This window comes from Sorangium sp. So ce448 (assembly GCF_051520915.1).
Lineage (GTDB): Bacteria > Myxococcota_A > Polyangia > Polyangiales > Polyangiaceae > Sorangium > Sorangium cellulosum_B.
In genome coordinates, this window is the sequence record NZ_CP150343.1 from 286,340 (window position 1) to 401,682 (window position 115,343).

Here is a 115,343-nt window from a genome sequence, read left to right on the forward strand (position 1 = left end):
GCCCTCCTCCGCGGCCATCGCCTCGTAGCCGGTGCGCTGCGCGATGTCCTTCCAGAACTTGTGCGAGTGGCCGCAGCCCTCGGCGATCGTGATCTTCGTGTGTCCGCGCGCCTTGAGGCACTGGACGACGCCTCGCACGAACTCCGGCTGGGTGATCCGGCCGGTCACGCCGTCGTCGCCCTTCGACTTCGCAGGGTCCTTCACGCTGTCGAACCCGCAGATGTTGGGCTTGAGGAGCACGGGAGTCGCCGCGGGGCGCCTCGGCACCACCGCCTCGCAGATGCGCTTGCCGAGCTCCAGGGGACCCTGGCCGCGGAGCACGGTGACGGGCGAGTCGTCGGCCTTGATGCGCTCGACGTGCCGCTTCCTGAGGGCGGCGCCGTCGATGCTGTCCGACGCGATCACCGAGGGGCCGGACTCGTACCGCTGCGACGCGCCCGCGACCACGTCGCTCGACGCGCTCGGCACCGCGGTCGGGACGGCCGGGTGCGCGGAGGTGGCGGCGAACGAGGAGGCGGTCGGCGCCGGCGCGGGCGCGGACGCGGACGCGGACGTCGCCGCGTCGGGCGGCGGCTGCGGGGCGGCGGGGCCGCCGTCGCCGGGACCGCCGCCCGGCTGGGGTTGCCGGTCCCCGCAGCCCGAGAGGACGGCGAGCAGCGCCGGGAGCGCCGCGATCGCGAGGGAAGAACGCCGCGCCCGGCGGCCGTGCGTCGCCTGTGTCGTGTTCATGCTCGCGGAGCACGATGGGGCGAAACGACGGCGGCGAGAAGGAAGAATTTTGATGCAGCTCATGTATTACAGCGCAGGCGCAGAATGAACGGATGTATGGCCCTGCTGGCGTGGAATTTATTTCCAATAACGAATTTTTACGAATGGAGGGTGAGATGAAATCCGCTTCTCGTGTGCTCTCGGCCGTGGTCGCGACGTCCCTGCTGGCGCTGTCCGCGTGCGGCGATGACGGCGGAAACAGCGATGGCGGAGGCGCCTCCTGCGGAGAGGTCGCGGCGTGCGGCGGCGATCCGACAGGATCATGGTCCATCGATGACGCGTGCTTCGATGCCTCGATGTTCCAGGTCCCCATCGAGGGGTGTGACGCCGAGCTCGACTCCAGCGGCCTCGATGTGAGCGGACATGCCGAGTTCCGGGCCGACGGCACCTATGTCATGACAGCCACGTTGCAAGGGCAGATAAGGGTGAACCTTCCACCGGCGTGCCTCACGCAGGAGGGCACCACGAGCACCTGCGCGCAGCTGGACGAGCAGCTGGAGCAGGTCGCGGCTCAGGGCGACTCGCCCTTCGTAGCGGCGGAGTGCTCCTCTGCGGGCGCAGACTGCGCGTGCGCCATGACCATCGCGGGGATGGCCTCGACGGACAGGGGCACCTGGTCGGTCTCCGGTTCCACCTTGACGACCGAGGCCGAAGGCGAGGACCCCGAGGCGGCGCCGTTCTGCGCGCAGGGATCCTCGCTCACGATGGGCATATCGACGTCTGCGGGAGGGAATGCGTCGGGCCCCCTCAAGACGTACCTGAAGTTCACGAAGGAGTGAGCCGCGGCGAGCCCGGCTGTCCGGGCGCCGCTCAGCGCCGGTCGAGCCCCACGATGCGGTCGAGCAGCGCCCGGTCGAGGTTCGCCTCCACCGCCGTGGCGAGCCGGTCGTACTCCTCGTGTCGGCTCGGTATCGCCGGCTCCCCCGCGACCCTGGGGAGCCCCCGCCGCTCGCGCAGCGCCGCGAGGAGCGACCGCCTGAGCCCGTCGTTGTCGAGGATCCCGTGGATCATCGTGCCCACCACGGCGCCGTCCGCCGATACGGCCCCATCGAGCGCCGGCTCGGCCTTGCCACCCCGCGACCCGATCGCGAACGCCGCGGCCGCGCCGCCCACCCGCTCCACGCGGCCCATGTGGATCTCGTAGCCGGTCAGCTCTCCCGCGCCCTCGCTCTCGGCCTCTCCAGCGCTCGCCGCCCCCAGGAACGAGCGGCCCGCGAGCCGCGCCCGCACCTGCGCCACCGTCTTGGTCCGCTCGAACCGCGTCCACACATCGAGCAGCCCGAGGCCCCGCGCCGCCGGCTCGGCCGACTCGACGCCTTCCGGATCCTCGATCGCCCCGCCGAGCATCTGGCAGCCGCCGCAGATCCCGAGCGTCCAGCCGCCCTGCCGGGCGCGCGCCGCGACCGCCTCCGCGAGGCCGCTCGCGCGCAGCCACGCGAGATCGGCCATCGTGCTCTTCGTCCCGGGGAGCAGCACGAGGTCCGCATGGCCGATCTCGTCCGGCCGCTCGATGAACCGCACCACCACGCCGGGCTCGTGCTCCAGCGGCTCCACGTCGTCGTAATTCGATATCCGCGGCAGCCGGACCACCGCGATGTCGAGCTGCCCCGGGCCCGCGGGCCCCCGGCGCCGCCGGCCCTCCAGCGACACCGAGTCCTCGTCCGCGATGCGCAGCTGCTTCAGGTAAGGCACCACGCCGAGCACCGGGACGCCCGTCCGCGCCGTCAGCATGTCGAGCCCCGGCTCCAGCAGCTTGAGGTCGCCGCGGAACTTGTTGATCACAAACGCGGCCACGCGCGCGCGCTCGTCGGGCTCGAGCAGCGCCATCGTCCCGACCAGCGCGGCGAACACGCCGCCTCGGTCGATGTCGCCGGCGAGCAGCACCGGCGCGTCGGCGACGCGCGCGACGTGCATGTTCACGATGTCGCGGTCCTTCAGGTTGATCTCCGCGGGGCTGCCCGCCCCCTCGATCACCACGACGTCGTGCGCCTCGCGCAGCCGCCCGAGCGAGCGGGCGATGATGTCCTTCAGCTCTCCCCGGTACGCGAAGTAGTCGCGCGCGTGCAGGCTGCCGATCGGCTTGCCGAGCACGATCACCTGGGAGCGGGAGTCGCCCTCGGGCTTGAGCAGCACAGGGTTCATGTCGACCGTCGGCGCGACGCGCGCCGCCTCGGCCTGCACCGCCTGCGCCCTCCCGATCTCGCCGCCGTCCAGGGTCGCGAACGAGTTCAGCGCCATGTTCTGCGACTTGAACGGCGCGACCCGGAGGCCCCGCCGCTGGAAGATGCGGCAGAGCGCCGCGCAGAGCAGGCTCTTGCCGACCGAGGACGCCGTGCCCTGAACCATCACCGTGAGCGCCGTCATCGGAAGAGCTCCTGTCCAAAGGACGCCGCCGCCAGGAGGGCCGCCGCGAGCCCGGCGAAGAGCAGCGCCGCGAGCAGCACGATCCGGCAGGCCTCGTCGATGAGCCCCCGCCGGAGCGGCTCCACCGCGTCGCCGAGGCGGTAGTGGCCGCGCTTCTCGAGCTCGACCCGGAGCAGCCCGGCCATCGCGGCCATGGGACGGCCGGCGTTCGGGCTCTCGGTGAGGCCGCCGTCGCGCAGGAGCACGGCGAGGCCGCGGCGCGCGTCGGCGCCGCGGAGCCACCCGGCGGCGAGCAGGAGGAGCGCGGTGAGCCGCGCCGGAACGAAGTTCAGCGCGTCGTCGAGCCGCGCCGAGGCCTTGCCGAGGTACTCGTAGCGGCCGTGGTAGCCGACCATCGCGTCGAGCGTGTTCACCGCGCGGTAGAAGAGCGCGCCCGGGAGCCCGAAGAGGGCGAAATAGAAGAGCGGCGCGACGAAGCTGTCCGACGCGTTCTCCGCGACCGACTCGACCGACGCGGCGACCAGCGCGGGCTCGTCGAGCTCGGACGGGTCGCGGCTGCAGAGGCTCCGCAGCGCGCCGCGGGCCCCGGTGACGTCGCCCGCCGCGAGGGCGTCGCGCACGCCGAAGGCCGCGTCGCGGAGCGCGCGGAGCGCGAAGGTGGGCTTCAGCAAGAGACCTGACAAAGCGAGCGCGAGGACGGGGTGCGGGGCGAGCAGCGCCGCGACGCCGGCGCCGAGCGCGGCGAAGAGGCAGGGGACGGCGAGGGCCATGAGCGCGCCGAAGAGGAGCTCCGCAACGCGGCCGCCCGTGGGCGCGGCGCGCTTCAGGGCCTGGATCGCGGAGCCCATCCACACGACGGGGTGGATGGCGGAAGGGGGCTCGCCGCAGGCGAGGTCGAACGCGACAGCGACGAGCAGCGCGGCGGCGGCCGTCATTGCGCGTCCTCGCCGCCGCCGTCGACGAGCGCGACAGGGCCGGGGCGCAGGCGCAGGATCGCGCCCATCACGGCCACGTAGAGCTCGCTGGCCGAGCGGCCGAGCCGCTGGTGCGCGCGCCCCGCGAGGTCGCGGAACGCCCGGCCGAGCCGGCTCTCCGGGACCACGCCCATGCCGACCTCGTTCGAGACGAGGACGACGTGCGGCGCCGCCGACTCGACGGCGGCGGCGAGCGCCTCGATGCGCTCCTCGATGGGCCCGAGCGCGCGGCCCTCGGTCTCGTCGCGGAGCAGCAGGTTCGAGAGCCAGAGCGTGAGGCAGTCGACGACGACGACGTCGACGCCGGAGAGCGAGGCGATGCGCTCGGGGAGCGCGATCGGCTCCTCCACGGTGAGGAACGCGCCGCCTCGCTCGCGGACGTGCGCGTCGATGCGCGCCCTCATCTCGTCGTCGAACGGCTCGGCGGTCGCGATGAAGGCGCGGCGCTCGCCGAGCGAGCGCGCGAGGGAGAGCGCGAACGCGCTCTTGCCGGAGCGCACGCCGCCGCCGATGAGCGCGACCCGGCGCGGCGCCGTGCCCGGGCCGCTCATCGCGCGCGCTCCTTCCGGTGCGCGGCGGCGCTCGCGACGAGCCCCTCGGGGACGAGCGGGTTCGAGGCCCAGTGCGCGTGCACGTACGAGGCGAGGACGCTCGCTGTCCGGTACCCCTCGCGGCTGACCTGCCCGCCGCGCCGGCGCCGCACGGAGTAGGCGTGCTCGATCGGCAAGGGCGCCTGTGTGGACGGCGACGGCGGCTGCTCGGCCGGCGCCGGCGCCGCGGACGGCTCGACCGGCACAGCGCGCTGCGACGGGCGGAGCTCGGAGTAGCGGAACTGGTGCCCGCGGAAGCGGAGCCCCGCGCCGCCCAGGAGCGTGCGCGCCTGCGTCTCGACCTCCACGTACCCGAGCGCCTGCAGCTTCTCGCACATCGCGGCCTCCGCGGGCACGAGCCCGACCATGGGGTGCGCGCGCCCGTCCAGCGTGCGGATCGCCTCGGTCAGGTACATGAGCCCGCCGCACTCGGCGTAGATCGGGCCCCCACGGCCGGCGAACGCGCGGATCTCGCCGCGGAGCGCGGCGTTCGCGGCCAGGCGCTCCGCGTGCACCTCGGGGTAGCCGCCCCCGAGGTAGAGCGCGTCGACGTCGGGCAAGCGCGCATCGTGGATCGGCGAGAACCGCACGAGCTCGGCCCCGGCGGCTTCGAGGCGGCGCAGGTTGTCCGCGTAGTAGAAGTGGAAGGCCTCGTCGAACGCCAGGCCGATGCGCGCCCGGCCGCGCTGCGCGCCGGCGGTGGCGGCGCCGGGCGTCGCGGCCGCGCCGGCCGCCGGCAAGGGCGGCGCCGCGCGCGCGATCTCGAGCAGCGCGTCGAGCCCGATCCACGCCTCGGCCTGCGCGCCCCAGTGGTCGAGGCGCTCCTCGGGGAGCGCGGCCTCGTCGGCCGTGCGCAGGCCGAGGTGGCGCTCGGGGAAGCGCTGCGCCTCGTCCCGCGGCAGGCCGCCGAGGACCGGCAGCGACCGGTTCACCTGCGCCTGCGCCTGCCGGAGGATGTCGAGGTGGCCGCGGCTGCCGACCTGGTTGCACACGACAGCGGCGACGCGCAGCGCCGGATCGAAGCCCGCGAAGCCCTGGACGAGCGCCGCGACGCTGCGGGCCATCCCGGACGCGTCGACGACGAGCGCGACCGGCGCCTCGAGCCATTTCGCGATCTCGGCGGTCGAGCCCTCCTCCCCGGTCGGGCTCGCCCCGTCGAACAGGCCCATCACCCCCTCGATCAGCGCGACGTCGGCGCCGGCGGTCTCCGCCGCGAACGTCGACAGGACCGCTTCCCGGCCCATCATCCAGCCGTCGAGGTTGTGCGATGTCCCGGCCACGGCGCGCGCGTGGTACGTCGGATCCAGGTAGTCGGGACCGCACTTGAACAGCGCGACCTGGAGGCCGCGGGCGCGGAGCGCGCGCGCGATCGCCACCGTGGCGGTCGTCTTGCCGACGCCGCTCGCCGTGCCGGCGACGACGAGCCGGGGGATGGCCCGGGACATCAGAAATCGACTCCCATCTGGGCCTTTTGCCCCTGCTCGAACGGGTGCTTCACCGATCTCATCTCCGTCACCAGATCGGCGAGCGCGAGGAGCGCGTCGGGCGCGTTCCTGCCGGTGATCACGACGTGCACGTGCGCGGGCCTCGCGCGCAGCGCCGCGAGCAGCTCGTCCTCGGCGATGAAGCCGTAATGGAGCGCATACGTGATCTCGTCGAGCACCACGATGTCCTGCTCGCCGCCCGCGATGAGCGCCGCGGCCTCCTGGAAGGCCGCGCGCGCCGCCGCCTTGTCGCGCGAGAGATCGTCGCTCTCCCAGGTGAAGCCGCGCCCCATGACGAGGAACGTCAGGTTGGGGAGCGTCTCGGCGAACAGCCGCTCTCCCGTCTTCCACTTGCCCTTGATGAACTGCACCACAGCGACGCGCATGCCCCGGCCGAGCGCGCGGAACACCATGCCGAGCGCGGCCGTCGTCTTGCCCTTGCCGTGGCCCGTATAGACGATGACGAGCCCGTTTCGACCGGCGGTCGCCGCGGCGCCCGCCGCGCCCGACCCGGCGCTCTCCTCCGCGCTCACGACTCCTCCTCGGTCGTGCCAGGGACGAGGAGCTTCTTCTCGGCCTTGCGGAAGCGGTGGCTGAAATCCGGATCATAGAGCCGCGAGTCGGCGAAATCGGTGGACGTGAGCACCCGGCCGACCAGGATCATCGACTGGCTCTTGATGCCCTCGGCCCGCACCTTGTCCCGGATGTCGGCGAGCGTGCCTCTCACGATCTTCTGATCGGGGCAGCTCGCCTTGTGCACCACCGCGACCGGGCAATCCGCGCCGTAGGCCGGGATGAGCGCCGCGGCAACGTCCTTGAGCAGGGTGATGCTCAGGAACAGGCACAGGGTCGCCTGGTGGCGGGCGAGCTCCTCGAGCCGCTCGGCGGGCGGCACCGGCGTGCGCCCCTCGGCGCGCGTCAGGATGACGGTCTGCGAGAGCTCGGGCAGCGTGAGCTCGCGCCCGAGCGCAGCGGCCGCCGCGGTGAAGGACGAGACGCCGGGGATGATCTCGTACGGGATCCCGAGCGCATCCATCCGGCGCATCTGCTCGGCCGTCGACCCGAAGAGGACGGGATCGCCCGTGTGAACGCGCGCCACGTCGTGCCCCGCGTCCCTGGCCTCGACGAAGACGTCCACGATCTGGTCGAGGGTCATGCCGGAGGAGTCGATGACCCGGGCGTCCGGGCGCGCGGACGCCACGATCTCCCGGGGGACGAGCGAGCCCGTGTACATGACGACAGGGCAGCGAGCGACGAGCTCGGCGCCGCGGACCGTGATGAGCCCGGGATCGCCCGGGCCGGCGCCGATGATGTAGACGCGCATGGGGGTTCTTTCCTTGCTTCGTGCGCCGGCGATCCCGGAAGGGACCGCGGGCGCGCGAAGCTAGAGCGATCGCGAGGCGGGCGCTAGGGGGTGGGACAGAGCCGCCGAGGCGGAGCCTCGAGGAAACTGACCGGAGCCTGGTCGGCGCTTGCCAACTCCGCGAAAAATGGTGCTCTGGAGCGTGCAGGAAGGCTCCGCGGGCTGCCGAAAGCTCGTGGTGACGTCGGGCGGGCGAAGGCTTTCGGTAGCCGATGCGGCAGCCGCAGAGGCGTTGCGTACGCAGACAAAAAGCTTGCACTCATGAGTGCATCATTGCTGCCGATCGACCAGCAGCTTCATGAGCACGATACCTGGGACGAGGATGCGATCCAGAAGCGTGGCAAGGACCTCCCCAATAAAACGCTCGAGCTTTGATTCCGACCAAGCTTGTAAACCGCCACCGTGCCGCCCAACAAACGGCGGGTGCTGACGCTGCGCCGACCCTCGCTCCACGCGACGCCTCGCGGCGCCACGCGCCGCGTCCACCCCTTCCGCCGCCGCGCTTCAGCGGGGCCTCGGCCCACCGCCAGGTCCCGTGCATGCGTGGGCGCAGCCATCGAAGAGAAAGGCAGCGCCTGGCGGATTGTCAGATGGGCCGGACCGGGTACCATGAGCCGCATGGCGTCCTACATTTCAGCAGCTGAGGCCACGGAGACGTTTCCGGACGTACTCGAGCGCGTCCGTTCGCATGGGGACGTCTTTGTCGTCGAGTGCGAAGGTGAACCGATCTGCCGGATCGAACCCATCGTTCCCGCGCGGCGCACGGTCCGGGACCTCGTTCGACTGCTGGAAACCGCGCCGCGCCCGGACGATGGTTATTTCGACGCCGTCGAGGAGGTCGCACGGAACCAGCCGATGCTGCCGGAGACCCCGTGGGAGCGCTGATCGACTCCAGCGTGCTCATCGCGGCCGAGCGTGGGAAGCTGGACCTCGAGCGCGTGCTTCGTGATCACGGGGACGAACCGGTAGCCATCGCGACGATCACCGCATCGGAGCTCTTGCACGGGGTTCACCGAGCGGTGGAAGCTTCGCAACGCGCCCGGCGAGAGGCGTTCGTCGAGCGGTTGCTCGCCGACTTGTCGTTGATTCCGTTCGATCTCGTGGTCGCACGCGTGCACGCTCGCCTTTCTGCTGAACTCGCGGCGAAGGGCTCGCCTGTCGGTGCGCACGACCTCTTGATTGCGGCGACGGCGCTCGCAGTCGGGTATGATGTGGCAACCCGAGACGACCGCAGCTTCCCACGAATACCTGGACTGAGGGTACTCCACTGGTGAGCACCCGGCTCCCGCCAATGAATCCAGTGCTCTCGTCGCTTACGAGAGATCAATACTTCGGTGCGCTTCGTGCGCCGGCGAGCCCGGAAGGGACCGCGGGCGCGCGAAATTAGCACTACTGCGGAAAGTTGCCCCGGATCGGCAGAAAAACCGCCATGGCGCCAAGGTCGCCAAGGGCGAAGAAGGAGTGCCGTCCCGGCATTTTTCCCTCTCATGTCCCTGGTTTCTTGGCGCCCTTGGCGCCATGGCGGTTCGCTTCCCCCTCCGACTTCCCGCAGTAGTGTTAGAGCGGTCCCGAAGCGGACGCCAGCGTTCATGGTGGAGCCCGTGCGCCCGGCGCGAGGGGCCCGAGAGACACATCGCAGGCCCGAGGACACGAACCTGCGATGTGTGCCGGAAGGCTCCCGTCTTCTCGCCGGGGCGTGCTGGTCCGGGGCCTTGCTTCGGGGCATGCGCCTGTGATGCGATGGGAGATCGCACCCCTCTTCAAGGAAAAGCCATGGACGAGAAGAACACCGGGTCTCAGCCCTCGGCGCCCATCCTGTGCGCGGCAGCCCTCTTCGAGCCGACGCTCCCGGCCGCGTGGGGACCCACGCTCGATCTGCTCGCCGACATCGAGGAGCTGCAGGACGCGACGAGGGGCACCCGCGAGGAGCGGGAGGCGAGGGGGCGCGATCTTCGCGAGCGGCTGATGCGCGGCATCGACGCCCTGAGCGAGCCGACCCCGGACGAGTTCCACGCGGCGAGCGCGTCGTTCCGGGCCTGGTTCACCGAGGCGGTGCTGCTCTGGCTCCGGTTCGCCGGCAGCAGCTCCGCGCCGCTCATCGATACGGTCGCGTCGCGCCCGCTCCTCGATTTCCCGCTCGATCTACCGGCGGGCAGCGAGGGGATCCCGCGCGTCCGGCAGGCGCTGCGAGAGGCGCTCGCGTGGGACGAGGCGGAGCTCGCGCAGGTCGAGGCCGCGATGGATCATATGACTTCCAACCTCGCGGTGAAGCACGCGATCACGAAGGAGATCGCCTCGCAGCTCGCCGCGAAGGGGGGCGCGTCGCCCGCCGCGTGCGCCGAGCTCATGAGCGCGATCTACGGCCCGTTGCCGTGGCGCCCGGGCGACGTGGATCTGCTCATGACGTCGACGGCGATCTTCCTGTGCATCCGCGCGTCGGCGCCGGCGACCGGCTCGCCCGGCGCGGCGGGCTCCGGCGAGGCGCCGCGGCTCGAGGTGCCCGGCTGGGACGAGCGCCCGGAGGAGGAGCGGCGCGCCATCTCCGCCTTCATCGCCCGATGCGACGACACCAACACCGCGGCGACGGCGCGCTTTCCTGCGTTCGGCTACTTCGATCGCGCGGCCATCGATCCGGCGCTCGCGCGCTCCCTCGCGGACGCGGCCTCCGTCCCGACGGAGGTCGTCACACAGACGCTGGCCACCATGGTGATGGTCCTCCGGACGCCGGAGGTCGAGGACTACGTGGTCCATGACGCCTGGGGCCATGCGTGGCAGGAGGCGCTGGCCGAGTTCGAGTGGGAGTACGCGGTGCTGCCGCGGCTCGAGGAGCCCCTCGCGCTCGACACCGTGTTTCCCGGCGCGGTCGGCCCCGGCATCGCCTCGGCCTTCATCGAGCGCGGGGGCCGCACCGAGCTCGACGAGGCGGCGCTGCTCCGCTTCGCAGAAGCCGACATCAGGGCGCGACTCCAGGTGGCCGCGAGCAACGGTATCGCCGAGATGCTCGCCGATTTCATGGAGAGCAAGTACGCCTGGCACAGGCCCTCCCTGAAGCTGCCGGACGCGTCGCTCCTCCCCATCACGGGGCTCAAGCTCGATCTGACGGTGGGCGACGTTCGCCGCCAGGTCGCCCGCTGGTCGAAGCCGTACCGCGCGCTGGCCGAGGACGAGGGGGCGCGCGCCCGCCTCGTCGACGCGCTCTCGCCGCGCGTTCCGGCGGCAGGGCTCAAGGAGGCGGTGGATCAGGCGGGCGCGCTGCTGTGGCGCGAGTTCGCGACGGCGTTCGACGACACGCTGCGGCCGGTGGCTGCCAGGGGCGGAGGGATCCGCGCGAGCGCGTGCCGCCGGATGGTGCTGCAGCTCGCGCAGGTCGCCGCGGTGCTCGAGCGGACGCTCGCGGCGTCGTGCGCGGGCGGGCCGCGGAGCGGGTCGCGGAGCGGGCCGCGGACGGAGCTCGCCTGGCGCGACCCGGCGCTGTGCGTCGACCTGCTCCTGGTGACGATCGCCCGGTTCTACGAGCACGAGCGGCAGAGGAACTTCTGGCACCTCGACCAGATCCTCTCGACCGGGTTCGTCGAGGCCTGCGGCCGGCTCCGGGCCGCCATGGCGAAGCCCGAGTCGCCCTGAGTCTGTCCTCCGGAGATGGCGTATACTTCCGCCGATGTCCGGCGCCCAGCGCGACGTATTTCGGCTCTGCGGGACCACGATCGACGGCAAATACCGTGTCCTCTCCGCCGTGGGCGCCGGCGGGTTCGGCGTCGTCTATCGCGGCGTGCACGAGGGGTTCGACGCGCCCGTCGCGATCAAGTGCCTCAAGCTTCCCGACGAGCTATCGCCCGAGGCGCAGCAGGATTTCGTTCGACGGCTGCGCGACGAGGGGCGGCTTTTGCTCCAGCTCTCGCGCCTCTCGCCCGGCATCGTCCAGGCGCTCGACATCGGCGCCTTCACGACCCAGGAGGGCGGCCGCGTGCCCTATCTGGTGCTCGAGTGGCTGGACGGCGAGACGCTCGCCGGCCACCTCGAGCGCCTGCGCGCCGGAGGCGGCGGCGCCCTGTCCCGTCGCGAGGCGATCCTCCTGCTCGACCCCGCGGTGCGCGCCCTCGCGGTGGCGCACGAGCAGAACATCGCCCACCGCGACGTCAAGCCGGAGAACCTCTTCCTCGCCGAGGCGGGGGGCGCGAGGACGCTCAAGGTCCTCGATTTCGGCATCGCCAAGATCATCGGCGATCAGCGCTCGCGCACCGCGGCGCTCGCGAGCACCGCGGAGGGGCCGTCGGTGTTCACGCCCCGCTACGGCGCTCCGGAGCAGTTCGACAAGCAGCGGGGCGCGACGGGGCCATGGACCGATGTCTTCGCGCTCGCGCTCGTCTTCGTGGAGCTCGTGACGGGCGCTCGGGCCCTGGAGGGGGAGGGGATCGTCGAGCTCTATTCGGTGGTCGTCGATCCCGCGCTGCGCCCCACGCTGCGGGCGCGCGGCGTCTCGGCGCCGGACGCTGTCGAGCGCGTGCTCTCGCGGGCGCTCAGCGTCTCCCCGCGCGACCGGTACCCCGACGCCGGCGCGTTCTGGCGCGCGCTGATCGCCGCCGAGGGGCTCGAGGGCGAGCTGCCCAGCCTCCCGCCGCGCTCGTCGGCCGCGCCCGCGGCGCGAGAGGCCGAGACGCGAGTCGAGAGCGGGAACGCGCGGGGCGTCCCTGCGCCAGGCGCCGAGCACGCGGGCACGCCCGCGGGGATCGGCTTCGAGCCGACCGTGCCGCACCGGACCGACCCGGCGTCGCTGCGCCCCGATGGCGCGCCGTCCGCGGCCGCTGGTGCGGAGCCTGCGCCGCGGCCGGACCATGGGGCCGGGGCTTCGTCGGGCGAGGCCGTCGTTGTGCGGACCGCACGCGACGAGCGCGCGCGGCCGGGTCGGCGCGGGCTCGTCGCGCTCGCGCTCGCGGCCTCGGCGATCGCAGGCGCCACGGTCGCGGTGCTCCGGCGTCCCCCGGAGCCGTCGCCCCGGCCGAGCAGCGCGGCAGTCGCCGCCCCGGAGCCGCCGCGCCCCGCCTCGAGCAACCCGGAGGCCGCGGCGCTCTACCAGGAGGCGCTGCAGGCCTACCGTGACGGCGCGCCGGACGTGGCGGCGCGCTCGATGGAGCGCGCCGTGGCGCTGGATCGTGGCCTCGGCGCCGGCCACCTGCGCGTGGCGATCTGGACGTTTCGACAGAGGCCGGCCGTGGCGCGCGAGCACTTCCAGCTCGCGCTCCGGCACCGGGCCGCCCTCGGCGAGCGCGACATGGCGCTGCTCGACGCGGCCGAGCCGTACGTGCGCCAGCCCTCCGACGCCGTCGCATGGGAGCGGCGGCTCGAGGCCGCGGTCGCGAGGTTCCCGGCCGACTCGGAGCTCCTCGTGTACCTGGGCGCGGCGAGGTTCGCGCAGCTCCGGTTCGACGCCGCCATCGAGGCCTACGATCGGGCGCTCGCCCTGGACCGGAGCCACGTGCTCGCGTGGGGGTCCAAGGGAGAGTCGCTCGGGATGAAGGGGGATGTCGCGGCGGAGCTCGCCGCCTACCAGGCGTGCGCCGAGACGGCTCCCGGCGCGACGCTCTGCCTCGCGAACCGGGTTCGCCTTCTCCATCGCCAGGGCGATTGCCAGCAAGTCGAGGAGCACGCGCGCCGCTGGCTCTCGATCGATCCGAAGGCGGCGCCGGCGCACAGGCACCTGGCGCTGGCGCTCCACGCGCGGGGCGCGCCGCGCGAGAGCGTGCTCGTGGCGCTGGAGCAGGGGTGGGCGGCGGTCCCCGAGGGGGAGCGAAGGGCGAAGGAGCTGCTCGATCGGATCTCGCTCGCGGTCCTGGACGGCGATTTCGAGCTGGCGGTCGAGCACGCCCGCGCGTGGCAGCGGGAGGTCGCCGGCAGGAACGATCAGGACGCGCACGCGAGCCCGGCCCTCAGGCTGGCGGAGCTCTACCGTGAGATGGGTTTGCCGCGGGAGGCCGGGCGTGTGGCGGACGATTTCCTCCGCCGGATGAGCGCCTGGTCCGAGCCTGCGACCACGGCCGACTGGACCATCGCGTTCTTGCCATACAGCCTCCGGGCCGGGTCGATGACGCAGGAGGCGTACGACGCGGCGCGCTCGGCGTGGGTGGAGCGGGTCCAGTCGAAGTGGCGCGCCGCGGCGCAGGAGATCAAGCCGGAGCACCGCTGGCTGCTCTGGACCGAGGCCTACGCCGCCGGCGTGGAGACCGCGGCCGACGCGGCGGCGGCGTTCAAGACGATGCCGCTCGACCAGCCGCTCCCGTCGGAGAGCGGCCGGTGGCTCCTGCTCGATCTGCACATCGGCAAGGTGTACGCGCTCGCGGGGAAGGGGCAGGAGGCGATCGGGCCGCTGACGCGCGTGGCGCGCTCGTGCGCGGCCCTGGCCGACCCGTTCTCGACAACGGAGGCGCGGCTTTATCTGGGCATGGCGCTGGAGGCGACAGGCGATCTGCGCGGCGCCGCTGCGGCGTACGAGGCTGTCCTCGAGCGCTGGGGCAAGGCGCGCCCGCGATCCATCTCCGCGGAGCAGGCGCGGGCGCGGCTCGGCGCGCTGCGGGCGCGGCGTTAGTTCCGGCAGCCAGGGGAGCTGAAAGAGAATTTAACGCAAAGGCGCAAAGACGCAAAGACGCAAAAAAAGAATAGATTTGTGTGCCGTTGCGCCTTCGCGCCTTGGCGTCTTTGCGTTGAATTCTCTCTCCGCTCGCGATGCGGATCCCTGGTGGGCTTCGTGACGTGCGGAGTTCGCCGTCCACGGTCATGTCCAGAGCTCGCGCTCGTCAGCGCGCCAGCTTGACGGGGACCTCGCCGCCGACGAGCGCCGCAACGGTGTCGAGCATTCATCGTGTACATGGCCGCCTGACCGCCCCACCGGAGACCGCTACCAGGTAAGCACCGCGCAGACCGGCCTCCACGGGTCCACCCGCCACCTCAGATCGCGCCTATCTCGCTCACCACCCTCGTCAGACATCGTTGATGGTGATGCGCGCGCCCGATGTGACATCGTTGCGTGTCACCACGGAGCCGTCGGGGAACGTCACGCGGATATCGACCGACGCCGCGGCCCCCATCCCGATGATCAGCGGGAGCTGGCTCTGCTGCCGGTTGCCCCACTGGCCGGCGCCCACGAGGTAGGTCGCCACGCGATCGGCCCCTGTATAGCCGCCCGCGCGGAAGTCGCCGTCGCCGTCGAGGTCCACGTCGACGCGCGCGCCGATCGCGTCGCGATCTTCCCTCACGTTCGCGTCGGTCGCATTGCCGTCGCGATCGGTGAGCACGCGGACGACCGCGTAGCCCGGCGCGCGGCAAGGCATTCCGGTCACGTCGCGGCGGTAGAGCGCCGTTGCCCCGAAGCTCGTTGTGAGGAGGTCGAGGTCGCCGTCGCCGTCGACGTCCGCGAACGAGCCGACCTGCTGCGCGGTGATCCCGAGCGAGGCGCCGGCGGCCGCGAACCTGCCCGCGTCGTTGCGGTAGAGCGTGCCGCCCGCGTACGCGTCGAGGTCGCCGTCCTGATCCCAGTCGGCCCATACGCTCGCGCTCATGAACGCTCCGTCTCCGAGCCCGACGCTCTCCGCCATGGCGCGGGAGAACGGCGCGCCCGCGCCGGCATTGTAATAGAGCAGATCGTCCGCGTCCCCGTCGCGCACCGAGAGGAGATCGAGGTCGCCGTCGGCGTCGATATCGATCCAGGTCGCGCCGCCCCAGCGGGAGCTGGCCGTCGGCGCGTCCTCGAGCCCCGCCGATGTCGCGACGTCCGCCCAGCTCGGCGATGTGAAGCGGAAGAAGCGGTTACCGTCTCCGGTCGAGCCGGTGGCCATGTAGAGGTCGAGATCGCCGTCGGCGTCGGGATCGGCCCACGCCGCGCTGTCGGCCTGGAGGAAGGTGCTGAAGCGCGCGCTGTCATCCGCGAACGGCAGGGCCCCGTCGTTCCGGAACATGCCGGACGTGCCGAACTCCGAGCCGAAGAACAGATCGAGATCGTTGTCGCGATCGTGATCGACCCACACCGCCGGGCCGGGCGTCGTCGCCGTGAGCTCGAGGTTGGCCGAGAGCGCGACGTTCATGAACGTGCCGCTGCCGTCGTTGCGATAGAGCCGGTTCGGGATCGTGCCGTAGCGGGTGTCGTTGGCGACGAAGATGTCCATGTCGCCGTCGTTGTCGAAGTCGGCGGCGATCACCGGGTAGTGCTCGGAGGTGGTGCCGATATCCCTGATGCCGCGCGCGGCGGCGCCCTCCGTGAACACGCCGGCGCCGTTGTTGATGTACAGGCCGCTGCCGCGCAGGAACACGTCGAGGTCGCCGTCGTTCTCGACATCGAGCCACGCGACGACCGAGCTGCCTGTCGTCGCCGGGAGGCCCGAGGCGGCGGTCACGTCGGCGAAGCGGAGGCCGCAGGTGACCGCGGGCCCATCGGCGCACACCCCCATCGCGCAGCCGCCGCACGCCCCGCTCGGGCACCCCGTGCACGCCGTGCCTTCCGGCGCCCGGTTCGCGACGCACTCGCCCGCGCCGTCGCACGTGTCGGCCGCGTCGCACTCGCCGGCCGCGGCCGCGCACTCGGTCCCCGCTCGCCGCGGCTGGGCGAAGCATTCGCCCTCGATGCACACGCCGCGCATGCAGCCGCCGTCGAGGTGGCTGCAGTCCACGCCGACACACAGCGGCCCGCCGCCGGCGCCCGCGCCGCCGCCGCCGTCGTTCCCTCCGCCGCCGTCGTTTCTGCCCCCGCCGTCGTTCCCGCCGGAGCCCTGGGGCTCTTCGCCGGAGAACGTCCTCGACTTCGCCGAGCAGCCCACCGCGAGCAACGCCGCCGCGAGGGCGAGGAAAGACCGTTTCACGTTCGACCTCCGATCGTCAGGCCCGCGGCCGCCGCGGGAAAAGCGATCCGGTCGAGACTACAGGCAGCGCAGGACGTTGTCGCGCACGAGCTGCCAGATCCGTCGCGCGGCGGCGCCCGCGTGCTCGCAGCCTGATCCTGGCAGAATGGGCCGCGATCAATCGAACCTGTCGATGGGGCCATGTGGCAGGGATGATGTTGAACGAAGCCGCTTCGCGGCAGCTGTCGTCCGTCACGCCCCACGTCCAACAGGTCCTCGCGGCAACCTCACTCGACGGGGAGCGCGACATCACGGCAGCGGCAAGCCGAACATCGCCTCGCAGACGGCGACGTGCGCGCCGCAATTGCCGGAGGCTCCGTGGTCGCCGTCCTTGAGCGCGAGCCGGTGCGACCCGCCGTACGGCGGCGCCGCGCCCGGGACGTCCACCTCGACGAGCTCGCCGGGCAGGCCGATGAGGTCGAATGCCTTGAGGTGATCCCGGTGCTGCTCATCGCGCTCGCCGGTCAATGCGAACATGCGATCCACGGGCGTCGCCGACGGCTCCGAGAGCCAGGTGGCGCTCACCGGGTTCGTGTCGCGCGGCCCGGCCAGCGACACCACCCGATCGAGCCGGACGACCTTGCCGATGCGGGCGGCCGAGCTCGCGCCGTGCGAGTGGCCGCTGAAGATGATGACCGACCAGCGCGGGCTCCCGTCGTCTTCGAGGAAGTAGCCCCAGTCGCCTCGCGGGTGGACCTCTTTCAGGTGCGCGAGCGCCTTCGCCAGCCGCGCTGCGATGCTGTCGGCCCTCGTCACCTCGATGAGCGCGGTGTGGTCCTGACCGTCGAACGCCTCGAGCCGCGCGTCGCCGAACGTGTCCGGATTATTTTGAAGGATGTCGTAGTCGTTCTTGTAGGCGACCGCGAACGCGTGAAAGCCGCGCGCGGCGACGAAGCGGGTGAGGTCGAGCGGGCCAGGAGGCTGGCTGCTCCCCGACAGCGTGACGACGAGCTTGCCCGCGAACCGCGCGACCCGGGTGTCGAGGAGGGCCACCTGCTCCAGGTCGCGGTCGGAGACCTCCGGATCGAGCTCGCTGGGCTTGAACCGGATCTCGCTGAGCTCGGGTGAGCTCGTGTCCACGTGCAGCTCGCGCGGCGCGCCGCCCGCGCCGCCCGCGCCGCCCGCGCCGCCCGCGCCGCCCGCGCCGTTCGCGCCGCCCGCGCCGTTCGCGCCGTTCGCGCCGTTCGCGCCGCCCGCGCCGTTCGCGCCGCCCGCAGAGCCACCGACTCCGGAGGTCGCGGCGGCGCCGCCGGTCCCGGTAGTCGCGGTGCCCGTGGCTGCTCCGCCGCCAGCGCCCGGGGGGCCGCCGTCGCTCGACGAGCCGCCGCACGCCACGCACCCGAGCGTCCACCAGGCGCAACCGATCCACGCCGCGATCCGCATGCTCGAAACGTTACCAGATCCCCTCCGGCGCCCCGCGGTGGACGAGCCGGAGCTCGCGATTTTCTCGGTCACGCAGCGCGGCGCGGGCGCGCACGGCGACGCTTCACCGGCCTCGCCGTGGCGCGAGCGCCGATCCGTGGCGGCGGCTCCGTGACGGGGCCTCTCCGCGCCAGCGCCGCCACGCGCGCGTGAAGGAGGCCTGCTCGGCGAACCCCACACGGGCGGCGATCTCGCCGAGCGTCAGCGCCCCTTCGTCCAGCAGCTGCTCCGCGCGATCGCGGCGCACCTCGTCCAGCACCTCCACGAACGAGGTGCGGCTCAGCGAGAGCTTGCGCTGCAGCGAGCGCACGCTGAGCCCCAGCGCCGAGGCCACCTCGCCGAGGGGCGGCGCGTCGGGCAGGCGCCGCAGCGCAAGGGCGCGCACGGCCACGAGCAGCGCGTCGCCGGTGCGCTGCTCGTCCCCCACCGTGGCCTCGAGGGTCGCCAGCAGCCGCGGGTCAGCGCTGCGCAGCGGCGTCGTCCAGTCGCCCGACGAGAAGCGCAGCGCGGTGCGCCGCGCGCCGAACCGCAAACGGGCCACGCCGAGCAGCTCGACCCACCGCGCGCGCGGCTCGGGGCTGGGTTCGGCGAGCTCGAGCGACGGCATCTCGAGAGGCCGGCTCGCCAGCGCCCGCATCCGCGCCAGCACGATGCCGAGCACCAGCAGGTCGCTCTCGAGCTCCCCCGGGAAGGGCGGCTGGTTGACGATGACCACGCGCCGCACGCCGCTCCGCAGCCGCTCGAGGAGCAGCTGGACGCCAGGCGCGACGAGCGGGAAGAGCCGCTGGGCCACCGTGAGCGCCGCCCCCACCGTCGCCGAGGACGCCGCGAGGTAGTCCACCACGCCCATCGTGCCCAGCGGCATCGTCAACCCCACCTCGAGCGGCAGGGTCCGCCGGCCCGTGCGCGCGATCGCCCGGGCCCACAACGTCGCGAGCGCCAGGTCGTCGTGGATGGGGCCGATCTTCAGCCGCGGAACATCGACCCCGAAGCGACCCAGCGCCTCGGAGATGGCCTGTGCGGTCGCGGCGACGACGGGCATGCCGCGAGGGTACCACGTGGCGCGCGAAGACAAGCAACTGGCGCGCGTGGACAAACGCTCGAATGCATGGTGGGCACATGACTGCTGCACAGATACTGGCCAGGGCGTTTCACGAAGATCCTTTCATCTGCTGGGCGGAGCCCGACCCCGCCCGGCGACCGCAAACGATGACCACGGTATTCGGAGCGCAGCTGGCGCACGCGGACCGGCACGGCGGGCGGCTGTTCGAGCCCGGGGTCGGCTCGGTGGACTGGAGGTCCCCGGCGCACGCGGGCATGGGCCTCGGAGACGTCGTCCGCAGCGGCATGTGGCGGGTGATGCTCGAGGCTCCGCCGGCGGTCTGGTGGCGGCTGTCGGCGCACGAGGACGCCGCGATGGCCCGCGTTCGCCCCTTCCTCGGGCAAGGCAGCGTCTACCTCTGCTCGCTGGGCGTCGAGCCGTCGCTGGCCGGGCGCGGACACGGGGGCCGGCTGCTCCAGCGCACCCTCGCCGTGCTCTCGCAGCGGTGGACGACCTGCGTCCTGCGCACCGAGCAGCCGCGCAACGTCGCGTTCTACCGCAAGCACGGCTTCACGCTGGTGGACGAGAGCGTGGTGCCGGTGAGCGGGCTCCGGGTGTTCGTCTTCTCACGCCCGCTCGAGAAGACGAGGTGACGCTGGCAGGAGCTGGCGTCTTCTGTTGTCCGGGCTCGATCGGGCCAGCGCTCCCTGACCGTCAATCCGCCGGTCCGCCGCCCTCGTCGAGTTTCCCCGCGCCGCCCTCGCCCGGGTCTCAGCCGCCCATCTCTCCGCCGCCCGCTCCGCCGCCACCCGCTCCGACGCCGGCGCCGCAGTCCTGGGGATCGACGCAGGAGCCGCCGCACTCGATCTGCGGAAGCATGCAGGGCTGCGGCTGCGCGCGATTCCTCTCCAGATCCACCGGCAGGATCGCGAGGTGCTCGGTGAGCCAGGCGTCCAGAGCCTTGTATCGCTCCTCGTCGCCCGGGCGGAGCATGCCCTCGTCCGACAGCTGCTGGTAGATACCCTTCAGCGCCGCGTTCGGGTCCAGCGCCACGAACTCCTTGAGCACCTCCTCGCACGTCGCGATCGTGTCGGCCCAGCAGGCCGGCTCGCTCTGGCACCCGCGCGCCAGCGCGTTCGTGCCGGCCAGCGTGGCGATCGGAAAGTAGTACTGCCCCAGGCTGACGTCGGTCGAGTATGGCAGATATTGGAACAGACCATCGGCCCGCTCGACCAGTACGACGTTGTTGCTGTTGTGGAGCGCGTCGTCTCCGGTGGCGAGCACCCACGACAGGCACTGGAACCGGTGGAAAGCCGGCCAGTCGATCCAGCCCGCGAGGGCGGCCTTGAAGCCTTCGCCACGCGGCGTCTCGGCGATCACCTTCTCGAGCTCCTTCGCGCGGGTATTGTCACACTCCTTGAGCTGGCAGCTCCCTGGATCGTCGAAGACGTTCGCGCCGGACGTCTCCATGTCGTCCGGGGGCGGGGTGACGCCGCCCCCCGGGACGTCGACGGCAAAGTCTCCAAAGAACTCCCACATGTTGATGCAGCCGCCGCCGAGCTTGTCCGCGAGGCGCGAGCAGAACGCCTTCTTGTAGCGCTCGACCACGATGTAGGGAATGGCCACCTCCGCGCCCCAGACGTTGCTCGATACCCAGGCGTAGTTGGCCAGGGGGGCCGGGTAATCGAGGCGAGCATAGAGGTCAAGCGTGAGGCGCTCGCGGAAGATGGTGCCGACCTGGGCGTTGTTGAAGCGCAGGTGCTCGAAGCCGCCGAGCCGTTGCTTCTCGACGAACTCGTCGGCGTCGATCTTGAGGTTGGGGAGGGTTTGCTTCGTCCAGGGCCGCCGCGTCGACTCGCCGGCGAGCCCCACCTGGACCTTGCCGTAGTCGGCCGTCTTGCCCTCGGCGCCGGCCGTCGTCACCCACAGGTGATCCACGAAGGTCGTGTCCTTCCCGGTCGTCGTGTCCTTCCCGGTCGTCGTGTTCTCCCCGGTCGGTGAGTAGGGATCCCCGGCCGCCTCCTCCTCGCCGTATCCCCCCCCGAAGACGTTGACCCCTGCGTTCATGAGCTCGAGCTGCTTTTCCGAGACGGCGAACCAGTAGCGGTTGCCGATGGTGCCGAACACGTCGAGCGCGAGCTCGGCCACCTCGGTGTCGGCAAGAGGCGCACCCGGGTACTCCTCTCCAGGTGCGCCTCCGGTAGCCCCGGCACCCCCGGCGCCGCCCTCCCCGTTCGTGGAATGGGAGTCGTCGATGTTGTCCGGCTTGTCAGCGCACCCCGCCGAGGAGACAGCAGACGGGAGGGCGAACAGGGCGAACAGCGAGATGGCTCGCGAGCGGGACGACCACGATCGAGCAGAGGAAGACGACGGCAGCTGATTGGACATGAGCGCAACCTTTCGGAAAATGCCAACAGGTTTGAGACAGGCCGGACGAGAATCCTAGAGCGACAAACGGGTTGAAACTGCCTGAAAAGCGCAGAATTTCGAACCGCCAAGGCGCCATAAGACGCCAAGATTTTTGTGTTTTCTTGGCGTCTTATGGCGCCTTGGCGGTTCATTTCTCGCTTGATCAACGTGATCGGTGTTCTAGGAGTGGATCGCGCAGAGAGGCGCGCTCCGGCTCTGGGACGTGAGCGGCTGAGGTCGCGTCGCGGCGGCGGGCGTGGCGCCAGGCTCGGGCGCGTCGCTGGTCGTGCCCGTGCGCGGCTGCTCGGCGAGCTGCGCGCTCTCGCGCTCGGCGAGCAGCCAGCCAACGGTCATGCGACTGAACAGGTCGAGGACGACGTTGGCACAGAGGGGGAGAAGCCATTTATTGGCAGATGCCATCGACGCACACCGACCGGTCGCCACACCACACGTCGCAGTCGCCACAGTGCTCGCCATCGGAGTCCAGGTCGACGCACGACTCGCCGCACCTCACCTCCGGCGCGACGCAGTCGCACTCCCCGTCGTGGCACTCCTCGCCCTCGTCACATATGTCGCCGCAGCCGCAGTCCCCGTCGCTCCACTCCGGATCGACGCACTCGCCGTCGCAGCTTATCTGGGGAGGCGAGCATCCTTCCTCGCAGGCGCCGTGACGGCAGAACTGGCCGCTCCCGCAGCGGATCCCGCAGGCCCCGCAGTTCTGCGGATCCGCGTCGAGGAAGGTGCAGACGCCGTTGCACATCCCGTCGCCTTCGCGGCAGACGCAGCGGCCCGCGCCGCAGAAGGCGCCGCCGGAGCAGACCACGCCGCATGCGCCGCAATTGGCGTTGTTCGTGGACAGGTCGACACAGCCGCCTTCGCACGCGGCTAGGGACGGAGCGCAGTCGGCGGCCCCGCCCCCGGCCCCCGGGTCGCCTGCTCCGCTGCCGCCGTCGGCGGGCACGAGCACGTCGATGAGGGTGTCGCCGCACCCGAGGCCGGCCAGCTGGAAGAGCACGGGCAGCCAGGCGAGCGCGGCGAGATGTCGTGGCGCGGTGCGGGATCTCATGGCGGCTGATCCAGAGGAGACCGGGGCGCGGGGAAAGGGCTCACCTTTTTTGACCTGTTGCAACAGGCACACTTCGAGGTGTGCGCGCCGTCCTCTGCCCGTGAGGGCGCCGCCGTCGCGCCCGTCACCAGATCCCGGCCTCCAGCACCAGGCCGAACGCGAGCAGCGGCCGACCGAAGGGCACGTTGGAGCGGCCCGGGAGCCGGATCACGGGACGGGGGACGGCGATCCCCGAAAGCGCTTGAGCGCGCAGAGCCAGGACAGGATGGATGTCCCACCCGATGTCCCCGCGGACGAACGGCAGCGCGAATGGGGCGGTGCCGTCGCGCCCTCGCACGCCGCCGGTCCATGCCTGGCCGTGATAGCTCAAGAACCCGGCCCCGGCGCCGGCACCGGCCCGCACGGAGATCGGCAGCCGCGGATCGAGCAGGCCTACCGACGCACCGGCGCCGACCACGGCGGTCGAGATCCGCGCGCGCCCGGTCGGGGAGTCGACGGTCCCAGGCGCGAGGGGGACGACCGCGAACACCTCGCCGTCGAGCCGGTCGGTGAGACTCCAGCGGGCGCCGGCCGTGGCGGCCCCCTCCGGGGAGACGGCGCTGCCCGGCTGGAGCACGATGCTCGGCCCCGCATGCAGCCCGATCGACGTGCGCCGCCTGGGCTCTGCGCCGTCGCCGGCAGCCCGGGCGGCGCCGGGCGCGAGCGCTTTCGGCGGGGCCGGCGGCACCAGCGCAGGCGCCGCCGACGGCGCGGCCGCTGCGGGCGCAGCCGCCGACGGCGCGGCCGCTGCGGGCGCAGCCGCCGACGGCGCGGCCGCTGCGGGCGCAGCCGCCGACGGCGCGGCCGCTGCGGGCGCAGCCGCAGCCGCAGCCGCGCGAGGCGCTGGGACCTCGATCAGGCGCCCGCGCAGCAGCTCGACGGCGCGGAGCGCGAGCCCCGCCGCGGCTCCGCTCGGCTCATCCGGCCGCGCATCGACCCGGAACACGCTCTCCGACCCGGCGTCCCAGATCTCGACCGCGCGCCGGCCGCGATCCACGCGGAGCGCAGCGCGGGCCGAGCGCGCTCGCGCGAGCGCGTGAAGATCTCCCTGGGCGCTGGCCTCAACCTCCACGATGATCCCGAGGGCGACGAGCTCGTCGAGGAGGCTCGCGGTGACCGGATCGGCGGCGCCCGGCGGGATCAGCAGCACGCGCACCGGCTCGGCCAGGCTCGGGCCTGCGCTCAGCGCGAGCGCGAGCGTCGCCGCGGCCGCGAGCGCCCGGGCCCTCAAGGAGCGGCCGCGGCCTGCGCGAGCGACGCATAGGCGCCGCCTGGATAGCGCCGCAGGTAGAGCGCCGCCGCGGCGCGGGCGCCCGCGGCGTCCCCGCGGCGCTGGCGCAGCTCGATGAGCCGGCCGAGCGCCTGCTCGGCGAGACCGCCGCCAGGCTCCTCGTCGAGGTACGTCTGGAACCAGGTGAGCGCGTCCCCCGGGGCGCCCAGGTGATCCGCGGCGAGCTTGCCGAGCAAGAAGGCGGACTTCCCGCGCGCGCCGAGGAGCCGCGCCCGCAGCAGCGCCTCGCGGGCGCGCCGGAACTCGCCCGAGTGGCGCGCCGTGTCCGCGAGATCGATCAGGTCGGGCGGCCTCGCGCCGGCGAGGACGCGCTCGAACCCCTCTCGCTCCACGGCGGCCATCGCCTCGCGGTACCGGCCCTGCGCCGCGAGCGCGCGCCAGCCCGGCTCGGCCGCGGCCTTGCGCGGGCGCTCGGGCGCAGGCTGCGGCGTCGCGGCGCTCGGTCCGGCCCCGCCCGCCGCCAGGGGCGACTCGGTCGCGGCGCGCGGGTCAGCCCCGCCCGCCGCCGGAGGCGGCCCCGCCGCGGGCAGCGAGGTCGCCGAGGCCGACGGCGAGGCTTCCGCGGGCATGCCCCTGGAGAGCTCGCTCCGGTTCTCGGAGATGCTCACGTGCAGCTGCTCCCCCGGGACGAGCGTGCGCCCGTCGTCGAGCAGCGGACCGCTCACCACGACCCGGCCCTCGTGGAGCGCCACGTCCAGCCGATCCCGGTCCGGGTCCCAGGCGAGGTCGAACTCGGTCCCGACCACGGCGACCTCGAACGGCCCGGCGTGGACGCTCCACCGCGTCGACGCGTTCACGTGGACGACGCGGGCGCGCACGGCGCCACGCTCGAGGAGCAGCGAGGCCCCCTCCGCGTCCGCCTGCGTCACCCGCGCGCGCGATCCCGACGCCAGGGTCACGACGGTCCCCTCCGAGAACCTGAGAGCCGTCGCCTCGCGCTCGGCGGCGATCCACGCCCCGGGCTGGCCGACCTCCGCGCTCGGCCCGACGACGTAGGTGAGCGCCGGCCGCCGCGGGGGAAGCAAGAGCCCGCCTGCGACGAGGGCCGCAGCCGTCGCGCACACCGCCGCGAGGCGGCGCGCAGACCGGCGCCCCTGCGCGGCCTTCCACGTGACCAGCGCGCGCCGGCGCGCCCCATCGAGCTTCTCGGCGGGCAAGGCCCCGGCGTCGGAGGCGGCGCGGACCTCGCTCAGGAGATCTGCGCGCGATCTCATCGGTTTGTGGTCCATCGATCCCCTTCTTCCATCCACCCCCGCAGCACCGGGTCGCGCTTCGCCAGGGCGGAGAAACGCTGCTCGGCGCGGGCGAGGCGCCGCTTGACGGTCGCGAGCGAGACGCCGCAGGCGCTGGCCACGTCCTCTAGCGGCATCTCCTCGATGAAACGGAGCGTGAAGGCGATCCGGTCCTCCGCCGAGAGCTCGTCGAGCGTCGCGTAGACCCGCCTGAGCGCCTCCCGAGGCCCATGCGCCGGCACGGACGAGGGCTCCGGCACCTCCTCGTCGCGCTCCCAGAAGAAGAGCCACCGCGCGAAGCGGCGGCGGCGGATCGCGCGGTGCGCCGTGTGGACGGCCACCGACGAGATCCACCCCTTCACGGCGTGGCCGTCGCGGACCTGGTGGATGGACGTGAGGATGGTCGCGAACGCGTCATGGACCAGGTCCAGGAGCTCGGGGTCGTGGCCGATGACGCGCCGGATGAGCCGCTCCACGAGCGGTCCGTACCGATCGAGGAGCATCGCCGCTGCCCACGGCTCGCCGGCCGCGATCGCCTGGACGAGCTCGTCGTCCGAGCGCTCGGACTGCGGCTGCAGCGAGACGACGTTGCGCCCCGGCGCAGGCCGCGGGGACATCGATTTCACCGGTGTGGCGATCGGGAGCGGGGGCACCTGAGGGATAGAGCCCCGACGCGAGCTCGCCGGCTCAAGTTTTTTCAGCACGGCGCATGGCAGTCTGGCGGGCCCGGCGAGCAGGGGCCGCGCCGCCCGCGCCCTCGTGTGACGAGGCCGGGCAGGACGGCCCGCCGATAGGGGTGGGGCCGCTCGGTGGCGATTCATTTTCTTGAGCCAACGGCGGACGCTCCCGGCTCTCTACCTCACGAGCTGTCTTGAACAGCGGAAACACAGTGCCACGCATCCTTGGCAATCGAAAGAAGGTACTTTATGAGGCGTTCCACTTGGTTCGGAATGTTGTTCGTTGGCCTGACGGCGCTCGGCGGTGTCGCCTGCACCAGCGGCGGTGCGACGGAGAGCACCGGTGAAAGCCAGGCGGCGATTCGCAGCGTCCGCGGCCACCTGAAGTCCGGCACGGCGGCGACCTCGGTCGTCGCCACGGTCGCCCAGGCCGGCTCCCAGGAGGCGAAGACCTACTCCGCGGCGATCGACGCGCAGGGCAACTTCCGGCTCACGCTTCCCAAGAGGGCTCGATACGTTCTTGGGCTCATGAAGGGGGACGAGGAGACCGCGCACGTGCAGTTCGCCTCCGTCGCCGGCGGGGAGCTCACCTCGCTGCTCCCGGTCGCCAATCCCCCCGCGCACGAGGTCAGAGCGCAGACGAGAGACGATTCGGACGACGACATCGATCTCGGCGAGGTCGACGAGTCCGACGGCCGGTGCGATCGCAACCCGCTCGATCAGGTCGATTGGGACAGCGATGGAACGTCCGATTACGAGGACGCGGACGACGACGACGACGGCACCGCAGATGCCGACGACGAGGACAACCACCACCCCCAGAGCGGGTGGAGCGACGACAGAGACGGCGATGACCGCGACGGCCGCGATGACGAGTGCGAGGAGGCAGGCTACGAGGAGGCAGGCTACGAGGACGCAGGCTACGAGGAGGCAGGCTACGAGGATGAAGGCGACGAGGAGGCAGGCTACGAGGAGGCAGGCTACGAGGATGAAGGCGACGAGGGCGCAGGCTACGAGGATGAAGGCGACGAGGGCGCGGGCGGCGGCGAAGAGATCGCCGTCCCGACCCCCGGCTGATACCCGCTCTCCCACGCGCGTCCGCCGAGGCGGACGCGCGCGCGCCTCGGAGACGTCGTCCGCAGCGGCCTGTGGCAGGTGATGCTCGTCGCCCCGCCGGCGGTGTGGTGGCGGCTTTCGGCGCACGAAGAAGACGAGGTGACGCCTCCAGGAGCTGGCGTCTTCCGGCTCCAGCACCGACGCCGAGCAGCAGCACCGGCGGCGCCACCTCGATCTCGGACCCGCGGCGGCTCCCGTGGTCCCTCGGGCGGGACGCCGGCGCTGCCACGGCCTCCGAGGCAAGAAGGGGCTCGCGTCCCGGCCGGACGCACTGCGTCCGCGGGAGACGCGAGCCTGTTCGTTCCACCTGGACCCGCCCCCGTTCTCCTGCTCTTCTGCTCCCCACCGTGACCGCGTCCCGTGACGAGCGCTTCATCTCCCTCGTCCCCCGCCTGGTGTCGGCCACGTACTTCGACGAGGCTGCAACGGCGGTCCTCCAGGCCATGTTCACCTGCGTCGAGGAGGCGCTCGCCGGCAGCCCCTTCGCCAGCCGCGCCCGGATCCTGCGTGGCGTCGTCCACCTCCGTCCCGAGGACAGCTACCAGCGCCTCTTCGGCATCGACCGCCCGAGCGGCGCGCGCATCGAAGGCACCGGCTATCTCACCTCCGGCAGCGTCTGGAGCTGGATCGAGAAGCACCGCTGTTCCGTCTCGATCGACGTCCAGCGCGCTTCGCTCCGCTCGTGGATGCCGGACGGGGCCATCGCGCTCCGCCACGCGCCGGAGGCGGCCGGTATGCCCGGCGACGCGACGCGCGAGCGGATGCTCGGTCGCGACGCGACCCACGTCCATGTCGTCCCGCTGCGCGCGCCGGGCGGCAGCGTCGACGGCATGATCGCGATCGAGGTGAGCTGCAGGGGGGCCGCCGGACTCGAGCTCCCCTGGGCGGAGTGCCACGAGGAGCTGGCGATCCTCGCCAGCATCGCCGGGGCCTTCATCGCCGCCCGCGCGCTGCCCGTTCGCTCGGACGAGCCGGCGAGCCCGGACGAGTTCTTGCCGGTCGTCGGTCAGAGCACCGCGCACCTCGTCGAGCTGCTCGGCGCCTTCGCCCCGCGGGACGACACCATCCTGATCACCGGCCCGACCGGCGCCGGGAAATCCAGGCTCGCGCGCTGGTGCCACGAGCACTCCCAGCGCCGGGGCCAGCCCTTCGAATCGCTGGATCTCCTCGGCGTGCCCGAGGACCTGCAGATGGCCGAGCTGTTCGGCTGGAAGCGGGGCGCCTTCACCGGAGCGGTCAAGGACAACCCTGGCGCGGTCGCCCGCGCCGCGAAGGGCACGCTGTTCCTCGACGAGATCGACAAGCTCTCGCTCAAGGCCCAGGCGGGCCTCCTGCGCTTCATCGAGGAGCGCGCTTACCGGATGCTGGGCGATGACGGGGCGGGGGAGCGCCGCGCCGACGCGCGCCTCCTCGTCGGCACCAACGCCGATCTGCGCGCCGCCGTGCGCGCCGGCCGCTTCCGCGAGGACCTGTACTACCGCATCAACGTGCTGCCGGTGCGGCTGCTCCCGCTCGCCGAGCGGCTCGACGAGCTCCCGCGCTGGGCCGACTACATGCTGAACCGGCGCCATCAGGAGGCCGACGGCAAGGGGGCGGCGCGCTTCGAGCCCGACGCCATGAAGCTCCTCGCGTCCGCGCCCTGGCCGGGCAACCTGCGGCAGCTCGACAACATCGTCCGGCGCGCTTACGCGCTCCAGCTCGCGGGGCAGAGCGGCCTCGGCGGCGATCTGGTGATCCAGCGGCGCCACGTCGAGCGCGCGCTCACCTTCGACGGCGACGCCGAGCCGAGCGCGCTGACCAGGCTGCTCTGGCGGGCGGCGCTCAGCTTCGTGAACGAGGCCGAGCGGCGCCGGGGCGGCGTCGCCCCGCTCCCGCTCGAGCTGACCGACGCATTTCGGGGCATGGTCCTCGGCGCGGCGGTGCACCGGACGGGCAACCGTGACGATGCCTTCACGCTGCTCGGCCAGGAGATGCTGCTCAAGAACCGCAACCATCATCGGACGCTGCGGCGCGAGCTCGCGCGGGTGCGCGAGGTCCTGGACCTGCTCGGAGGTGAGGTCGACCCGGATCTCCTGGCGGTGCTCGACGCCGACAAGGAGCCCTGAGGGCGCGGTACCAGCGCTCTCCGAGCGCCTCCAGCGACCACGAGATCGAGCATGCAGTGCTATGCCGCAGACGGTGCCGCGCTCGCGCCAGGCGCCACGTTCGACGGGCGTTACGAGATCCTCGCCAAGCTCGGCGAGGGCGGCTTCGGCGTGGTGCACAAGGCCCGCCAGCTCACCACCGGGCAGCCGATCGCCCTGAAGATCCTGCGCCTCGCCGAGCAGGGAGGCGCCGCGCAGGCCGACCGGCGGACCGCGCGCTTCCTGCGCGAGACGCGGCTCTGCGCCCAGCTCCACCACCCCAACATCGTCCAGCTCGTCGACGCAGGGCAGGCAGGAGACGGGACCCTCTACGCCGCGTTCGCCTTCGCGCCCGGCGACAACCTCGCCGCCCTGCTCCAGCGAGAGGGCGCGCTCGCGCCGTCCGAGGCGCGGCACCTGATGCTCCAGGCGCTCGACGCCCTCGCCTGCGCCCACGCGGCGGGCGTCGTCCACCGCGACCTCAAGCCGAGCAACATCATGGTGATCCCCACGGGCGCCCGCCGCAACGCGCTGGTGCTCGACTTCGGGATCGGCGCCACGCTCGACGACGGGCGATCCGCGCGCCTGACCGGCAGCCACGACGCGCTGGGCACGCCCGGCTACGGCGCGCCGGAGCAGTGGCGCGGCGCCGAGGCCTCGCCGCGCGCGGATCTGTTCTCGTGGGGCCTCGTCTTCCTCGAGTGCCTCACGGGCAAGCCGGCGTACGGCGGCACGGAGGCCGAGATCTTCTACCGGTTGCTCGGCCCCGATCCCGTCCCGATCCCCGCCGCGCTCGAGCACCACCCCCTGGGCGACCTGCTCGCCCGTGCTCTCCGCAAGGACGAGGGCGCGCGCGACGTCACCGCCCGCGGGCTCTTCGAGGCGCTCGAGGCCTGCACCCTGCGCGGGCTCTCGCGCGAGGTGATGCTCGGCGCCGGCGGCCGCCCGGCCGGCGGGGACACGCGGTCTCTGTCCTCGATCGCGAGGGTCGCCACGTCGCTCGACCGGCGGAGGGAGCCCGCTCCGCCCGCGCTCGACGGCGAGCGCCGGCAGCTGACGGCCCTCTGCTGTCACGTGAGGGCGCGCGCGGCCGTCGCGCAGGCCCTCGACGCCGTCGACGTCGAGCGGCTGGACGACCCGCTGCGCGCGGCGCTCGCCCGCTGCGCGGACCTCGGGCGCCGCCACGGCGGGTATGTGGCCGCGGCGTTCGGCGACGATCTGCTCGTCTACTTCGGCTACCCCAGCGCGGCGGAGGACGACGCCAGGCGCGCTGCCCGCGCGGCGCTGGCGATGGCAGGCGCCGAGGACGCCGAGGACCCGCGCAGCGCCGCGCCGGGCGCGCGGATCGACGTGAGCGTCGGCCTCCACACCGGCCTCGTCGTCGACGGGAACCTGGGGGACCTCGACGGCGCGTGCCTCGTCACCGGCGCCACCCCGCGGCTCGCCGCGCGGCTCGCCGCGCTGGCGCCGCCGGGATCCGTGGCGGCCAGCGCCGCGTCGCAGGCGTTGCTGCGCGCCTCGTTCGACCTCGAGAGCGAAGGGGGCCGCGCCATCGAGGGGATCGCGGCGCCGGTGGAGACCTACCGCCTCCGGCAGGAGCACGGCGCCGCGGCGAGCTGGCCGACCCCCGACGGCTCGAAGGCGCCGCTCTCCGGCCGAGATCAGGAGACCGGGCTCCTCGTGGAGCGGTGGCGCCGCGCGTGCGAGGGGGCGGGCCAGTCGATCCTCATCACGGGCGAGCCCGGCATCGGCAAGAGCCGGCTGGCGCGCGCGCTGCGCGATCGGCTGGCGCGCGAGGCCCACACCTTTCTCGAGGCGCGGTGCTCGCCCGACACGCAAACCAGCCCCCTCCGTCCGGTGGTCGATCTGCTCGAGCGCACGCTCGGGCTCGATCAGGAGCCCGACGCGGGCGGCAAGATCGCGCGGATCGAGCGGGAGCTCGCCGGCCACGGCTTCACGCTGGCCGAGGCGATGCCGCTCTTCGTGCCGCTCTTCTCCCTGCCCCTCGGCGAACCGTACGCCCCGCTCGACGTCTCCCCGCAGCGGCACAAGGCGCTGACGCTCCAGGCCGTGGCGTCGCTGCTCCTCGCGATCGCCGACGAGCGGCCCGTCCTCCTGGTGGCCGAAGACTTGCACTGGGCCGACCCCACCACGATGGAGTTCCTCGCCCAGCTCGTTCGCGAGGCGCCCGCGGCCCCCCTGTGCGTCATCATGACGGCTCGCCCGGAGTTCTCACCGTCGTTCTCGACGGCCGACATGCTGCTGCTCCCGCTGAGCCGCCTGGAGCGCCCGCACATGGAGGAGATGCTCACCGGGCTCTCGGGCCACAAGGCGCTGCCTCCCGCCGTGATAGAGCAGGTGGCGGACCGCGCGGACGGGGTGCCGCTCTTCGCCGAGGAGCTGCTCCGGATGATGATCGATGCGCGGCTCCTGGTGGAGCGGGAGGATCGCTACGAGCTGACCCGGCCGCTCTCGGGCGCGGCGATCCCGGGGACGCTGCGGGCGCTGCTCACGGCGCGGCTGGATCGTCTTTCGCGCGCCAAGCAGACGGCCCAGCTCGCGGCGGCGATGGGCCGGGAGTTCAGCGTCAAGGTGCTCTCGGCCGCGAGCCCGCTCGGCCCGGCGGCGGTGGCAGAGGATCTGGAGCGCCTGATGAGCGCGGGGATCGTGCTGCGCAGGCGGCGCGGCAAGGAGGCGGTGGGGAGCTTCAAGCACGCGCTGGTGCGGGACGCGGCGTACGAGTCGCTGTCCACCGGCGCGCGGCAGCGGAGCCACGCGCGCATCGCGAAGACGCTGGAGGAGGGGTTTCCGGAGGTGGTCCGGACGCGGCCGGATCTGCTCGCGCACCACCACGCGGCGGCGGAGCAGATGCGGGAGGCCGTGGGCTACGCGCAGGAGGCGGCGCAAGCGGCGCTGGCTCGGTCGGCGTACGTGGAGGCGATCACCGGGGCCAAGCAGGCAATCGCGTGGCTGCCGGCCATAGCGCAGGAGCACGAGCGAGCCGAGATGGAGCTCGGGCTGAACGGTATCATCATGCCGGCGCTGATCACGACCAAGGGCTGGTCGGCGCCCGAGGTCAAGAGCATTTACGATCGAGCCATCGAGCTCGCCACGCAGACCGGCGAGCGGGAGCGGGGGAGCCAGGCGCTGCACGGCATGGCCATGTTCACGCTGTTCCGCGGCGATCTCACGGCGGCCCGGGACATCGCGACCCAGTGCGCGAAGCTGGCGGAGGACACGAATGACGTCGTCGCCCTGACGCAGGCGTCGCTCATCCTGGCGAACGTGACCACCTGGCTGGGGGACCACACCGAGGGCGAGCGTCACCACCGGCGTGTCATCGAGCTCTACCAGCCGGCAGAGCTGCCCCTCTACATGGCGCGTTATGGCTGGAACCCGAGTATCGTCGTGCGCGTGACCCACGCCATGAGCGCGTGTATTTGCGGCGAGCCGGATGGCGCGGTGCGGATCTACGAGGAGGCGATCGCCGCGGCGGAAGCGACGGAGCACCCCTTCACCATCGCCATTGCCTATCAGATCGGCGCGTGGATTCACCACCTCAGGCGCGAGGTGGCCGACACGCAGAGGTACGCCGACGCGCTGGGGAAGGTCGCCGCCGAGCATGGATTCCCCGCGTTCGTGGTGCTCGCCGATGCGCTGGGGGGTTGGGCCATGGTCCATTCGGGACAGGCGGAGCAGGGACTCGAGCGCGTCCGAGGCGCCATCGCGCGCTGGCGGCGAATGGGCTCGGGCATGGTCACCACCTTCTACGCCACGCATCTCGCCGACGCCTGCCTGGCCGCCGGCGCCGTCGAGGGCGCCCGCGAGGCGATCGACGAGGCGCTCGGCGAGACGTTCACGACACAGGAGCGCTGCTACCATCCGGAGCTCCACCGGCTGCTCGGGGAGGTGTGGCGGGCCAGAGGAGACCCAGGGCAGGCGGCGGCCGCGTTCGCGAGCGCGAGGGACATGGCCGAGGCGCAGAGGGCCCGGCTCTTCGCGCTGCGCGCGCAGGTGGCTCTCGTTCGCCTGCGCAGGGCTGAAGGGCGCGTGGAGCTCGACGATGTCGAGCGGCTCCGCCGGCTCCGGTCGGGCATCACCGACATTCCGGATGCTCGCGAGGCCGACTCGCTGCTGTTTGCGGGCGCCGGCCAGCCGAGCACGGGCGAGAGCTCGAGGGGTTCAGGACAGCAACCAACGTGACAAAGGAGGATACGATGAAGGATGAGAATGCCACCAGCGCGGCACCGAAGGGGGCGACGGACGACAGGATCACGACCCGCGCGGCAAAGGAGGACACGAGGGGTGATAACGATGCGCCGGACGACCAATGCTGGGGTTTTACGATGATCCTGGCCGTGCCGAACAAGGAGGGCACCGAGACCCTGTACTACGAGGTGCCATCGGACGTGTTGACGAAGAAGCGCCGCCGCAGGGCAGCAGATTCAGTGCAATCGTGGTGCAAGGATCTGGTGGATATGGGCGCGCAGATAGGACACGTGGCGGACGAGCCGGATCCCCAGCAGCTGGTGGACATGGACGCGCGGGCAGGACACGAGAAAGCACCGAAAGTACCGGTGAGCTCGGATTTCTGCGGCACCTACCTGGTCAACCTGACCAGCTTCAGGCGCCGGTAGCCGAGGGCGCCTGAGCCCACGCCGCTCGCTGCGAGATCCTGACGACATGACCCCGCCCTCCACGCACAAGACCTTTCTCCGAGGCACGCACCGCCTGGTCAGCCCGGCGGAGACCGTCGAGCGGGTGCTCCCGATGACGCGCGCCATGGGGATCACCCGGGTCGCCGACGTCACCGGGCTGGACGTCGTCGGGATCCCGGTGGTGATGGTGTGCCGACCCAACGCCCGATCCGTGTCGGTCTCGCAGGGAAAAGGGCTCGATATCGACGCCGCGCGCGCGTCCGGGCTGATGGAGGCCATCGAGCAGTGGCACGCCGAGCACATCCTGCAGCCGCTCCTCTTCTGCACCGCTGCGGAGCTCTCGGCGCGGCACCGCCTCGTCGACCTCGCCGGGCTGCCGCGGCTCTCGATCGGCTCCTTCCACCCTCATCACAAGATGCTCTGGATCGAGGGCGAAGACGTCATGAGCGGCGGTCCGCTGTGGGTGCCGCTCGAGGTGGTCCACTCCGACTACACCGTGCCGCTGCCGCCCGGCAGCGGGTGCTTCTTGACCACGTCGACGGGGCTCGCGTCGGGCAACCACCGGATCGAGGCCGTGCTCCACGGGCTCTACGAGGTCGTCGAGCGCGACGCCGTGGCGCTGTGGCGCGCGGCCGGGCCGGCGGGCCGCGCGCGGACGCGCCTGGATCTCGATACCGTGGATGATCCGACCTGCCGCGACGTGCTGGCCCGCTTCGATCGGGCCGAACTCGCGGTGGGCGTGTGGGACGCGAGCAGCGAGCTCGGGCTGCCGGTCTTCGTGGCGGAGATCGTCGACCGCGTGCCTCACCCGGGCCGCGTCCTTTACGTCAGCGGCGGTCAGGGGTGCCACCGCTCCCGCGCCGTCGCCCTGGCGCGCGCCCTGACCGAGGCCGCCCAGAGCCGTCTGACCGCCATCGCGGGGGCGCGCGACGACGTCGACCGGGCCTCGTACGAGCTGTTTCGGTCGCCGCCGCGGATCGCCGCGGCGCGCTCGGAGATCGAGCGGTTCGAGGGGCGGCGGCGCTCCTTCGGCGCCGCGAGCGACGGGTTCAGCGAGCGCTTCGACGAGGATCTCGCCGCCGTGCTCGCTGCGCTGCGCAGCGCAGGGCTCCGCCAGGTCGCGGTCGTGGATCTCACGCGGCCAGAGCTCGGGCTGCCCGTCGTCCGCGTCGTCGTGCCCGGGCTGGAAAGCATGTGGGATGCCCCTGGGTACACGCCTGGACCGCGCGCGCAGGCGGTGTCGTCGTGATCGTCCTGTTCACCGGGCCCAGCCTGCCGCCCGCGGAGGTGCCCGGGCTCCCGGAGCTGCGGGTCTTGCCGCCCGTGGCCCAGGGAGACGTCTACCGGGCCGCGCGCGAGCGACCGTGGGGGATTGGCATCGTGGACGGCTTCTTCGAGCGCGTCCCGGCGGTCTGGCACAAGGAGATCCTCTGGGCGATGTCCCAGGGCGTCCATGTGTTCGGGGCGTCGAGCATGGGCGCGCTCCGAGCCGCCGAGCTGGCCGACTTCGGCATGGTCGGCGTGGGCCGGATCTTCGAGCACTATCGTTCGGGCGCGCTCGACGCCGACGACGAAGTCGCGGTCGCGCACGCATCCGCCGAGCACGGCTATCGGTGCACGTCGGAGGCCCTCGTCAATATCCGTGCGACGCTCGGCGCCGCCGTCGAGGCGAACATCTGCGATCCGGCGCTCGCCGAGCGACTCGTCGCCATCTCCAGAACCCTGTTCTACCCCGATCGCACCTGGCCAGCGGTGCTCCAGGCGGCCCGAGCCGCAGAGGAGGCCCCGCACATGCTCGACGCGCTGAAGCGGTGGCTCCCCGCCGGGCGCGTGGACCAGAAGCGCCTCGACGCGCTCGCCATGATCGAGGCCATGCAGGCCGCGCGCGCCATGCATCGAGGGCCGCTGGAGCCCGGCTTCATCTTCCAGCGTACGGACGTCTGGGAGCGGGCCCTCGAGCGCATGCGCGCGACCCGGCTCGACCTTGACCCCAGCGCGGACGTCGAGGCCCTGCTCCACGAGCTGCGCCTGCTCGGGGACGAGCCGCTCTACACCCTCGCGATCCGGGGCGCGCTGCTGCGCGGCCTCGCCGAGGAGGCTGCGGAGCGCAACGGGGTGAAGGTCGGCCCTGGACACCTCGAACGCACGGCGATGGAGTTCCGGCGCGAGCGAGGGCTGTACACCGGGCCCTCGACCCGCGCGTGGCTCGGCGAGCAGGGGCTCGACGCCAGGTCCTTCGCCGACTTGATGGCACGAGAAGCGAAGCTCCGCTGGACGGCCGCCGTGTGCGAGCCGGAGGTCCGCCGTCACCTCGTCGACCAGCTACGCGCCATGGGCTGCTACGGGCGTCTGGAGAAGCAGGCTCGCGCCAAGCAGGCCGTGATGGCGGGTGAGGGGCTGGACGCTCTGGATCTGGCGGGCAGCGGCGTGAGCGACACGGACGCGTTGTGGCGGTGGTATTTCAACGAGCGGCTCGGCAAGCCGGTTCCCGAGGATCTGGAGACCTACGCCGCGCTCTTCGGCTTTGCGAGCGCAGGAGCGCTGCTCCGATCGGTGCTGATCGACCGCTGGTGCACGAGGCTCCGTCGAACACCTGACATCCGCTCTTCCGATGCCGATGCCGACAACGAGCCTTGAGGGATCGGTGCAGAGCCGGTCGAAACTGTGCTGCATTTAACGTATTTTCTTGACGGCTCACGCTGTCTCGCGTTGTCCTGTTGGCACGTTCGGATGCTTCCAGCGGACACGAACGCGAGCATGAAGCGCTGCTGAATTCACCTCTCACGAGGAGTGATCCATGGGCACCAATACGAAAGCATGGGGCGGCGGCGGGGGCAGCGCCGCTCCCTTTCCCCACCTGCGCGCCGCCTATCTGCGAGCCATCGCGCATGCCTGGCGCGATTCGGACTTTCTGAAGCTGTTGGTCAAGGAATCCAAGGAGAACCCTCAGGGCGTCCTTCCCCTCTTCGAGAAGGAATATAACATCAAGTTCCCCTACAACGTGAAATTCGCCATTGCCGACGTGCCTAACAGGCCGGAGTGGAGGCCGGTCGGAACGACCGGTTGGTTCGGCGTCGCTGATGAGTTCCATATCACCTTGCCGGGCCCGCCTCCGCCGGCCGAGCCCGGCGCCCCGTCCGGACCCGCGGACGCCATCGCGCTCTATTGCGAGTGGTTCCCATCCATGCTCGGCAAGGCGACGGATGGAGTAAGCGAGGCGCCCGATGATTTCGCCGAATTCGGAGTGATCACGGCCCGCATCCTCGCGCTGACGTGGTTCGATCAGGCCTTCGCAAGGAAGCTCTATGATGCGGAGGACGCTCGGCCCCTCGTGCAAGCGTCGATGGGCGTCGTTGTTCGCTGGAACTTCAGGTTGAAGTTCTGCTATCTCGATTGGGAGCAATTCTGGGCGCCTTCCCCTCTTCTGATGCCCCCTCGGACGACGATCACCGTCTACGTCCCCAAGCATCCGCCGGACGAGGCTGCCTGGCCGATCGCCCTCGCCGCGTACAACGACACGGGTCCCCAGTACCCGTTCACCTGCGCTTGACCCTGCGACGCCGTCTGGTCCGCGAGCGACGGAGGAGTCGCGCAATCCCATGCCGCCGGGCGAATTGCGGCGCGTCCTCTGCGCCGCATGGAACGCCGAACATCTACTCGTAGTAAAGAGGGTAGCGTGCGCAACGGGATTGCCATCATCGACATCGACCGCCACGTCATGGAGCCCATGGGGCTCTGGCCGGAGTACCTGCCGGCGAGGTACCGCGACGTCGCGCCGGACGTCCGCCCCCTCTCGAAGCAGGATGAGCCCCTCCGGGTTCGGCTGGACCGGCTGGGAGACCATGCCCTCTTGCCGACCCCGCCGGTGGTCACGGTCGCAGGAAAGCCCATCTGTCGCGGGATGACCGAGGTGGGCTACATCGAGGTCGGGATCCATGCGGAGGAGCACCGCCGCGAGCTGACCGCCGCGGAGACGGCGGCCGGCCAGCTCGCGACGATGGACGAGGCGGGGGTCGACGTCGCCGTGCTGCACCCGACCTACACGGGGTTCCTGGTGTTCGACGAGGAGATCGACGCGGACCGCTCCCGCGCCTACGCGGGAGCCTACAATCGCTGGCTCGCGGACCAGTGCCGGCGAGACCCGACCCGGCTCAAGGGGGCCGCGCTCATCTCGCGCCACGATCCCGCGCGGATGGTCGCGGATCTCGAGGCCGGCCTCGCGGACGGCCTCAGCGCCGCCGTGGTCCGGCCGAACCCGGTCCGCGGGAGGACCCTCGGCGCGCCGGAGCTGGAGCCCTTCTTCGCGGCCTGCGAGGCGAACGACATCCCGCTGCTGCTGCACGAGGGGACGCACACGCGCGTGCAGACGGCCGGCGCTTCGCGCTTCCGAACGCACTTCGCCCAGCATGCCTGCTCCCACCCGCTCGAGGCGATGATGGCGTTCCTCGCCCTGCTCGAAGGAGGCGTCCTCGAGCGCCATCCGGGCCTTCGCGTCGGCTTCCTCGAGTCGGGCTGCGGGTGGCTGCCCTATTGGCTCTGGCGCCTCGACGAGATCGAGTATGCGCAGCTGAGCAACGAGGTCAGAGGTCGCGTGAACCAGCGTCCCTCGAGCTACTTCCGCCGCCAGTGCTGGATCGCGTTCGAGCCGGGCGAGGCGATGCTCGCGCACTGCGTCGGCGTCATCGGCGAGGATCGCGTCGTCTTCGGCACGGACTTCCCCCACGTCGACCACGATCCCGCGATCGTCGCCAGGCTGTTCGACGGGGGCGGGCCGCTCGCCGAGGACGTGCTCCGGGCAGCCTTGTGGGACAACCCTGCGCGGCTCATGGGGCTGCCCGAAGCAGCGCGCCCGCGCGGCGCGTGAACGGGCGCGACACCGACCCGCGCACACTTCATTGCGAACAACGGTCAAGCAAAGAAGGGCTCATGAGCACGAACCGATTGATGGAGTTTCGCTCGACGTACCTGCGCGCCATCGCAGAGGCATGGGCCGATCCGGACGGTTTTGGCAAGGAGTTGACCGGGGGCGACCCCGCTTCCGCGCTCAAGGATCGATTTGGCTATATCTGGCCATGGCCAGGGACGTGCGAGCTTCAGATCGCACGAGCCGAAGAGGACTTCATGTGGATCCACGATGAGTGGGTCTGGCCCAGCGACCTGCTCGACGGCTTGACGCTGCGCCTGCCGCTCGCGCCCAAGCGTTCCGCAGCCCGTCCAGGGTCCGATGCTCTGCGGGAAGACCTCCGTCCGGAGGACTACGCGAGGGCGCTCGGGGATTATTACAAGCAGCGCCCGGCGCTGTTCAGCGATCAAGGGAGCCGGGAGCACGATCAGCACGGGGTTCATGCGCGCTCTCAGGACCGAGGGGGCGGGTTCAACGTCCGGGCGGACCACGGGGTGCAGCACGTCGGTCGCCGCGAACGAGGGCGGGAGCACGCGGGGTGCTGTCACGAGGGCGAAGAGGCGGGTCAAGAGCGCGTCGGCCTCCACAGCGGCCCTCCTGCGGGGGGCTTCGTTCCCGACGACAGCTTGTTCGCCGAGTTCAACGTCGTGCTGCTCGCGGCGATGGCCAAAGCCTGGAGCGACCAGGAATTTCGACGAGCGCTCACGACCGACCTTGCCTCGGCGCTGCGAACCATCCGAGGTTACAGGCTACCCTGGACGATGAGCCTGCGCGTCGAGGAGGACGGCGCAGCCCGGTGGCATCCGCCGGGGTCTCCGCTCGACAAGGACCATCTGTCGCACTGGGATTCGCTCCAGCCTCATACGCTCAAGCTCTATCTGCCCACGAAGCCGAGCAACGTGGACTCCGAGCCCATCGCGCTTGCCGTATACAACGCGAGGGGAGCAGCGTACCCGTTCACTTGCTGCTGCTGATCGGGGGACGAGACTAGGACCGACGATGGATCCTCTGGAGCTGAGCCAGGTGCTGGCGTTCAAGCCCACCCTGCGCGTCGAGCGCATGGATGCGGGCGTGGTCTTCCTGATCGGCGAGCGCGAGCGCTTCGTCGTCTCCGGCGCCTGCGCCGCCGAGGTGGCCGCGCTCGTCGACGGCCGGCGCACGGTCGACGAGATCCTGCGCGCCGCGCGCGATCGGTTCTCCGAGCCGGAGACCCTGTATGCCCTGAGCCGGCTCGCGGCGCGTGGCTACTTGGTCCCCGCAACGCCGGAGCTCCCCTCCGAGCACGCGGCGTTCTGGCGCGGGGTGGGCCTCGACGGCAAGGCGGCCGCCGAGGCCCTGAGCCGGACTCCGGTGTCGGTCCTGGCCGTCGGCGAAGCCGCTCCCGCCGGGTGGATGACCGAGGCGCTCGAACAGGCAGGCGTGCGGATCGACGGCGAGGCGGCGGTGCAGGTGGTCGTGGCTGACGACTACTTGCAGCCCGAGCTGGCCTCGATCAACCGCCGAGCGCTGCGTGAAGGAGCGCGCTGGTTCCTGATCAAGCCTGCCGGCGTCCAGCCGCTCATCGGGCCCGTCTTCGAGCCCGGCGCCGGCCCCTGCTGGGGCTGCCTGGCGTTCTGGATCCGCCAGAACCGCCCGGTCGAGGAGCTTGTTCGCCGCCGCCGGGGGCACGAGGGCCACGCCCCTCCCCCGAGGGCGGCCACCGAGGCGAGCGTACGGACCGCTTGCGGGCTCGGCGCCTCGGCCATCGCCCGCGCGCTCGCCGGGGAGGAGACAAGCTCTCCCCGGGCGCTCGGTTCCCGGGTGCTCGCCCTCGATCTGGCCACGTTCGAGATCACCGCGCACGCGGTCGTCCGGAGGCCGCAGTGCCCGGTGTGCGGCGATCCGGCGCGGATGGGGGCCGTCGGCGAGCGCCCGATCGAACTGCAGCCGGTGGAGAAGGCGCATTACGAGGACGGTGGATATCGCCGGCAGACCCCGCGGCGGACCTATGAGCGCTTCAAGCACCTCGTCAGCCCGATCACCGGAGCCGTGACGTACCTCGTGCCGATGCCGGGGCGGGACACCGAGCTCCGCGCCGTGTACGCGTCCGGCTACCTGGCCTGCCCTCGGGAGGACGTCCCGCGCACCAACGTCTTCGACAAGGCCTGCGCCGGCAAGGGGCGCAGCGCGGACCAGGCCAGGGTGAGCGCGCTCTGCGAGGCGCTCGAGCGATACAGCGGCGTCTACCAGGGGGACGAGGCGCGCGTCCGCGCGAGCGAGGCCGAGCTTGGCCCGGCGGCGCTCTCGCTCGGCGATCTGCTGAACTTCAGCGAGGCGCAGTACCGCGAGCGCGCTCACCTCAACGCGCGGGCAGCGGATCGTCGCCAGTGGATACCCGAGCCGCTCGATGCCGGCACCAGGATCGACTGGACCCCGGCCTGGTCGTTGAGCAAGCGCGAGCGGCGCTATGTCCCGCTGGCCTACTGCTACGCCGAGGCCCCGGCCGAGAGCGGTACCGCGTTCTGCGGCCCCTGCAGCAACGGCGTGGCGGCCGGCACTTGCCTCGAAGAGGCCGTGCTGCAGGGCCTGCTCGAGCTCGTGGAGCGCGATGCCGCCGCGGTCTGGTGGTACAACCGGGTCGCGCGCCCGGCCATCGCGCTCGCCAGCTTCGGGGACCCGTACTTCGAAGCCCTCCAGGCCGACTATGATCGCCTCGGCTGGGCCGTCTGGGTGCTCGATCTGACGCACGATCTCGGTATCCCCACCTGCGTTGCCCTCGCCCACGAGGCCCGGGAGGATCGATTCACCATCGGGTTCGGCTGCCACCTCGACCCGCGCCTCGCCGTGCAGCGATCGCTCACCGAGCTGAACCAGCTCTTCGATCCCGGCGGCGCGCGCCGGGCGCCGTGGGACCTCGAGCGGCTGCCTGACCGAGCGCATCTCTTCCCCCATCCGGATCTCCAATGGATCGCGGCCGGGAGCCTGCCCCGGATCTGCGGCCCCGATCTGCGCGCCGACATCCAGGAATGCATGAGGCGCCTCGACGAGGCGGGCCTCGAGCTCATCGCCGTGGACAAGACCCGCCCCGACATCGGCTTGCCCGTGGCCCAGGTGATCGTCCCAGGGCTGCGCCATTTCTGGCCCCGGTTCGGCCCGGGGAGGCTCTACCAGGTGCCCTGCGCGCTGGGTTGGCTCGCTCGCCCGCTCGCCGAGGGCGAGCTGAACCCGGTCCCTCTGTTCGTCTAGCCACGTTAGCCGCCGAGGTGAGTACGACCTCGAGCGGGCCCTGAAGCGCACCATCCACTGGGCTACCTCGAGGGCTCGTGGCGCTGCCACGATTGCGCCATCGCGCCGCCGGGGATCAGCCCTCGTCGGCAGGACGCGCGTCAGCTCGGGACGCGCGGTGTCCTGCCGCGACGCAAGGTGCGGCACCTGATCGAGCGCGTCGGCCTATACCGCCCAGATCGTCCAGCGGCACGTGCCTTGCAAAACGCAAATACAACACGGCGAGCGGGAGCCACATTGCAACGACGCGTGTCGTGGGTGTGGCTGCGCTGCATGGGGCACGCCGCGCACGACGCGTGGCGCAGCTCGGCCGCTGGCCGGGTCGTCCGGACGCCGCGATAAGAAATTCAAAAGACTTTGCGTGGATGATTCCCGCACAAGGTGCCCTTCCCTCGAGGGGCGACACACAAACCAGCCGCAACAAACGGCAACGAAACGAAGAGGTACATCATGCGTGAGATTACGTCCCGGGCCGCGACGTTCGGTCCCAACGTCTACCAGGTCAATTTCGGAGATCTCCTCACCATCAGCGGCTCGTACACGAATCAGCTCCCGATGGGCGCGTCCACGAACACGTATGCGTTCACGCTGACGGCGAAGAACACCACGACGGAGTTCAACATCACCTCCGCCACCATCACCTTTGCGCCGAGCGTCGACAAGGATCTCAGCGATGCTGGGTGGGCGCTCGGCCTCTCGAGCTCGGACTACGTTCCCAGCCTGAGCTCGAACAATCTCCCGCTCAGCATCGTCAGTAGCCCGCTGAGCCCGGGTAACTCGACGACGCTGTACGTCGTCTACTATGGCATCATCGCCGGAGGCAAGTACACGAACAACATTCAAGGGAACTGGACGATCACGCCTTCTCTCTCGATCACGCTCGCTCCAATCGACGGGGCCACCGCGCCCAACCCGTCGAACCTCGGCGGCCAGGTCAGGTAGCTCGCCCCTGGCGCTCTCGTACTTCAAGGGGATCCGCGCCCGGCGTCGGCGGCCCGCGAGGTTCGCCGGCCTGGGCGAGGAGCCGAGAACAGAGGCAGCGCAGGACGCTGTCGCGCACGAGCTGCCGTCTTTCGCCTTGGGGCCGTAGGGGGCTCCCAGCTACGGCGTACGCCGGAGCATGCGGAGCGCTGCGGTGAGCTCATCGGCGAACAGCGACGGCGCCGCGGGACGGTTTTCGCGCCACCATGCATCCACCGCGCGCGCCTGCTCGGCCGATCTCCCCAGGAATCGGACCTTCACCCGCGCGCCCGCAGCTCGGCGAGCAGCACGTCGGCCTCGACACCTGCCCCTGTTCGCATCTCGGCGAGCCCCTCTTCGAGGGCCGCGTGCAGCTCTGCGCGCTCCTCGTCGTCGAGCTCGTCGCCCGGATCGGCGATGACGAGATCGAGCACCATGCCCTCCGGCAGATCCGTGGGCTCGTCCACGACGATGCGGCCGTTCTGGACGCGGGCCTTGAGCGCTTGCACGTCGCGAAGCGTAGCGCCGTCATCACCTTGTTGCACCAAGGAGCAGCGGCAGCCCGCCGTCGTGGCCACGGTGCGCCGTGGAACAGCGGCATCCTCGACGTCACAGGAGCCCGGGCGTGGGACGCACATCTTCCCGGGTATCTCCGCGCGGCCAGCGTGCGGGTCGCCCTGAGCACCCCGACGTCCGGGCGAGCGGCCGGAGCGTCCTCCCGGTGCCCGATCGCACTACAGGCAGCGCAGCACGTTGTCGCGCACGAGCTGCCAGATCGGCTCGGGGATGTCGCCCAGCCAGCGCGCGTCCCGCTCGACAGGCGCCTCGGCGTCGTCGAGCGGGTCGTCGTGGCTGTAGACGAGCCGCCACAGCCGCTCGCTCACCGAGCCGTTGCGATCGATCACGAAGCGGTGGACGAGCTTCTTCGCGAGCTCCTCGCCCTCGACGTCGAGCAGCAGCACCGGCGGCGCCACCTTCACCTCGCGCAGCGGCTTGAGCCGGACATAAGCCCCCTTCACGAGATCGGCCTCGTCCGGCGGCTCGAACCCCGCCGCGCGGAAGTCGCACGGCGCCTTGGTGTTGCCGATGAGGTAATACGCCCCCTGGGTCTCGGCGAGGATCGCGCCGCCCAGCCTCCCTACGCGTGCCATCTAGACCTCCTCCGCAGTGCCGCTCTCGTCCGAGAGCACGAGCGAGCGCCCCGGCGTCTGGCCGGGGAGCGCGGCTCCATCCCATGTGTACTTGTTGGTATACCCGCGCGGGGTGACCATGTACCCCTCGAACATGAAGGTGTTGGTCGACCCGACGAGCACCGTCGTCAGCATCCCGATCTCGTACTCGAGGAAATGGTCGAGATCGGTGAGCACCGCGCTCTCCAGCTTGCGGTAGGCGCTCTTCACCAGCGCGACCGGCGTCGTGCCCGCGCGGTGCTGGCGGATGATCTCCTGCGCCCGCACGATCTGGCGCGTGCGCCGCCCGCTCGCGGGATTGTAAAGGCCGATGACGAAGTCGGCCCCGGCGGCGGCCTCGAGCCGCCGCTCGATCGCGGGCCACGGGGTCAGGAGGTCGGAGAGGGAGATGGCGCAGAAGTCGTGTCCGAGCGGCGCGCCGACGAGCGACGCGCACGCGTTGAGCGCCGTCATCCCGGGCACGATGCGGAGCTCCGGCGACTCGCCCCGCTTCCAGCCGATCTCCTCCAGCACCTGGAAGACGAGCCCGGCCATGCCGTACACGCCCGCGTCGCCCGACGAGATGATCGCGACCCGCGCCCCGTCCCGCGCCCGCTCCACCGCGGCGCGCGCCCGGCCGATCTCCTCGGTCATGCCGGTCTTGATGATCTCCTTGCCCTCGATCAGGTGCTTCACCAGCCGGATGTACGTCGTGTACCCGACGATGAGGTCCGAGGCCGCGATCGCCTCGAGGGCGGCGCGGGACGCGTGCTCCTCGGCGCCAGGGCCGATCCCGACGATCGACAGGACTCCCTTGCTGTCACCCATGGCTCTCCTCCACGTTGCGCTTCGAGAAGGGGACGCGCGCCACCGCGAGCGTCATGGACCGCCCCACGCCCTCCTCGGTGTACGCCCGCTTCGGCACGAGCAGCCTCGCGGCCCCCGCCGCCCGCAGCGCGGCCGGCTCGGCGACGCCCCGGGCGCCGACGTGCTTCTTCACAGTCTCCGACGGGTTCTCGATGCCCTCGGTCGCGTCGAGCTCCTCGGGCGTGAACGTGACGAGCGGCCACCCCCGCCGCGCCGACAGCGCGAGCAGCGCCTCCTCGTCGGCCTTCTTGTCGATCGTCGCCAGCGCCTTCACCGACTTCGCCGACAGCCCGTGCTCCTCGAGCAGCCGGTCGACGCCGCGCTCCACCATGTCGAGCGGCGCGCCGCGATCGCAGCCGACGCCAAGGACCAGGCTCTTCGGCCGGTAGACGACGGCGCGCTCGACGATCTCGGGGTGCGAGCGGGAGAGGTCGCGGTCGCTCGCGACGAGCAGGATCTCCCACGCGCCGGGGTCCACGCCGTCGAGCGACGTTGCGTAACGCACGCCCGGCGGCAGCGGCGTCGCCTCGGGCCAGAACGAGGGCTCGCCGGTCTCCTGGACGAACAGCACCGGCGCGGCGTTCACGACGGCGGCGCAGCCGCGCGTCACGTTGCGGTCGGGATCGTCGAGCGTCCACCCGAGGTCCCGGCCGAGGATGTCGACCGTCAGCGTCCCGAGCGCGTCGGACGCCGTGGTCACCACCGGCTGCGCGCCGAGCAGCCCTGCCACCTTCTCGGTGAACGCGTTGCCCCGCCCGACGTGCCCGGAGAGCACGCAGATCGAGAAGCGCGCCGTGTCGTCGACGCACACGACCGCGGGATCGACCTTCTTGTTCTTGAGCAGCGGCGCGATCATGCGCACGACCGCGCCGACGCTGATCACGAAGACGTGGCAGTCGTAGGCCGTGAACGCCTCGGTCAAGAGCGGCCCCATCGGCAGCGGGAGCGGCTTCGCCCCCGCCGGCGCGCCGTCGAACAGCTTCTGCGACACGTAGAGATCCGCGCCCGGAAGGCCCTCGATGAGCTTGCGCGCGATGGAGATCCCGTGCCGCGTGATGGCGTAGATGGCGTAGGGCTTGCGCTCGGCGGTCATGGGGCCTCCGGTTCGGTAACAGCCTTGTCGAAGCCGCCCGGCGGCGAGGCCGGGGCCTCCCCGACGAGCAGCCCGCTCCGCTCCCCGCGCGTGACAACGACCATGGCGAAGCAGTCGCCCCGCTCGCCCTGCGCGGCCCGGAGGTCCCGGACGATCCGCTGCTCGGGCATCGTCGCCTTGGACACGAACACGGCCCGATCGAGGAGGCCAGCGCGCGTGAGCGCCTCGGTCACCTTGGGCATCTCGGAGCCGATCTTCATCAGGACCACGGTGTCGAAGCGCCGGAGGACGTCGGTCAGGTCGTCGACGCCGTACGTGGCGGGCAGGATGGCGATCCGCTCCTGCCCGTCGGCGAGCGCGAGCCCGCTCACGGCAGGGACCGCCGTGACCGAGGTGACGCCGGGGACGACCTCGACCTCGAGCCCGGGGAAGCGGCGCAGCGCCTCGCGGCGCACATAGACAAAGGTGCTGAAGAGCGACGGATCGCCCTCGGTGGCGAACGCCACGGTGAGGCCGCGCGAGAGCCGGTCGCCGATCTGCTCGACGGCCGCGTCCACGTAGGGGCGGACGCGATCCGGGTCCTTGCTCATGGGGAAGGTGAGGAGCAGCCGCTCCTTGTCCCGCTGCTTGCCGACGACAGGCTCGAGGATCCGGTAGGCCATCGAGGCGCCGAAATCCGAGCTGCGGGGGAGCGCGAGCACGTCCGCCTCCTGCAGCACGCGCACCGCGCGCAGCGTGAGCAGGTCCGGCGCGCCGGGGCCGACGCCCACGCCGTAGAGCTTGCCGAGGCCGCTCATGACGCCTCCGAGGTGGACCGCCGCGCGCCGCCGGCCGCAGGCTGGGTCGGCGCTGCGCCCTCCACGGCCTCCTCGGCGTTCGCCGGCTTGGTCGCGGCGAAGATGTGGATCGGGTTCAGCGCCTCGTACCTCACGTAGCGCGCGAGCGGGACGCCGCGCGAGACCGAGAGCAGCGTGACCTCGGGGTCGAGCCCCCGCGCCCGGAGCGCGCGGTACGTCTCGGCGACGTTCTCCATCGTGATGGCGTTGACAACGAGCCGGCCGCCCGGCCGCAGCCGATCGAGCGCCACCGTGACGATCTCCTCCATGCTCCCCTTGCTCCCTCCGACGAACACCGCGTCCGGGTCCTCGAGCGCCGCGAGCGCCTCGGGCGCGCGGCCCGCGACGACGCGCACGTTGTCGACCCCGTGCGTGCGGACGTTGTCGCGGCAGATCTCCACGCCCTCCGGGTCGACCTCGATCGCATAGACCCGCCCGAGAGGGCAGAGCATCGCCGCCTCGATCGAGACCGACCCCGAGCCGGCGCCCACGTCCCAGACGACCGCGTCGGGGCGGATCGCCATCGAGGCGATCGAGAGCATGCGCACCTCGCGCTTCGTGATGAGGCCGTTCTTCGGCATGCGCTTCGCGAACGCGTCCTCGTGCAGGTAGGGGACGGCAGGCGGCGGGCGCCACGCGGGGTCGCTCCGCAGGAGCAGGAGCACGTTCAGCGGGCCGATGTCCTCGCAGGCGGCGAGCGCGGCGAGATCGAACGCGCGCACGCGCTCGCCGGCGCCCGCGAGGCTCTCGCAGACCCACGCCTTCCAGCCGGCGTCGCCGTGCTCGAGGAGCCGCGCCGCGAGGCGGGCCGGGCTGTTCTCCCCGTCGGTCAGCACCGCGACCTTCGTGAGGCGGCGGAGGCGCGTCGCGAACCCCTCGGGGGAGCGCCCGTGGACCGAGACGAACGCGGCGTCGTCCCAGGCGATGCCGGTGCGCGCGAACGCCCACTGGACCGAGCTCAGGCTCGGGATGATCTCGACGTGCTCGCCGCCGAGCTTCCGGACGACGAGCGCGCCGACGCCGAAGAACAGCGGGTCGCCCGAGGCGAGGATGCACACGTTCTGCTCGGCGGACAGGGCGTCCACGCGATCGAGCGCCGCCGACAGGCCGCCCTTGAGGGCGATCTTCTCGCCGCGGAACTGCGGGAAGAACTCGAGGTGCCGCTCGCCCCCCACGAGCACGTCGGCGCGGGCGACCGCGGACGCGGCGCGGCTCGACAGGCTGGCGCACCCGTCGTCGCCGATGCCGACGACGGTGACGGCGCGGCGCGCGCTCATCGCGCCACCTTGGCCGTTCCGGAGGAGCCCGTGGATGCTGTCGGCTCCGCCGAGTCCGCCGACAGGAGCAGCAGCGCGTGGACGATCGCGACGGCGATGGGGCTGCCGCCCTTGCGGCCGCGCGCCACGATGAAGGGGAGCCCGGACTCGAGGAGGGCCTCCTTGGACTCCGCCGCCGAAACGAAGCCGACCGGCACGCCGATCACGAGCGCCGGCCGCGCCCCCTCCTCCCGGGCGAGGCGAACGACCTCGAGCAGCGCCGTCGGCGCGTTGCCGATCGCGACGATCGCCCCGTCGAGGAGCCCGAGCCGGTGCGCCTTGCGCATCGACTCGATCGCGCGGGTGGACCCGGCCGCGGAGGCGGCCTGGATCACGTCGTCGTCCGAGATGAAGCAGTGGATCGCGCAGCCGTAGGACGCGAGCCGCTGCTCGTTCAGGCCGACGCCGATCATCTTCACGTCGACGAGCACAGGCGCGCCGCCCCGGAGCGCCGCGATGCCCCGCGCGATCGCCTCGGGGTGGAGCCGCATGAGCGACGAGAACTCGAAGTCCGCTGTCGCGTGGATCACGCGGCGGACGACCTGCCACTCGGCCTCCGGGAAGCCGTGCGCGCCGGCCTCCTCGTCGATGATCGCGAAGCTCTTGTCCTCGATGCGCCGCCCGAGCGCGGTCATCTGCCGCATGTCGTTCACCGCGCGCGCTCCGTCATCGCTCATGGCACCGCTCATGGCTCCTCCGCCTTCTCCGCTCTGTCCGCACCGATGGGACCGGCGTCGCCGGCCGGATATCGGCCGAGCAGCGCCCCGTTGAAATCGACGAGGCAGGCGTGCACCTCGAGGGCGCCGCCCGCGTGACGCGAGGTGTGCTCGACGACGCGCCGGCAGATCCCCCCCGGCACGCCGGTGAGCCCCTCGCGCTGGCACAGCTCGAGCACGTGCCGCGCGGTGTTCGCCTGCCGGATCTCGGCGGCGATCTCCGGCCGCGCGCCGAGCTCCTCGGCGATCTGCGCGAGCAGCTCCATGCTCACCTCCGAGCCGGCGGCGTGCGTCATCATCTTGCCGTCGGCCATCTTCGAGAGCTTGCCGATCATGCCGACGATGATCGCCCGGGCGATCCGCCGCCGCGCTGCGTGGCGGACCCCGGTGCCGATGAAGTCGCCCACCTGGATGAACGCCTCCTCCGGGAGCTCCGGGTAGAGCTTCATCGCGTACGCCTCGGATTTGCCGCCGGTCGTCAGCGCGAGCGCCGCGATGCCGCGCTCGGCGGCGACGTCGATCGCCTGCACGACGCTCGCGCGGAAGGCGGCGGTCGAGTACGGCTTCACGATCCCGCTCGTCCCGAGGATGGAGATGCCGCCGATGAGACCGAGCCGCGCGTTGATGGTCTGCTTCGCCATCTCCTCGCCCTGGGGGACGCTGAGGGTGACGGTGGCCCCGGCGAAGCCCGATCCCTCGAGCTCCTCGAGGACCATCTCGGTGATGTTCCGGCGGGGCACGGGGTTCACGGCCGGCGCGCCGACGGGCAGCCCGAGCCCCGGCTTGGTGACGACGGCGACCCCGGCGCCGCCGCGGATCTCGACGCCCGGCTCGCTGCGGAGCTCGACCTCGGCGACGAGCTCGGCGCCGTGGGTGCAGTCGGGATCGTCGCCGGCGTCCTTGATGATGCTGCACGTGGCGCGCGGCCCGTCGCGATCGCAGCGCTTCAGCGGGAAGGTGACCTTCTGCCCGTTCGGCAGGGTGGTCTCGATGGCGTCGACCGCCGCGCCGCGCGCGAGCACGCGCGCCGCCGCCTTGGCCGCGGCGGCCGCGCACGCGCCCGTCGTGAACCCCTCGCGCTGCCCTTTCGGGTCTCTTGGCCGGAGCTCTGCCATCGCAGGTGCCGGAACGACTACAACGATTTTCGCGCGGCGTTGTGGGAGAAGCTTTCGAGGCGCGCGCCGCCCTCGGGCGGCGTGACGATTTCCAGCCCTCCTGGTCGGTCGGGGCGAAACTCCAGGAGAGACCCTCAGCCCACGAACGCCCGCGCGCTCTCGAAGAGGCGCAGCCAGGGGCCGCGCTCCGACCACCCGGGGGGAGCCCAGCTGTGCTGCACGGCGCGGAAGACGCGCTCGGGGTGCGGCATGAGGATCGTCACACGGCCGTCGTCGGTGGTGAGGCCGGTGATGCCGTCGGGCGAGCCGTTGGGGTTGGCGGGGTAGCGCGTGGCGACCTGACCGCGGCCGTCCACCCAGCGGGCCGCCACGCGCGCCGCGCGGCGATCGGCGTCGCTGGCGAAGTGGGCATAACCCTCGCCGTGGGCAACGGCCACGGGCAGGCGCGCGCCCACCAGGCCGCGCAGCAGCACCGAGGGGCTCTCCAGGATCTCGACCTGGGCGAGACGGGCCTCGAACTGTTCGGAACGGTTCTTGACGAAGCGCGGCCAGCGCTGGGCGCCGGGGATGATGTCCTTGAGGCCGGCCATCATCTGGCAGCCGTTGCAGATGCCGAGGGCGAAGGTGTTCGGTCGCCTGAAGAAGGCCGACAGCGCCTCGCGCGTCTCGCTATGAAAGAGCGCCGAGCGGGCCCAACCCATGCCGGCGCCGAGCACGTCGCCGTAGGAAAAACCGCCGCAGGCGGCCAGGCCGCGGAAGCCCTCGAGCGACACGGCGCCGCTCATCAGATCGCTCATGTGCACGTCGTGGGCGGCGAAGCCGGCGCGGTGGAAGGCGGCGGCCATCTCGATCTGACCGTTGACGCCCTGCTCGCGCAAAATGGCCACCTTGGGCCGTTCGCTGGCGGCTTCGATCAGCGGGCGAGCCAGCGATCGTTCGACGTCGAAGGGCAGATGCGGCGAGATGCCCGGATCCCCGGCGTCGAGCAGCGCGTCGAACTCCTCGCGGGCCTTCTCGGGGTTGTCGCGCAGCGCTCGCATGCGGTAGCTGGTCTCGGACCAGGCGCGGCGCAAGTCCACGCGCGGCTCGTCGAGCACGGCCTGGCCGCCCGCGGTCACCACCAGCCGATCGTCGCTGCGGAGCTTGCCGACGACGTGCGCCGCTCCCTCGAGACCGGCGCGGGCGAAGGCCGAGATGACCTCGGGCGCGTCCTGGGCACGCACCTGCAGGAGCGCGCCCAGCTCTTCCGAGAACAAGGCTGCAGCCTGAGCGGCCGGAAGCGAGATGTTCTCCGCCAGCGCATCGAGCGACAGCTCCGCGCCGACGCGGCCGGCGAAGCTCATCTCGGCCCAGGTGACGAACAGGCCGCCGTCCGAACGATCGTGGTAGGCGAGCACCAGCCCCCGCTGCCGCAGGCTCTGCACGGTCTCGAAGAAGGCGCGCAGATCGGCCGGCGAGTCGACGTCCGGCACGCTGTCGCCCACCTGCTCGCTGACGGTGGCGAACGCCGAGAGGCCCAGGCGATTCTTGCCGCGTCCCAGGTCGACGGCCACGAGCACGGTGTCCCCGACGTCGGTGCGGAGCTGGGGCGTGAGCGCGCCGCGCACGTCCGGCACACGGGCGAAGGCCGAGACGATGAGCGAGATGGGAGAGACGACGCTCTTCTCGCCGCCGTCCCAGACCGTGCGCATCGACATGCTGTCCTTGCCGACGGGGATGGCGAGGCCGAGCGCCGGGCACAGCTCGAGGCCCACCGCCTTCACGGCTTCATAGAGCCTGGCGTCCTCACCGGGGGCGCCGGCCGCTGCCATCCAGTTCGCCGACAATTTCACGCGCTCGAGGCTCTCGATCGGAGCCGACGCCAGGTTGGTCAGCGCCTCGCCCACGGCCATGCGCGCCGAGGCCGCGGCGTCGAGCACGGCGAGCGGGGCGCGCTCGCCCATGGCCATGGCCTCGCCGCCGTAACCCGTGTAGTCGGTCAGCGTCACCGCCGCGTCGGCCACGGCCACCTGCCAGGGCCCCACCATCTGATCGCGGTGCACGAGGCCGGTGATGGTGCGGTCGCCGATGGTGATGAGGAAGGACTTGTCGGCGACCGTGGGCAGCCGCAGCAGGCGATAGGCCGCCTCGCGCAGCGGCAGCTTGGCCGCGTCGAGCGCCTGTCTGGGCGAGGGCAGGCGGCGGACGTCGCGCGTCATCTTGGGCGCCTTGCCGAGCAAGACCGAGAGCGGCATGTCGATCGGCTGGTCGTGGAGCTCGGCGTCGTCGAGCACCAGATCGTTCTGCGCCGTCGAGTGACCGACCACCGCGTAGGGGCAGCGCTCGCGCCGGCAGATCTCCTCGAAGATCGCAAGGCGCGAGCCGTCCAGCGCCAGCACGTAGCGCTCCTGCGCCTCGTTGCACCAGATCTCGAGCGGCGACATGCCGGGCTCGACCGAGGGCACTCGGCGCAGCTCGAAGCGCCCTCCCACGCCCGCGTCGTGCACCAGCTCGGGCAAGGCGTTCGACAGGCCGCCCGCGCCCACGTCGTGGATGCTGAGGATGGGCGAACCGGCGCCCAGGGCGTTGCAGCGATCGATGACCTCCTGGCAGCGCCGCTGCATCTCCGGGTTGTCCCGCTGCACCGAGGCGAAATCCAGATCGGCGGACGACGAGCCCGAGGCCATCGACGACGCCGCGCCGCCGCCCAGGCCGATCAACATGGCCGGCCCGCCGAGCACGACGATGGGCGCCCCGGCCGGGAAGGTCTTCTTCAGCGCCAGCTCGGGCCGCACATTGCCGAGCCCGCCCGCCAGCATGATGGGCTTGTGATAGCCGCGCACGCTGGAGGCCGAGCTGCCGTCGCCCGGCACCTTCTGCTCGAAGGTCCGGAAGTAGCCGGCCAGGGCAGGACGCCCGAACTCGTTGTTGAAGGCGGCGCCGCCGAGCGGCCCGTCGATCATGATGTCGAGCGCCGAGACGATGCGATCGGGCTTGCCGATCGGCTCGGCTTCCCACGGCTGCTCGAAGCCGGGAATGCGCAGGTTCGACACCGAAAAACCGGTGAGCCCGGCCTTGGGCTTCGCGCCTCGCCCCGTGGCGCCCTCGTCGCGGATCTCGCCGCCGCTGCCCGTCGAGGCGCCGGGATGCGGCGAGATGGCCGTGGGATGGTTGTGGGTCTCCACCTTCATCAGCACGTGCGCCGGCTCACGCCGCGTCTCGTACAGCGCGCCGGCCCCCGGCTGTGGAAAGAAGCGCTCGGCGTCGAGCCCCTCCATGACCGCCGCGTTGTCGCTGTACGCCGACAGGACATGGTGCGGCGTCACCGCGAAGGTGTTCTGGATCATCTTGAACAGCGAGAGCCCCTGCGCCTCGCCGTCGATCACCCAGTCGGCCTTGAAGATCTTGTGCCGGCAGTGCTCGCTGTTGGCCTGCGCGAACATCATCAGCTCGACGTCGCTCGGATCCCGCCTCAGCTCCGTGAACGCGGCCAGCAGGTAGTCGATCTCGTCCTCGGCCAGGGCCAGGCCGAGCTCCTTGTTGGCGCGCGTCAGCGAGAGCCGCCCCTCGCGCGACAGCGGCACGCGGGCGAGGGGCCGCGGCTTTTCCTCGCGAAAGAGCGCCTGCCCGGCCGCCAGATCGAAGGCCACCGACTCGGTCATCCGATCGTGCAGCGCCCCCGCCGCGCGCGTCAGCTCCTCGCCGGTCAGCGGCCGCGACGCCCGCACGTGGTAGGCGATGCCCCGCTCGATCCGCTGCACCGCCGCGAGCCCCGCCACCCAGGCGATGTCGGTCGCCTTCGAGCTCCAGGGCGAGAGCGTGCCGAAGCGCGGCACCACCAGCACCAGCTGACCTTCGTCCTCGCCCGTCCCGCCCCCGCCGTGCGCCAGCGCGTCGTCGTCCAGGAGGCGCGACAGCACGTGCTCGCCGCGCTCGTCGAGCGAGGCCCGCGAGTGCACGAAGTAGATCCAGCGGCTCCCCAGCCCGACCACCTCGGGCACCCGCTGCTTCAGCTCGGTCAGGCGCTTGTCGGTACGAAATGGAGAGAGAGCGCGCGCGCCGCGGACGTGTCGGAAGGCAGCCATGGCGGGCATTTGGTCCATGGGGGCGGCCGATTCAACCGAAACGGGCAGCCACGGGGCCGGGGCCCGGTGTCCCCGCCACCCCTCGCAAGATCCCGAACGATTACAGAGACTTCTTCGCGGGGTTGTTGAAGAAGCTCTCCAGGAGCACGCTCCCCTCCGGCGCGCCGAGCGAGACCAGGCGGTCGCGGAGCGGGTAGAGGATCGCGCCGTCGCCGGCGCAGAGCACGGCGTCGTGGGGCCCCGCCGCGAGCTCCCGCTCCACGAGGGCGCACGCGCGCGCCGGCCGCTCGGGGTGGCCGATCGGGGGGAGATCGCGGGCGACCGCGAGGCGGACGGCGGCGGGGAGGCGCTCGCGGACGAACGGCTCGGAGGCGAAGGTCTCGCCCGGCTCGACGAGCCAGAGCAGGTCGAGCTGCGCCGCGCCGGCGGCGGCCGCGCTCCGGGCGATCCCGAGGGCGGCGGTGATGCCGGTGTCGGTGGCGATCACGAGCGCGCGGCCGGAGAAGCCCGGTGCGAGCCGCAGCTTGCCCCAGGGGCCGCTGAACTCGAGCTCGGCGCCGACGGCGATGTCGTTGAGCACGTTCGAGCCCGGCCCGGCCCCGACGCGCTTCACCGCGATCTCGACCGTGCGCTGCTCGGCGTCGCTGGAGAGCAGCGAGTAGGCGCGCTTCGCGAGCTTGCCGCCGGGCAGGGTGACGCCGGTGTTGATGATCACGTACTGCCCGCCGGCGAAGCCGATCTCCGCGCCGTCGACGCGCTCGAGCCGGAGCAGCCGGGCGGCGTCGCCGAGCGGTGTTGCGTGGGCGATCCTGATCTTCGGGTTGCCTTGTGTTGCCATGACGTCACTCCTGCGTTCGCGCGGTCGCAATCACGCGCCACATGGTCTTTCCGGTGAGCGGGGCGTGAGCGGCGCGCGCTTCACTCGGCCGGGTAGATCTCGTGCACGAAGTCGTGCATCTCCTCGAGCTCCCGGTAGAGCCGTCCGAGCCCGTCGACCTGGGCGCGCAGATCGAGCTCGACCTGCTTCGTGAGGATGAGGAGCGAGCGCAGGTAAGGCAGCTTCGGGTCGCCGGCGGGGGTCTTCGCGACCTTCTCCTGGAGCTCCACGAGCGACCCCTCGAAGAGGCGCGAGAGGTTCTTCAGGTCCCCGGAGCGCAGCATCGCCGAGACCGGCCCCGGCTCGGCGGCCGCGGCGCCGAGCTCGGCGAGCTCGTGCGTGCGCTCGGCGGGATCATCGATGCCCAGGATGTTCATGAGCCCAAGGCGGAGCGCGGCGATCTCGTGACAGGCCATGTCGGTTCTCTCCTATCCATCCTTCATTGCATGATGTCGTCGACGAGCCGGGCCACCAGCCGGTCGCCGAGCAGGTGCTCCTCGACGAGGTCCTTCGCGTCCTCCTCGCGGACGCCGCGGTACCAGACCCCGTCGGGGTAGACGGCGACCGTAGGCCCCTCGCCGCAGCGCCCCATGCACGACGTCCTCGTCACGCGGATCTGCTGCTGCTGGCCGGCCTGCTTCACGAGGCGACGCACCGACTCGAGCAGCGCCAGGCTGCCGCGGTCGACGCAGTCGGCGTTGCCGCAGACGAGCACGTGCTTGCGCAGCGAGCGGTGCGCGTGCGGGTGGTTCGACGCCTGCGTGTGCGTGAGCGTGTGGCGCACGCTGTAGAGCATCGCCTTGAGCCCGCCGACCTCCCGGGCGAGCCCCGGCAGCGCGGTGCGGTACATGCACGTGTCGCAGGGGAGCGGCGCCTCGCCGGCGAGCGCCTGGCGCGCGCGCTCGTCGATCAGGCCCTCGAGCGCGCTCGACCGGCCGAGGTGCGGCGCGAGTGACGCCCGGATCCACGGGTACGTCGACGAGAAGCGGTCGACCTGCTCGGCGAGCTTCGTCATGAGCCGCCCGGCGAAGAGGAAGTAGGGGATCACCACGACGCGCTCCGGCCGGTGCCGCGCGACCCGCTCCAGCGTCTCCTCGACCGAGGGCCGGGTGACGCCGATGAAGGTCGGCTCGACGAGCTGGAGCCCGCGGCCCTCGCCGATGAGGCGCGCCGTCTTGCAGAAATCGCCGTTCGCGTCGGGGTCGCTCGACCCGCGCCCCACGACGACGAGCGCCGACCGGGCCCGCGCGGCCGGGTCGGCCGGCAGCGCGGTCGCGGCGCGCTCGAACGCGATCTGCGCGAGCGCCGGGTGCACGCCGAGCGGCCGCGCCGCCGAGAAGCGCACGCCCGGGTGCGCGGCCCGCGCCCGCTCGAGCGCGATCGGGATGTCGTTCTTCACGTGCCCCGCCGCGAACAGGAAGAGCGGCACGACCGCCACGCGGGACGCCCGCGCCGCGAGCGCCGCGAGCGCGTCGGCGAGGTGCGGCGTCGCGAGCTCGATGTAGCCGTGCTGCACGGCGATCTCGGGCCGCGCCGCGGCGTAATCGGCCACGATCGCCTCGAACTCGGCGTTCGACGCGGCGTCGCGGCTGCCGTGGCCGATCAGCAGGAGACCGTCGTCATGCACGCGAGCGCCTCCTCCAGGGTGAGCGGGAGGCCCGCGCCGCCCCGCGGCGGCGGAGGGCTCATCCGGGTCCAGAGCTCGGCGACCCACGGCCGCCGCATCCGCGCCCGCGCGAGGAGCTCCCCCCGCGCGAACACGTCCCGCGGCGGCCCGTCCGCGAGGACCTGACCGTCGCCCAGCAGGACCGCGCGCGAGGCGAAGAGCGGCACGAGATCCACCGCGTGGGTCGCGGTGACCAGCGTGGTCCCCTGCTGCTCGGAGAGCGCGCGCAGCGTCTGGCACAGGGCGAGCTCGCCCTCCGGGTCGAGCCCCGCGGTCGGCTCGTCGAGCAGCAGCACCCGCGGCCGCATCGCCAGCATCCCGGCGATGCACGCGCGCTTGCGCTCGCCGAAGCTCAGCGCCTCGATGGCGCGATCGGCGAGGTGGGCGATCTGCACGGCGGCGAGCGCCGCCTCGGCGCGGCGGCGCGCCTCGGGCGCGGGCAGGCCGAGGTTTCGCGGGCCGAACAGGACGTCGTCGAGGAGCGTCGCGCCGAGCAGCTGGTCGTCCGGGTCCTGGAGCACGAGCGCGGCGCCCGCGGCGACGGCGTCCGAGGGCGAGCCCACGCGGCGGCCCGCGATCTCGACGCCGCCGCCGGGCGCCGGGAGGAGCCCGACGAGCGTCCGGAGCAGCGCGGTCTTGCCGGCGCCGTTGCCGCCGAGCACCGCCACGGACTCGCCCTCGGCGACGTCGAGGCGCACGTCGCGCAGCACGGGCTCGCCGCGCGGGTAGCCGAGCCGGGGGGCGCGCAGCGCGATCATCCGGCCTCTCCTGCGGCGACGCTGAGCCCGAGGGCCGCGAGGGCGGCGGCGGCGAACGCGACGTTCGCGGCGGGCGCGCTCGTCCTCCGGTCGGCGACGGGGAGCTTCCCCTGGTAGCCGCGGAGCTGCATCGCGAGCGCGGCGCTCTCGGAGCGCTCCAGCGTCCGGAGCGCCACGACGCCCGCGACGGCGCCGGCCGAGCGCGCGGCGGCGCCGGGGCGGGTGAACCCGCCGCGGAGCGCGGCGGCGCTCCACGCGCTGTCGGCCGCGCGCTGGAGCACGCCGGCGAAGCGCCGCGTCAGCGCGAGCAGCTCGACCAGGGCCGCCGGGACGCCGAGCCCGGCGAGCGCCGCCTCGATCTCGGCGGGCGCGGCGGCGCCGGCGAGCCACCGGAGCACCGCGGCCGCCGCGAGGACGCGGGCGCCGATGGCCACGGCGCGGTGGGCCCCCTCGGCCGTGATCGCGTCGACGGGGAACGGCGCGCCGGGGAGGAGCGGCGCCCCCGGCGTGAGCGCGAGCGCGAGCGCCGCCGCGACCGCTCCGATCCACGCGGCGGGCGCGGCGGCGCGGAGGACGGCGCGCGCCGGCGTTCCCTGGAGGTGGAGGGCCGCGCACGCGAGGAGGAGCAGCGCGGCCGGCGTGACGGGCGAGCGCGCGCCCGCGGCGACGCAGCACGCCGCCACGGCGGCTCCGAGGCGGAGCCGGGCGTCCACGTCGCGGAGCCGCGCGGGCGGGTCAGTCCGCACGGAGGCCTTCGCCGCCGGCCTTGACCGCGGGCGCGTCCGCGCGCTCGACGAAGAGCACGCGCGAGAAATAGCCGAGGGCGAAGCCGGCGAGGAGCCCGGCCCAGAGGAACGCGAAGAGCAGGAGGTCGCCCTCGAGGCCCGCGAACAGCGGCCCCGTGTCGTGGCGTCCTGCGTCCTCGGCGACGCGGCGCACCACGGCCTCGTCGACGCCGTCCCAGGACGCGTTGCCGCAGGCGGCGAGCCAGAATGAACCGGCGAGCTGGAGCGCTGCCGCGCACGCACGCCGCGCGAGCGGCGCTGGCATCGGGCGCTGTCCGAGCCGCCGCGTCACGACGCCCCCGGGGCGAGCCGGACGACCTGGAGCCGATCCAGGATGTCGGGCCGCCGGGCGCGCAGGAAGGCGAGCGCCCCCGCGGTCATGACGCCCTCGAGCAGGCCGAGCGGGAGCTGGGTGGGGACGAAGGCCAGGGCGACGCCCGTGAACATGGACGTCACCGAGCCCTCGCCCGAGAGCCCGAGCGCGAGCGCGAGCGCCGTTGTGGCGTAGGTTGCCCAGTCCGACGTCACGCCCGCGAGGAAGCCCGCGACCCAGAGGTTCGCGCCGCAGCGCCGCGCGAGGTGGAAGGCGAAATATCCGGTGAAGGCGCCCGCGATGCCCATCGACGCGACGTCGGCGCCGAGCGTGGTGAGGCCGCCGTGCGCGAGGAAGAGGGCCTGGATAAGGAGCGCCACCACGGTGACGAGGACGGTCATCCAGGGGCCGATGAGCACCGCCGCGAGCCCTGTGCCGCACGGGTGGGAGCAGGTCCCGGCGGTCGGCACGGGCACGGGCATGCACGAGATCGCGAAGACGGCGGCCGCGATGAGGCCGACGAACGGCTTGTAGAAGGCGTCCTGCTGGGTGCGGCGCCGGAGCAGGTGGAGGGCGATCGCGACGAAGGGCAGGGCGAGCGCGTTCCAGACGGCGCACCAGCCGAGCGGCAGGACGCCTTCCGCGAGGTGCATCGCGGCCGCGGGCCGGGGCGCGAGGAGCGTCCCCAGGGACACGGCGGCGATCGACACAGCGCGGCCGTGAAGACCGATGACGGCGCTCCGGGTGAAGTCCGCACCCGAACGCCACGAAGACGTGCGCAAGCTGCACCTCGTGGGAGGCTCGGGTAGGTCTCCCGGCTCATGGGTTCAGGGAGCTGATCGAGCTCCCAGCGCTGCGTCCACCTTCCCAGGCCTCTTCCAATGAGGCCCAGTGGTCTTCGGAGGCAGCTCCCCACTCACGGTGGCGGGACCGCGCCGGTTTTGCACCGGCTTCCCTGTTATGCCCCGGAGGGCACCCGAGGAATGGATTGTCAGGCCGGTGCTCGGTAATCCCGTTTCGTTCCCGGCGTCAAGGACGTCGCGCCCCGATCGCGGACGAGGTGCTCGGCGGGCGCTGCATCTGGCATGGCGTGTCGGACGAGCTCCCCGTCGAGCGCGGGCCAGCTCCGCCTCGCGCGCGGTGCCCCGCGCGTCGGCCCGCGCATCCAGGCGGCGCGATCGCGCGAGCCGGGCGCGCGTACCCGGGGGTGCGGACCGGGCGAACCCGGGTGCGTCGACCCGGGGGTGCGGACCGGGCGAACCCGGGTGGGTCGACCCGGGGGTGCGGACCGGGCGAACCCGGGTGGGTCGACCCGGGGGTGCGGACCGGGCGAACCCGGGTGGGTCGACTCGGGGGTGCGAGTTTCCGCCTTGCGCGGTCCGGCTCGCCGCGGTCCGCCGCGAGCGCCCTCGTCCGCGGCGTCGGCGCGGCGGCGATGCCTGCGCTGGTGGCCACCTCGCCCTCGAGGGCGCTGCCGAGGCGCACGAGGCCATCGCTGCCGAGGCGCGCCGCGCGCCCGTCGGCGCCCCCATTGAGCAGGCATGGGCGCCGACGAGCGATCCAGGCGCTGTCGTGTGATGGCCGAGGCCGAGAAATTGACCCAGACGCATCACGTGAAGAGTCGTCGAGCACACGTCTTGAATTATGTCCCCCTTAGATAAAGCCTGTTTACTTTGTCGCCGCGCGGGCGCAGCCCCCGTCTCGGTTTGGGCCCGCACGAGGGGCTCTCGTGCGCTTGAATACAAGGCACCGGCGCGTTCCTTCCGCAGTGTGCTTTGTTCGTCCTGGCTCTTTACTCGGGAGCAGGTGTCCGGCTTACCGCCTGCAGCCTCGTGGCATCTCTTATTGAAGAGATGAGGGATTTCGTGTTCACTCGTCTCGGAATGCGAGACGAACGCTGCGCTGAGCGCTGTCTCCGGTGGAGGGGTATGCCCGGCTCGAACGTGAATTCCCGCAGAGCTGGTGTGTGTGGGGCGCGCGCCCGCCTGGCCGCCTTCGTGTCTGGAGCGCTCTGCTCGCTCGGCGTGCAGTCATTGCACTTTGTTATCGACAACGCGCTTGCGGATGCCACAATCTGACTACCGCATGCGCACCGGCGCGGACCCCCCCAGCCCGGAGCGCATGCGGTGTTTTTTTCTTAGCACCGCGGCGGACGTTCAAGACTCCGGCGCGGTTTCCCTGCCGCGGTCATTCTGGGCCCCCCTCCAGCGTGATGCGCGGTATTTTTTTTGCCGTCGAGCGCGCGGTTCGCGCCTCCCGAGCCTTCACTTGCCCGTGAACGTGGCCTGCGATTTCGCCAGGAACGCTTTCATTCCGAGCTGTTGATCTTCGCTTCCGAAGAGCGCGGCGAATGCCTGGGCTTCCAGCTCGTTGGCGGCGGTGAGGTCGAGGCTCTCGCCGCGCAGGAGGACGCGTTTGGCGGCGGCGACGGCGAGCGGCCCGCGCGAGGCGATCTTGAGGGCGGTCTCGCGGGCGCGCGCGAGGAGCTCGGTCGCCGGGAAGACGGCGTTGACGAGCCCGATCGAGAGCGCCTGCTGGGCGGTGATCATGTCTCCTGAGTAGACGAGCTCGCGCGCGCGTCCGGGTCCGACCCGTCGCAGCAGCCGCTGGGTCCCGCCGAACCCCGGGATGACGCCCAGGTTCACCTCGGGCTGGCCGAGCTTGGCGCCTTCGGCGGCGTAGATGAAGTCGCATGCGAGGGCGAGCTCGCAGCCGCCGCCCAGCGCGAAGCCGTTGACGGCGGCGATCACGGGGAAGGGGGCAGTCTCGATGAGCTCGGCGAGCCGGTGGCCAGCGTCGGCGAACCGTTTCGCGGCGATGCTGTTCATGGTCGCCATCTCTGCGATGTCGGCGCCGGCGACGAACGCCTTGCCGGCGCCGGTCAGCACCGCCGCGCGGACCTCGTTGCCCTCGGCGGGCGCGAGGAGGTCGCGGAAGGCCGCGGTGAGCTCGCCGAGGACGGCGGGGTTCAGCGCGTTGAGTTTGTCGGGCCGCTGGATGGTCACGGTGGCGACGTGATCCGCGCGCTCGACGGCGACGAACTGGAGCGTACCGCGAGCCCCCGGCTGCTGTTCTTGAGCGGTCATGGAGCGTGGTTAGCAGCGCCTCGCGCCGGTGGGAAGCGCCTGCCGCGGGTCAGGGAAGGCGTCATTCCGTGTCCGCCCGATCCCGCTGTGTAGAGGCCGTTGCCGAGCCGACGAGCGAGCGATTTCCAAGCGAGCGATTTCCGGAGGAGTCTCGCGCCTGTTCCGGGAAACGGTCCATCGCTCGATGATCCGAACTCACCGCTTGAGTGCGGGTACGCGCGACATGACGGCCCTACAACGAGCCCGCGTGCGATAGTCGTGAGTCGAGCAGACCGCCTGTCCTCCGACCCGCACACCTGTGTTCGCCTCGCGCGGCCACCGTCGTCGCTCCCCCGTCGTCATCCCTCCTGGAGAGAGCCAGGGAGGGAGGGGGTGCCGCGCGGGGGGCCGGCGGGGTAGGGCCCCACGAACCCGAGCGCCGGCCCGCTCCGCGCGGCGCCCTCTCAGATCGGCCCCGCCGTTCAGCCGGCCATGGCCCCCCAAAAGGCGCGAGTTCGTGGGAGGGGCCCCCGCCGGCCCCCCGCGCGGCGCCCCCTCCCTCCCTGGCTCCGCAGCAGCCGCCTACACCGCCCGCCCGCTCTTCTGCCCCTTCTCGTCGTACACGTAGAACCCCCGCCCGCTCTTCTTCCCGTACCACCCCGCAGCCACCAGGTTCCTGAGCAACGTGGCCGCCCTGTACTTCGAGTCCCCGAACTCCCGGTGCAGCACCTCCGCGATCGACAGCACCGTATCGAGCCCGATCAAATCGGCGAGCTCGAGCGGCCCCATCGGGTGGTTCAGCCCGAGCCGCGCCCCCGCGTCGATGTCCTCCGGCGTGGACAGCCCCTCCTGGAGCGCGAAGCACGCCTCGTTGAGGAAGGGGATCAGCATCCGGTTCACGATGAACCCGGGCTGGTCCTTCGAGGTGATCACCGTCTTGCCGAGCCCGACCGAGAGCGCCCGGACGGCCTCGTACGTCGCGTCCGACGTCTGGACCCCACGGACGAGCTCGACAAGCTTCATCAGCGGCACCGGGTTCATGAAGTGCATCCCGATGACCAGCTCAGGCCGGCCGGTCACCGCCGCCAGCCGCGTGATCGAGATGGACGACGTGTTCGACGCCAGGATCGCCCCCTTCGGCAGCGCCGCGTCGGCGAGCTTGAAGATCCCGCTCTTCACCTCGAAGTTCTCGGTCACCGCCTCCACGGCCAGGTCGACCCCGGCCAGGCCCCCCATCCCGTCGGCCACCGCGACGCGGCCGAGGAGCGCCTCCCGCGCCTCCGCGGCCAGCTTGCCCTTCTCCACCTGCTTCGCGAGAATGGCGGCGATCTGGGCCTTGCCCGACTCCGCCAGCGCCCTCGAGACGTCGCACAGGACCACCTCGAGGCCCGCGGCCGCGGCGACCTGGGCGATGCCTCGCCCCATCTGACCCGCGCCGATCACCCCGAAGCGCTTGATCGTCGTAGCTTCCATGGCCGCGGTTGATAGCCGAAGCCGAGAGCGCGGTGAACCGCCCTCGCCGCGGCCCGACGGCCCGACGGCCCGCCCGCTCGGACGTCCCCGCGCCACAGAAGCAGAAGCGCGCGAAAGCTCCGCCCGCCCTTCCAGGCCCGCGGGGGCGAGGAACCTTGAAACCGTGTCGTCCGCCCGGCTATCTTCGCCCGGCCCGTGAACGGACCGGACCGAATTCGCGAGGTCCGCGGAGAGACGATGAGCGTTGAGACGATTCGGATGGCCCTTGGGCGTCTGCAGGATGAGCCCGAAAACGAGGCAGCCTGGAACGAGCTCGCGGAGGCCGTGACTGCTCCGAACAACGGCGCGGGCCCCGGGGACGTCGAGCGCCTGCTCGGCGCGGCGCGCGGGCGGCACGAGCAGCGGAAGGAATGGCAGGCCGTGGCCCGCCTCCTCGAGCTGGAGATCGCCCTCGCCGCAGGCAGCGCCGTCGAGCCCGCGATGCAGGCCGAGCTCGCCCGCGTCTACCACGAGGAGCTCATCGACGTCGACCGCGCGGCGGCCGCGTACAAGCGGCTGCTCGAGCTGCGCCCCGACGACGACGCCGCGGCCGAGGCGCTCGAGACCGACGCCTCGAAGCGCGAGCGGTGGCGCGACCTCGTGGACCGGTACGTGGCCGAGGCCGAGGGCGCGACCGACGGCGCCTTCAAGAGCGCGCTCTACACGAGCGCGGCCGACATCGGCTACCGCTACGGCCGCGCCGAGCTCGGCGCCAGGGTGGCCGAGCTCATCGAGCTCGCCCTCATGCTCGACCCGAAGAACCTCCGCGCGGCCAACCTCGCCGAGATCGCCTTCTCCTCCGCGGGGGACTGGGACGCCGTCGTCCGCGTCCAGTCGCTCGTCAAGGCCGAGGCCCAGCTCAAGGAGGACCGCGTCGCGGCGGCCCTCCGCGCCGCGCGCACCGCCAAGGCCCGCGTGAGCGATCCGGCCCGCACCGTCGCGGCGTACGAGGAGCTGCTCGACCTCTCGCCCGGCCAGCCCGAGGCGCTCTCGTTCCTGACCGAGGCCTACTCCGCCGCGGGCGACTGGGACCGCCTCGTCGCCCTCTACGAGGACCAGCTCCGCAGCGGCGGCGTGAAGCCCGGCGAGGAGCTCGGCATGCTCGTGCAGATCGCCATGGTCCACTGGCGCATGCGCGGCCAGCCCCAGGCGGCCGAGCCCTATTTCGACCGCGTGCGCCGCGCCGACCCCGCGCACGCCGGGATGCTCAACTTCTACCGCGAGGTCCTCGAGCAGCGCGGCGACAAGCCGCGGCTCACGACGATCCTCACGGACGCGCAGCGCGCCGTGCCCGACGGCCCCGAGAAGCGCGCCATCGCCACGGAGCTCGCGCGGCTCGCCGAGTCGCAGGAGAACGCCGCCAAGGCGATCGAGCAGTACAAGTCCGTGCTCCGGACCGACCCGGAGAACCGCCAGGCGCGCGACGCGCTGAAGCGCCTCTACCTGCAGACCGAGGGGTACAACGCCCTCGTCGAGCTCCACCGGCAGGACCTGGAGCGCACGCCCGCCGACGACGTCGCCGGCAGGGTCGCGGTGCTCCGCGACATCGCCGGGATCTACCGCGATCGCGCCAAGAACGACGCGGCCCTCGTCACGGTCCTCACCCAGATCGTCCAGCTCGACGACAAGGACGTCGACGCCGTCCGGGAGCTGACCCGCATCTACGAGTCGCTCGGGCGCTGGCGCGACCTGCTCTCGTACCAGCAGCGCCTCGCCGAGCTCACCGAGAGCCCCGCCGAGAAGGCGGGGCTCTACCGCGCTGTCGCGCGGCGCTGGTTCGACCAGTTCTCCAACGTCCAGAACGCCATCGCGGCGTACGAGGCGCTGCTCACGGTCGAGCCGATCGACGAGGAGGCGCAGCAGAAGCTCCGCGAGCTCTACCTGAAGCGGCGCGCCTGGCCGCAGCTCTACTCGCTCTACGAGCGCAAGCTCGAGGGCGCCGAGGGCGCCGCGAAGATCGAGCTCCTCGGCGAGATGGCCAAGCTCGCCGCCGAGCGGCTCGACCGCGGCGCGGACGCGATCGCGCTGCAGAAGCGGATCCTCGAGCTCGACCCGAGCGCCCCCGGGGTGCTCGACGCGCTGGAGAAGCAGGCCGAGCGCGAGAAGGACTTCGGCACGGTCGCCGAGGTGCTCGAGCGCCGCGTCGACCTCGCGCCCGACGACGCCGCGCGGCTCGTCTCGCTGCAGAAGCTCGGGGCGGTGTACGCCGAGCGCCTCAAGGATCCGGCCCAGGCGGCGCGGACGTGGCGGCGCGTGCTCACGCTCTCCCCGGGGCACGCGCGCGCGCTCCGTGTGCTGCGCGACGCGTACTTCACGGCGGGCGACTGGGACGGGCTCGAGGAGCTCTACGCCTCGCAGAACGACTGGGAGGGCCTCGTCGACTTCCTGTCGGGCGCGGCGGACAAGGCGACCGATCCGGGCACGAAGCTCGACATCTCCTTCCGCGCGGCCCGGATCTTCGAGGAGCAGCTCAAGGCGCCCGAGCGCGCGGCGCGCTCGTACGAGCGCGTGCTCAGCGTCTCGCCGAAGGACGCGCGCGCCGCGGCGGCGCTCGTGCCGATCTACGAGGAGGAGGAGAAGTGGGCCCGGCTGCCGGCGCTCTACGAGATCCTCCTCGACGCGACCGACGACGCCGAGGCGCAGGTCGGCATGCTGCGCAAGCTCGCGGCGGTGACGGGCGGGCCGCTCTCGGACAAGCCGAGCGCGCTCGGCTACGCGCGCCGCGCTTACGAGCTGAAGCCGGACGACGAGGGGCTCGATCTGCTCGAGGCCTGGTCGCGGGCGGCGGGCTCGTGGGGGCCGTTCGTCGAGGCGGTCGAGGGCCGGCTCCGGACGGCGGAGGACCTCGCGACCGACGTGCAGCGCACGCTGCGGCTGAAGCTCGCCGAGGTGTACGCGCGCGAGATGGGCAAGCTCGACGAGGCGGTGACCGTTTACCGCGGCCTCGTCGAGGACGACCCGTCCGACGACGATACGGTGCGGGCGCTCGACGCGCTCCTCCGGGCGAACGAGCGGCAGGCCGATCTGCGCTGGCTGTTCGAGCTCAGGGCGAGCCAGGTCGGGGGCGAGGACCGCGCCGAGATCCTGGAGGAGTGGGCGACGCTCGAGGAGGAGGTCTTCGGCGACCCGGCGAAGGCGATCGAGCTCCTGCGCAAGGTCATCGCGCTGGCGCCCGGGCGCATCAACGCGCTGCGGGTGCTCTCGCGCCTCCTGAACGCCGCGGGCGAGTACGAGGCGGCGTCCGTGATCGTGGCCACGCACCGCGACGTCAGCGAGGGCGACGAGCGGGCGCGCCGCGAGATCGAGCTCGCGACGCTCTACCTGGACCGGCTGGATCGGCCTGCGGACGCGTTCGAGGCGGCGGTGCGCGCGCTCGATCTGGCGGCGCACGACCCGGACGCGATCGCCGTCCTCTCGCGGCTCGTCGAGCGCCCGGAGACGCGCGTGCGCGCGGCCAAGGTGCTCGCCGTCGAGTACGCCGAGACGGGCAACCACCGGCGCGAGGCCATGGCGCTCCGGGTCATCCTCGAGTCGGAGCGGGATCCGGCGCGGCGGCGGGAGCTCTACCTCACGCTCGCGAGCGTCGAGGAGACGAAGCTGCACGCGGCCGGGACGGCGTTCGACGCGCTCCTCCGGGCGCTGCACGAGTTCTCGGACGACATCGAGCTCTGGGATCGCGCCGCCGAGCTGTCGCGGCGCGCCGGCCGCCCGACCGACCTGGCGGAGGCGTACCGCGTGCACCTCGTCGCGGGCCGCACCGAGGGCGACAAGGTGCTCGGCAGCTCCGTGGAGGTCGAGCTCTGCGAGCGCGCGGCGAGCCTCCACGACGAGCAGCTCGGCGATCCGGAGGGCGCGAAGCCCTACCTGGAGCGGGTGCTGAGCCTCGACCCGAACAACCACCGCGCGTTCGAGCGGCTGAAGCAGATCCTGACGGCGGCCGAGCGGTGGGGCGAGCTCGAGGAGCTCTACGATCGCGCCGCGAAGGGCACGACGGACCAGAGCGAGCGCATCGAGCTGCTCAACGAGGTGGCGCTCATCGCCGAGGAGATCATCGGCGATGCCGCCAAGGCGATCGGCTACTACGAGCGCATCCTCGAGCTCGATCCGTTCTACACGGCGGCGCTCGACTCGCTCGAGAAGCTCTACGAGCGCGAGGGCCGCTTCCGCGACCTCGCGGCGCTCCTCGAGCAGCGCCTGAAGACGGCGACCGAGGCCGAGAGCGTCGAGATCAAGCTGTCGCTCGGCAGCATCTACCTCGACCGGCTGCACGAGCCCGAGGGGTCGCTCGGGCACCTCGAGGACGTGCTGCGGATCCGCCAGAACGACCCGAAGGCGCGCGAGCTCGTCGAGCGGCTGCTCGACATCGGGGCGCTCCGGCTCCGGGCGGCGCGCGTGCTCGAGGCGGTGTACGAGGCGCGGGACGAGATCCGGCAGCTCGTGCGGGTCCTCGAGATCCGGCGCCAGGGCGCCGAGACCGAGTCGGAGCGGCGCGAGCTGCTCCGCCGGGTGAGCGTGCTCCAGGACGAGCGGCTCAGGGACGACGCGGGCGCGTTCGCCAGCCTGTCGGAGCTCCTGCCGCTCGAGCCGGAGGACCTCGCGGCGCGCGAGCGGCTCATCGAGATCGGCCGGCGCCTCGGCGAGCACGAGCAGGTCGCCGAGGTGCTCACGGCGGCCGCGGACGCGTGCGGGACGGCGACCATCCGCGGCGAAATCCTGATGGAAGTCGCGAGGATCTGCGAGGACCTCCTCGGCGACGCCGACCGGGCCGAGAAGGTCTACCGGCGCGTGCTCGCCATCGATCCGACCGATCCGACGCTGGTGATCCCGGCGGCGCAGGCGCTCGGCCGCATCTACGCCGCGAAGGAGCAGCACCAGGCGCTCGCGGGCGTGCTCGCGATCGAGGTGCGCCTCGAGGAGAACGTCGAGACGCGGCGCTCGCTCTACGAGCGCATCGGGACCCTGCACGAGACGGTGCTGGACGATCCGGCCAAGGCCATCGAGGCCTGGCAGGCGCGGCTCGGCGACGACGGCGCCGACGTGGCGGCGCTCGCGGCGCTCGAGCGGCTCTACGAGCGGACGTCGCAGTGGCGGGAGCTCGTCTCCGTGCTCCGGGCGCGGGAGCAGTCGACGACGGAGCCGGAGGAGCGGCGGCGCGCGATGACGAAGGCGGCCGAGACGCTCGCGCAGAAGCTCGCCGACGTGCCCGAGGCGATCAACGCGTGGCGCGCGGTGCTCGACGAGTTCGGCCCCGAGCGCCCGACGCTCGCGGCCCTCGAGGAGCTCTACGAGCTCGACGAGCGCTGGGTCGACCTCGCCGAGACGCTGGAGGTGGATCTGTCCCTCGCGGTGGAGACGCCCGCCCGGCTCGATCTGCTGGCGCGGCTCGGCGACGTGCGGCGGCTGCACCAGGCCGACGCGACGGGGGCGCTCGAGGCGTACCGCCAGGCGCTCTCGCTCGATCCGTCGAACGCGCGCTGCCGCGCGGCGCTCGAGGCGATGCTCGAGCGCGAGGACGCGCGGCGCGACGCGGCCGAGACGCTCGAGCCGCTCTACGAGGCGGACGGCGACGCCGAGCGCCTGCTCCGGGTCCTGGAGATCAAGGTCGAGACCTCGGATCTCCCGAGCGAGCGGCTCGCCACCCTGCAGAAGTCGCTGCGCACGGCGGAGGGGCCGCTCGGCGACACGTCGCGGGCGTTCGGCTACGCGCTCCGCGGCGTGCGGGAGGCGGCGGGTGAGCCCGAGGTGACGACGTGGATCGCCACTGTCGAGCGGCTCGGCGAGGCCACCGGGCGCTGGTCCGAGGTGTGCGAGCTGTTCCAGCGCATCGCGCCGGACATCCTCGACGGCGACGTGCAGCAGAACGTGCGGCTGCGGGTCGGCGAGCTCGCGCGGCGCAAGCTCGACGACCGCGAGCTCGCGGTCGAGCAGTACAAGAAGGCGCTCGAGGCCCGCGGGGACGACCGGCGGGCGATGATCGCGCTGGAGGAGCTCTACGGCGAGGCGCGCGACGCCGGGCGGCTGCTCGAGATCCTGAAGCTCCGGGTCGAGAACGCCGAGAGCGACGAGGAGAAGACGGGGCTGCTCTTCCGGATCGCCGAGCTCGAGCGGGGCCCGCTCGGGGACCAGGCCAGCGCGATCGCGACCTACGAGACGATCCTCGACATCGCGCTCCACCCGGACGCGATCGCGGCGCTGGACGGCCTGTACCGCGAGGCGGGGCGCTTCCAGGACCTCATCCGGCTCTACGAGCGGCAGCTCGACGTGCGCGCGGGCGACCTCGCCGAGCTGCACGTCAAGATCGCGCTCGTCGCTCACCGGCACACCGAGGACCTGCAGCGCGCGTTCGACGAGCTCTCCGAGGCGCTGCTCATCGATCCGGCGCACGAGGGCGCGGTCTCGCTGCTCGAGGCGATCCTCGAGGGCTCGGCCGAGGCGGAGCACAGGGCGCGCGCCGGCGAGATGCTCGAGCCGGTGTACCTGCGCCGGGCGGACTGGAACCGGGTGAAGATCGCGCTCGACGCGCGCCTCGCCGCGAGCCAGGACCCGGTCGAGCGCCGCGATCTGCTGCAGCGGCTCGCGACGCTGCACGAGGAGCAGCTCGAGGATTACCGCGCGGCGCTCGAGACGGTGGCGAAGCTCCTCCACGAGGACCTCACCGACGAGGGGGTCTGGGCGGAGCTCGAGCGGCTCGCGAAGGTGGCGAGCGCCGAGCGGCGGCTCGCGGAGATCTACGCGGCGGAGCTCGGGGAGCTCACCTCGGACGACGCGTCGAGCGCGAAGCTCAGCCGGCGCACCGGCGAGCTCTACGCCCAGCTCGGCGACGTGGCCGACGCGCTGCGGTGGTACCGGCGCGCGCACGAGTTCGAGCCGGACTCGCGCGAGCTGTTCGACGCGATCGACGGGCTGCTCGTCAAGGAAGGGCGCCACGCCGAGCGCATCCAGCTCTACCGCGCGGCGCTCGACTACCGGAAGGACGACGACCGGCTCGACGCCCTCCACACGATCGCGCGCCTGGAGCGGACGGAGCTCCGCGAGCCCGCGCTCGCGATCGAGACGTACCGCGCGGCGCTCGACGTCGACGAGAACGACGCCCGGGCGCTCGACGCGCTGACGGAGCTCTACCGCGAGCTCGACCGGCCGCGCGACCTCGCCGACCTCTACCTGCGCCGGGCCGAGGCGGCCCCGAACGGCGAGCGGGCGGCGCCCTACCGGCTCGCGCTCGCCGCGCTCTTGCGCACGCGGCTCGAGGACACCTCGGGCGCGATCGATCAGCTCGAGGCGATCGTCGGCGAGGTGCCCTCGCACGCCGAGGCGATCCGGGCGCTCGAGGCGCTCATCCAGGACCCGCAACACAAGGCGCGGGTCGTCGAGATCCTCGGCCCGCTCTACGAGGGGGCGGACGACTGGCGGCAGCTCGTCCGGCTCAACGACGAGCGGTTCGGCCTCGCCTCGGACGCGCGCGAGAAGGTCGCGGTGCTCCGGGAGACGGCGAAGCTCTGGGAGACGCGCGGCAACGACGAGCTGCGCGCCTTCGACGCGACGCGGACGGCGTTCGGCCTCGATCCGGACGACGGCGAGACGCGCGGCGAGCTCGAGCGGCTCGCCGAGCAGCTCGGCGCCTGGGAGGAGCTCGCGGACAGCCTCGAGGCGGGCGTGACCACCACGTCGGACGAGCTCACGAAGCGCGAGCTGCTCTCGTCCCTGGCCAAGGTCTACGATACGCGCATCGACGACCCGCGCCGGGCGCTCCGCGCCTACGCGCGGCTGTCCGCGCTCGACCCGAGCGATCCCGAGCCGCTCGAGCAGATGGACACCCTGGCCGTGCTGCTCAGCGACTGGGACACGCTCATCTCCGTCCTCGAGAAGAAGAGCGAGATGGCGTCGGACGAGGAGAACGCCTCGATCTGCCGGCGCATCGCCGAGACCAAGCTCGAGATGCTCGAGGACACGGAGGGCGCCATCCAGGCGTACGAGCGGGCGCTCGAGCTCGATCCCGAGAGCGCGATGACGATCGACGCCCTCATCGAGCTGCACGAGCCGCGCGGCGCCGCGAGCCGCCTCGTGGAGCTCTACGGCCGGCGCGTCGAGCTCGCGGGCCCCGACGAGGAGGAGCTGCGCTACGACCTCAACGTGCGCGCCGCCGAGCGCTACGAGCGGGATCTCTCGAGCCCGCGCGACGCGATCGCGGCGCTCAACGCGGCGCTCGAGGCGAAGCAGGGCGATCCGGCGGTGCTGTCCTCGCTGGAGCGGCTCTACCGGGCCGAGCGGATGTGGGACGAGCTCCTGTCGAACCTGATGCTCCAGGCGAGCGCGGCCGCGGACAGGGGCGCGCGCATCAAGCTGCGAACGGCGATCGGCGACCTCTACGCGGGGGAGCTGGAGAGCCCGAGCGACGCGATCGAGCAGTACCGGCTCGTCCTCGACGAGGACGCGGTGAACGACCACGCGATCCAGGCGGTCCGCGCCATCGGCGAGGGCCGGGAGGAGCTGCGGCTCGACGCCGCCGAGGTGCTCGAGCCCGTCCTCCGCGCGGCCGGCCGCCACGAGGAGCTCGCTGCCGCGCTCGAGCTGCGCCTGCGCGCGCAGACCGAGCCGAGCGACAGGGCGGCGACCCTCCGGGCGATCGCCCTCGTTCAGGACGTGCAGCTCGGCCGCCCGCTCGAGGCGGAGCAGGCGCTGCTCCGCGCGCTGGAGGACGCGCCGGACGACGCGTCGCTGCACGGCGAGATCGAGCGGCTCGCGGAGCGCACGGACGGCTTCGGCCGCTACTGCGACGCGCTCGCGCAGCGCGCCGCGGCGACGTTCGACGCGACGATCGCGAAGGACCTGTTCCTGCGGATCGGCCGCATCGCCGAGGAGAAGCTCGGCGACGACCGGCGCAGCGCCCAGGCCTACGCGAAGGCCGTCGAGCACGCCGGCGACACGCCCGAGCTCCTCGAGGCGCTGGACCGGCTCTACGGCCGCCTCGCCGACGAGCGGTCGCTCGCGGACGTGCTCGAGCGCCGCGTCGCGGTCACGCCCGGCGATCGCGACCAGGCGGATCTCTTCTACCGGCTCGCGGTGATCCAGATCGGGTCGTTCGGCGACAAGCCCCAGGGCCTGAACACCCTGCGGCAGGCGCTCGATCGCGCGGTCGATCACGAGCGGGCGAGCGGCGCGATCGAGGCGCTCACCGAGGACCCGGCGCTCTTCGACGAGGCGGCCGAGGCGCTCGAGGGCGTCTACCGGACGCGGGGCGACAACGCCGCGCTGGCGCGCCTCTACGAGAAGCGCATCCGCTTCGCGCCGGGCGGCGCGGAGCGGATCCGCATGCGCCTCGACCTGGCGAAGGTGCTCGAGGTGCGCTCGAACGACCCGAGGGCGGCGCTGGAGACCCTCGAGAAGGCGCTCGCCGACGACCCGTCGGACCCGGACGTGCTCGGCGAGATCGAGCGCCTCGCCCCGCTGACGGGCGGCTGGGCGAGCGCCGCCTCCGCGCTGGAGCGGGCGGTGCGGGCCGGGACCGAGCTCGACGGCGACACGGCGCGCGATCTCTGGATGCGCATCGCCGAGTGGCAGAAGAACAAGGTGGGCGACGCCAAGGCCGCCGAGGCGGCGTACGAGGCGGCGCTCACGCACGACGCCACGAGCGAGCACATCCTTCGGTCGATCGAGGAGCTGCAGCGGGCGCCGGGGCGCGAGCGCGACCTCATCGGCACGCTGCGCCGGATCGCCGCCCTCGACGGCATGGAGGGGAGCGCCGGCGAGCTGCGCCGCGAGGCGAAGGAGCTGGCGGAGCGCGCGCTGGGCGACCGGGAGCTCGTCGAGGCGATCCTGCGCGAGATGATCGCCGCGGACGAGGGGGACACCTGGGCGCTCGCCGAGCTCACGAAGGTGCGGGAGGAGGCGGGCGACCACAAGGAAGTCTTCCGGCTGCTCGTGCGCCAGTCCGAGCTCTACGCCGAGGCCGATCGCATCCGCGACGCGCGGCACGCCGCCGCGGCGGTCGCGCGCGAGAAGCTCGGCGACGACGCGGCGGCGATCGAGCTCTACGAGACGCTCTTCGAGGCGGATCCGGGCGACGCGCGCGCCGCGACCGCGCTGCGCGAGCTCTACGCGAAGGCCGGCAAGCACAAGGAGCTGCTCGCGCTGCTCGAGCGGCTCACCGACCTGGCGGAGTCGCCCGAGGCCCGCTCGGCGCTGCGCCTCGAGAGCGCGGAGATCTGCCTCTCGCGGCTCGACGCCGTGAGCGAGGCGACCGAGCACCTGCGCGCGGTCCTCGATGAGCAGCCCGACAACGAGAAGGCGACGGTCCTGCTCGCGCAGCTGCTCGAGAAGACCGGCCGCGATCAGGAGCTGTCGGACCTGTTCGTCACGCAGATCGAGCGCGCGAAGGACCGCGGCGACGTCGCGGCGGAGCTCTCGTACAGCGTGCGCCTCGGCGAGGTGTACGAGGCGCGGCTGAACGACACGGCGCGGGCGATCGAGACCTACCGCGCGGTCCTCGAGCGCGAGCCGCGCCACCACGGCGCGCTCCTCGCGCTGGCGCGCCTGCACGAGCAGCGCGGGGAGAAGGCCGAGGCGGCGCAGCGGCTCGAGGTGATCCTCGAGGACGCCCGCGCCGCGGAGGCGGTGGCCACGGCGCTCCGGCTCGCGGATCTGCACCGGTCCCTCGGCGACGAGGGCGCGGTGCGGCGCGTGCTCGAGCGGGGGCTCGCGGCGGACGGGTCGGCGCAGGAGATCAGGAAGCAGCTCCTCGCCCTCTACGAGAAGCAGCAGGCCTTCACGGAGCTCGCCGATCTCATCACCGGCGACGCCGAGGCGGCCGCGCAGCCGGCCGAGAAGGTGGCGCTCTACCGCAAGGCGGCCGGCATCCACCTCGCGAAGCGGGACGATCCCGGCCGCGCGGCGGACCTCCTGGTCAAGGCCACCGAGCTCGTGCCGGGCGACCGCGAGCTCCTGCTCGCGCTGTGCGACGCGTACAGCGCCTCGGGCCGCGGCCAGAAGGCCGCCGAGGCGCTCCAGCAGATCGTCGAGTCCTACGGCGGCCGCCGCTCGAAGGATCTCGCCGCGATCCACCACCGCCTCGCCAAGGCCTACCTGGCCGAGGGGCAGCGGGAGCGGGCGCTCGCCGAGCTCGACATCGCCTTCAAGATCGACCCGGGCTCGATCGCCATCCTCCGCGACCTCGGGGTGCTGGCGCTCGATCTGTCGGAGTCGGGTGACGACGCGGCGAAGGCGGCGCACATCGATCGCGCGCAGAAGACCTTCCGCGCCCTGCTCCTCCAGAAGCTCGACGAGGGCGCGCCGATCAGCAAGGGCGAGGTCTTCTATTACCTCGGCGTGATCAGCCACCGTCAGAACGACGACAAGAAGGCGATCCAGATGCTGGAGCGCGCGCTCGACAACGAGCGCGACTTCGCCCCGGCGAAGGAGCTCCTGGCGCAGCTCAAGAAGTGACGTAATCTCGCCGCGTGACGCGGCTAGTCAGCATCGATGGTGTCATCCACCGGCCGGAGGAGGCCAGGGTCTCGGTCTACGACCGCGGCTTCCTCTACGGCGATAGCGTCTTCGAGACCATCCGCACCTACGGCGGCGAGCCGTTCGCTCTGGAAGAGCACCTCGCCCGCCTGGAGCGCTCGGCCGAGCGGATCGCGGTCGCCCTGCCGATCCCGCGCGACGAGCTCGGCCGCGAGGTCGTCGCGCTGCTCCGGGCAGCGACGGCGGCCGGGAGCGCCGGGGCCACGGCGGGTGCGGCGGGCGCCCAGGGCTCGGCGTCCGCAGCGGGCTCGGCCGCGCCGCTCGAGAGCACGCTCCGCGTGATGCTGACGCGCGGCAGCGGTCCGCTCGGGCTCGATCCCTCGCTCGCGGGCGCGCCTCTCCGCGTCATCCTCGTCGAGCCGCTGAAGCCGCTGCCGGGCGGGCTCTACCGCGAGGGGATCTCGGTCATCACGATCTGCACCCAGCGGGCCGGCGACGCGGCGCCCGGCGCGAAGGTCTCGAACTACCTCGAGAGCCTGCTCGCCCTGCGCGAGGCGCGGGCCGCGGGGGCGCACGAGGCGCTGATCCTCGACCCGTCAGGTCATGTCGTCGAGGGCACGACGTCCAACGTCTTCCTTGTCGAGCGGAGGCCCGCGGCGCTCGAGGGCGCGGAGGACCCGGGGCACCTGCTGATCACGCCGCCCAAGGAGGCGGGGATCCTCGTCGGCATCACCCGGGCCCACGTGATGCACGTCGCGGGCGAGCTCGGCATGCCGGTGTGCTGCGAGCCGGTGACGATGGCCCGGCTCCTCGCCGCCGAGGAGGTGTTCATCACCTCGAGCATCCGGGAGATCGTCCCGGTCGTTCGCGTGGACGCCCACACGATCGGCGCGGGTGTCCCCGGCCCGAAGACCCGGGCACTGCACGCGGCTTTCCGCAGGAGGGTGGGTGCTGGTGCGATGCCCCTCCCGTGGGAGACGCCCTGAGCCCGCTGCGGCCGACTCGACAGCGTCGAAATCTTGCGATCCATGACGTGCCGCTCGGAGCGCGCGTCCAAGGAACTGGCCGGCACGTTCCCTGCGCGGGTCGGATGGGGCTCGCACTTCGCCCGCCGTACAATCTGCCCGAGAGGAATCCATGATGAATCGCTCGCTTCGAATCGCCTGCTTCCTGGTGTGCTCCGTGTCCGCTGCAGCGACGGCCGGGTGTGCCCTGAGCATCGACGACAACTCCATCACCGCTGAGACCCTCGTACGTTACGAGGGCACCAAGGAGCGCGCTCGGGTCGACTACCTGTCGACCCAGAGCGTCCGCATCGTGAGCGAGAACGGGGATGTCGAGGTCGTCACCGGGGACGTGAGCGAGGTCGAGGTCACCTTCTCCCCGTTCACGATGCGCAAGAAGGACGAGAACCAGATCGCGGTGGAGGAGATCGAGAACGACCTCAAGCTCGCCGCGATCACCGAGGGTGATGTCGTGATCTCGACGCGGCGCGTCTCGGGCGGGTGGGGAGGGCTGGGCGCCGACATCCAGGTCGTCCTGCCCGCCGCGTTCGACGGCGGGCTCCGTGTCGAGCAGGACAACGGCGGCGTCGAGATCAACCTGGATGGCGCCCCGTCCCGGGGCACCACGGTGGTGAGCGACAACGGCAGCATCGACGTGGTCGGCGCGCGCGGCGCGATCGACGTGACCACCGACAACGGCCATGTCTTCGTCGACCTCGACGCGTGGAGCGCCTCCGATGGCGCGATCAGCTCCGGCAACGGCGCGATCGAGCTCTCGGTGCCGGCCGGGGTGGACGGGACGATGACCGCGCAGACGCTCAACGGCGACGTCGTGGAGCAGGGCATCCCCTCGACGTGGGCCACCGCCGGCCAGGGCAGCGCGACGTCGTACACGATGGGTGACGGCGACGGCGGCCTGCTCGAGCTCTTCACCGAGAACGGCGACATCACCATCGCGGTGAAGTAGCTCCACCAGGACAAAAGCCGAGAGGCGAGCGCCGGGTCGCTCCGGGCTCGCCTCCTGGTCCTTGGGTCACCGGCTTCGCGTCGCCGGCGCGCCGGCGAGGCCGGCGCTCCCGATCATCAGCCGCCGGTCGACGGCTGGGCCTCGGGGCCCGAGCCCTCGGCGGGCTCCTCGCCGCCCGCCGCGGCGTCCCTCGCGGGCGGGACGGCCCCGGCCGGGACCGGGATCCGCAGCTGCCCGCCGCCCTGCTGGGCGAGCACGCCGAGCGCCTTCTGGAAGAAGGCCGCCAGGAAGGGGATCTCCCGCGGCGGGGAGGTGATCAGCCCGGCGTCCTTGATGGCGCGCGCGACGGCGAGGGCGGTGGTGGCCGCCGCGTCGCCCCTGCGCGCCCGCAGCGACACGGCGCTGCTTCGAATCCGCGTCGCGAGCTGCCCGCGCACCTCGGGCGAGAAGAAGCGGTCGGTCGCGAGGTCGATCTCCTCCCGCAGGGCCGTGTTCACGAGCCCGGGATCGCGCATCCCGGCGGCCCCGAGCCGCTGGCCGACCTTCTGCAGGAGCTCGTCGAGCGCCGGCCGCGAGGGCAGCCAGTGCCGGAACTCGGGCTCCTCGTGCAGCGCGGCGGAGCCGGCGATCTGCGCCGTCACAAGCTCGTCCGTCAGGCTCTCTTCGAGGTCCGCCACCGGGTGCCTCGGCTCGGCGTCCGGCGCGGGCTCGATGAGATCGCGACATCCCTCGAACCCGAGCGGCACGACCTGCCCCGACACCGCGTTCTGCCGCTTCGCGGCCGCGATCCGGTGGCGCGCCCACTCCAGGGAGACCGGCACGGGCGCCGTGCCCAGGTTCTCGTACGCGCGCGCGCGGCCCTCCTTGATCTGCGAGCCGCTGAGCCACCCCGCGCCGGCGTGCAGCACGCCGACCGAGTCGCGCACGATCACCTCGGCGATCCGGTAGCGGCCGCTGGTGTCGCGGCTCGTGATCGCGATGGCCTCGGTCCCGCTCGAGTCGGGCGGGATGAGCGTCGCCTCGACCACCTCGGCGCGCTCCTCCGCGAGCCGCACCACGCGCGGGCGCGTCGGGATCGTCACCCCGCGCGACTTGATCACGTTGAGCGCGCGCCGGGCCGCCTTCCGCGCCGCGCCGGAGGCGTCCTCCGACTCGGCCGCCGCCGCGATCGCCTCCGCGTTGGAGGCGCCGAGCCAGGCGTCGACGAGCGCCGGCGCGGCGTCGCCCGCCGACTTCAGCGCCTCGAGCGCCCGATCCCAGCCCGCCGCGAGCACCTCGGCGTCGAAGTCGACCTTCGCCGCCCCGGCGCTCGGGCTGCCTTCCGGGCGGGCGCCGCTCTCGGCCTTGCTCTTCGCGGTGGCCGCGGCCTGCTGGGCCTTCGCGGTCCGCGCGCCGAGCGCCTCGCGCGCCGTGAGCGCCGGCTTGTCCGCTGTCGCGACCGGCTTCGCCTTGGCGGCCGGGAGCGCGAAGAGGAGGTGCGCCGGCTTGGCCGGGCCCTGCGGCTGCCGGGCGCTCTTGCCCGTCACGACCGTCGCGGTCGCGCCCTGGCCGACCACGGTCACCATCCGGTCGCTCTGCTGCTGCTTCGCCGCGGCGGGCGCTCGTCCTTCGGCGCCCCCGGGGCCCTGCGGCCGCCCGCCTTCTGCTGCCGGCCGCGCCGAGAAGCCGCGGTCGGGCCTCGGTCCACGGTCGGGCCTCGGTCCACGGTCAGGGCGCGGCCCGCGGTCGGGCCTCGGCCCACGGTCGGGCCTCGGCCCGCGGTCGGACCAGGGTCGGTCGGGGCGCGGCCCGCGCTCGGGCCTCGCGCCCTGCTCTGCGCCTGCTACCTGCGCCGCTCCAGGGCCCTGCTCGGGCCTGGGTCCACGGTCGGGCCTGGGCCCGCGGTCGGGGCGCGGGCCTCGGTCGGGCCTCGGTCCACGGTCGGGGCGCGGGCCACGGTCGGGCCTGGGCCCGCGGTCGGGCCTCGGCCCGCCGGAGGCCACGGCGGGCCGCTCGGGCCTGGGCGCGCGGTAGTCGCGCACCACCCGCGGCGCGGCGGCCGGAGGCGGCGCGGCGTCCTCGGTCGTCGGCGGCGGCGGCGCGTCTGCCAGCGCCGGCCGCTTGCGGGGCGCGATGAGATCCAGCAGCGAGCCCTGCGGTTCCTTTGCGGCGGCCTTCGACGAGGGGCGCGGCGCCTCGCCTGCGGGCTGCGCCGACGCGCCCTCGGAGGGCTCGTCGGTCCGCTTCACGCCGCTCGCGCCGCTCGCGCCGACGGACGTGCTCGCCGACCGGACGACCCGCCGCGCGCGCGGCTTGTCTCCGCTCTCTGCATCGGGGGCGCCTTCGCGCGCAGATTCGGGAACTGCGCTGGCGGTCCGCTCCGTGCTCTCGCTCTCGTTCTTTGTGCTCATGTCGAGGCTCCCGGGGACATAGTGGAGATGGGGACCGCGGCCGCGGCTCCCCGATTATCGCGAAAGATGGGCAACAGCTTCGATCTCGACGGCGGCGCCCTTGGGCAGCGCCGCCACCTGCACCGTCGCCCGTGCGGGCAGCACGCCGCCGACGGCTGCTCCGTACACCTGGTTGACGATGGCGAAATCCGCGAGGTCCGTCAGGTAAATCGTGGTCTTCACCACGTCGCTCCAGCTCGCGCCGGCCGCGGACAGCACCTCGGTCAGGTTCTTGATCACCCGGGCCGTCTGCTCCTCGATCCCCCCGGCGACGAGCTCGCCCGTCGCGGGATCGATCGGGATCTGGCCGCTGCAGAACACGAGATCTCCGGCCTTGACGGCCTGCGAGTAGGGGCCGATGGCGCGCGGGGCCCGATCGGATGTGATGGCGATTCTGGACATGTCGACCTCTGAAATTCGTGGGCGCTTCGGCGTGAAGAACGCCCGCCCGCCCCGCCCCTCGCTTTCGTGGGCTGGGGCCGATTCTCGCGTTTCCTGCTAGCCGAAGCTCTTCCGGCCTTCGATGGCTCGCCCCAGCGTCACCTGGTCGGCGAACTCCAGATCTCCCCCGTGCGGCACGCCGCTGGCGATCCGCGTGACCTGGATCCCCATCGCGCCGAGCTCCCGCGCGAGCAGGAGCGCGGTCGCCTCTCCGTCGACGGAAGGCGGGGTGGCGACCAGCACCTCCCTCACCGGCTGCTCGGGATCGCGCACGCGCGCCCGGAGCGCCTCGAGCGGCAGCTCCTCGGCGCCGACCCCCTCGAGCGGCGAGAGGAGCCGGCCGAGCACGAAGTACCGCCCGCGCATCGCACCGCTCCGCTCGATCGCCAGGAGGTCCTGGACGCGCGCGACAACGCACAGGAGCGCGCCGTCGCGCCGCGTGTCCAGGCAAATGGCGCAGAGCGCCCGGCCGCCGTCGTCGAGCTCGGCGATGTGGCCGCACCGGATGCACGGCCTGATGTGATCGCAGAGCTCGACGAGCTCGCCCCCCAGGTCGCGCGCTGTGTCCTCGCCGGCGGTCACGAGGAAGAGGGCGAAGCGCTGCGCCGTCTTCTCTCCCACGCCCGGCAGGCGCGCGAGCAGCTGGGCGACCCGCGACAGCCGGCCGGGCAGGCCGCCGGGCGCGCTCCGGAAGCCGGCCGCGGGCGCGCCCCGGTCGCCGTTCGGGACCTTCGAGGAGCCGGGGAGCGACGACGGGGAACGCAACGCCGTCAAGTGTGCATGCCGGGGAGCTTGACGCCGCCGGTCACCTTGGTGATCTCGGTCTCGACGAGCTTGTCGGCCGCGTCGAGCGCCGAGTTCGATGCGGCCACGATGGCGTCGAGCGCCATCTCCAGGCCCTCGCTCGCGAGGAAGGCGGGGTCGACCTCGATCCGGCGCACCTTGCCCTCGCAGGAGACCACGACGGTGACCTTGTCGCCGGCGGCGGTCGCGCTCACCTCGCGGTCCTTCAGCTCGCCCTTCACCTGGTCGATCTTGCGCTGCATGCGCGCCGCCTGGCGAACCAGCTCGTTCATTCCGCCGCGAAATTGCATATTCAGATCGGCGTCTATGCCGTGAACCGCGCCGCGCCGCAACCGTGAAGGGGAGGGGGACGGGGGAGGGGACGGGGACGAGGAGGGGCGCTGGACGCGCGGCCCGCCAACGCAGCGCGCGGCCGTTCGACGCAGCGCGCGGCACCACGGGCGTCTCCCTCCGGGGCCGCCCGCCGCGAGCGGGCTCCTCCGTCTCTTCAGGGGGCTCGCTGGCGCGCTCTCCAGGGGCTCCTTGGCGCGTGCGGAGGCGCGGTTCCGGCCGGTTCCGGCCCGGTTCCGGCCCCGGCGCGTGCGGGGTGCATTTTGTGCGGCAATTCTGGCAAACTCTCCGGAATGCAGGGCGACTTCCGTACCGGCCACAGCCGCGGCGACGCGCCCGCGAGAAGGTGCTAGTCGAGCAGCGTATGAGCTACGTCGTCCTCGCGCGGAAATGGCGCCCGCAGTCCTTCGAGGATCTCGTCGGACAGGAGCACGTCTCCACGACGCTCGCCAACGCCATCGCGCGGGATCGCGTCGCCCACGCGTTCCTCTTCACGGGCGTCCGCGGGGTCGGCAAGACGACGAGCGCCCGCATCCTCGCGAAGGCGCTGAACTGCGTCCACGGGCCGACGGCGACGCCCTGCCAGACGTGCGCGCCGTGCGCCGAGATCACGGTCGGCGCGGACGTCGACGTCCAGGAGATCGACGGCGCGAGCTACAACGGCGTCGACGAGGTGCGCAAGCTCCAGGAGAGCCTGCCGTACCGGCCGGCGCGCGACCGGTTCAAGATCTTCATCGTGGACGAGGTCCACATGCTCTCGAACGCGGCGTGGAACGCGTTCTTGAAGACGCTCGAGGAGCCGCCGCCGCACGTGAAGTTCATCTTCGCGACGACGGAGGTGCACAAGGTCCCGGTCACCATCCTGAGCCGGTGCCAGCGCTACGACTTCAAGCTCATCGGGGCGCAGGCGATCGCGGCGCGGCTCCGCTGGGTGCTCGATCAGGAGAAGATCCCCGCCGACGACCCGGCGCTCAGCGCGCTCGCGCGGGAGGCGGCGGGGAGCATGCGCGACGCGATGAGCCTGCTCGACCAGGTGATCGCGTGGGTGGGGACGAGCGGCGATCGCATCACGGCCGAGGGGGTGGCGAAGGTGCTCGGCGTCGCCGACCGCGTCGTGCTGCACCGGCTCGCGGGCGCGCTCGTGGACGGCGACCCTGCGGCGTGCGTGCGCATCGTCGGCGAGCTCGCGCAGGAGGGGTACGATCTGCCCCACGTGGCCCGCGATTTCCTCGCGCACCTGCGCGATCTCGTGGTGGCCAAGGTCTGCGAGGATCCGGCGCCGCTCCTGGATCTCGCGGACGAAGAGGTCGCCGACACGCGCGCGCTCGCGGCGCGGGCGGACGCGGACGATCTCACGCGGCTGCACCAGGGCTTCTCGCGCGCGTTCGACGACATCGCCCGGAGCGGCCAGCCGCGCGCCTCGTTCGAGATGGCGCTCGTCCGGCTCGCCCGGAGGCCGCCGCTCCTGCCGATCGACGAGCTGCTGCGCCGCCTCGGCGATCTCGAGCGGCGCCTGAACGGCGGAGGCGGCGGAGGCGGCGGCGGGGGTGGCGGTGGCGGCGCGCCGGAGCGCGGGCCGCAGCGGCCCGGCGCGCCGTCGGGCGGAGCGGCAGCGCCCCGGCGCGGGGCGGCCTCGGCCGAGGCTGCGCCCGAGGACGCGCGCGCCTCCGGCGCGGCGGCGTTGAATGGCGTGGCGGCGGCGAACGGCGTGGCGCGAGCGAACGGCGCGGCAGCCACCGGCGCGCCGGCGAACGGCGTCGCCTTCGCGAGCGGCGCAGCGGGCGCGGGCGGGGCTGGGAGACCGACCGGCGCGGCGGCGAACGGCGCGGCGGCGTTGAATGGCGTGGCGGCGGCGAACGGCGTGGCGCGAGCGAACGGCGCGGCGGCCGTCTATGGCGCGCCGGGCGGGAGCGGGGTGGCGAGAGCGCACGGCGGCATGGCGGCGAACGGCGGTGTCGCGGCGAGCGGCACGTCGGCTGCCAACGTCGTCCCCTTCGTGAACGGCGCGCCGGGCGTGCACGGCGCAGCGACCAGCTTTGCGGGCGGCGGCGCCGCGCCGGCCTTCGCGAAGGCGTCGCCGTACGCGAGCGGCGCGGTCGCGCCCGCGTACCGCGCCGACAGCGCTCCGCCGCCGTCGCCGCGCGGCGCGCTGTACTCCGTTCCGCAGAGCGCGCCGCAGTTCGTGGCGCCCGGCTCGGCGCCGAGGTCGAGCGCGCCGCCCTCGGCGCAGGGCCCGGCGCCAGCGTCGAGCGCGCCGCCCTCGGCGCAGGGCCCGGCGCCAGCGTCGAGCGCGCCGCCGCCGCCAGCGATGAGCGCCGAGGACCTCGCCACCTGGCGCGCGGTGATCGCCGCAGTCAGGGTGCAGCGGCCAGCGCTCGCCTCCGTCCTCGAGCACGCGGCGGTGCTGGAGCTCACGCCGACCCGCGTCGCGCTCGGCTACGAGGCGAACTCGTTCCTGTCCGGTCAGGCCACCGAGCCGGCGTCCCGCGACCTGCTCGCCCGCGTCCTCGGCGCCCACTTCGGCGCCCCCGCCGAGCTGGTCTTCGAGACGATCACCCGCGGCAGCGCCGGCCCGTCGCTCGCCCAGGTCGAGACCGCCGAGCGCAAGGCCCGCATCGACGCTGCCAAGCGCGCCGTGGCCGACCACCCGCTCGTCACGGCCGCGATCGAGCTGCTCGGCGCGGAGCTCAAGGACGTGCGGCTCGCTCAGGACTTCGCGGAGGGGTGAGGGCCCCGCGCCGCCGCGCCATGCGCCCTGGCGCGCCGAGCATGGTCGTGGGCTGACGGCGGGGCGGCCTCAGCCTCGGTTTCGCAGCCAGCTGCGGAACGCCTTGACCGCCTCGTGTTGATCCGTCCAGCGCACGAAGCGCGCGAGCGCGACGAGATCCAGATCCGGAATGAGCTCGCTGGCCGCGATGGGCTCGTACTGCTCGCCGCGCAGCGCGTGGAGGTGGAACGCATCGCGCTCCCAGAACCAGACTTCGCGGACGCCGAGCCCGCTGTACACAGGCAGCTTGTCGAGCCCGCCGCTCGTCAACACCACCTCGATCGCGATATCGGGGAATTCCTTCAGCGTGCCGCCAACGCAATAGCACTCGTCGGGCTCGAGGCCGCGTGACTTGGCCTCGCGCCGGAACGTGGTCGAGCCGTAGCCGTAGAGAGGCACGTCCCGCTCCAGCGCGAAGAGCTCGATGAGGCGGGCGATGCTCTTCTTCGCCACTTCGTGATCGATGGACGGCCTCATCAGCTCCAGCGTTCCCTCGCAGAAGGTCATCCGCAGGCCAGGGGTGTCGAGCTCGTCCCGCAGCCTCACGTAGGTCTGCCAGGGGACGCCGTGGAGCACGAACCGCTGCTCCCCCGCAGGAGCGGTCGAGGACGGAAGCGGCATGTGCGCAGCGGCTACCATGGGCTCGTGCCCAGGATATCACGCTCGATGAGCCGCGCGCGGCTCGCAAGGAACTCCGCCCGCTCCTCCGCCGTGCCGGGGCCGACGTCGATCACCTCGAAGCCCGAAGCGCGGTAGAGCGCGCCGAGCCGCTGGTTGATCCGCTCCGCCTCGGCGGCGCGCGCCTCTCTGCTCTTGCCCCAGCGCGGCTCCTGGAGCTCCGGCATCACGGCGAACAGGAACACCAGCGCATAGCGCTCGAACGCGGGCTCACCTTCCGGCCAGGGGTACTCCGCCTCTCCGCTCGTGCGCAGGTAGTACTCGACCGGATCGAGGTACCCGCGCTCCAGCCAGTCTCCATCGCGCGCGTCCGCCTCGATCTTCTTCTGGGTCTCCAGCACGAGCGCGGCAAACTCCCGCTTTCGACACATCGGACAGAGGTGCTCCGGCGCGTCGATCGGGTGAAACGGCGCGTCCGGCGCGTGGCCGTGGGTGCGCGCGCCGAGCTCGTCGAGCACGCGCCGGTGCGCCTCGACGTGCACGCGGTAGCCCCGCGTGGACGCGAGGTGACGGAGCGTCGTGGTCTTGCCGCACGAATAGGCCCCTGTCGCCACGAAGAGAGGTTTGCTCATCACCAGCCCGCCGATCGCCGCGCCCACCACACCGAGCCTGCGCTGCGCTCGATCGCCCGCCCGATGCGGGACATGAAGTGAGCGACAGCCTCCATGACGCCCGCGTGATCCTCGTTGTGGTCATGGCCGGCCAGGACGGCGCCCGGCTTGAGCCTTGGCCACCAGGCTTCGAGATCGGCGAGCACGGCCGCGCGGTCGTGCGAGCCGTCGAGGAACACGAGATCCAGGCTGGCGTCGGCGAAGCGCGCCGCCGCGTCGGTGGACGCCATCCGGAGCACGTCTGGCTGGATCCCGAGCGCCGCCATGTTCGCCCTGAACGCGCCGGGCACGTCCTCCGCGGCGAGCATGGCGCGATACCTGTCGGCGTACTTGTCGCTCGAGCCTTCCCAGGTATCGACGCAATGGAGCGCGACTCCATTCTTCGCGGCGAGCCGCCCGACGTACGCCGTGGAGAGCCCTTTCCACGAGCCCACCTCGACCATCGCGCCGCCCCGGAGGGGGCGCACGAGCGCCCGGTAGGCGAGGCCGTCCTCCTCGGAGAACCAGCCCTGGATGGGCGCGACCCGGGTCACCGGGAACAGCGCGAGCAGCGCCGCTCGCTTCTGCGCCGGATCGCGGTACTCGTACTGCCTGTCGCACAGCTTGACGAAGCAGCGGGCGTCGTGCGCGATGAACAGAGGCCGCTCGATCACGGCGAATTTCTTGAGCGACGTGGACCGCTCGGGCTCCCGTTCCCCTCTCCGGATCTCGCCTTCGGTCGTCGCGAAGATCACGTCTTCGTGCCGGATCGGACGCCCTTGATCCGGGCCGTCGGTCCAGGCCCTCTCTCCGGGGTATCCGGCGCGGTCGGTGCCGTGCTCGAGGAGGCGAGACAGCTTGTCCGCCTCGCTCGCGCGGAACAGGAGAGGGTGAGGAGCGCCGCGCTCTTCGAGCTCGTCCAGGGCCTCCTCGAGGAAGAGCAGATTCCGACCGATATAAGGAAGGGGGAGGATGAGCGGTGTCATGACGTGGGCAGCGAGGCGCGCATCGAAGGGGGAGGGCCGAGGATGCCGTCCCAGGGTTGCCAGGTCGAGGCGAGCCTCGCATTGGGGTGGAAGATGAGCTCGTGGACGATGCCCGGGCCCGAGCGCTTCGTCTCCTCGAGCTGGGCGAGGTCGGCCTCCTCGAAGACGACATCCATGTCCTCGAAGCGGAACACCTCGACATAGTAGTAATAACCCACGATCTGCCGCTCGAACGAGAACCGCGCGTCGGCGCTCAGCGCGTCGAGGAGCGGCTCGAGGCGGACGCGGGCGCGATCGCTGTATTTGACGACGTGGTTCTCGACCACCGCGGTCGGGTCGGTCTTCATCAGCTGCCGGAAGATCACGTTGTCCACGCCGAGCGACCGGGCGAAGCGCAGGTAATCGACGATGGGCTCGACCGCGTCGATCTGCCCGTCGAGGAGCACGCACGAGAGGCGCACCCGGGTGCCGCCCGCGGCCGCCGCCGCCACGACGCTGCGCAGCTCGTCGGCGCGGAGGCCGTCCTTCATCACCATCAGCCGTGCGTTCCTGTCGTGATCGGGGTGGGCGCGGCTGATGTTGAGGTGCTGGATACCGGTGTCGACGATCCAGTCGATCACCCGCTTTCCTTCGCGCTGCTGGAGCAGCCCCGAGCCGTTCGTCGTGAGCGTCCGCTTGCGGCCCCGGTGGGCCTGCCCGAGCGCGAGGATGCGGGGCAATCGCGGATCGTGGCTCGGCTCGCCGCCGGTCACCGAGATCGTCGGATCGAGCGGGCGGAGCGCTTCCAGGGACGCCGCCATGGCATCGAAATAACGGCCGTCGTCGTCCTCGACGCTCTTCTGCACCGACAGGCTGCGCCCGCGCGACGCGGGCCTGAGCTCCTCGACGCAGAAGTGGCATTTCGCATTGCAGGGCTGACGGCTGTAGATGGAGAAGTTCGCGTTGCGATAGACCTCGATTGGCCGCCCCCACAGGTCGAAGCGCACCGTGTCGCCGGCGGTGCTGTTGCCCTTGAGATCGAAGGCGCGGCTCTTCAGGCGGCGCCATTCCTCGCGGAAGGGGCGGGCGCTCACGGCAGCCTCCTCATCGCGTCGGAGCGCGCCACGAGGTCGGGGCCGAAGGCGCTGCCGTCCGGGTTGAGCATCGTGAAATGGGTCCCGACGAGGAAAGGCTCGTCCCAGTCCTCGCGCTTCTGCGCGAAGCCATAGCGCTGGAGGTGGAACACGTTGGCGAGCTCGAGGAGCCCCGCGTCGCGCACCGCCTCGACGACCCATGCATCGCCGTCGGGCTCGGTCTTGCGCAGCCGGACGTTCAGAACGAGCTGGCGATCGCCGCCGAGCGCGGAGAGCCGCTCGCGCAGGGCGCGCGCGAGGGCGAGCAGCCCGTCGTCGTTCTCGAGGAGGTGGTGGTTCACCGAGAGCTTGATCGTGGCGGGCTCGCCGAGCTTCTGGAGCCACGCGTCGAGGCCGGCTGGATCGCGCGGGATCTCGACGCCGTTGGTCACGACGACGACGCGCGCGCAGCGGGGCTCGGCGCGGGCGAGGTGGACCATCTCGTCGAAGTGCGGGTGGATCGTGGGCTCGCCGCCCTCGAGCTGCACCTCGAAGGGGCCCTCGGCCGGGAAGCTCGCGAGGTAGCGGTCGAGGGCGAGGAAGGTCTGCCCCCGGGGCGACGAGCAGGTGCAGCACCACGGGCAGGAGCGGTTGCAGTGGTTCGAGGTGGCCACGTAGAGCCGGTGCGGCCGCTCCGCCGTGGGGCGGTCGAGCGGCAGCGTGCCCGTGAGCGTGGCGTTCTGGGGGCGCGTCGCGGTCGGCATGGAGCCTCCTGCGAGGAGGATACGGCGGGGTGGGGAGGGGATGAAGGGGATCTGCGGATCGGTGGAGTGACGAGGAAAGCGGGGGGCTCGCGACAGCGCCGCCTCACTGCACCGCAAACACCCCCATCCCGCGGAATCGCCCAGATCCGATCGCAACGGGGCCGACCTGCGGCCCCGAGAAGCGGACGCGAACGTGGTACATCGGACCGCTGACTTTGTCCGGGGGTAGGTACCGGCTCGCGACGTCGACGCCAGGGCGGAAACCGACCTTCCGCCATTCGAGCTCTTCGATCGCATCGACGACCTCGGGCTCGAAGCCCGCCTGGAGGAAGGCCTTCCTCAGGAGACGCTCGGCCTTCCGAGGTGATCGGTCGTCGTGACCTGGCAGCACCACGGGCGTCACGGTCGACCACTGCTCGCTGGCCATGACATACCGAGACAAGACCCAGTCGTTTGACGGCAGCGGGTCGAGGAACGCCACCGGCTCTCCCTCCCACACGAGATCATATCCGGCGAGATGGCTCTGCATCCACGCGAGCTGCTCGTCGAGGCCGGGCGGCGCCGCCACCATCACACGGGCGATTCCCTCTGCCCGCCCGGACCGAGGCGTGATCGTCGGCAGCGGCACAAACGAGAACCTCGCCGGAGGCACATTGCGCGCGTCCACGTCCTGACCGTGCCCATGAACGAGCGTTTCCGCCGAGCCGAAGGGCCAACCCTCACATAGCTCGGCGACCGCATGCCGGACCCACGCCGCGACATCGCGCGCCCGCCTCGGTGGATCCAGTGAGAGCCGGTCGCCGGTGATCGGCTCGATCAACCGGAACGCGACGAAGGGCCGAGGCGCGGGATCGGTGACACGCGAGTACGGCTCGAGCGCGAAGGTCGAGAGCGGGGGTACCGGCCGGAACGTCCCCCGGTCGAGCCGCTGGAGAAACTGCGTGTGCTTGCGCTCCAATGCATCGAATGTCCCCGCGATCGGGCGCCGCAGCGTCCGGCCGCCGTGTCTGCCAGGGATCCATCGCTCGCCTCGGATGCCTCCCGCCGCGTCGCTCGCATCGCCCGCCACCATGTCGATGCCCCAGCCCAGGTGCGTGATCGAGCGGGCCGCCGCGCGGAGCGTCGCCAGGTGCGCGTCGAGCTCTTCGACACCTAGGAACACGTAATGGACCGCCGCCTGCTCTCCCCCCAGCCGCACCGGCCGCACATCTTTCTCGGTGCGGTAGTCGGCCAGGCTCGCGTCGCGACCTGCAGACCACGCCTTGGCGACCTTGTCGCCGACGTTGTCCGGCACGAAGAGCCGATACGGCGAGCCCGTGGGCACCGCGGGCGGCGCCACGATCTCGGGCGCCGCTTGACGCTCCAGCCAGCGCAGCGCCGCGACCGTGCGGGCACGTCGTTCCGGGTCGCCCTGACGTCCCACCGACGACGCGACGAGAGCCTGGAACAACCGCAGCGGCGACGGCGGCCATTCGGGATGACCGTCCTCCCCCCGGCCGTGGCTGTACGGCTGGAGGAAGTGAACCGTGACGCGGAGCTCGGACGGCATGATCACATCACCCCTTGGCCTTCTTGCCCTTGGCCTTCTTCTCGCCGTCTCCTGCAATGTCGCGCCTGGCGCGTTCCTTGTCGAAATCGACCGTGCGGCTCTCGCCTACCCCGAAGGCCTTCGCCGCAGCCTTCGCATAAGTGATCGCCTCTTCGTGGGAGAGCGTGAAGGGCCTGCGCTCTCCGGACGGATAGACTTCCTCGATCCGGCGTGGCTCGGGCTTCGACGCGTCAAGCACGAGGTTGCAGCCCTGCCGCAGATACCCCGACACGTTCGCGGTGAACGCGGTGACCGCGACACCGAGCAGGTAGCGGCGAAGGGACCTCGTCCGCTCCGGGTCGCTGCCGGCAGCCAGCAGCCGGAGCGCCGCCAGGCTGAGCGTCGCTTCCCGCCGGATGCCCCCCTTCGCGATCACACCGCCGTGCGACGCGCTCGCTGGCACATGAATGAAGCCGCGCTCGGCGTAGGCACTCTTCGTCGACTTGTCCGCCGGCTCCTCGAGCAACTCGTGCCCCACGTAGTCGATGGCCGGGACGTACTGCGCGGAGCGTGTCAGCTTGCGTACGTTGCGTGCCCGGATCGTTGAAGCGATGAGGCGCGGCGCCTTCGCCTGCGTGTCGCGAGAGTCCCAGACCCCGAAGACCAGCGACGTCGGCGCCACGCGGGCGAGCGGCCCCGCATCGCCCTTCAATAGCGCTTTGAACGCCTGCTGGAGCTCTTCCTGAAGCGACGAACAACGCACCACCGCGTCGCCCGCGCGGTGTCCTGCTTCCAGCAGGCTCACGATGCGGTCGCCTGCCCGAATGCCGATTTGCGGCACCAGCTCCGCGTAAGGGGCTTTGCCGAACATCGGCTCGATACGATTGGCCTGAGAGCCGACGCTGTCGATCAGACAAACGTTCTCGCCGTCGGGAGGGCCATCAATATTGTAGCCGCCAGCGAAGGTGTCTCCCGCCGCGAACGTCGGCGGGAAGACGACGCCTTCCGGCCCCTCCACGGAGACCAGCTCGTCCAGGAGCACCAGGGCCGCCGGTCCAGCGTCACCGAGAAGCGCATCGAGTTTCGTGAGTTCAGACATGGATCACCCTCTTTCTCCGATCGGAACTGCGGAACGGAAAGCCTTGTGCTTCTTCTGGCCAGTACGGAACCAGTTCTCGAATCGATACGCGCGTGTCCCCGCGAGCGACACGGCAGAGCTGACCACGGGAGCCGCGAGCGTGATCGGAAGTGGTGTCTCCCAGGTGCGATAGACGAACACTCGCTTCTGGCCGGTGGGAGCGGGTCGACAGCGCTGGAGGCCCACCAAACATAGGGCTTCTACAGCCGGAAATGCCGTGGTTGTCATTTCGAGATCATTCGGCGAGAAGCCCACGTCGCGTGAGTGCGCGTTCGGCGCGCGGCGCGCGTCGAAGTAGAACGGCTCGACCTTTTTGGCGGGGTCGTCGGGGTCGTAGACGATGAAGCCCCTGTCGAAGAGATCCTCGGTATGCAGCTCCCGATGCCGGAGAGACGCTACCATCGCCTGTGCGATGCGGACGCTCTGCATCGTGCCTGCCCATACCTTCAGGTCGCGACCGCCGGCATCCTCATCCTTCCACCAATCGAGCCGCAGATCGAAGGGCGCTAGCACGTGGACGGGAGACGACGCGTCGTCCTCGGCGTCGACCTGCACGAGGCGCGTGATCGTCCAGCGATCGAGCAGGCTAGACAAGGTGCACTCAGCGTCCACGCTGAAGTACGCTCCCTCGAAGTGAGCCGTCGCATGTCCCGCGAGCCGCGTCGCCAGCTCGAGGAGCCCACAGCACGCAAAGAACTGACCGGGGTTGGTCACGTCCACCTGGACACGGAAGCTCATCGCTCCACCTCCACCACCTGCGAAGGCTGCGCGCTCGCGGCGTAGTCGGCCGCGCGCACCAGCGACTCGAGATACGCGAGGCCCCAGCGGCCGAAGCGCTTCTGCAGCGCCGCGAAGCGCGTCATCACACGCACGCCGACCTCGCGCACGTCGAGGCCCTTCGCCTCCGGGTCGAACTGCTCCTCCGGCGGGAAGTGCGGGCGTGCGCGGCCGTGATGTGCCGCGATCAGGTGTAAGGCGAGCTCGCGCCCCTCGAGATCCAGCTCGGCGAGGAGGCCGTCGCGCTCCGCGTCGAGGATGGACCCCAGCTCGTGTCGGTAGGGGCTGACGTCGATCGGACGCATCGAGCCGCCGGACTTCGCAAGGAGCCGCGTGCGATCGGTGTTTCCGATGCTCCGTTGCCACACGCGGCGGTCCTTGCCGATGTCGTGGAGCTTCGCGGCCACCACGACGGCCCGCTTCACATCCGGGTCGAGCGGCAAGCGCTCGACGATGCGACGCGCTTCGCGCTCTACGTCCGCGCAGTGCACGTCTAGCAACACAGGTTTTTCGGCGCTGCGCGAACCCTCGTCGTCCGCACGTCGCGGCAGCTCGTACCAGCTCCAGCGCTGAGTTCTCTCCTCCGCTCCCTCGTCCTCACCTTCCACCTGCTCATGGTCCTCGAGGACGAGCGTCCGGATCAGCCGCATTCCCCTGGGCGGCCGCGATTCGCCGAGCAGACGCCGTCGTATGGGCCTCCCGCTCTCGTCGTGCCACGCGTCGGCGACATCGATGCCGTCGCGGCTTGCCGGCATTCCGCCCTCGAGAGAGAGCAGCCCTCCCACAGGGCTGCAGTACTTGGGCGGGAGGAGCAGCGTGCAGCCCGCGAGGTTCGCCTCGTTGGTCTTGCGGTCGTCATGGACCAGCGCAGCGAGCGTGCGTTCCGCGTCCACACGCCCATTCGCGCTCACCACCCACACAGGCGCGCGCCGTGCTTCCGGATGCTTTTCCACGAGCCCCGCCAGCGTGTCGAGGATCCGCAGCGTGCGATCCGTCAGCACCTCGTGCGGCTTGAGCGGGTAGTCGTCGATCAAATCCTGTGCGGGATAGCGAGCGAGAAGGTCTCCGGTCACGAGAGCCACCTCGTCACGCCACGCGACGTGGGTCGTCGGCGGCTCCCACTCCGCGACGCCGTGCAGATAGGGTGCCACCGGCGGACGACCGGGAAGCTCGTCCCGGATGGTCGTCATTGCCCACGCATCGAAGAGGATGTCGCTTGCGGTGAGCAGTCGCGGTTCAGGCGCGAAGGCGGCTTGCCGCCTCCTGGGATCGAGCGCGGAGAGCGCGGCAGGCGATGCATCGCCATTTAGCGTTCGCAGCAGCGCGAGCGTCTCAAGGCGTCGTTGCGCGTCCCGAGCCTTGTCCGCTTCGAGGCTCGCAGGGTCGGGATGGAAGACATGAATTTCGCTGTCGGTCCGCTCGCCAAAGCGATTCACCCGGCCGAAGCGCTGCGCCATCGAGTCGAAGGTCGACAGGTCGCAGACGAGGTGATCCGCCGAGATGTTCACGCCCACCTCTCCGGCGCTCGTGCACACGAGGTACACGGTCCCGGTTGCATCCGTCGCGCCTGTTCCCGGGAGGAACCGACGGAATACCGGGTCCTCGTCGACGAGCCGATCGCGCTCGATGCCACGCATGGTGCCTGTGAGCTGCTGCACCTTCGCGTCCGCCTTGCGGAGGCGGCTCACGGCGCTCGCGACGTCCTCGACCGTGCGCAAGAAGACGAGCACCGACCGGCCCGACGGCGCGTACCGGAGCGCCTGGCCGACGATCTTCTCCACCAGGTCTCTATCGCCGTGCGGATGTAGCGTGAGCTTCTTGACGGCACGAAACCGTCTAGAGACGACGGGGTGAGCGATATCCTCTGCCCCGAGGCGAAGCGCCTCCGTGCCGCTCCGCGGCGTCGCGGTCAGCGCCATGGCCCGCAGGGGCCATCGATCTCCCTGGCGCCGCTGCTCAACCTGGATTGTCTCGATGAGGTGCTGGAACGCGGGTTCGAGGTGCGCCTCGTCGTGCACGATCAGGGCGTCTTGCCCGAGAAACCCCGCATGGAGCGGGCGCGCTCGGAACCCAATCCGGTATCCGCTGAAGAGCAGGCGACTGCCGATCATGTCGACGGTCCCACAGATCACCGCTGGCTGGGCCGGATCTGCCGACCATGCGCGATTGTCTGCCATCTGTCCTCGCAGCGTGGAGATGGCGAGCGTCTCCTCGATTCCCGCCTGGGCGAGGTTCTCGCGGAGCCGCTCGACCTCATCGGTGGTCTGATCGACGACCGTGCGTCGATTCACCACATAGACGAGCCGCCGCGGTACCGAAGCGCCAGCGGATCTCGCGAGCAGCCACACCGCGATCACCGACGTCTTGCCGAGGCCGGTCGGGATGTCGCAGCTCGACGGGATGTCGCCTGCGAGCAGGCGCTCGTAAAGGGCACGTTGCCACGGAAAGGGCCCATTCCCTGTGAGCGCGGTAAATGCCTCGTCGAACGTTCGCTTCACCATGGCTCCTCTCGCAGATCTACTCGAATTGCGCCATCTGGTTCGCTATGGCCTTTTCGCCTCGGCATGATGCGCTGTCCGCGAGCCCGTCTCCCCGCGCGATGTATGGTGCGAGCGGCGGAGCACGGCGATTCCTCCGGCGGTGCCGCGGAGGTGGCTCGCCCAGCATGGCGAGGCGTTCCATGCGGCTCCCGAGCAGCGGCGCGTGCCGCGAGGGGATCTCGGGACGCCGCGGTCGAGCCGTGCGCACTGTCACCGCTCGCTTCACTGAGCGGGCGTACGTGGCCGTGGGGCGGGAAGAGGGGGACGCTCTCGAGCCAGGCAGCGTGGGGCGGAGGAGGCATCGCGTGGGACGTTCCAGGTGCTGGACGTGCGAGGAGAGCGCCTTCTGTTGACCGGGGGAGCTTCGCAGAAGAGCGGAGGTATGGGAAGCGTCCGATGGGCGATCGGCTGCGGCTCGTCCGCGCGGCCGCGGCGGCCCACGACATCGCAGACTGGAGCCTCGAAGACGGACAGCGTGCGCAGGATCCGGCGGAAGTTCCGGGCTTCGTGCGCGTCCAGCATCTCGAGGTACGGCGAGGAGGGCGTCGACCCGGGCGTGTGAGGTGGCCACGGTGCCGGTCCTACGGCCGACAACGGGCCCTCCACATCTCTGAAAGCGAAGAACGCGTACGCGTCTACACTTGCGGTTTGCTGCTCAAAATTATCACTATTTTAAGTTTTTTCTCGGTTCTTGACCCCTCCGGCGGCACCAGCGTCTCATGACCTTGCAAGGAGGCGCCATGGCGGTGGAGCGAGCGCACGAGGGTGTTGCCGAGGAGCCGGTTGACCCGCTGATCCGGGCGAAGCCGCTCCCGCGGAGGTTGCCTGTCACGGGGGCGCCGCCGGAGCTGGTGCCGGCGCGGATGATCAACGAGGTGCTGTATTGCGAGCGCCTGCTCTACCTGGAGTGGGCGCAGGGCGAGTTCGAGGACAACGTCTTCACGGTGGAGGGCCGGAGCGTGCACCGGCGCGCGGACGTCGCGGGCGGCGAGCTGCCGCCGCGGCCGTCCGGCGCGGCGGGCGGCGGTATCGAGGCCGAGGCGGCGGCGCCGCCCTCGCCCACAAAGGGGCGTCGCACCTCGGGGAAGCGGGCGGACGCCGACGACGAGGCGGAGGAGCCTGCGCCGTACGAGGCGCGCAGCGTGTGGCTGTCGTCGGAGCGGCTCGGCATCACGGCGAAGATCGATGTGGTGGAGGGCGACGCGTCGGGGCGTCTGGTCCCGATCGAGTACAAGCGCGGCCGCGCGCCGGACGTGCCCGGAGGGGCCTACTTGCCGGAGCGCGCGCAGCTCTGCGCCCACGTGCTGCTCCTGCGCGAGCACGGGTACACGTGCGACGAGGCGGCCATCTACTTCGCGGCGTCGCGCCGGCGGGTCTCGATCGCGATCGACGACGCGCTCATCGCCACGACGCACGCGGCTGCTGCCCGCGCGCGGGAGGTGACGGCGGCCGCGGCCATTCCGCCGCCGCTCGTCGACAGCCCGAAGTGCAACGGCTGCTCGCTCGTGGGGATCTGCTTGCCCGACGAGACCAACCTCTTGCGGCGTCTCGACGGGGAGGAGCTCGACGCGGCGGTGGAGGCGGAGAGAGGGCGCCCGCCCGTCGAGGCCGATGGGTCGGAGGAGCTGGAAGGCCCGCTGGACGTGGACCCGTGGGGGCTTGCCGGCGCGGCGGGCACGGAGGCGAGATCCGAGGACGCGGACGAGCAGGCCGGGGCGGAGCTCAGGCGCCTCCACCCTGCGCGGGACGACAAGCTCCCCGTGTACGTGCAGGAGCAGGGGGCGCGCATCGGGCTCGCGGGGGAGCGGCTGGTGATCACCAGCCGCGCCGGCGGGCACACGGAGGCGCGGCTCTCGAACACGTCGCAGGTCGCGCTGCTCGGCAACGTGCAGATCTCGACGCAGGCGATGCGGGCGCTGCTGGAGCGGGGGATACCGCTCTGCTTCATGACGTACGGCGGCTACTACCTGGGCCGCGCGACGGGGATCGAGTCGAGGAACGTGGAGCTCCGGGTCGCGCAGCACCGCGCGGCGGCGGACGAGGCGTTCTGCCTGTCGTTCGCGCGCGGCGTCGTGGTGTCGAAGATCAGGAACGCGAGGACGATGCTCCGGCGCAACCACGCGGCGCCCGAGGCGGCGGTGCTGTCGGAGCTCGACCAGCTCGCGCGCAAGGCCGCGGGGGCGCCGTCGTTGCCGTCGCTGCTCGGGATCGAGGGGACGGCGGCCCGGGTGTATTTCGGGGCGTTCGCCGGCATGTTGAAGGGCGCGGGCGAGGCGAGGGGCGAGTTCGACCTGGAGGGGAGGAACCGGCGGCCGCCGCGCGATCCGGTGAACGCGCTCTTGTCGCTGGCCTACGCGCTGCTCGCGAAGGATCTCGCGACGACGCTGGGCACCGTCGGGCTCGATCCGCTGCTCGGCTTCTATCACCAGCCGCGCTTCGGTCGGCCGGCGCTGGCGCTGGATCTGATGGAGGAGTTCCGGCCGATCGTGGCGGACTCGGTGGTCGTGGCGGCGATCAACAACGGGGTCGTGGCGCCGGACGATTTCCAGCGCTTCGGCGGCGCGGTGGCGCTGCGGCCCGCGGGGCGCAAGAAGTTCCTCCAGGCCTACGAGCGGCGGATGGACCAGCTGGTGACGCACCCGGTGTTCGGATACCGGATCAGCTACCGCAGGGTGCTGGAGGTGCAGGCGCGGCTGCTCGCGCGGGTGCTGCTCGGCGAGGTGGAGGCGTACCCGCCGTTCCGGACGAGGTGAAGGCGTCGTTCAGGACGAGGGGAATGAAGGCGCGGCGCACGGCGCGGGGGAGCGCGGGCCGAGGGCGCGAGGGAGCGAGGGCGCGAGGGAGAGAGCGAGGGAAGGAGGACGGCGTGAGGCAGAGCTACATCGTGAGTTACGACGTGTGTGATCCGAAGCGGCTGCGGAAGATCTTCAAGGCGATGCGCGGGTACGGCGACTGGTTGCAGCTCTCGGTGTGGCAGTGCGAGCTGAGCCGGAGGGAGCTCGTGGAGCTGCGGCGCGATCTCGGGCAGATCATCGATCCGAGGGTGGACCAGGTGCTGATCATCGACATCGGCCCGGCCAACGGGCGCGGGCTGAGCGCCATCGCGTCGCTCGGGAGGGCGTACGTCCCGTCGGAGCGGGTGGCCGTGGTGGTGTGAGGCGCTGCGCCGGCGGGGGAGGGGGACGGTCGAGCTCGCGGCGTGCGGCCTGCGGCGCTCGCAGGGGGCGACCTGACGGGGGCGGGAGATACGGGCTGAGCCGCCGGCCGGGAGTGCCGCCATGCTGGCGGGAGGATCGTCGAGGTGAAGGTCCTGAGGAGGGGAGCAGGGGGCGAGCGGTCTTCAACGAGCCGCCGGGTCCGCGAGCCATGCGGCGAGGGCATCCGCGGCGAGCTCCAGCCGGACATCGTCGAGGCGGGAGAGGCCGAGGCGGTCGAAGCGTTCGGCCAGCACGGGGCGTTCGGCCTCGGACAGCGTCCGCCCGAGCTTCTTCTCGAACTGCGTTGCCAGCGCCTGGATCTGCCCCTCCTTGAGCCCCTCCTGAAGCGCCTCCCTTCGCGCCTCGTCGCGGATCGATTGCTGGAGCTGCTCGAACCACTGCTGAACTTCCGTCACGATCTCCTCCTCTTCCGCATCTTCTGCCGTGCGTGCCGCGGGCACGGCCGGGGTCTCGAAACGCAAGCGTACCAGCCAGGGCAGGGCGATGCTCCTCTCCCAGGCGTCCTTGGGCAGGGCGGCGACCTCCCGGATGGCGTCGCGGAGCACGGCGCGGGCGCCGAGCAGGCGCAGCAGCAGGGTGCCGCGGGTGCGCGGCAGCTCGGCGATGGCGACGACGTCGACCCGCCATCCCGGCGCGGCCCGGTAGAGGCCGGGGCACCCCGGCACCGGGGCGAAGCCGAACGCGTCGAGCACGGTGGCGGGCCGGCCGCTGCTGAGGACGCGCAGCCGCGGGAAGGGGACGGCGCCGCCCTCGCGGCGCTCGAGCTCGTGGTGCCAGTGGAGCTGCTTGCGAACGCAGCCGCGCAGCTCGGCGGGGCCGGGGGTGTCGTGGAAGAGCTCGAACTGGCAGGCCTCTGCCGCGAGCTCGCCGAGCAGGCCGAGCTCGGCGCGCAACGCGGCGCGGGCGGGATCGGGCACGTACCAGATATCCATCGTCTGGGAAGCCGCGATGACCTCGACCTGGGTCTCGGTGGGGCCGACGACATCGAGGGTGTCGCGAAGGACGTTCTTGCCGAAGGCGTCGAATCTGCTGCGCATCGGTGCGGGGCGAGAATGGGATTCGTCGGACCTGTCAGCAAGCCAATTTTCGCGTGGGGCATGCTGATTTTGCGAAGCGAGGGAGAGAGGCGTCGCGTATTGGGGAGGAGCAGGAGCAGCGGGTTTACGCGTGCCGCGTCGATGTCGTGTTCCAATTGCGTTGCGCGCGCGGCGCTGCGCGTCCGGCGCTGGGCATCACGTGCCGCGTCCGGGCATGCGCGAATCGATGGATGGAGGGGGGAAGGGCGCGCGATAAGGGAGAGGCCGTGTGCGCGGTGGGGCCGCGCCGCGCCGTTCAGCGCGCCTTGCGCTGTTGCGCTGGCGCCCGACGTCGAGAGGGTCGACGACCGCGCGAGGTCCCGTCGAACGGCCCTGCCGGGAAGCCCGAAGCCGTCCCGGCGCCCCCGGCCGGGGCGGTCGGCACGCTGTGAACCCGTCCGGGGGATCTGGCACGTCCAGGCGGGAGATGGTTGGACCCATCTCCCGCCTGGACGTGCCTCCACCAAAGATGGGGGCACCCGTCTCCGCGGTGCAGGTACGAGCGCGCTCGCCCGGGGGGGCTGGGACGGTCCGGGAACGCGGGTGAGCTCGGTCGCACAGGCTGCCTCGGGGAGAAGGATGACCTGTCCGGCGCAGCGATCGACGGCCGGCGCCACGGTTACCGCGGTCCTGGCGCCAGACCCGCCAGAACACGCCGGCCCCGCAGGACGCACGCGCCGCGCGGGCGTCGGCGGGGCGGTGGGGGTCCCCGGTATCGTGACAGCTGCAGGAGGAAGGAGAAGGAAGGAGCGCCGGTCCCGTGCGCGTGCGCCGTTTCGTAAGGAACGGATCCGGCGGGGGGGAATCACGGTGAGCGACGGCGGCGGATGGTGGGGAAGATGGCGGCGGTGGGTCGAGCGCGGCCGGCGCACCGTCGAGGGTCCGAGCCATCGGAGCTCCGCGTCGCGACGCGCACCGACTGTGTGTGCGGACGAGGCCGGGTTGGAGAGACACCGCCGCGCGCGACGACGGAAGGGCTGAGCACGGCGAGGCGGGGGTGTGGTAGAAGGGAGGCGACGGGCCCGCTGCGAGCGGTGGAGTGACGCCAAAATCCCGGGAGGCGCTCGCAACGCCGGTAGGTGTTTGAAATGACGATGGTTTTCGAGAGGGAGGGGTGCCTCCGGAGGGCCCCCGGGCAGCCGGGGAAGGGGGGCGAACGGGAACCTCTCGCAAACCGGCTTGTAAGTACGCGAAATGTCAGGTACGCCTGGGAGGCCTCTCTCCGCCGCTGAAAGGCGGCGGCCCCATTGAAGCAACTCCTCCTGTCCCTCCATCGCGCCGAACACGGGGACTCTCCGCCGCTGAAAGGCGGCGGCCCCATTGAAGCTATCTGTGTGCGGGTTGTTGACGCGCAACGATGCTTCCTCTCCGCCGCTGAAAGGCGGCGGCCCCATTGAAGCGCACCTCGTTTGCCGGGTTCCTCGGCGCCACTCTCGGCCTCTCCGCCGCTGAAAGGCGGCGGCCCCATTGAAGCAACGCCGTCTGCACGGCCTTGTCGACGGAATCGTCCACTCTCCGCCGCTGAAAGGCGGCGGCCCCATTGAAGCGGCGCCGTGCGCCTCTGACGCCAAAGGCCCGCAACGGACTCTCCGCCGCTGAAAGGCGGCGGCCCCATTGAAGCGGATCGCCTTGCAGCGCGAGGGGGAGCCCGAGGATCTCTCCGCCGCTGAAAGGCGGCGGCCCCATTGAAGCAGCTTCAGGCCCTTGGCGAACTGCGCGACAAGCACGCTCTCCGCCGCTGAAAGGCGGCGGCCCCATTGAAGCGAGGAGATCGTCGCGAACTTCCACGCTCACCCCGCGTTCCTCTCCGCCGCTGAAAGGCGGCGGCCCCATTGAAGCGTGCCGGGCAGCGGGCTCGTGGACGGGATGCCTGTCACTCTCCGCCGCTGAAAGGCGGCGGCCCCATTGAAGCCCGTCGCCGTCGACGTACCACGGCCGCCCGACCTCAGCTCTCCGCCGCTGAAAGGCGGCGGCCCCATTGAAGCGGTGCCGACTGCGACGCGCCCGCGACGGCGCAGGGCGCTCTCCGCCGCTGAAAGGCGGCGGCCCCATTGAAGCGGAAGTAGCACCGCCCCGCCGCCGCATCCTCGGCGCTCTCCGCCGCTGAAAGGCGGCGGCCCCATTGAAGCGCTTCTGCCGATCTTCGAAAGGCACAACGACTCGGCTCTCCGCCGCTGAAAGGCGGCGGCCCCATTGAAGCTCGGAAGATTCTGGCGGAGCGCGTTACCGCGTGGCAGCTCTCCGCCGCTGAAAGGCGGCGGCCCCATTGAAGCGGCGAGATGACCCGCAGATCGGCCATGCCCTTGATCCTCTCCGCCGCTGAAAGGCGGCGGCCCCATTGAAGCATCTCCGATCCTGAGCTCGGTTCGGGCTCCGCCCGGCCTCTCCGCCGCTGAAAGGCGGCGGCCCCATTGAAGCCGCCTCGTTGACGCCCGCGTGCGCCATCAGCGCGACCTCTCCGCCACTGAAAGGCGGCGGCCCCATTGAACGTGGATTTCGCGCCCACGGGGCACCAGTGGTGCCGACGGCGACGCGCGAGCGGCGTTCCGCCGACGAATGCGACGCCAATTACAACTGCGCGTTCCCAACGCGTCGCGAAGGCACACGCCCCCCTTACCCCCCGCAATGACTTTGGCTGGTTCCAAGCTCAATTGAGCTGGCGAGCGAGCTGCGAGCGCTCTGGCACGTGCAGGGTCGTGCCCCGACCCGACCGGGCCAACCTTCCCGGGACGAGGATCAGCGCGCGGCGCAGCCACGGCGTTCGCCAGCTCGCGAGGTGCGGAACATGGTCGAGCACATACCGGCGCATCAGGTTGGCGGTCAGGAGCTTCAGCAGCAGCGCGGCATGATTGGCGTTGAAGCTGTGGCTCGGCACGCGGCCGCAGCCCCACCCATGCTTGAGATCGCCGATGAGCGGCTCGATGCCCGCGCGCAGGTCATACCGCGCCGCGACGTCTTCCGGCGCTTCGACCGGCTCGTTGGTCAGGAAGACCTGCACCGTGTAGTCGAGGTCCTCCCAGAGGTAGATCTGCTTGCCATTGTACCGATCGCGTGTTCGTACGGCGATCACGCGGACGCCATCCGGCCAACCGCTGCGCCGGAAGGGGACCTCGGCGACCTGTCGTCGAGGACGACCATCGGCATCCCAGTCGATGGTACGCCATCCGGTGGCGTAGGCGACCATGCCCACCAGATCGGGGCTCATCCGCGCCTTGGTCAGGAAAAAGCATCCCTTCGCGGCGACGGCGTGCATCAAGGCGCTGCAATCCCCCGCTCCGTCGATCCGCACGTAGATGGCCGCGCTCGGCGCTGCGGCGCGCGCCCGGTCGATGCACTGCTCGACGAAAGGCACATCGGCTTCGCCGAAGCTCGTGTCACCCGGTCGCAGCTTGGCTCCGACGACGGCGTCGGCCTCGGCGATGCGCGCCAGGATCGGATGATAGCTCGGCCGGCCGTGGTATCGCGGGTTCGGGCCTGGAAGCGCCCCCTCCTGCATCCCGAAGAGCGGCTCCACGGTCGTGTCGACGTCGAGGTGCACGAATCGGTGCTTTCGCCGCGCAATGAGGGCGAGCCCGTGGTCGACGACCATGCCGTGCAGCGCTTCAACCGCCTCCTCATCGAAGCGGCACAGGTCCCGGTAGACGGTGTCGATGCTCGGGACGACCCCGCCGGCGAGGCGTACGAAGAGCGGATCGACGGCGAGCGCCTCGATGCCGAAGACGCGCTCCTCGCCGGCGAGCGCGCTGTCCATGAGCAGGCGCATCTGCGCGGCCATCGGGTAGATCACCGAGCGGCCCGTCTTCAGCCGGGAGAACCTGCGCCTCAAGGCCGCGTCGACGCCGAGCTGCCGGATGAAAGCGCCGAACGGGGCAAGCCCTGCGACGCCGGTCAGGTTCTTCTCCGTCGGTTCGACGTGGATTCTGCATGGGTCTGGCCGCCGGATTCGCTCCTGGTGCCGCCCGTCGCCTTTCCTCTTGAACCCGAGTTCGCGCCGGCGCACCTTGCAGGTGCTCGGCGTGTGCCTTCGTTTGGTCATAGCAACCCGGACGGGTCGCCACGCCGAGCCTTTCTTTCAAGGCGTTCCGTTTACGGCGTCGAATTTCTCACGCCTCGGACCGGCATCGTAGGCGCGAAATCCACGTTGAAGCGAATGCCCTCCGAACCCCGGCGCGAACTAGTGGGCCTCTCCGCCGCTGAAAGGCGGCGGCCCCATTGAAGCTGCCACGCTGGCGGACGCGTGGCTTGACCTCGGCGGACTCTCCGCCGCTGAAAGGCGGCGGCCCCATTGAAGCGCGACAACCACAAGGTCTACCGCTGGATCCCAGGCAACCTCTCCGCCGCTGAAAGGCGGCGGCCCCATTGAAGCACCAACAGCGCGAGCACCGACGAGATCACGGACGCCGCTCTCCGCCGCTGAAAGGCGGCGGCCCCATTGAAGCTGCCGGTCGACGGGAGCACGGCGCTCGCCGTCCTGCCCTCTCCGCCGCTGAAAGGCGGCGGCCCCATTGAAGCTCCGCCATGGCCATGCGCCCCGTCCAGGCGCCCGTCTCTCTCCGCCGCTGAAAGGCGGCGGCCCCATTGAAGCCGCGCGGGGTGGCGCGCGTGCTCGCGCCACTTCGCATACCTCTCCGCCGCTGAAAGGCGGCGGCCCCATTGAAGCGTGCTCGTCCAGCATGCTGCTATTCGGGCGTCGGCGCCTCTCCGCCGCTGAAAGGCGGCGGCCCCATTGAAGCCCGGTGATGCAGGACTTCGTCAACGCCTGCCACGAGCTCTCCGCCGCTGAAAGGCGGCGGCCCCATTGAAGCCGGAGCTCAAAGACGGTTTTCGCGATGCCCTGCCACTTCCTCTCCGCCGCTGAAAGGCGGCGGCCCCATTGAAGCAGCCCAAACCACGTCACCGTCGAGCCCACATCCACGCTCTCTCCGCCGCTGAAAGGCGGCGGCCCCATTGAAGCAGCCCAAACCACGTCACCGTCGAGCCCACATCCACGCTCTCTCCGCCGCTGAAAGGCGGCGGCCCCATTGAAGCTGCTGCGCTGGGGTGTTCGTCCTGGGTGGCATCGAGCTCTCCGCCGCTGAAAGGCGGCGGCCCCATTGAAGCGCTGCACATCCGCTCGGAGCGTCGAGCCGGGTCCAGCTCTCCGCCGCTGAAAGGCGGCGGCCCCATTGAAGCGGTCCCGGCGCCCTCTCCCACAAGGTTCGCGCGGTGAGCTCTCCGCCGCTGAAAGGCGGCGGCCCCATTGAAGCGTGGTCAGAGGGGGCGGATAGAAGGGACACTCCCCCTTCTCTCCGCCGCTGAAAGGCGGCGGCCCCATTGAAGCGATCCCGACCCGGCGATCGTCACGCTCGGGTCCTGCTCTCCGCCGCTGAAAGGCGGCGGCCCCATTGAAGCACCGGAGCGGGCCCCGGCTGCGCGTTCTGTTCGGGCGCTCTCCGCCGCTGAAAGGCGGCGGCCCCATTGAAGCCCGTGTCCGACACTCCCGACACGTTCACGGGTTCCGGCTCTCCGCCGCTGAAAGGCGGCGGCCCCATTGAAGCATGCAACCTTGTCGAAGGCGTGCGCCATCCTCCCGGGCTCTCCGCCGCTGAAAGGCGGCGGCCCCATTGAAGCGACCAGTGCTTGAGGACGGCCGGGTTGCCGATCTCGCGCCTCTCCGCCGCTGAAAGGCGGCGGCCCCATTGAAGCCACCGATGATCTGCGCGCCGAGCTCGCGCGCCGGGACTCTCCGCCGCTGAAAGGCGGCGGCCCCATTGAAGCCAGTCTGCTCAGATCCCAGAAGCTCCTCACTTCGTTCCTCTCCGCCGCTGAAAGGCGGCGGCCCCATTGAAGCATGCGCTCGCGCGCCGCGGCGATCTTCGCCGGGTCGACTCTCCGCCGCTGAAAGGCGGCGGCCCCATTGAAGCTGCATCCACTCGGCGCACTGCATCGCGCTCCCCATGTCTCTCCGCCGCTGAAAGGCGGCGGCCCCATTGAAGCAAGGGGAGAGCGGGACCAATTCATTGGACAGCATGGTCTCTCCGCCGCTGAAAGGCGGCGGCCCCATTGAAGCACCGACGCCTACGAGGCGACCGGGGCGACCGACGCCGTGGACTCTCCGCCGCTGAAAGGCGGCGGCCCCATTGAAGCGACCCGGTGGACGCGATGGCAAGCGCCTGGACCCCTTCTCTCCGCCGCTGAAAGGCGGCGGCCCCATTGAAGCTTGTCGGCCCCTGCTCCGTGTTCCATGCCGAGCACAGCTCTCCGCCGCTGAAAGGCGGCGGCCCCATTGAAGCGACAGCATCGGAGAGTTGCTCGGCCGATACGAGGACTCTCCGCCGCTGAAAGGCGGCGGCCCCATTGAAGCGGTCCTGCGCTGCTGCCGTTCGTGCTGGTTGCGCGGCTCTCCGCCGCTGAAAGGCGGCGGCCCCATTGAAGCTTGCCGTACGCGGCGCCCATCCGGGCCCCGCAGGCCCTCTCCGCCGCTGAAAGGCGGCGGCCCCATTGAAGCTCGATCTGGCCGGCGCCGGTCACCGTCTTCGCCGCCCTCTCCGCCGCTGAAAGGCGGCGGCCCCATTGAAGCCGTACGCCGCTCGTTCTGCCCTAGGGATAACCCTCTACTCTCCGCCGCTGAAAGGCGGCGGCCCCATTGAAGCCGACGCCTACACCATCCCTGCGCCCACACCGCAGGATCTCTCCGCCGCTGAAAGGCGGCGGCCCCATTGAAGCAAGAACGCGCTGCGCGACGTGCCCATGGCCGTGACCTCTCCGCCGCTGAAAGGCGGCGGCCCCATTGAAGCCGTAGGTTCGCCGTTCACGAGAGCGCGCGCCCTCGCGCCTCTCCGCCGCTGAAAGGCGGCGGCCCCATTGAAGCGATTGTGTACTTTCGCATGATGTCACCCCGTACCGCCCTCTCCGCCGCTGAAAGGTGGCGGCCCCATTGAAGCGTCAAGGTCGGTGACATCATCGCGTCGCGCCCAGTGCCTCTCCGCCGCTGAAAGGCGGCGGCCCCATTGAAGCCAGATGGTCTCGGCGTCCTTGTCGACCACGTAGGCCAGCTCTCCGCCGCTGAAAGGCGGCGGCCCCATTGAAGCTCTCCGGAGACGATGCGGATCGAGAGCTCTCCCGAGCTCTCCGCCGCTGAAAGGCGGCGGCCCCATTGAAGCCTCGATAACCCCGGACAGCCCCTCAGCATCCGCGACGAACTCTGCGCCGCTGAAAGGCGGCGGCCCCATTGAAGCCGCTGGTGGCAGCACGTGCGGACGCTCGCCGAGCGCGCCCTCTCCGCCGCTGAAAGGCGGCGGCCCCATTGAAGCATCGTCTGCGGGTGATACAGAGCGCCGGCCATGTCGAGCTCTCCGCCGCTGAAAGGCGGCGGCCCCATTGAAGCAACGCCGCCGGCTGCGCTGCCCAGATGTGCCGCACGGCGCTCTCCGCCGCTGAAAGGCGGCGGCCCCATTGAAGCTCGTCCTACCTGGACAGGGAAGCGGTGCGCCGGTGGTCTCTCCGCCGCTGAAAGGCGGCGGCCCCATTGAAGCAAGACCATCAGCCAAAGGGGCCGCGCGCCAAGCGCCTCTCCGCCGCTGAAAGGCGGCGGCCCCATTGAAGCGTCTTGCGCTTCTGCTCCTCGACGCGGCGGGTGCGCTCTCTCCGCCGCTGAAAGGCGGCGGCCCCATTGAAGCGACGGGACGAATTCGTTCCTCGACGTGGCGGGCGACGCTCTCCGCCGCTGAAAGGCGGCGGCCCCATTGAAGCTGGACGTCTGCCGGCGCAAGCGCGTAGCCTGGCCGACTCTCCGCCGCTGAAAGGCGGCGGCCCCATTGAAGCCTGACGCAGAACCCATTGGTGTGCAGCGTCTCCCACCCGCTCTCCGCCGCTGAAAGGCGGCGGCCCCATTGAAGCGGCAAGCGGCCCCTCTGGATCGCCCACTACATCACGCTCTCCGCCGCTGAAAGGCGGCGGCCCCATTGAAGCGCCCCTTGCAGTGCCACTCGAGTTGATCGGACCGGCCTCTCCGCCGCTGAAAGGCGGCGGCCCCATTGAAGCCCCGCGCCGCTTCGGCTGCCGCACCGATCGGCTCCACCTCTCCGCCGCTGAAAGGCGGCGGCCCCATTGAAGCGCGGCGAGCCGGCCCATGCTCGCCCCTCGACGCGTCTCTCCGCCGCTGAAAGGCGGCGGCCCCATTGAAGCGAGCGCAAGATGACTCCCATGACCGGCATGCCCGAGCTCTCCGCCGCTGAAAGGCGGCGGCCCCATTGAAGCATCATCCGGACATGAGCAGAGCGGCGGAGCACAGAAGGCTCTCCGCCGCTGAAAGGCGGCGGCCCCATTGAAGCCGGACCGGCCGGCTCTACCTTGCGTTTCGTGCGTCTCTCTCCGCCGCTGAAAGGCGGCGGCCCCATTGAAGCAAGACGCTCAAGGCCCTGCTCTCTGCGGTCGGCCTACGCGCTCTCCGCCGCTGAAAGGCGGCGGCCCCATTGAAGCCGTTGACTCCAACTCGAAACGACCGAGCGCGCAAGCTCTCTCCGCCGCTGAAAGGCGGCGGCCCCATTGAAGCAAGGCGCCCGAGGCGTATCCGGCCGTTCTGTTTCTCCTCTCCGCCGCTGAAAGGCGGCGGCCCCATTGAAGCGCGAGGGCGCGGTGGGCCTCGTCGACGATGATCACGTCGCTCTCCGCCGCTGAAAGGCGGCGGCCCCATTGAACGCCTCGAGGCCGATGGGCGCGAGGAGCTCGCGCGCGCCGTGAGCGCGGCGAGCAGGGCGGTCGAACGGCAAGAGCGCGTCGAGCAAGCGCCGCAAGCCCAGCATCGCGTCGCCGCCGTCCCGCGCGAGCCCCACCGTGCGCACGGCGCCCAGAGGGCGCTCGTCGAGGGTGTGGCCCGCGCCGACACCGCGGATGTCCTTGCCCACGCGGCCGTCACGAGGCTTCGCACCGAGGGACGCGACACCCTGGCGGCGTCGATCATGATGTTCTGGGCGCGTGAGATCGCCGGACCGATGGTCGATCCAGGCCAGATCGCGGCCGAGCTGCTCGCACGGCTCCGGGCTCGAGGGCACGGTGAGCTCGCGGATACGATCGCGCAGCTGCTGCGCGGTGCCGCGATCGACCGCGATCCCTGCGAGATCATGGCGCTCTGGCTGCACGAGCTCGCCAGGCCGATGGTCGATGCGGCGTCGCTCGCCGCCGCGCTCGTCGCGGCCCTCCGCAACGAGCGGCACGAAGCGCTGGCGGATGGGGCCGAAGCGCTGCTCGTGTCGCATTCCTAGATGGCGTCGCCGTGCGACGTGTGCACGTTGCGGCGGAGCCCGCCGGGGCCGCGCCTGCGTCGACCGAACGTGCGCTGGAGCTCGGCGTCGACATCGAGCTCACGGAGGAAGACACCGAAGCCGACCAGCCCCGCCACGCCGGTGAGCGTCGTCTCCGTCGCGCGGAGGTGCACCGCACGCGGATCGGGACGGCGGGCGCGTCGAGGCGGGGTCGGTTTGGGCTTGTTTCGACGGATGCGCCGTCGCACCTTCGAGGTGCTCGGCGTGCGCTTGCGTTGGGTCATAACAAATGCAACGGCTGCGCACGCCGAGCCTTTTCTTCAATGCATTCCGTTTTGCGGCGTCAGTTTGCCACTCTTTTGAATGGCTCAGGACGCGCGAAATCCAGGCCCAGTTGACAACGCCGTAGCCTTCGGCGTTACCATCCTCCGGCATGAAGCGGATCACATCTTGGCCGGTCCTGGCCGGGCTCGTCGTCATCGCTCTCGGCTGCAGCGGCGGCGGCGCGGGCGCCGGCGGAGCGGGCGAAGCGGGCGCCGGCGGAGCGGGCGAAGCGGGCGAAGCGGGCGCCGGCGGCGGCGCAGGCGGAACGAGCGACGGCGGCGGCATGGACGGCGCTGCCGCGGGCACCGGCGGAACGACCTCTGCGGCCGGCACCGGTGGATCGCTCGCGGGAACGGGCGGTGGCGGGGATGGCGGCGGCGCGGCGGTCGGCGGCAGCGGCGGCGATTCGGGCGCGCAGGGTGGCGCCGGTGGCGGCGCGGGCTCGACCTATCGGCCCTGCCCGACCGACGGTACGGCGTGCAAGATCATGCCGTTCGGCGACTCTATCACCGACGGATACAACGGGGACACGCCGGGCGGCTATCGCGTCGAGCTGTTCCGGCTCGCGCACGCGGCGGGCAAGAACATCACGTTCGTCGGTTCGGGATCGAACGGACCGAACACCGTTGGCGGCGTGGCGTTCCCGCGCAACCACGAGGGCCACAGCGGCTGGACGATCGCCCCCGCAGGCGGAAGGAGCGGCATCTCGACGCTGGTGTCGACCGTCATGCCGCAATACAAGCCCGACATCGTGCTCTTGATGATTGGCACCAACGACGCAATCGACAATTACGACATGCCCAACGCCCCCAAACGTCTGGGCGCGTTGATTGACAGCATCTACGAGCAGCTCCCCAGTGTTCTCATCGTGGTGGCCGCGCCCGTCCCGTCGCGCGGCGATGCGAGCAAGGGCGACGACACCGCGCTCAGCGCGCGCATCAAGACCTACGACGACGCCATTCCGGCGGTGGTGAAGGCCCGCGCGGACGCAGGCCGACACATCATCTCCGTCGACATGTACACGCCCTTCAATCCGAACAAGAGCACGTTACTCGAAGATCAGTGGCACCCCAACCTCCAGGGCTACGTGCTGCTGGGCGAGCAGTGGTACGCGGCGTTGCAGCCTCTGCTCTGACGGCGCGGTCGCTCAAGGGAGGCGCGCGGAGCCCGACGCCCGGCGCGGCGTGTGCAGGCTCGACCAGGGGGTAGGTAATCTCAGCCTTGATTTCGCGCCCATTTCGCGCCCACGGAGCACGAGTGAGCCGACGGCGACGCGCGCCATGGCTGTGTTGCGACTCTCGATCCGTAGCGAAGCCGAACCGTGAACGTCCTGCCAGGCCCAGATCTCCACGCCGCGGCGATCGAGGGCGCGCGCCGGCGCTCCACCGGCGTTGACGCAGCTCAGCCGGCCGCCGAACATCCGCTCCTGTGCAGGCGCCCTCGCCCTCGGCCCTCTTCCAGCTCCTCCTCGACGCGCCCGGGACACCCGATCTGGAGGTCGTGCGCTTTCGAGGGATCGAGAGGCTCTCACGCTGCTTCTCCTTCGATGTCACCGCGCGGCTCGACGCCGGGGCGATCGACGAGGCGACCCTCGCCGCGACGCTGATGGAGCGGCCCGCGTGCCTGCGCGTGCCCACCTCGGCGACCGAGGCGCGCGCGGTGACCGGCGTCGTCACCCGGGTGAGCGTCGAGGGCACAGGCGGCGACGGGCGCGCCGTCGTCCGCGTGCGCATCGAGCCGCAGCTCGCCCTCCTCGGCGAGGGGCGGCAGAGCCGGATCTTCCAGGAACAACCCCTCTCGGGCGTCCTCGGCGCGGTGCTCACCGAGGCGGGGCTGCCCCACCGCTTCTCCCTCGCCGCGCCCCGGCCCCCGCGCGTCTACTGCGTCCAGCACCAGGAGAGCGATCTCGCCTTCATCACCAGGCTCTGCGCGGAGGACGGCGTCTTCTTCTGGTTCGAGCCTCCCGAGGGCGGCGATCCGGCGGCGCCCGAGGTGATCGTCTTCGCCGATTCCCCAGGGGCCTATGCGCAGATCGCCGGCGATCCCACGCTCGTCTACCGCCAGGCGACCGGCGCCGCCGCGCTCGCGCCCGAGGAGCGGCACGTGACGCGGTTCGTGCGGCGGCAGGCCAAGGCGCCGCGCGGCGCGCGGGTGAAGGGCTTCGACTTCGCGCGGCCGGCGCTCGATCTCGGCGCGGCCCGAGGGGAGGCTATCCGGGCGCGCACGACGTACGATCACCACGATCACGACGAGAGGATCGACGCCGGCGCCGAGCGCGCGCAGATCGTGCTGGAGCAGGCCCGGGCGCGCGCGGATCTCGGCGAGGGCGCCTCGTGGTGCCGGCGGCTTGCGCCGGGGCACAGGTTCTCGCTGGAGGGCCACGACGTCGCCGCGCTCAACGGGCGCTATGTGCTGACCCGGGTCGAGCACGAGGGCCACAACGCGCACCTCTCGGGCAGCGACGGGCCGAGCTACGAGGCGCGCTTCCGCTGCGCGCCCGAGGCCGTGCCGGTGAGGCCGCCCGCGCCCCGCGCGTCGGTGCGGCAGGCGCTCGAGACCGCGACCGTCGTCGGCCCGCCCGGCGAGGAGATCCACACCGACGCGCTCGGCCGCGTGAAGGTGCAGTTCCACTGGGACCTCGACGGCGCGCGCGACGACAGGAGCTCGTGCTGGCTCCGCGTCGCGACGCCGTGGGCGGGCGCGGGCTGGGGCTTCCAGTTCGTGCCTCGCGTGGGGATGGAGGTCCTCGTCGGCTTCCTCGGCGGCGATCTCGACCGCCCCGTCGTCGTGGGCGCGCTCCACAACGGCCTCCACGCGCCGACGCACCGGCTGCCGCGCTCGCGCTCGCGGAGCGGCATCCGCACGCAGTCGACGCCGGGCGGCGGCGGATACAACGAGATCGCCTTCGAGGATCGGGCCGGCGGCGAGCAGGTGGTGATCCGCGCCCAGCGCGATCTCGACGCCTCGATCGAGAACGACGCCACGGAGACCGTCGGCCGCGACAAGACCCTCAACGTCGCGGGGAAGCAGGTCGTCCGCGTCGAGGGCGATCGCGACGATCACGTCACGGGGGCGCTCGTCGAGGTCGTCGAGGGCGGCGCGTCGAGGAGCTGCGGCGGCGACGCGCGCGGCCGCACCACCGGCAGCGTCGCGGAGGAGATCCTCCAGAACCGGAGCGTCGAGGTGCACGGCACGGACACGGCCACGCTCCACGGCGGCTCGACGACCGTGGTGGGCGGGCCGCACGTGCTCCGCGTCGACGCCGAGCACACGCTGCTCGTGGGCGAGGGCCGCGACGACGGCCAGGCCGAGGTCTCGGTGTCACACAAGTACCTGCTCTCCTCGGGCAGCGTGATCCGCGTCCGCGCCGAGGACTCGATCGTGCTCGAGTCGGGCCAGAGCTCGATCGAGGTCACGCCGAAGGGCGTCGTCATCCGGGCGAGATCGATCGAGATCGTGGGCTCGGAGCGCGCGTCGCTGTCCGGCCCGGGCCCGGCGGTGCGGCTCGCGAGCGACGCGGAGATCGTGTCGAAGGTCGTCAAGATCTACGGCGAGGAGGCCTCGATCGAGCTCGGCAAGAAGGCGAGCGTGAAGGGCGAGCAGGTGCTCCTCAACTGCGACGAGGGCGCGCCCGAGCCGCCGGAGGACGGCGAGGCGCCGCCGGGGACGAAGAGGTTCAGCATCCGGCTGACCGACGAGCGGTTCGAGCCCTACGCCGGCAAGCGGTTCAAGATGGTGTGCGAGGGCCTGAAGCTCGACGGCGAGACGGGCGGCGACGGATCCATCGAGGCGGACGTGCCGGAGGCGGCGAGGACGGCGGAGATCACGCTGTGGCTCGGCGCGTTCCCCACGGGGCAGGTGCGGCGCTACTCGATCCAGATCGAGGAGCTGCCGGCGCCGACGTCGATCGCCGGAGCGCAGATCCGGCTCAAGAACCTCGGTTATTACCGGGGCGCGGGCAAGGGGGAGCTCGACGACGAGACGCGCGCCTCGCTGCGGAGGTTCCAGAGCGACCACGCGCTGGAGCCGACGGGGGAGCTCGACGGGGCGACCGCCGGGTCGATCGTCGAGCGGCACGGGAGCTGACGCGACGCCAAGGGCGCGACGCCAAGGGAGAGAAGAGACGATGCCTGCTCCGAGCGCACCGATGGGAGTCAAGGTCCCCGCAGGCGGCCCTGGCCACGCCTCGCCGCCAGCCGCGTTCGAGGCCGAGCCGCCGCGGCTCACGACGTGCCTCAACATGACGCCCGTCGACTACCCCGACGGCACCACGGGCGCGCCGGAGTTCCCGGCGCACGAGCTGGATCTCACCGACGCGACGAGCATCGAGCAGATCCTCGCCCACATCGACGCGCGGATCCACGCCCCTCTCGACGACGCGTGGGCCGGCCCGCCGGGCACGGACGGCGAGGACGAGTGGGTCGATGATCCCGCCGAGGAGGCCTGGGCCAAGGCGCTCAGCGAGGCGATGTTCGGCCAGCGGTACGGGGGGCCGGGGCAGTGCTACTTCGGCGATTCGAAGTGGGACTCGTTCATCTTCTCGCGGATGCAGAAGACGTCGATCGACTATATGAGCCAGAAGGTGTGGGGCGTGCGCAAGAACGCGACCGCGCCGGCGACCTGGCTCGAGGTCCAGATCTTCAAGAAGCAGCTCGAGAAGGACGGTCGCAGGATGGAGTCGGCGATGGAGGACAACGACGACCCGGCCATCTCGATCTGCTGCGCGTGTGAGCACAATGCCACGTACGGAACGATCATGCGGGGCTTCACGCTCGAGCAGCACATGAATGGCGCCGGCTGGGCGGCGGGCCAGAACCCCGGACGCCCCATCTTCGACGCCGGGCAGTTCGCGGGCGGCAAGTGGTATCCGACCAAGGAGGCGACGCTCGACGTCGCGGCGGGTCTGCTGAAGACGCCGCCGATCGGCCCCGGGACGATCTACTGCTATAACCCCTTCGGGGACAACAAGATGGTGACCGGCTTCGTTCCCATCGGGTGGATCGAGACCGACGCGCATGGCGCGCCCGCAATCAAGGCCCAATTCAGAGAAAAGACGCTGAACGACATCACCGAGCGCAAATCGCAGTACGGGACGCCGAAGCGACAAGTCGATGATCCGACGGAGCAGCTCACGAAGGTAGAGGAGCTGAACTTTACTCCCTCGACACCGACGTCGGAGTCAGACGCCGCGAACATGCTCGTCGGCGTGCCCCTCCCCGCGACCGGACAGCGCAAGGGATCTCACATCTTCTTCGTGCTCCGCGTGAGCAAGGACAAGAAGCGGATCCAGAAGTTCGACACCAGCAACGGCCACCCGCTCGACAGACACGTAGGAGACACCGTGATGGACCCGCTCGGCAAGGCGGGGATCTACGACGGCATCTCCCTCACCGCGGCCCCGCCAGGCAACGTTTTCTGCGGGATGGGCGTGCTGCCCACCGCCCCCGTGGCGCTCGACACCATGGCCGACCACATCCGCCGCGCGCGGCCCATCAGCCTCATGCGCCTCGTGATCGCGGAGCGCCGCCCTGGGCCCGAGCTCAGCGATCGGCATGTGCTGTTCGTCAGCAAGCTCATGCGGACGTACGATGACGATGGGCAGAATTTCTGGGTGAGCAGGTGCGCATGGTCCCTGCGCAACACCCCCGGGTTCACCAGCCTCCAGCCCTGGTGGATCATCTACATCCCTCGGATGGAGCTCGCGAGGATGATGTGGACCAAGGGGGCACGGAGCCGGAAGCTCTCGGAGATGGCACGCGACGTGTCCGTCATCCGCCGCATGAAGTTCGACAAGGAGCAAGCGAAGAAGACGAAGAAGGATCCACCGCTCGCGCCAGGGCTCCGCTACGGTGAGGACTACGTGGCGCAGATCGTCCTCACGAACGATGACCGAGGAGGCGCGCTCTACTGGAGCCGGGCTCGGTCGGAGCTCAGCTTCGGGGTGACGAACGAGCAGATCCAGGGCAACCCGCTGCCGAACGCGATCAAGGACAGCGTGGCGCCCGTGGCGCGGCAGGGGCGCGATCCCAAGCTCGAGGTGCCCTGGAACGGCGAGCGCTTCGATGACCGTTACAGCGATATCGACATCACGATTCCATCGCTGTTCCGTGACGGCGAGGACACGAGGAGCGCGAGCGAGCATGACGCCGAGCCCATCGCGACTGACGATGACCACGCCGAAGAGCTCAGGATGAGCATGATCGACGACGAACCGAGGACACCGGGTGAGGTGGAGCTCGCATGAGATCGGTGGTAGCGTCTCTGCTTACCGGATTGATGTTCGTGTTCGGCTGCTCTGGAACGCCGCCGCCCCGACCGCTTCAGTCCGCACCGCCCGCGGTGGCACGTCCCACGGCGGCGGCAGCGACGGCGAGCGCTCCGCCAGCAGGCCCGAAAGACTGCGCGAAGAGCGCCACGATCGAGGAGTGCACGTTGGCGTGCAATCACGGCGCGCTCGCGAGCTGCGTCCGTGTCGGGGAGATCCGGATGCAGGCCGATCCCAAAGAGGCGGCGACCGTGCTCGAGAAGGCGTGCAACGGCGGTGAGCAAAGCGGCTGTGAGCGCCTCGCGCAGCTCTACCTTGGCGGCGCGCTGGAGAGGGATTATCCGCGCGCAGCGGCGCTCTATACCAAGGCCTGCGACGCCGGATATCAACCTGCCTGCGGTCGCCTGGCCGACCTCCGTTTCCGGAGCGAGCCGGGCATCGAGGCGCAGACCGACGAGGAGTTCGCCGACGCGATCAAGCTCCTGGAGCGCGCCTGCAACGCCGATGATGCGAAGTCCTGTGGTACGCTGGGGGCGATCCATTTCACGGCGATTCATGTGTCGGAAGATCAGGCCAAGGGATGCGCGCTCCTCGCAAGAGGATGCGCCATGGGCAACGAATGGAGCTGCGGCCATGCAGCCGAGATGTGGGCCCGCGCGGACCTCCCCGCCCTCGGCGGCATCAAGGAGCATGAGAGATCGGCGCGGGTCAACGAGTTCGCCAAACGTCAGGTGGCGCTGCGCAAGGCCGCCTGCGAGGAAACGGGCCGATCCTGCAACCTGGTCGCCAAAGAGGATATCACCAGCGCGAGGAGCCTCCTCGGCGAGCTCTGCCGAACCCGCAACAACATCGCCGCATGTAACGATCTCGGGCTGATGTACGGCGAAGGAGAGCAAGGCGACAGAGACTACGTGGCCGCGGCAGCGCTGTTCGAGATCGGGTGCCGAGGCGGCGCTGAGCCCTCCTGCTTCGAGCTCGCCAGGTTTTACAAATTCGGCTACGGCGTGACGAAGGATCCGCGCAAGACGTTCGTGCTCACAGAGCGGAGCTGCGCGCTCGGCTATACGCCTGCCTGCGACATCCTCGGCACACTTCATCTCAACGGGGAGGGGACGGGGCGCGATATCCACAAATCGCTCGATTTCCGGCGAAGGGCCTGCGGCTGGCACGACAGCAATGCATGCCGTACCCTCGGTGTCTGGCTCATCTCCCACGACGGCGAGGAGGTACGGGAGGGAGAAGGGATGCGCGAAGGCGCCGAGCGTCTCCGCGAGGCATGCAATGGCGATAGCAGTCCGAGCTGCCTCGATTACGCCCTGCTCCACGACAAGGGCTGGGGCGTGCCCAGGGACCCGACGAAGGCGCGCGAGACCGCGCAACTCGCGTGTGATCGAGGCGATCGCGAGGCGTGCGGGTGGCTGAAGAACCCCGCGCTCCACACCCCGAAATGGGTGAAGGAGCGCGAGCAGCGGATGGCGAAGCGCAAGGCGCGCGGCGCCGCGACCAAGGAGCCGAGATGAGCGCGGCAGAGCGAGGGCGGCAGGCAGGGCGCGCGCACCAGCGCGAACCGCAGGTCGAGGGGCTCACGATCGAGCGCTACGCGGAGGTGATGGCCTATCGCCGCCACTTCCCCGCGGCGCGCGCGATCGAGGTGCTGCTCCGGCTCGGCATCCAGCCGGCGCGCTGGGACGCGGCGACGCGCGGCTGGGGCACGGCGATGAGCGGCGCGCTCGCCCGCGACGAGCCGGAGATCCTGACGCGCTTTGCGAAGGCCCTCGCGACCCAGGAGCGGCGACTTCGCGAGTTCCCGCCGCGCATCGAGTCGCTCGGCGAGCCCGTGGCCCAGCAGGGGGACATCGACGGCGCGCGCGCGTCCGAGGGCGAGCGTGCGGCGGAGCGGCCGTCGTACCTGCGCGACGAGGCCGCGAGCGCGCCGTGGCCCGCTCCGCCCGCGGAGCCGGCGCCCGGCGCGCTGCGGAACCTCCACGGGACCGCCGAGATGAGCCGGTTCGTCCCCCGGCCCGCGCTGCCCTTCCAGGAGCTTGAGCCGGCGCGCGAGCCGAGCAAGAAGCGCTGATCCCGGGATGGGTTCGGGCCGATCTCTCGGCGCGTGGGTGATGCGCTCGGCGCATCGGGTCGTGGGCGAGCAGCTTCGGAAGGACGTGCCCTCCTCCGGCCCCCTCG

The 115,343-nt window shown here is 71.7% G+C and carries 78 protein-coding genes, 1 pseudogene, 2 CRISPR repeat arrays and 1 riboswitch (1 of these 82 cut by a window edge); of the genes and pseudogenes, 30 read left to right on the top strand and 49 right to left on the bottom strand.

What is annotated here, in order from left to right; genetic code table 11:
• Positions 1-729: the 5' end (the start) of a DUF362 domain-containing protein gene (locus WMF45_RS01165; RefSeq protein ID WP_437715137.1), read on the bottom strand. Its footprint begins 1,467 nt before the window's first position; the window shows 729 of its 2,196 coding nt (coding positions 1-729); the start codon lies at positions 727-729; the stop codon falls past the left edge of the window.
• A 155-nt stretch (positions 730-884) separates the two neighbouring features.
• Between WMF45_RS01165 and WMF45_RS01170 the strand changes: the two genes are divergently transcribed.
• Positions 885-1,547 carry a hypothetical protein gene (locus WMF45_RS01170; RefSeq protein WP_437715138.1) on the top strand — a complete coding sequence of 221 codons (663 nt, stop codon included), beginning with the start codon at positions 885-887 and terminating at the stop codon, positions 1,545-1,547.
• 31 nt (positions 1,548-1,578) lie between these two features.
• Here WMF45_RS01170 and WMF45_RS01175 read toward each other — a convergent pair whose 3' ends face one another.
• Genes WMF45_RS01175 through cobM form a run of 6 tightly spaced genes read right to left on the bottom strand, consistent with a single transcriptional unit; the run spans position 1,579 to position 7,504 of the window.
• Positions 1,579-3,132, bottom strand: coding sequence for a cobyric acid synthase (locus WMF45_RS01175; protein ID WP_437715139.1), 1,554 nt, complete (start codon positions 3,130-3,132; stop codon positions 1,579-1,581).
• Positions 3,129-4,067 carry an adenosylcobinamide-phosphate synthase CbiB gene (gene cbiB / locus WMF45_RS01180; RefSeq protein WP_437715140.1) on the bottom strand — a complete coding sequence of 313 codons (939 nt, stop codon included), beginning with the start codon at positions 4,065-4,067 and terminating at the stop codon, positions 3,129-3,131. Before cbiB ends, WMF45_RS01175 begins: the two co-directional genes overlap by 4 nt.
• Positions 4,064-4,657: a bifunctional adenosylcobinamide kinase/adenosylcobinamide-phosphate guanylyltransferase gene (gene cobU, locus WMF45_RS01185; protein WP_437715141.1), complete on the bottom strand. Its 594-nt coding sequence runs from the start codon at positions 4,655-4,657 to the stop codon at positions 4,064-4,066. Before cobU ends, cbiB begins: the two co-directional genes overlap by 4 nt.
• Complete coding sequence (locus tag WMF45_RS01190) at positions 4,654-6,141, bottom strand: cobyrinate a,c-diamide synthase (protein ID WP_437715142.1); 1,488 nt, start codon at positions 6,139-6,141, stop codon at positions 4,654-4,656. The genes cobU and WMF45_RS01190 overlap by 4 nt, the downstream gene beginning before the upstream one ends.
• Positions 6,141-6,713, bottom strand: a complete 573-nt coding sequence (gene cobO / locus WMF45_RS01195; protein ID WP_437715143.1) for a cob(I)yrinic acid a,c-diamide adenosyltransferase — start codon at positions 6,711-6,713, stop codon at positions 6,141-6,143. The genes WMF45_RS01190 and cobO overlap by 1 nt, the downstream gene beginning before the upstream one ends.
• The gene (cobM, locus tag WMF45_RS01200; RefSeq protein WP_437715144.1) at positions 6,710-7,504 is read right to left on the bottom strand and encodes a precorrin-4 C(11)-methyltransferase; all 795 of its coding nucleotides are present in this window, start codon (positions 7,502-7,504) and stop codon (positions 6,710-6,712) included. The genes cobO and cobM overlap by 4 nt, the downstream gene beginning before the upstream one ends.
• Before the next feature lie 657 nt (positions 7,505-8,161).
• Here cobM and WMF45_RS01205 point away from each other — a divergent pair.
• The 4 genes from WMF45_RS01205 to WMF45_RS01220 all read left to right on the top strand — a co-directional run bounded on the left by WMF45_RS01205 (position 8,162) and on the right by WMF45_RS01220 (position 14,123).
• Positions 8,162-8,428, top strand: coding sequence for a hypothetical protein (locus WMF45_RS01205; RefSeq protein ID WP_437715145.1), 267 nt, complete (start codon positions 8,162-8,164; stop codon positions 8,426-8,428).
• Positions 8,416-8,817 carry a type II toxin-antitoxin system VapC family toxin gene (locus WMF45_RS01210; RefSeq protein ID WP_437297291.1) on the top strand — a complete coding sequence of 134 codons (402 nt, stop codon included), beginning with the start codon at positions 8,416-8,418 and terminating at the stop codon, positions 8,815-8,817. Before WMF45_RS01205 ends, WMF45_RS01210 begins: the two co-directional genes overlap by 13 nt.
• A gap of 499 nt (positions 8,818-9,316) precedes the next feature.
• Positions 9,317-11,167, top strand: coding sequence for a hypothetical protein (locus WMF45_RS01215; protein ID WP_437715146.1), 1,851 nt, complete (start codon positions 9,317-9,319; stop codon positions 11,165-11,167).
• 34 nt (positions 11,168-11,201) lie between these two features.
• Complete coding sequence (locus WMF45_RS01220; RefSeq protein ID WP_437715147.1) at positions 11,202-14,123, top strand: protein kinase domain-containing protein; 2,922 nt, start codon at positions 11,202-11,204, stop codon at positions 14,121-14,123.
• 391 nt (positions 14,124-14,514) lie between these two features.
• Here WMF45_RS01220 and WMF45_RS01225 read toward each other — a convergent pair whose 3' ends face one another.
• From WMF45_RS01225 to WMF45_RS01235, 3 genes are all read right to left on the bottom strand, one after another.
• Entirely contained in the window at positions 14,515-16,386 is a 1,872-nt protein-coding gene (locus WMF45_RS01225; protein ID WP_437715148.1) for an FG-GAP repeat domain-containing protein, read from the bottom strand.
• Between the two features lie 288 nt (positions 16,387-16,674).
• The gene (locus tag WMF45_RS01230) at positions 16,675-17,808 is read right to left on the bottom strand and encodes a BPSS1187 family protein (RefSeq protein ID WP_437715149.1); all 1,134 of its coding nucleotides are present in this window, start codon (positions 17,806-17,808) and stop codon (positions 16,675-16,677) included.
• A 103-nt stretch (positions 17,809-17,911) separates the two neighbouring features.
• On the bottom strand, positions 17,912-18,889 hold the full coding sequence (locus tag WMF45_RS01235) for an AraC family transcriptional regulator ligand-binding domain-containing protein (protein ID WP_437715150.1): 978 nt from the start codon (positions 18,887-18,889) through the stop codon (positions 17,912-17,914).
• Positions 18,890-19,056: 167 nt separating this feature from the next.
• On the opposite strand from WMF45_RS01235, the gene WMF45_RS01240 reads away from it, so the two are divergent.
• Complete coding sequence (locus tag WMF45_RS01240) at positions 19,057-19,542, top strand: GNAT family N-acetyltransferase (RefSeq protein ID WP_437715151.1); 486 nt, start codon at positions 19,057-19,059, stop codon at positions 19,540-19,542.
• 118 nt (positions 19,543-19,660) lie between these two features.
• On the opposite strand, the gene WMF45_RS01245 is transcribed toward WMF45_RS01240, so the two are convergent.
• The 6 genes from WMF45_RS01245 to WMF45_RS01270 all read right to left on the bottom strand — a co-directional run bounded on the left by WMF45_RS01245 (position 19,661) and on the right by WMF45_RS01270 (position 25,543).
• Positions 19,661-21,277, bottom strand: coding sequence for a hypothetical protein (locus tag WMF45_RS01245; protein WP_437715152.1), 1,617 nt, complete (start codon positions 21,275-21,277; stop codon positions 19,661-19,663).
• Between the two features lie 201 nt (positions 21,278-21,478).
• Complete coding sequence (locus WMF45_RS01250) at positions 21,479-21,652, bottom strand: hypothetical protein (RefSeq protein ID WP_437715153.1); 174 nt, start codon at positions 21,650-21,652, stop codon at positions 21,479-21,481.
• A gap of 49 nt (positions 21,653-21,701) precedes the next feature.
• Positions 21,702-22,364 (bottom strand): hypothetical protein, encoded by a 663-nt coding sequence (locus WMF45_RS01255; protein ID WP_437715154.1) that lies wholly within the window; start codon positions 22,362-22,364, stop codon positions 21,702-21,704.
• A gap of 124 nt (positions 22,365-22,488) precedes the next feature.
• Complete coding sequence (locus tag WMF45_RS01260; RefSeq protein WP_437715155.1) at positions 22,489-23,634, bottom strand: hypothetical protein; 1,146 nt, start codon at positions 23,632-23,634, stop codon at positions 22,489-22,491.
• On the bottom strand, positions 23,631-24,908 hold the full coding sequence (locus WMF45_RS01265) for a FecR domain-containing protein (protein ID WP_437715156.1): 1,278 nt from the start codon (positions 24,906-24,908) through the stop codon (positions 23,631-23,633). Before WMF45_RS01265 ends, WMF45_RS01260 begins: the two co-directional genes overlap by 4 nt.
• Positions 24,905-25,543, bottom strand: a complete 639-nt coding sequence (locus tag WMF45_RS01270) for an RNA polymerase sigma factor (protein ID WP_437715157.1) — start codon at positions 25,541-25,543, stop codon at positions 24,905-24,907. Before WMF45_RS01270 ends, WMF45_RS01265 begins: the two co-directional genes overlap by 4 nt.
• A gap of 333 nt (positions 25,544-25,876) precedes the next feature.
• Between WMF45_RS01270 and WMF45_RS01275 the strand changes: the two genes are divergently transcribed.
• The 11 genes from WMF45_RS01275 to WMF45_RS01325 all read left to right on the top strand — a co-directional run bounded on the left by WMF45_RS01275 (position 25,877) and on the right by WMF45_RS01325 (position 42,609).
• Positions 25,877-26,680 carry a hypothetical protein gene (locus WMF45_RS01275; protein ID WP_437715158.1) on the top strand — a complete coding sequence of 268 codons (804 nt, stop codon included), beginning with the start codon at positions 25,877-25,879 and terminating at the stop codon, positions 26,678-26,680.
• 386 nt (positions 26,681-27,066) lie between these two features.
• The gene (locus WMF45_RS01280) at positions 27,067-28,824 is read left to right on the top strand and encodes a sigma-54-dependent transcriptional regulator (protein WP_437715159.1); all 1,758 of its coding nucleotides are present in this window, start codon (positions 27,067-27,069) and stop codon (positions 28,822-28,824) included.
• Between the two features lie 51 nt (positions 28,825-28,875).
• The gene (locus tag WMF45_RS01285; RefSeq protein WP_437715160.1) at positions 28,876-33,045 is read left to right on the top strand and encodes a TOMM system kinase/cyclase fusion protein; all 4,170 of its coding nucleotides are present in this window, start codon (positions 28,876-28,878) and stop codon (positions 33,043-33,045) included.
• 14 nt (positions 33,046-33,059) lie between these two features.
• Positions 33,060-33,479 carry a hypothetical protein gene (locus WMF45_RS01290; RefSeq protein ID WP_437715161.1) on the top strand — a complete coding sequence of 140 codons (420 nt, stop codon included), beginning with the start codon at positions 33,060-33,062 and terminating at the stop codon, positions 33,477-33,479.
• A 46-nt stretch (positions 33,480-33,525) separates the two neighbouring features.
• The gene (locus tag WMF45_RS01295) at positions 33,526-34,749 is read left to right on the top strand and encodes a YcaO-like family protein (RefSeq protein WP_437715162.1); all 1,224 of its coding nucleotides are present in this window, start codon (positions 33,526-33,528) and stop codon (positions 34,747-34,749) included.
• Positions 34,746-36,137 carry a TfuA-like protein gene (locus WMF45_RS01300; RefSeq protein ID WP_437715163.1) on the top strand — a complete coding sequence of 464 codons (1,392 nt, stop codon included), beginning with the start codon at positions 34,746-34,748 and terminating at the stop codon, positions 36,135-36,137. The genes WMF45_RS01295 and WMF45_RS01300 overlap by 4 nt, the downstream gene beginning before the upstream one ends.
• Before the next feature lie 160 nt (positions 36,138-36,297).
• Positions 36,298-37,050, top strand: coding sequence for a BMA_0021/BMA_0022 family TOMM bacteriocin (locus WMF45_RS01305; protein ID WP_437715164.1), 753 nt, complete (start codon positions 36,298-36,300; stop codon positions 37,048-37,050).
• Positions 37,051-37,176: 126 nt separating this feature from the next.
• Entirely contained in the window at positions 37,177-38,364 is a 1,188-nt protein-coding gene (locus tag WMF45_RS01310; RefSeq protein WP_437715165.1) for an amidohydrolase family protein, read from the top strand.
• 62 nt (positions 38,365-38,426) lie between these two features.
• The gene (locus WMF45_RS01315) at positions 38,427-39,377 is read left to right on the top strand and encodes a BMA_0021/BMA_0022 family TOMM bacteriocin (protein WP_437715166.1); all 951 of its coding nucleotides are present in this window, start codon (positions 38,427-38,429) and stop codon (positions 39,375-39,377) included.
• A 25-nt stretch (positions 39,378-39,402) separates the two neighbouring features.
• Positions 39,403-41,628: a TOMM precursor leader peptide-binding protein gene (locus WMF45_RS01320; protein WP_437715167.1), complete on the top strand. Its 2,226-nt coding sequence runs from the start codon at positions 39,403-39,405 to the stop codon at positions 41,626-41,628.
• A gap of 489 nt (positions 41,629-42,117) precedes the next feature.
• Entirely contained in the window at positions 42,118-42,609 is a 492-nt protein-coding gene (locus tag WMF45_RS01325) for a hypothetical protein (protein WP_437715168.1), read from the top strand.
• Between the two features lie 296 nt (positions 42,610-42,905).
• Here WMF45_RS01325 and WMF45_RS01330 read toward each other — a convergent pair whose 3' ends face one another.
• The 17 genes and pseudogenes from WMF45_RS01330 to WMF45_RS01410 form a co-directional block, all read right to left on the bottom strand.
• Positions 42,906-43,136: a hypothetical protein gene (locus tag WMF45_RS01330; RefSeq protein ID WP_437715169.1), complete on the bottom strand. Its 231-nt coding sequence runs from the start codon at positions 43,134-43,136 to the stop codon at positions 42,906-42,908.
• 225 nt (positions 43,137-43,361) lie between these two features.
• Positions 43,362-44,624: pseudogene (gene cobJ / locus WMF45_RS01335) on the bottom strand (precorrin-3B C(17)-methyltransferase).
• On the bottom strand, positions 44,617-45,756 hold the full coding sequence (locus WMF45_RS01340; RefSeq protein WP_437715170.1) for a cobalt-precorrin 5A hydrolase: 1,140 nt from the start codon (positions 45,754-45,756) through the stop codon (positions 44,617-44,619). Before WMF45_RS01340 ends, cobJ begins: the two are co-directional and overlap by 8 nt.
• Positions 45,753-46,553: a precorrin-2 C(20)-methyltransferase gene (cobI, locus tag WMF45_RS01345; RefSeq protein WP_437715171.1), complete on the bottom strand. Its 801-nt coding sequence runs from the start codon at positions 46,551-46,553 to the stop codon at positions 45,753-45,755. Before cobI ends, WMF45_RS01340 begins: the two co-directional genes overlap by 4 nt.
• Entirely contained in the window at positions 46,550-47,869 is a 1,320-nt protein-coding gene (gene cbiE, locus WMF45_RS01350) for a precorrin-6y C5,15-methyltransferase (decarboxylating) subunit CbiE (RefSeq protein ID WP_437715172.1), read from the bottom strand. The genes cobI and cbiE overlap by 4 nt, the downstream gene beginning before the upstream one ends.
• Positions 47,866-48,597 (bottom strand): precorrin-8X methylmutase, encoded by a 732-nt coding sequence (locus WMF45_RS01355; protein ID WP_437715173.1) that lies wholly within the window; start codon positions 48,595-48,597, stop codon positions 47,866-47,868. Before WMF45_RS01355 ends, cbiE begins: the two co-directional genes overlap by 4 nt.
• The gene (locus tag WMF45_RS01360) at positions 48,594-49,739 is read right to left on the bottom strand and encodes a cobalt-precorrin-5B (C(1))-methyltransferase (protein ID WP_437715174.1); all 1,146 of its coding nucleotides are present in this window, start codon (positions 49,737-49,739) and stop codon (positions 48,594-48,596) included. Before WMF45_RS01360 ends, WMF45_RS01355 begins: the two co-directional genes overlap by 4 nt.
• A 134-nt stretch (positions 49,740-49,873) precedes the next feature.
• On the bottom strand, positions 49,874-53,803 hold the full coding sequence (gene purL, locus WMF45_RS01365; RefSeq protein ID WP_437715175.1) for a phosphoribosylformylglycinamidine synthase: 3,930 nt from the start codon (positions 53,801-53,803) through the stop codon (positions 49,874-49,876).
• A gap of 100 nt (positions 53,804-53,903) precedes the next feature.
• Complete coding sequence (locus tag WMF45_RS01370; RefSeq protein WP_437715176.1) at positions 53,904-54,641, bottom strand: FAD-dependent oxidoreductase; 738 nt, start codon at positions 54,639-54,641, stop codon at positions 53,904-53,906.
• Between the two features lie 80 nt (positions 54,642-54,721).
• Complete coding sequence (locus tag WMF45_RS01375) at positions 54,722-55,096, bottom strand: DUF3209 family protein (RefSeq protein ID WP_437715177.1); 375 nt, start codon at positions 55,094-55,096, stop codon at positions 54,722-54,724.
• Between the two features lie 23 nt (positions 55,097-55,119).
• Positions 55,120-56,307: a CbiX/SirB N-terminal domain-containing protein gene (locus WMF45_RS01380; RefSeq protein WP_437715178.1), complete on the bottom strand. Its 1,188-nt coding sequence runs from the start codon at positions 56,305-56,307 to the stop codon at positions 55,120-55,122.
• Positions 56,283-57,104, bottom strand: a complete 822-nt coding sequence (locus WMF45_RS01385; RefSeq protein ID WP_437715179.1) for an energy-coupling factor ABC transporter ATP-binding protein — start codon at positions 57,102-57,104, stop codon at positions 56,283-56,285. The genes WMF45_RS01380 and WMF45_RS01385 overlap by 25 nt, the downstream gene beginning before the upstream one ends.
• Positions 57,101-57,850 carry a CbiQ family ECF transporter T component gene (locus WMF45_RS01390; RefSeq protein WP_437715180.1) on the bottom strand — a complete coding sequence of 250 codons (750 nt, stop codon included), beginning with the start codon at positions 57,848-57,850 and terminating at the stop codon, positions 57,101-57,103. The genes WMF45_RS01385 and WMF45_RS01390 overlap by 4 nt, the downstream gene beginning before the upstream one ends.
• Complete coding sequence (locus WMF45_RS01395) at positions 57,840-58,154, bottom strand: hypothetical protein (RefSeq protein WP_437715181.1); 315 nt, start codon at positions 58,152-58,154, stop codon at positions 57,840-57,842. The genes WMF45_RS01390 and WMF45_RS01395 overlap by 11 nt, the downstream gene beginning before the upstream one ends.
• Positions 58,155-58,177: 23 nt before the next feature.
• A complete protein-coding gene (locus tag WMF45_RS01400; protein WP_437719682.1) occupies positions 58,178-58,855 on the bottom strand; it encodes an energy-coupling factor ABC transporter permease in 678 nt (225 codons plus the stop codon).
• Positions 58,856-58,989: 134 nt separating this feature from the next.
• Positions 58,990-59,197: riboswitch (cobalamin riboswitch) on the bottom strand.
• 1,269 nt (positions 59,198-60,466) lie between these two features.
• Positions 60,467-61,288 carry an enoyl-CoA hydratase/isomerase family protein gene (locus WMF45_RS01405; RefSeq protein WP_437715182.1) on the bottom strand — a complete coding sequence of 274 codons (822 nt, stop codon included), beginning with the start codon at positions 61,286-61,288 and terminating at the stop codon, positions 60,467-60,469.
• A gap of 561 nt (positions 61,289-61,849) precedes the next feature.
• Positions 61,850-62,740 (bottom strand): 3-hydroxyacyl-CoA dehydrogenase family protein, encoded by an 891-nt coding sequence (locus WMF45_RS01410; RefSeq protein WP_437715183.1) that lies wholly within the window; start codon positions 62,738-62,740, stop codon positions 61,850-61,852.
• 324 nt (positions 62,741-63,064) lie between these two features.
• Here WMF45_RS01410 and WMF45_RS01415 point away from each other — a divergent pair, with 324 nt between their 5' ends.
• The 3 genes from WMF45_RS01415 (at position 63,065) to WMF45_RS01425 (ending at position 76,210) form a co-directional block, all read left to right on the top strand.
• Positions 63,065-74,218 (top strand): tetratricopeptide repeat protein, encoded by an 11,154-nt coding sequence (locus WMF45_RS01415; RefSeq protein WP_437715184.1) that lies wholly within the window; start codon positions 63,065-63,067, stop codon positions 74,216-74,218.
• Positions 74,219-74,232: 14 nt separating this feature from the next.
• A complete protein-coding gene (locus WMF45_RS01420; protein ID WP_437715185.1) occupies positions 74,233-75,225 on the top strand; it encodes an aminotransferase class IV in 993 nt (330 codons plus the stop codon).
• A 151-nt stretch (positions 75,226-75,376) separates the two neighbouring features.
• Complete coding sequence (locus tag WMF45_RS01425) at positions 75,377-76,210, top strand: hypothetical protein (RefSeq protein ID WP_437715186.1); 834 nt, start codon at positions 75,377-75,379, stop codon at positions 76,208-76,210.
• Positions 76,211-76,326: 116 nt separating this feature from the next.
• Here the strand turns inward: WMF45_RS01425 and WMF45_RS01430 are convergent, their stop codons facing one another.
• From WMF45_RS01430 to WMF45_RS01445, 4 genes are all read right to left on the bottom strand, one after another.
• The gene (locus WMF45_RS01430; protein ID WP_437715187.1) at positions 76,327-78,600 is read right to left on the bottom strand and encodes a hypothetical protein; all 2,274 of its coding nucleotides are present in this window, start codon (positions 78,598-78,600) and stop codon (positions 76,327-76,329) included.
• Positions 78,601-78,654: 54 nt separating this feature from the next.
• Positions 78,655-79,041, bottom strand: a complete 387-nt coding sequence (locus WMF45_RS01435) for a RidA family protein (protein WP_437715188.1) — start codon at positions 79,039-79,041, stop codon at positions 78,655-78,657.
• 96 nt (positions 79,042-79,137) lie between these two features.
• Positions 79,138-79,752, bottom strand: coding sequence for a recombination mediator RecR (recR, locus tag WMF45_RS01440; protein WP_044967626.1), 615 nt, complete (start codon positions 79,750-79,752; stop codon positions 79,138-79,140).
• A gap of 98 nt (positions 79,753-79,850) precedes the next feature.
• Positions 79,851-80,174, bottom strand: coding sequence for a YbaB/EbfC family nucleoid-associated protein (locus tag WMF45_RS01445; protein WP_437719478.1), 324 nt, complete (start codon positions 80,172-80,174; stop codon positions 79,851-79,853).
• Between the two features lie 404 nt (positions 80,175-80,578).
• Here WMF45_RS01445 and dnaX point away from each other — a divergent pair, with 404 nt between their 5' ends.
• Complete coding sequence (gene dnaX, locus WMF45_RS01450; RefSeq protein WP_437715189.1) at positions 80,579-82,942, top strand: DNA polymerase III subunit gamma/tau; 2,364 nt, start codon at positions 80,579-80,581, stop codon at positions 82,940-82,942.
• A 69-nt stretch (positions 82,943-83,011) separates the two neighbouring features.
• On the opposite strand, the gene WMF45_RS01455 is transcribed toward dnaX, so the two are convergent.
• From WMF45_RS01455 to cas3g, 9 genes are all read right to left on the bottom strand, one after another.
• On the bottom strand, positions 83,012-83,620 hold the full coding sequence (locus WMF45_RS01455) for a Uma2 family endonuclease (RefSeq protein ID WP_437715190.1): 609 nt from the start codon (positions 83,618-83,620) through the stop codon (positions 83,012-83,014).
• On the bottom strand, positions 83,614-84,231 hold the full coding sequence (locus tag WMF45_RS01460; RefSeq protein WP_437715191.1) for an AAA family ATPase: 618 nt from the start codon (positions 84,229-84,231) through the stop codon (positions 83,614-83,616). Before WMF45_RS01460 ends, WMF45_RS01455 begins: the two co-directional genes overlap by 7 nt.
• Positions 84,231-85,235: a class I SAM-dependent methyltransferase gene (locus WMF45_RS01465; protein WP_437715192.1), complete on the bottom strand. Its 1,005-nt coding sequence runs from the start codon at positions 85,233-85,235 to the stop codon at positions 84,231-84,233. The genes WMF45_RS01460 and WMF45_RS01465 overlap by 1 nt, the downstream gene beginning before the upstream one ends.
• Positions 85,232-86,308 carry a radical SAM protein gene (locus WMF45_RS01470; RefSeq protein WP_437715193.1) on the bottom strand — a complete coding sequence of 359 codons (1,077 nt, stop codon included), beginning with the start codon at positions 86,306-86,308 and terminating at the stop codon, positions 85,232-85,234. The genes WMF45_RS01465 and WMF45_RS01470 overlap by 4 nt, the downstream gene beginning before the upstream one ends.
• The gene (locus WMF45_RS01475; protein ID WP_437715194.1) at positions 86,305-87,051 is read right to left on the bottom strand and encodes a radical SAM protein; all 747 of its coding nucleotides are present in this window, start codon (positions 87,049-87,051) and stop codon (positions 86,305-86,307) included. Before WMF45_RS01475 ends, WMF45_RS01470 begins: the two co-directional genes overlap by 4 nt.
• 103 nt (positions 87,052-87,154) lie before the next feature.
• Positions 87,155-88,600, bottom strand: a complete 1,446-nt coding sequence (gene csb2, locus WMF45_RS01480; RefSeq protein ID WP_437715195.1) for a type I-G CRISPR-associated protein Csb2 — start codon at positions 88,598-88,600, stop codon at positions 87,155-87,157.
• Between the two features lie 7 nt (positions 88,601-88,607).
• Positions 88,608-89,678 (bottom strand): type I-G CRISPR-associated RAMP protein Csb1/Cas7g, encoded by a 1,071-nt coding sequence (gene cas7g, locus WMF45_RS01485; protein ID WP_437715196.1) that lies wholly within the window; start codon positions 89,676-89,678, stop codon positions 88,608-88,610.
• A 3-nt stretch (positions 89,679-89,681) separates the two neighbouring features.
• The gene (locus tag WMF45_RS01490; RefSeq protein ID WP_437715197.1) at positions 89,682-90,455 is read right to left on the bottom strand and encodes a hypothetical protein; all 774 of its coding nucleotides are present in this window, start codon (positions 90,453-90,455) and stop codon (positions 89,682-89,684) included.
• Complete coding sequence (gene cas3g, locus WMF45_RS01495; protein WP_437715198.1) at positions 90,452-92,995, bottom strand: type I-G CRISPR-associated helicase/endonuclease Cas3g; 2,544 nt, start codon at positions 92,993-92,995, stop codon at positions 90,452-90,454. The genes WMF45_RS01490 and cas3g overlap by 4 nt, the downstream gene beginning before the upstream one ends.
• 421 nt (positions 92,996-93,416) lie before the next feature.
• On the opposite strand from cas3g, the gene WMF45_RS01500 reads away from it, so the two are divergent.
• From WMF45_RS01500 to cas2, 3 genes are all read left to right on the top strand, one after another.
• Positions 93,417-93,596 carry a hypothetical protein gene (locus WMF45_RS01500; protein ID WP_437715199.1) on the top strand — a complete coding sequence of 60 codons (180 nt, stop codon included), beginning with the start codon at positions 93,417-93,419 and terminating at the stop codon, positions 93,594-93,596.
• 178 nt (positions 93,597-93,774) lie between these two features.
• Complete coding sequence (cas1, locus tag WMF45_RS01505) at positions 93,775-95,787, top strand: CRISPR-associated endonuclease Cas1 (protein ID WP_437715200.1); 2,013 nt, start codon at positions 93,775-93,777, stop codon at positions 95,785-95,787.
• Between the two features lie 113 nt (positions 95,788-95,900).
• Positions 95,901-96,191: a CRISPR-associated endonuclease Cas2 gene (gene cas2 / locus WMF45_RS01510; RefSeq protein WP_437297341.1), complete on the top strand. Its 291-nt coding sequence runs from the start codon at positions 95,901-95,903 to the stop codon at positions 96,189-96,191.
• A gap of 183 nt (positions 96,192-96,374) precedes the next feature.
• Here the strand turns inward: cas2 and WMF45_RS01515 are convergent, their stop codons facing one another.
• Complete coding sequence (locus WMF45_RS01515; RefSeq protein WP_437715201.1) at positions 96,375-97,289, bottom strand: hypothetical protein; 915 nt, start codon at positions 97,287-97,289, stop codon at positions 96,375-96,377.
• A 1,257-nt stretch (positions 97,290-98,546) separates the two neighbouring features.
• Positions 98,547-99,818: direct repeats of the CRISPR family, unit length 36 nt; unit sequence CTCTCCGCCGCTGAAAGGCGGCGGCCCCATTGAAGC.
• 157 nt (positions 99,819-99,975) lie between these two features.
• Positions 99,976-101,364 carry an IS1380 family transposase gene (locus WMF45_RS01520; RefSeq protein ID WP_437711387.1) on the bottom strand — a complete coding sequence of 463 codons (1,389 nt, stop codon included), beginning with the start codon at positions 101,362-101,364 and terminating at the stop codon, positions 99,976-99,978.
• Positions 101,365-101,511: 147 nt separating this feature from the next.
• Positions 101,512-106,008: direct repeats of the CRISPR family, unit length 36 nt; unit sequence CTCTCCGCCGCTGAAAGGCGGCGGCCCCATTGAAGC.
• Between the two features lie 37 nt (positions 106,009-106,045).
• Here WMF45_RS01520 and WMF45_RS01525 point away from each other — a divergent pair.
• Positions 106,046-106,570, top strand: coding sequence for a hypothetical protein (locus WMF45_RS01525; protein ID WP_437715202.1), 525 nt, complete (start codon positions 106,046-106,048; stop codon positions 106,568-106,570).
• Here the strand turns inward: WMF45_RS01525 and WMF45_RS01530 are convergent.
• Complete coding sequence (locus WMF45_RS01530; protein ID WP_437715203.1) at positions 106,567-106,743, bottom strand: hypothetical protein; 177 nt, start codon at positions 106,741-106,743, stop codon at positions 106,567-106,569. The genes WMF45_RS01525 and WMF45_RS01530 overlap by 4 nt on opposite strands.
• Before the next feature lie 260 nt (positions 106,744-107,003).
• Here WMF45_RS01530 and WMF45_RS01535 point away from each other — a divergent pair, with 260 nt between their 5' ends.
• The 5 genes from WMF45_RS01535 (at position 107,004) to WMF45_RS01555 (ending at position 115,236) form a co-directional block, all read left to right on the top strand.
• A complete protein-coding gene (locus WMF45_RS01535; protein ID WP_437715204.1) occupies positions 107,004-108,029 on the top strand; it encodes an SGNH/GDSL hydrolase family protein in 1,026 nt (341 codons plus the stop codon).
• Positions 108,030-108,322: 293 nt separating this feature from the next.
• Positions 108,323-110,980, top strand: a complete 2,658-nt coding sequence (tssI, locus tag WMF45_RS01540; protein WP_437715205.1) for a type VI secretion system tip protein TssI/VgrG — start codon at positions 108,323-108,325, stop codon at positions 110,978-110,980.
• Positions 110,981-111,041: 61 nt separating this feature from the next.
• Positions 111,042-113,138, top strand: a complete 2,097-nt coding sequence (locus WMF45_RS01545) for a hypothetical protein (protein WP_437715206.1) — start codon at positions 111,042-111,044, stop codon at positions 113,136-113,138.
• A gap of 188 nt (positions 113,139-113,326) precedes the next feature.
• A complete protein-coding gene (locus tag WMF45_RS01550) occupies positions 113,327-114,679 on the top strand; it encodes a hypothetical protein (RefSeq protein WP_437715207.1) in 1,353 nt (450 codons plus the stop codon).
• Positions 114,676-115,236: a hypothetical protein gene (locus WMF45_RS01555; RefSeq protein ID WP_437715208.1), complete on the top strand. Its 561-nt coding sequence runs from the start codon at positions 114,676-114,678 to the stop codon at positions 115,234-115,236. The genes WMF45_RS01550 and WMF45_RS01555 overlap by 4 nt, the downstream gene beginning before the upstream one ends.
• The last annotated feature ends 107 nt before the right edge of the window (positions 115,237-115,343 follow it).

What these genes read in the sequence shown, in the direction of transcription:
- WMF45_RS01455 (WP_437715190.1), bottom strand. Translation starts at nt 83,620, where the DNA reads ATGGTAGCCGCTGCGCACATGCCGCTTCCGTCCTCGACCGCTCCTGCG.
- cbiB (WP_437715140.1), bottom strand. Translation starts at nt 4,067, where the DNA reads ATGACGGCCGCCGCCGCGCTGCTCGTCGCTGTCGCGTTCGACCTCGCC.
- WMF45_RS01250 (WP_437715153.1), bottom strand. Translation starts at nt 21,652, where the DNA reads ATGACCGTTGGCTGGCTGCTCGCCGAGCGCGAGAGCGCGCAGCTCGCC.
- WMF45_RS01315 (WP_437715166.1), top strand. Translation starts at nt 38,427, where the DNA reads ATGAGCACGAACCGATTGATGGAGTTTCGCTCGACGTACCTGCGCGCC.
- WMF45_RS01515 (WP_437715201.1), bottom strand. Translation starts at nt 97,289, where the DNA reads ATGCGCAGCAGATTCGACGCCTTCGGCAAGAACGTCCTTCGCGACACC.
- WMF45_RS01375 (WP_437715177.1), bottom strand. Translation starts at nt 55,096, where the DNA reads ATGGCCTGTCACGAGATCGCCGCGCTCCGCCTTGGGCTCATGAACATC.
- WMF45_RS01340 (WP_437715170.1), bottom strand. Translation starts at nt 45,756, where the DNA reads ATGACCGCCGAGCGCAAGCCCTACGCCATCTACGCCATCACGCGGCAC.
- WMF45_RS01395 (WP_437715181.1), bottom strand. Translation starts at nt 58,154, where the DNA reads ATGCCAGCGCCGCTCGCGCGGCGTGCGTGCGCGGCAGCGCTCCAGCTC.
- purL (WP_437715175.1), bottom strand. Translation starts at nt 53,803, where the DNA reads ATGGCTGCCTTCCGACACGTCCGCGGCGCGCGCGCTCTCTCTCCATTT.
- WMF45_RS01170 (WP_437715138.1), top strand. Translation starts at nt 885, where the DNA reads ATGAAATCCGCTTCTCGTGTGCTCTCGGCCGTGGTCGCGACGTCCCTG.
- WMF45_RS01265 (WP_437715156.1), bottom strand. Translation starts at nt 24,908, where the DNA reads ATGAGATCGCGCGCAGATCTCCTGAGCGAGGTCCGCGCCGCCTCCGAC.
- cobI (WP_437715171.1), bottom strand. Translation starts at nt 46,553, where the DNA reads ATGAGCGGCCTCGGCAAGCTCTACGGCGTGGGCGTCGGCCCCGGCGCG.
- WMF45_RS01320 (WP_437715167.1), top strand. Translation starts at nt 39,403, where the DNA reads ATGGATCCTCTGGAGCTGAGCCAGGTGCTGGCGTTCAAGCCCACCCTG.
- WMF45_RS01230 (WP_437715149.1), bottom strand. Translation starts at nt 17,808, where the DNA reads ATGCGGATCGCGGCGTGGATCGGTTGCGCCTGGTGGACGCTCGGGTGC.
- WMF45_RS01520 (WP_437711387.1), bottom strand. Translation starts at nt 101,364, where the DNA reads ATGACCAAACGAAGGCACACGCCGAGCACCTGCAAGGTGCGCCGGCGC.
- cas3g (WP_437715198.1), bottom strand. Translation starts at nt 92,995, where the DNA reads ATGGTGAAGCGAACGTTCGACGAGGCATTTACCGCGCTCACAGGGAAT.
- WMF45_RS01270 (WP_437715157.1), bottom strand. Translation starts at nt 25,543, where the DNA reads ATGTCCCCGCGGCCTGCGCCGGGGCGCAACGTCGTCTCGCTGCAGCCG.
- cobM (WP_437715144.1), bottom strand. Translation starts at nt 7,504, where the DNA reads ATGCGCGTCTACATCATCGGCGCCGGCCCGGGCGATCCCGGGCTCATC.
- WMF45_RS01475 (WP_437715194.1), bottom strand. Translation starts at nt 87,051, where the DNA reads ATGCCGACCGCGACGCGCCCCCAGAACGCCACGCTCACGGGCACGCTG.
- WMF45_RS01385 (WP_437715179.1), bottom strand. Translation starts at nt 57,104, where the DNA reads ATGATCGCGCTGCGCGCCCCCCGGCTCGGCTACCCGCGCGGCGAGCCC.
- WMF45_RS01325 (WP_437715168.1), top strand. Translation starts at nt 42,118, where the DNA reads ATGCGTGAGATTACGTCCCGGGCCGCGACGTTCGGTCCCAACGTCTAC.
- csb2 (WP_437715195.1), bottom strand. Translation starts at nt 88,600, where the DNA reads ATGCCGTCCGAGCTCCGCGTCACGGTTCACTTCCTCCAGCCGTACAGC.
- WMF45_RS01490 (WP_437715197.1), bottom strand. Translation starts at nt 90,455, where the DNA reads ATGAGCTTCCGTGTCCAGGTGGACGTGACCAACCCCGGTCAGTTCTTT.
- WMF45_RS01290 (WP_437715161.1), top strand. Translation starts at nt 33,060, where the DNA reads ATGAAGGATGAGAATGCCACCAGCGCGGCACCGAAGGGGGCGACGGAC.
- WMF45_RS01205 (WP_437715145.1), top strand. Translation starts at nt 8,162, where the DNA reads ATGGCGTCCTACATTTCAGCAGCTGAGGCCACGGAGACGTTTCCGGAC.
- WMF45_RS01360 (WP_437715174.1), bottom strand. Translation starts at nt 49,739, where the DNA reads ATGGCAGAGCTCCGGCCAAGAGACCCGAAAGGGCAGCGCGAGGGGTTC.
- WMF45_RS01305 (WP_437715164.1), top strand. Translation starts at nt 36,298, where the DNA reads ATGGGCACCAATACGAAAGCATGGGGCGGCGGCGGGGGCAGCGCCGCT.
- WMF45_RS01175 (WP_437715139.1), bottom strand. Translation starts at nt 3,132, where the DNA reads ATGACGGCGCTCACGGTGATGGTTCAGGGCACGGCGTCCTCGGTCGGC.
- WMF45_RS01235 (WP_437715150.1), bottom strand. Translation starts at nt 18,889, where the DNA reads ATGCCCGTCGTCGCCGCGACCGCACAGGCCATCTCCGAGGCGCTGGGT.
- WMF45_RS01245 (WP_437715152.1), bottom strand. Translation starts at nt 21,277, where the DNA reads ATGTCCAATCAGCTGCCGTCGTCTTCCTCTGCTCGATCGTGGTCGTCC.
- WMF45_RS01400 (WP_437719682.1), bottom strand. Translation starts at nt 58,855, where the DNA reads ATGCACCTCGCGGAAGGCGTCCTGCCGCTCGGCTGGTGCGCCGTCTGG.
- dnaX (WP_437715189.1), top strand. Translation starts at nt 80,579, where the DNA reads ATGAGCTACGTCGTCCTCGCGCGGAAATGGCGCCCGCAGTCCTTCGAG.
- WMF45_RS01435 (WP_437715188.1), bottom strand. Translation starts at nt 79,041, where the DNA reads ATGTCCAGAATCGCCATCACATCCGATCGGGCCCCGCGCGCCATCGGC.
- WMF45_RS01535 (WP_437715204.1), top strand. Translation starts at nt 107,004, where the DNA reads ATGAAGCGGATCACATCTTGGCCGGTCCTGGCCGGGCTCGTCGTCATC.
- cobU (WP_437715141.1), bottom strand. Translation starts at nt 4,657, where the DNA reads ATGAGCGGCCCGGGCACGGCGCCGCGCCGGGTCGCGCTCATCGGCGGC.
- WMF45_RS01460 (WP_437715191.1), bottom strand. Translation starts at nt 84,231, where the DNA reads ATGAGCAAACCTCTCTTCGTGGCGACAGGGGCCTATTCGTGCGGCAAG.
- WMF45_RS01405 (WP_437715182.1), bottom strand. Translation starts at nt 61,288, where the DNA reads ATGACCGCTCAAGAACAGCAGCCGGGGGCTCGCGGTACGCTCCAGTTC.
- WMF45_RS01295 (WP_437715162.1), top strand. Translation starts at nt 33,526, where the DNA reads ATGACCCCGCCCTCCACGCACAAGACCTTTCTCCGAGGCACGCACCGC.
- WMF45_RS01410 (WP_437715183.1), bottom strand. Translation starts at nt 62,740, where the DNA reads ATGGAAGCTACGACGATCAAGCGCTTCGGGGTGATCGGCGCGGGTCAG.
- WMF45_RS01220 (WP_437715147.1), top strand. Translation starts at nt 11,202, where the DNA reads ATGTCCGGCGCCCAGCGCGACGTATTTCGGCTCTGCGGGACCACGATC.
- cas1 (WP_437715200.1), top strand. Translation starts at nt 93,775, where the DNA reads ATGGCGGTGGAGCGAGCGCACGAGGGTGTTGCCGAGGAGCCGGTTGAC.
- WMF45_RS01430 (WP_437715187.1), bottom strand. Translation starts at nt 78,600, where the DNA reads ATGAGCACAAAGAACGAGAGCGAGAGCACGGAGCGGACCGCCAGCGCA.
- WMF45_RS01500 (WP_437715199.1), top strand. Translation starts at nt 93,417, where the DNA reads ATGGGAAGCGTCCGATGGGCGATCGGCTGCGGCTCGTCCGCGCGGCCG.
- WMF45_RS01425 (WP_437715186.1), top strand. Translation starts at nt 75,377, where the DNA reads ATGATGAATCGCTCGCTTCGAATCGCCTGCTTCCTGGTGTGCTCCGTG.
- WMF45_RS01275 (WP_437715158.1), top strand. Translation starts at nt 25,877, where the DNA reads ATGTTGTTCGTTGGCCTGACGGCGCTCGGCGGTGTCGCCTGCACCAGC.
- cas7g (WP_437715196.1), bottom strand. Translation starts at nt 89,678, where the DNA reads ATGTCTGAACTCACGAAACTCGATGCGCTTCTCGGTGACGCTGGACCG.
- cbiE (WP_437715172.1), bottom strand. Translation starts at nt 47,869, where the DNA reads ATGAGCGCGCGCCGCGCCGTCACCGTCGTCGGCATCGGCGACGACGGG.
- WMF45_RS01445 (WP_437719478.1), bottom strand. Translation starts at nt 80,174, where the DNA reads ATGCAATTTCGCGGCGGAATGAACGAGCTGGTTCGCCAGGCGGCGCGC.
- WMF45_RS01355 (WP_437715173.1), bottom strand. Translation starts at nt 48,597, where the DNA reads ATGAGCGGTGCCATGAGCGATGACGGAGCGCGCGCGGTGAACGACATG.
- WMF45_RS01255 (WP_437715154.1), bottom strand. Translation starts at nt 22,364, where the DNA reads ATGAGATCCCGCACCGCGCCACGACATCTCGCCGCGCTCGCCTGGCTG.
- WMF45_RS01215 (WP_437715146.1), top strand. Translation starts at nt 9,317, where the DNA reads ATGGACGAGAAGAACACCGGGTCTCAGCCCTCGGCGCCCATCCTGTGC.
- WMF45_RS01555 (WP_437715208.1), top strand. Translation starts at nt 114,676, where the DNA reads ATGAGCGCGGCAGAGCGAGGGCGGCAGGCAGGGCGCGCGCACCAGCGC.
- WMF45_RS01545 (WP_437715206.1), top strand. Translation starts at nt 111,042, where the DNA reads ATGGGAGTCAAGGTCCCCGCAGGCGGCCCTGGCCACGCCTCGCCGCCA.
- WMF45_RS01465 (WP_437715192.1), bottom strand. Translation starts at nt 85,235, where the DNA reads ATGACACCGCTCATCCTCCCCCTTCCTTATATCGGTCGGAATCTGCTC.
- WMF45_RS01370 (WP_437715176.1), bottom strand. Translation starts at nt 54,641, where the DNA reads ATGGCAACACAAGGCAACCCGAAGATCAGGATCGCCCACGCAACACCG.
- WMF45_RS01190 (WP_437715142.1), bottom strand. Translation starts at nt 6,141, where the DNA reads ATGTCCCGGGCCATCCCCCGGCTCGTCGTCGCCGGCACGGCGAGCGGC.
- WMF45_RS01240 (WP_437715151.1), top strand. Translation starts at nt 19,057, where the DNA reads ATGACCACGGTATTCGGAGCGCAGCTGGCGCACGCGGACCGGCACGGC.
- WMF45_RS01285 (WP_437715160.1), top strand. Translation starts at nt 28,876, where the DNA reads ATGCAGTGCTATGCCGCAGACGGTGCCGCGCTCGCGCCAGGCGCCACG.